Annotated in this window: 105 protein-coding genes and 2 tRNA genes (2 of these 107 cut by a window edge); 69 read left to right on the top strand and 38 right to left on the bottom strand. The window is 71.0% G+C overall.

Annotation, left to right across the window (positions count from 1 at the left end; translation table 11 throughout):
- From ACRVYW_RS03005 to ACRVYW_RS02975, 7 genes are all read left to right on the top strand, one after another.
- On the top strand, positions 1 to 1215 hold the 3' portion of the coding sequence (locus ACRVYW_RS03005) for a ferrochelatase (RefSeq protein WP_431801527.1). The gene continues 33 nt to the left of window position 1, outside the view; only the last 1215 of its 1248 coding nucleotides appear in the window; its start codon lies beyond the left edge, outside the window; its stop codon occupies positions 1213 to 1215.
- Entirely contained in the window at positions 1212 to 2168 is a 957-nt protein-coding gene (hemC, locus tag ACRVYW_RS03000; RefSeq protein WP_431801525.1) for a hydroxymethylbilane synthase, read from the top strand. Before ACRVYW_RS03005 ends, hemC begins: the two co-directional genes overlap by 4 nt.
- Positions 2165 to 3085, top strand: a complete 921-nt coding sequence (locus ACRVYW_RS02995; RefSeq protein WP_431801523.1) for a uroporphyrinogen-III synthase — start codon at positions 2165 to 2167, stop codon at positions 3083 to 3085. The genes hemC and ACRVYW_RS02995 overlap by 4 nt, the downstream gene beginning before the upstream one ends.
- Positions 3082 to 4077 carry a porphobilinogen synthase gene (gene hemB / locus ACRVYW_RS02990; RefSeq protein WP_431801521.1) on the top strand — a complete coding sequence of 332 codons (996 nt, stop codon included), beginning with the start codon at positions 3082 to 3084 and terminating at the stop codon, positions 4075 to 4077. Before ACRVYW_RS02995 ends, hemB begins: the two co-directional genes overlap by 4 nt.
- Positions 4074 to 5375 carry a glutamate-1-semialdehyde 2,1-aminomutase gene (gene hemL, locus ACRVYW_RS02985; protein WP_431801519.1) on the top strand — a complete coding sequence of 434 codons (1302 nt, stop codon included), beginning with the start codon at positions 4074 to 4076 and terminating at the stop codon, positions 5373 to 5375. The genes hemB and hemL overlap by 4 nt, the downstream gene beginning before the upstream one ends.
- Before the next feature lie 28 nt (positions 5376 to 5403).
- A complete protein-coding gene (rsmA, locus tag ACRVYW_RS02980) occupies positions 5404 to 6261 on the top strand; it encodes a 16S rRNA (adenine(1518)-N(6)/adenine(1519)-N(6))-dimethyltransferase RsmA (RefSeq protein ID WP_431801517.1) in 858 nt (285 codons plus the stop codon).
- 84 nt (positions 6262 to 6345) lie between these two features.
- Entirely contained in the window at positions 6346 to 7254 is a 909-nt protein-coding gene (locus ACRVYW_RS02975; protein WP_431801515.1) for a phosphodiesterase, read from the top strand.
- Here ACRVYW_RS02975 and ACRVYW_RS02970 read toward each other — a convergent pair.
- Positions 7211 to 8854, bottom strand: a complete 1644-nt coding sequence (locus ACRVYW_RS02970; RefSeq protein WP_431801513.1) for a stealth family protein — start codon at positions 8852 to 8854, stop codon at positions 7211 to 7213. The genes ACRVYW_RS02975 and ACRVYW_RS02970 overlap by 44 nt on opposite strands.
- 141 nt (positions 8855 to 8995) lie before the next feature.
- Between ACRVYW_RS02970 and ACRVYW_RS02965 the strand changes: the two genes are divergently transcribed.
- From ACRVYW_RS02965 to ACRVYW_RS02950, 4 genes are all read left to right on the top strand, one after another.
- Positions 8996 to 10069, top strand: a complete 1074-nt coding sequence (locus ACRVYW_RS02965; RefSeq protein ID WP_431801511.1) for an aldo/keto reductase — start codon at positions 8996 to 8998, stop codon at positions 10067 to 10069.
- Entirely contained in the window at positions 10066 to 11010 is a 945-nt protein-coding gene (locus ACRVYW_RS02960) for a 4-(cytidine 5'-diphospho)-2-C-methyl-D-erythritol kinase (protein WP_431801509.1), read from the top strand. The genes ACRVYW_RS02965 and ACRVYW_RS02960 overlap by 4 nt, the downstream gene beginning before the upstream one ends.
- Positions 11011 to 11051: 41 nt before the next feature.
- The gene (locus ACRVYW_RS02955) at positions 11052 to 12401 is read left to right on the top strand and encodes a GNAT family N-acetyltransferase (RefSeq protein WP_431801507.1); all 1350 of its coding nucleotides are present in this window, start codon (positions 11052 to 11054) and stop codon (positions 12399 to 12401) included.
- A 181-nt stretch (positions 12402 to 12582) separates the two neighbouring features.
- On the top strand, positions 12583 to 14415 hold the full coding sequence (locus tag ACRVYW_RS02950) for an ABC-F family ATP-binding cassette domain-containing protein (protein WP_431801505.1): 1833 nt from the start codon (positions 12583 to 12585) through the stop codon (positions 14413 to 14415).
- 27 nt (positions 14416 to 14442) lie between these two features.
- Here the strand turns inward: ACRVYW_RS02950 and ACRVYW_RS02945 are convergent, their stop codons facing one another.
- A complete protein-coding gene (locus ACRVYW_RS02945; RefSeq protein ID WP_431801503.1) occupies positions 14443 to 14940 on the bottom strand; it encodes a MarR family winged helix-turn-helix transcriptional regulator in 498 nt (165 codons plus the stop codon).
- 192 nt (positions 14941 to 15132) lie between these two features.
- Here ACRVYW_RS02945 and ACRVYW_RS02940 point away from each other — a divergent pair, with 192 nt between their 5' ends.
- From ACRVYW_RS02940 to ACRVYW_RS02905, 8 genes are all read left to right on the top strand, one after another.
- The gene (locus tag ACRVYW_RS02940) at positions 15133 to 16908 is read left to right on the top strand and encodes an oleate hydratase (RefSeq protein ID WP_431801501.1); all 1776 of its coding nucleotides are present in this window, start codon (positions 15133 to 15135) and stop codon (positions 16906 to 16908) included.
- 86 nt (positions 16909 to 16994) lie between these two features.
- A tRNA-Gln gene (locus tag ACRVYW_RS02935) sits at positions 16995 to 17066 on the top strand.
- 1 nt (position 17067) lies between these two features.
- Positions 17068 to 18573, top strand: coding sequence for a bifunctional UDP-N-acetylglucosamine diphosphorylase/glucosamine-1-phosphate N-acetyltransferase GlmU (gene glmU / locus ACRVYW_RS02930; protein ID WP_431801499.1), 1506 nt, complete (start codon positions 17068 to 17070; stop codon positions 18571 to 18573).
- Positions 18554 to 19579, top strand: coding sequence for a ribose-phosphate diphosphokinase (locus ACRVYW_RS02925; RefSeq protein WP_431801497.1), 1026 nt, complete (start codon positions 18554 to 18556; stop codon positions 19577 to 19579). Before glmU ends, ACRVYW_RS02925 begins: the two co-directional genes overlap by 20 nt.
- A gap of 136 nt (positions 19580 to 19715) precedes the next feature.
- Positions 19716 to 22436 carry a cation-translocating P-type ATPase gene (locus ACRVYW_RS02920; protein ID WP_431801495.1) on the top strand — a complete coding sequence of 907 codons (2721 nt, stop codon included), beginning with the start codon at positions 19716 to 19718 and terminating at the stop codon, positions 22434 to 22436.
- 87 nt (positions 22437 to 22523) lie between these two features.
- Complete coding sequence (locus ACRVYW_RS02915) at positions 22524 to 23039, top strand: hypothetical protein (RefSeq protein WP_431801493.1); 516 nt, start codon at positions 22524 to 22526, stop codon at positions 23037 to 23039.
- Positions 23039 to 23983 carry an FAD:protein FMN transferase gene (locus tag ACRVYW_RS02910; protein ID WP_431801491.1) on the top strand — a complete coding sequence of 315 codons (945 nt, stop codon included), beginning with the start codon at positions 23039 to 23041 and terminating at the stop codon, positions 23981 to 23983. The genes ACRVYW_RS02915 and ACRVYW_RS02910 overlap by 1 nt, the downstream gene beginning before the upstream one ends.
- Complete coding sequence (locus ACRVYW_RS02905) at positions 23980 to 25533, top strand: FAD-dependent oxidoreductase (protein ID WP_431801489.1); 1554 nt, start codon at positions 23980 to 23982, stop codon at positions 25531 to 25533. The genes ACRVYW_RS02910 and ACRVYW_RS02905 overlap by 4 nt, the downstream gene beginning before the upstream one ends.
- Positions 25534 to 25658: 125 nt before the next feature.
- Here the strand turns inward: ACRVYW_RS02905 and ACRVYW_RS02900 are convergent, their stop codons facing one another.
- Positions 25659 to 27173, bottom strand: coding sequence for a sensor histidine kinase (locus ACRVYW_RS02900; protein WP_431801488.1), 1515 nt, complete (start codon positions 27171 to 27173; stop codon positions 25659 to 25661).
- Entirely contained in the window at positions 27170 to 27904 is a 735-nt protein-coding gene (locus ACRVYW_RS02895; RefSeq protein WP_431801486.1) for a response regulator transcription factor, read from the bottom strand. Before ACRVYW_RS02895 ends, ACRVYW_RS02900 begins: the two co-directional genes overlap by 4 nt.
- 273 nt (positions 27905 to 28177) lie before the next feature.
- Between ACRVYW_RS02895 and ACRVYW_RS02890 the strand changes: the two genes are divergently transcribed.
- The 3 genes from ACRVYW_RS02890 (at position 28178) to ACRVYW_RS02880 (ending at position 31654) form a co-directional block, all read left to right on the top strand.
- Entirely contained in the window at positions 28178 to 29731 is a 1554-nt protein-coding gene (locus ACRVYW_RS02890; RefSeq protein WP_431801484.1) for an ABC transporter permease, read from the top strand.
- Positions 29732 to 29789: 58 nt separating this feature from the next.
- A complete protein-coding gene (locus tag ACRVYW_RS02885; RefSeq protein ID WP_431801764.1) occupies positions 29790 to 30515 on the top strand; it encodes an ABC transporter ATP-binding protein in 726 nt (241 codons plus the stop codon).
- A gap of 95 nt (positions 30516 to 30610) precedes the next feature.
- Entirely contained in the window at positions 30611 to 31654 is a 1044-nt protein-coding gene (locus ACRVYW_RS02880; protein ID WP_431801482.1) for a magnesium and cobalt transport protein CorA, read from the top strand.
- Between the two features lie 7 nt (positions 31655 to 31661).
- Here the strand turns inward: ACRVYW_RS02880 and gndA are convergent, their stop codons facing one another.
- Complete coding sequence (gene gndA, locus ACRVYW_RS02875) at positions 31662 to 33086, bottom strand: NADP-dependent phosphogluconate dehydrogenase (protein ID WP_431801763.1); 1425 nt, start codon at positions 33084 to 33086, stop codon at positions 31662 to 31664.
- Positions 33087 to 33243: 157 nt separating this feature from the next.
- On the opposite strand from gndA, the gene ACRVYW_RS02870 reads away from it, so the two are divergent.
- The 3 genes from ACRVYW_RS02870 (at position 33244) to pth (ending at position 35474) form a co-directional block, all read left to right on the top strand.
- A complete protein-coding gene (locus ACRVYW_RS02870) occupies positions 33244 to 33750 on the top strand; it encodes a gluconokinase (RefSeq protein ID WP_431801480.1) in 507 nt (168 codons plus the stop codon).
- A gap of 395 nt (positions 33751 to 34145) precedes the next feature.
- Positions 34146 to 34781: a 50S ribosomal protein L25/general stress protein Ctc gene (locus tag ACRVYW_RS02865; protein ID WP_431801478.1), complete on the top strand. Its 636-nt coding sequence runs from the start codon at positions 34146 to 34148 to the stop codon at positions 34779 to 34781.
- A gap of 108 nt (positions 34782 to 34889) precedes the next feature.
- Positions 34890 to 35474, top strand: coding sequence for an aminoacyl-tRNA hydrolase (pth, locus tag ACRVYW_RS02860; RefSeq protein WP_431801476.1), 585 nt, complete (start codon positions 34890 to 34892; stop codon positions 35472 to 35474).
- A gap of 148 nt (positions 35475 to 35622) precedes the next feature.
- Here the strand turns inward: pth and ACRVYW_RS02855 are convergent, their stop codons facing one another.
- Complete coding sequence (locus tag ACRVYW_RS02855; protein WP_431801474.1) at positions 35623 to 36309, bottom strand: hypothetical protein; 687 nt, start codon at positions 36307 to 36309, stop codon at positions 35623 to 35625.
- Positions 36310 to 36410: 101 nt separating this feature from the next.
- On the opposite strand from ACRVYW_RS02855, the gene mfd reads away from it, so the two are divergent.
- Complete coding sequence (gene mfd, locus ACRVYW_RS02850) at positions 36411 to 40037, top strand: transcription-repair coupling factor (protein WP_431801473.1); 3627 nt, start codon at positions 36411 to 36413, stop codon at positions 40035 to 40037.
- 302 nt (positions 40038 to 40339) lie between these two features.
- Here mfd and ACRVYW_RS02845 read toward each other — a convergent pair whose 3' ends face one another.
- A complete protein-coding gene (locus ACRVYW_RS02845) occupies positions 40340 to 41056 on the bottom strand; it encodes an amino acid permease (protein WP_431801471.1) in 717 nt (238 codons plus the stop codon).
- A 191-nt stretch (positions 41057 to 41247) separates the two neighbouring features.
- Positions 41248 to 41715, bottom strand: coding sequence for an amino acid permease (locus tag ACRVYW_RS02840; RefSeq protein WP_431801469.1), 468 nt, complete (start codon positions 41713 to 41715; stop codon positions 41248 to 41250).
- A 77-nt stretch (positions 41716 to 41792) separates the two neighbouring features.
- Between ACRVYW_RS02840 and ACRVYW_RS02835 the strand changes: the two genes are divergently transcribed.
- Positions 41793 to 42389, top strand: coding sequence for a gamma carbonic anhydrase family protein (locus ACRVYW_RS02835; protein WP_431801467.1), 597 nt, complete (start codon positions 41793 to 41795; stop codon positions 42387 to 42389).
- A 153-nt stretch (positions 42390 to 42542) separates the two neighbouring features.
- Here the strand turns inward: ACRVYW_RS02835 and ACRVYW_RS02830 are convergent, their stop codons facing one another.
- Positions 42543 to 45233, bottom strand: coding sequence for a phosphoenolpyruvate carboxylase (locus ACRVYW_RS02830; protein WP_431801465.1), 2691 nt, complete (start codon positions 45231 to 45233; stop codon positions 42543 to 42545).
- A gap of 116 nt (positions 45234 to 45349) precedes the next feature.
- On the opposite strand from ACRVYW_RS02830, the gene nhaA reads away from it, so the two are divergent.
- The 4 genes from nhaA (at position 45350) to ACRVYW_RS02810 (ending at position 49104) form a co-directional block, all read left to right on the top strand.
- Positions 45350 to 46525: a Na+/H+ antiporter NhaA gene (gene nhaA / locus ACRVYW_RS02825; protein ID WP_431801463.1), complete on the top strand. Its 1176-nt coding sequence runs from the start codon at positions 45350 to 45352 to the stop codon at positions 46523 to 46525.
- A gap of 103 nt (positions 46526 to 46628) precedes the next feature.
- Entirely contained in the window at positions 46629 to 47276 is a 648-nt protein-coding gene (locus tag ACRVYW_RS02820; protein WP_431801761.1) for a MazG family protein, read from the top strand.
- Positions 47277 to 47307: 31 nt separating this feature from the next.
- Entirely contained in the window at positions 47308 to 48606 is a 1299-nt protein-coding gene (gene hisS, locus ACRVYW_RS02815; protein WP_431801759.1) for a histidine--tRNA ligase, read from the top strand.
- A 63-nt stretch (positions 48607 to 48669) separates the two neighbouring features.
- A complete protein-coding gene (locus tag ACRVYW_RS02810; protein ID WP_431801461.1) occupies positions 48670 to 49104 on the top strand; it encodes a YdeI/OmpD-associated family protein in 435 nt (144 codons plus the stop codon).
- Between the two features lie 15 nt (positions 49105 to 49119).
- Here ACRVYW_RS02810 and ACRVYW_RS02805 read toward each other — a convergent pair whose 3' ends face one another.
- The 4 genes from ACRVYW_RS02805 to ACRVYW_RS02790 form a co-directional block, all read right to left on the bottom strand.
- Positions 49120 to 50481: a GntP family permease gene (locus ACRVYW_RS02805; protein WP_431801459.1), complete on the bottom strand. Its 1362-nt coding sequence runs from the start codon at positions 50479 to 50481 to the stop codon at positions 49120 to 49122.
- Positions 50482 to 50524: 43 nt separating this feature from the next.
- Entirely contained in the window at positions 50525 to 51718 is a 1194-nt protein-coding gene (locus ACRVYW_RS02800; RefSeq protein WP_431801457.1) for a glycerate kinase, read from the bottom strand.
- 107 nt (positions 51719 to 51825) lie between these two features.
- A complete protein-coding gene (locus ACRVYW_RS02795) occupies positions 51826 to 52968 on the bottom strand; it encodes a sugar diacid recognition domain-containing protein (protein ID WP_431801455.1) in 1143 nt (380 codons plus the stop codon).
- Between the two features lie 52 nt (positions 52969 to 53020).
- Positions 53021 to 53503 (bottom strand): DUF4442 domain-containing protein, encoded by a 483-nt coding sequence (locus tag ACRVYW_RS02790; protein WP_431801453.1) that lies wholly within the window; start codon positions 53501 to 53503, stop codon positions 53021 to 53023.
- 85 nt (positions 53504 to 53588) lie between these two features.
- On the opposite strand from ACRVYW_RS02790, the gene ACRVYW_RS02785 reads away from it, so the two are divergent.
- The 16 genes from ACRVYW_RS02785 to ACRVYW_RS02710 all read left to right on the top strand — a co-directional run bounded on the left by ACRVYW_RS02785 (position 53589) and on the right by ACRVYW_RS02710 (position 70018).
- Positions 53589 to 53993 carry a GntR family transcriptional regulator gene (locus ACRVYW_RS02785; protein WP_431801451.1) on the top strand — a complete coding sequence of 135 codons (405 nt, stop codon included), beginning with the start codon at positions 53589 to 53591 and terminating at the stop codon, positions 53991 to 53993.
- The gene (locus tag ACRVYW_RS02780) at positions 53986 to 54984 is read left to right on the top strand and encodes a DUF1648 domain-containing protein (RefSeq protein WP_431801449.1); all 999 of its coding nucleotides are present in this window, start codon (positions 53986 to 53988) and stop codon (positions 54982 to 54984) included. The genes ACRVYW_RS02785 and ACRVYW_RS02780 overlap by 8 nt, the downstream gene beginning before the upstream one ends.
- 39 nt (positions 54985 to 55023) lie before the next feature.
- The gene (locus ACRVYW_RS02775) at positions 55024 to 55719 is read left to right on the top strand and encodes an O-methyltransferase (RefSeq protein WP_431801447.1); all 696 of its coding nucleotides are present in this window, start codon (positions 55024 to 55026) and stop codon (positions 55717 to 55719) included.
- A gap of 98 nt (positions 55720 to 55817) precedes the next feature.
- Complete coding sequence (eno, locus tag ACRVYW_RS02770; protein WP_431801445.1) at positions 55818 to 57098, top strand: phosphopyruvate hydratase; 1281 nt, start codon at positions 55818 to 55820, stop codon at positions 57096 to 57098.
- Positions 57099 to 57206: 108 nt separating this feature from the next.
- Positions 57207 to 57638: an FtsB family cell division protein gene (locus tag ACRVYW_RS02765; RefSeq protein ID WP_431801443.1), complete on the top strand. Its 432-nt coding sequence runs from the start codon at positions 57207 to 57209 to the stop codon at positions 57636 to 57638.
- A gap of 136 nt (positions 57639 to 57774) precedes the next feature.
- Complete coding sequence (locus ACRVYW_RS02760; protein WP_431801757.1) at positions 57775 to 58245, top strand: DUF501 domain-containing protein; 471 nt, start codon at positions 57775 to 57777, stop codon at positions 58243 to 58245.
- Positions 58242 to 59573, top strand: coding sequence for a S8 family serine peptidase (locus tag ACRVYW_RS02755; RefSeq protein ID WP_431801441.1), 1332 nt, complete (start codon positions 58242 to 58244; stop codon positions 59571 to 59573). The genes ACRVYW_RS02760 and ACRVYW_RS02755 overlap by 4 nt, the downstream gene beginning before the upstream one ends.
- 92 nt (positions 59574 to 59665) lie before the next feature.
- The gene (locus tag ACRVYW_RS02750; RefSeq protein ID WP_431801755.1) at positions 59666 to 61153 is read left to right on the top strand and encodes an NAD(P)/FAD-dependent oxidoreductase; all 1488 of its coding nucleotides are present in this window, start codon (positions 59666 to 59668) and stop codon (positions 61151 to 61153) included.
- Positions 61154 to 61237: 84 nt separating this feature from the next.
- Positions 61238 to 61310, top strand: a tRNA-Leu gene (locus ACRVYW_RS02745).
- A 92-nt stretch (positions 61311 to 61402) separates the two neighbouring features.
- The gene (locus tag ACRVYW_RS02740) at positions 61403 to 61810 is read left to right on the top strand and encodes a GNAT family N-acetyltransferase (protein ID WP_431801440.1); all 408 of its coding nucleotides are present in this window, start codon (positions 61403 to 61405) and stop codon (positions 61808 to 61810) included.
- A gap of 445 nt (positions 61811 to 62255) precedes the next feature.
- Entirely contained in the window at positions 62256 to 63491 is a 1236-nt protein-coding gene (locus ACRVYW_RS02735) for an alanine racemase (protein WP_431801438.1), read from the top strand.
- Complete coding sequence (locus ACRVYW_RS02730) at positions 63491 to 64807, top strand: D-arabinono-1,4-lactone oxidase (protein ID WP_431801436.1); 1317 nt, start codon at positions 63491 to 63493, stop codon at positions 64805 to 64807. Before ACRVYW_RS02735 ends, ACRVYW_RS02730 begins: the two co-directional genes overlap by 1 nt.
- 120 nt (positions 64808 to 64927) lie before the next feature.
- Entirely contained in the window at positions 64928 to 65494 is a 567-nt protein-coding gene (locus ACRVYW_RS02725; RefSeq protein WP_431801434.1) for a LemA family protein, read from the top strand.
- Between the two features lie 56 nt (positions 65495 to 65550).
- Positions 65551 to 66750 carry an AI-2E family transporter gene (locus ACRVYW_RS02720; RefSeq protein WP_431801432.1) on the top strand — a complete coding sequence of 400 codons (1200 nt, stop codon included), beginning with the start codon at positions 65551 to 65553 and terminating at the stop codon, positions 66748 to 66750.
- 2 nt (positions 66751 to 66752) lie between these two features.
- Positions 66753 to 67988 carry a threonine ammonia-lyase gene (gene ilvA / locus ACRVYW_RS02715; protein ID WP_431801753.1) on the top strand — a complete coding sequence of 412 codons (1236 nt, stop codon included), beginning with the start codon at positions 66753 to 66755 and terminating at the stop codon, positions 67986 to 67988.
- Positions 67989 to 67993: 5 nt separating this feature from the next.
- Entirely contained in the window at positions 67994 to 70018 is a 2025-nt protein-coding gene (locus tag ACRVYW_RS02710; protein ID WP_431801431.1) for a TPM domain-containing protein, read from the top strand.
- A gap of 144 nt (positions 70019 to 70162) precedes the next feature.
- Here ACRVYW_RS02710 and greA read toward each other — a convergent pair whose 3' ends face one another.
- Entirely contained in the window at positions 70163 to 70651 is a 489-nt protein-coding gene (gene greA, locus ACRVYW_RS02705) for a transcription elongation factor GreA (RefSeq protein ID WP_431801429.1), read from the bottom strand.
- Positions 70652 to 70751: 100 nt separating this feature from the next.
- Entirely contained in the window at positions 70752 to 71189 is a 438-nt protein-coding gene (locus ACRVYW_RS02700; protein WP_431801428.1) for a DUF4307 domain-containing protein, read from the bottom strand.
- 132 nt (positions 71190 to 71321) lie between these two features.
- On the opposite strand from ACRVYW_RS02700, the gene ACRVYW_RS02695 reads away from it, so the two are divergent.
- Positions 71322 to 71660, top strand: a complete 339-nt coding sequence (locus ACRVYW_RS02695) for a hypothetical protein (RefSeq protein ID WP_431801426.1) — start codon at positions 71322 to 71324, stop codon at positions 71658 to 71660.
- A 46-nt stretch (positions 71661 to 71706) separates the two neighbouring features.
- Here ACRVYW_RS02695 and trhA read toward each other — a convergent pair whose 3' ends face one another.
- Entirely contained in the window at positions 71707 to 72408 is a 702-nt protein-coding gene (gene trhA / locus ACRVYW_RS02690; RefSeq protein ID WP_431801751.1) for a PAQR family membrane homeostasis protein TrhA, read from the bottom strand.
- A gap of 132 nt (positions 72409 to 72540) precedes the next feature.
- Here trhA and ACRVYW_RS02685 point away from each other — a divergent pair, with 132 nt between their 5' ends.
- The 3 genes from ACRVYW_RS02685 (at position 72541) to ACRVYW_RS02675 (ending at position 76238) form a co-directional block, all read left to right on the top strand.
- A complete protein-coding gene (locus tag ACRVYW_RS02685) occupies positions 72541 to 73326 on the top strand; it encodes an isoprenyl transferase (RefSeq protein ID WP_431801424.1) in 786 nt (261 codons plus the stop codon).
- A gap of 41 nt (positions 73327 to 73367) precedes the next feature.
- Entirely contained in the window at positions 73368 to 74723 is a 1356-nt protein-coding gene (locus ACRVYW_RS02680; protein ID WP_431801422.1) for an aminotransferase class V-fold PLP-dependent enzyme, read from the top strand.
- A gap of 165 nt (positions 74724 to 74888) precedes the next feature.
- Positions 74889 to 76238, top strand: a complete 1350-nt coding sequence (locus ACRVYW_RS02675) for a PhoH family protein (RefSeq protein WP_431801420.1) — start codon at positions 74889 to 74891, stop codon at positions 76236 to 76238.
- 98 nt (positions 76239 to 76336) lie between these two features.
- On the opposite strand, the gene ACRVYW_RS02670 is transcribed toward ACRVYW_RS02675, so the two are convergent.
- From ACRVYW_RS02670 to xseA, 7 genes are all read right to left on the bottom strand, one after another.
- Complete coding sequence (locus tag ACRVYW_RS02670) at positions 76337 to 76993, bottom strand: response regulator transcription factor (protein ID WP_431801418.1); 657 nt, start codon at positions 76991 to 76993, stop codon at positions 76337 to 76339.
- The gene (locus tag ACRVYW_RS02665; RefSeq protein ID WP_431801416.1) at positions 76990 to 77991 is read right to left on the bottom strand and encodes a sensor histidine kinase; all 1002 of its coding nucleotides are present in this window, start codon (positions 77989 to 77991) and stop codon (positions 76990 to 76992) included. The genes ACRVYW_RS02670 and ACRVYW_RS02665 overlap by 4 nt, the downstream gene beginning before the upstream one ends.
- Before the next feature lie 50 nt (positions 77992 to 78041).
- Positions 78042 to 79439 (bottom strand): class II fumarate hydratase, encoded by a 1398-nt coding sequence (locus tag ACRVYW_RS02660; RefSeq protein ID WP_431801749.1) that lies wholly within the window; start codon positions 79437 to 79439, stop codon positions 78042 to 78044.
- Positions 79440 to 79558: 119 nt separating this feature from the next.
- Entirely contained in the window at positions 79559 to 80227 is a 669-nt protein-coding gene (locus ACRVYW_RS02655) for a carbonic anhydrase (RefSeq protein ID WP_431801414.1), read from the bottom strand.
- Positions 80224 to 80850: a DUF4245 family protein gene (locus ACRVYW_RS02650; protein WP_431801412.1), complete on the bottom strand. Its 627-nt coding sequence runs from the start codon at positions 80848 to 80850 to the stop codon at positions 80224 to 80226. Before ACRVYW_RS02650 ends, ACRVYW_RS02655 begins: the two co-directional genes overlap by 4 nt.
- A complete protein-coding gene (locus tag ACRVYW_RS02645) occupies positions 80847 to 81077 on the bottom strand; it encodes an exodeoxyribonuclease VII small subunit (RefSeq protein WP_431801410.1) in 231 nt (76 codons plus the stop codon). The genes ACRVYW_RS02650 and ACRVYW_RS02645 overlap by 4 nt, the downstream gene beginning before the upstream one ends.
- 23 nt (positions 81078 to 81100) lie before the next feature.
- Positions 81101 to 82375 carry an exodeoxyribonuclease VII large subunit gene (gene xseA, locus ACRVYW_RS02640; RefSeq protein WP_431801408.1) on the bottom strand — a complete coding sequence of 425 codons (1275 nt, stop codon included), beginning with the start codon at positions 82373 to 82375 and terminating at the stop codon, positions 81101 to 81103.
- 155 nt (positions 82376 to 82530) lie between these two features.
- On the opposite strand from xseA, the gene ACRVYW_RS02635 reads away from it, so the two are divergent.
- The 3 genes from ACRVYW_RS02635 to ACRVYW_RS02625 all read left to right on the top strand — a co-directional run bounded on the left by ACRVYW_RS02635 (position 82531) and on the right by ACRVYW_RS02625 (position 84719).
- Entirely contained in the window at positions 82531 to 83520 is a 990-nt protein-coding gene (locus tag ACRVYW_RS02635) for a 4-hydroxy-3-methylbut-2-enyl diphosphate reductase (protein ID WP_431801406.1), read from the top strand.
- Positions 83517 to 84119, top strand: a complete 603-nt coding sequence (locus ACRVYW_RS02630) for a DUF6264 family protein (protein ID WP_431801404.1) — start codon at positions 83517 to 83519, stop codon at positions 84117 to 84119. The genes ACRVYW_RS02635 and ACRVYW_RS02630 overlap by 4 nt, the downstream gene beginning before the upstream one ends.
- Positions 84120 to 84200: 81 nt before the next feature.
- The gene (locus ACRVYW_RS02625) at positions 84201 to 84719 is read left to right on the top strand and encodes an MOSC domain-containing protein (protein WP_431801402.1); all 519 of its coding nucleotides are present in this window, start codon (positions 84201 to 84203) and stop codon (positions 84717 to 84719) included.
- Positions 84720 to 84795: 76 nt separating this feature from the next.
- Here ACRVYW_RS02625 and fbaA read toward each other — a convergent pair whose 3' ends face one another.
- On the bottom strand, positions 84796 to 85827 hold the full coding sequence (gene fbaA, locus ACRVYW_RS02620; RefSeq protein ID WP_431801400.1) for a class II fructose-bisphosphate aldolase: 1032 nt from the start codon (positions 85825 to 85827) through the stop codon (positions 84796 to 84798).
- Positions 85828 to 86015: 188 nt separating this feature from the next.
- Here fbaA and glpX point away from each other — a divergent pair, with 188 nt between their 5' ends.
- Together glpX and ACRVYW_RS02610 are read left to right on the top strand one after the other, a co-directional pair.
- On the top strand, positions 86016 to 87008 hold the full coding sequence (gene glpX, locus ACRVYW_RS02615) for a class II fructose-bisphosphatase (RefSeq protein ID WP_431801398.1): 993 nt from the start codon (positions 86016 to 86018) through the stop codon (positions 87006 to 87008).
- 174 nt (positions 87009 to 87182) lie between these two features.
- On the top strand, positions 87183 to 87404 hold the full coding sequence (locus tag ACRVYW_RS02610; protein ID WP_431801396.1) for a UDP-N-acetylmuramyl pentapeptide phosphotransferase: 222 nt from the start codon (positions 87183 to 87185) through the stop codon (positions 87402 to 87404).
- 39 nt (positions 87405 to 87443) lie between these two features.
- On the opposite strand, the gene ACRVYW_RS02605 is transcribed toward ACRVYW_RS02610, so the two are convergent.
- The 3 genes from ACRVYW_RS02605 to adhP form a co-directional block, all read right to left on the bottom strand.
- The gene (locus ACRVYW_RS02605; protein ID WP_431801394.1) at positions 87444 to 88703 is read right to left on the bottom strand and encodes a DNA recombination protein RmuC; all 1260 of its coding nucleotides are present in this window, start codon (positions 88701 to 88703) and stop codon (positions 87444 to 87446) included.
- Positions 88704 to 88748: 45 nt separating this feature from the next.
- Positions 88749 to 89342, bottom strand: coding sequence for an exonuclease domain-containing protein (locus ACRVYW_RS02600; protein WP_431801392.1), 594 nt, complete (start codon positions 89340 to 89342; stop codon positions 88749 to 88751).
- 179 nt (positions 89343 to 89521) lie between these two features.
- Positions 89522 to 90595, bottom strand: a complete 1074-nt coding sequence (gene adhP, locus ACRVYW_RS02595; RefSeq protein WP_431801390.1) for an alcohol dehydrogenase AdhP — start codon at positions 90593 to 90595, stop codon at positions 89522 to 89524.
- 137 nt (positions 90596 to 90732) lie between these two features.
- Between adhP and ACRVYW_RS02590 the strand changes: the two genes are divergently transcribed.
- The gene (locus tag ACRVYW_RS02590; RefSeq protein ID WP_431801388.1) at positions 90733 to 91476 is read left to right on the top strand and encodes a class I SAM-dependent methyltransferase; all 744 of its coding nucleotides are present in this window, start codon (positions 90733 to 90735) and stop codon (positions 91474 to 91476) included.
- Positions 91477 to 91508: 32 nt separating this feature from the next.
- On the top strand, positions 91509 to 92582 hold the full coding sequence (gene ychF, locus ACRVYW_RS02585; RefSeq protein WP_431801386.1) for a redox-regulated ATPase YchF: 1074 nt from the start codon (positions 91509 to 91511) through the stop codon (positions 92580 to 92582).
- 21 nt (positions 92583 to 92603) lie between these two features.
- Here ychF and ACRVYW_RS02580 read toward each other — a convergent pair whose 3' ends face one another.
- Both ACRVYW_RS02580 and ACRVYW_RS02575 read right to left on the bottom strand, forming a co-directional pair.
- Positions 92604 to 93023 (bottom strand): GNAT family N-acetyltransferase, encoded by a 420-nt coding sequence (locus ACRVYW_RS02580; RefSeq protein WP_431801384.1) that lies wholly within the window; start codon positions 93021 to 93023, stop codon positions 92604 to 92606.
- 251 nt (positions 93024 to 93274) lie between these two features.
- Positions 93275 to 93670 carry a hypothetical protein gene (locus ACRVYW_RS02575; protein ID WP_431801382.1) on the bottom strand — a complete coding sequence of 132 codons (396 nt, stop codon included), beginning with the start codon at positions 93668 to 93670 and terminating at the stop codon, positions 93275 to 93277.
- A gap of 365 nt (positions 93671 to 94035) precedes the next feature.
- Between ACRVYW_RS02575 and ACRVYW_RS02570 the strand changes: the two genes are divergently transcribed.
- Entirely contained in the window at positions 94036 to 94308 is a 273-nt protein-coding gene (locus tag ACRVYW_RS02570) for a hypothetical protein (protein ID WP_431801380.1), read from the top strand.
- Positions 94309 to 94390: 82 nt separating this feature from the next.
- A complete protein-coding gene (locus ACRVYW_RS02565) occupies positions 94391 to 95269 on the top strand; it encodes a hypothetical protein (RefSeq protein WP_431801378.1) in 879 nt (292 codons plus the stop codon).
- A 34-nt stretch (positions 95270 to 95303) separates the two neighbouring features.
- Here the strand turns inward: ACRVYW_RS02565 and ACRVYW_RS02560 are convergent, their stop codons facing one another.
- Positions 95304 to 97400, bottom strand: coding sequence for a prolyl oligopeptidase family serine peptidase (locus ACRVYW_RS02560; protein WP_431801376.1), 2097 nt, complete (start codon positions 97398 to 97400; stop codon positions 95304 to 95306).
- Between the two features lie 49 nt (positions 97401 to 97449).
- Here ACRVYW_RS02560 and ACRVYW_RS02555 point away from each other — a divergent pair, with 49 nt between their 5' ends.
- The 4 genes from ACRVYW_RS02555 to ACRVYW_RS02540 all read left to right on the top strand — a co-directional run bounded on the left by ACRVYW_RS02555 (position 97450) and on the right by ACRVYW_RS02540 (position 99652).
- The gene (locus tag ACRVYW_RS02555; RefSeq protein ID WP_431801374.1) at positions 97450 to 98460 is read left to right on the top strand and encodes a GNAT family N-acetyltransferase; all 1011 of its coding nucleotides are present in this window, start codon (positions 97450 to 97452) and stop codon (positions 98458 to 98460) included.
- A 138-nt stretch (positions 98461 to 98598) separates the two neighbouring features.
- Entirely contained in the window at positions 98599 to 98808 is a 210-nt protein-coding gene (locus ACRVYW_RS02550; protein ID WP_431801372.1) for a hypothetical protein, read from the top strand.
- Positions 98809 to 98951: 143 nt separating this feature from the next.
- Positions 98952 to 99083 carry a hypothetical protein gene (locus ACRVYW_RS02545; RefSeq protein WP_431801370.1) on the top strand — a complete coding sequence of 44 codons (132 nt, stop codon included), beginning with the start codon at positions 98952 to 98954 and terminating at the stop codon, positions 99081 to 99083.
- Between the two features lie 107 nt (positions 99084 to 99190).
- Positions 99191 to 99652 (top strand): hypothetical protein, encoded by a 462-nt coding sequence (locus ACRVYW_RS02540; protein WP_431801368.1) that lies wholly within the window; start codon positions 99191 to 99193, stop codon positions 99650 to 99652.
- Positions 99653 to 99688: 36 nt separating this feature from the next.
- Here ACRVYW_RS02540 and ACRVYW_RS02535 read toward each other — a convergent pair whose 3' ends face one another.
- Positions 99689 to 101260, bottom strand: coding sequence for a DHA2 family efflux MFS transporter permease subunit (locus tag ACRVYW_RS02535; protein ID WP_431801366.1), 1572 nt, complete (start codon positions 101258 to 101260; stop codon positions 99689 to 99691).
- An 87-nt stretch (positions 101261 to 101347) separates the two neighbouring features.
- Between ACRVYW_RS02535 and ACRVYW_RS02530 the strand changes: the two genes are divergently transcribed.
- The gene (locus ACRVYW_RS02530) at positions 101348 to 101995 is read left to right on the top strand and encodes a DUF1345 domain-containing protein (protein ID WP_431801364.1); all 648 of its coding nucleotides are present in this window, start codon (positions 101348 to 101350) and stop codon (positions 101993 to 101995) included.
- Positions 101996 to 102058: 63 nt separating this feature from the next.
- Positions 102059 to 104119, top strand: a complete 2061-nt coding sequence (locus ACRVYW_RS02525; RefSeq protein ID WP_431801747.1) for an ABC transporter ATP-binding protein — start codon at positions 102059 to 102061, stop codon at positions 104117 to 104119.
- A 107-nt stretch (positions 104120 to 104226) separates the two neighbouring features.
- On the opposite strand, the gene ACRVYW_RS02520 is transcribed toward ACRVYW_RS02525, so the two are convergent.
- Genes ACRVYW_RS02520 through ACRVYW_RS02490 form a run of 7 tightly spaced genes read right to left on the bottom strand, consistent with a single transcriptional unit; the run spans position 104227 to position 111361 of the window.
- Positions 104227 to 104463, bottom strand: coding sequence for a hypothetical protein (locus ACRVYW_RS02520; RefSeq protein ID WP_431801362.1), 237 nt, complete (start codon positions 104461 to 104463; stop codon positions 104227 to 104229).
- Positions 104464 to 104504: 41 nt separating this feature from the next.
- On the bottom strand, positions 104505 to 105485 hold the full coding sequence (locus ACRVYW_RS02515; protein ID WP_431801360.1) for a glycosyltransferase family 2 protein: 981 nt from the start codon (positions 105483 to 105485) through the stop codon (positions 104505 to 104507).
- Entirely contained in the window at positions 105482 to 106654 is a 1173-nt protein-coding gene (locus ACRVYW_RS02510) for a cysteine desulfurase family protein (protein ID WP_431801358.1), read from the bottom strand. Before ACRVYW_RS02510 ends, ACRVYW_RS02515 begins: the two co-directional genes overlap by 4 nt.
- A 7-nt stretch (positions 106655 to 106661) precedes the next feature.
- Positions 106662 to 107540, bottom strand: coding sequence for a carboxylating nicotinate-nucleotide diphosphorylase (gene nadC / locus ACRVYW_RS02505; RefSeq protein ID WP_431801357.1), 879 nt, complete (start codon positions 107538 to 107540; stop codon positions 106662 to 106664).
- Positions 107540 to 109282 carry an L-aspartate oxidase gene (gene nadB / locus ACRVYW_RS02500; protein WP_431801356.1) on the bottom strand — a complete coding sequence of 581 codons (1743 nt, stop codon included), beginning with the start codon at positions 109280 to 109282 and terminating at the stop codon, positions 107540 to 107542. Before nadB ends, nadC begins: the two co-directional genes overlap by 1 nt.
- Positions 109279 to 110586 (bottom strand): quinolinate synthase NadA, encoded by a 1308-nt coding sequence (gene nadA, locus ACRVYW_RS02495; protein ID WP_431801354.1) that lies wholly within the window; start codon positions 110584 to 110586, stop codon positions 109279 to 109281. The genes nadB and nadA overlap by 4 nt, the downstream gene beginning before the upstream one ends.
- A gap of 28 nt (positions 110587 to 110614) precedes the next feature.
- Entirely contained in the window at positions 110615 to 111361 is a 747-nt protein-coding gene (locus ACRVYW_RS02490; protein WP_431801352.1) for an NUDIX hydrolase, read from the bottom strand.
- A 198-nt stretch (positions 111362 to 111559) separates the two neighbouring features.
- On the opposite strand from ACRVYW_RS02490, the gene ACRVYW_RS02485 reads away from it, so the two are divergent.
- The 3 genes in view from ACRVYW_RS02485 to ACRVYW_RS02475 are tightly spaced (at most 48 nt apart) and all read left to right on the top strand, a layout consistent with a single transcriptional unit that may run on beyond the window.
- Positions 111560 to 112507: an ABC transporter substrate-binding protein gene (locus ACRVYW_RS02485; RefSeq protein WP_431801350.1), complete on the top strand. Its 948-nt coding sequence runs from the start codon at positions 111560 to 111562 to the stop codon at positions 112505 to 112507.
- Positions 112441 to 113235, top strand: a complete 795-nt coding sequence (locus ACRVYW_RS02480) for an ABC transporter substrate-binding protein (protein WP_431801348.1) — start codon at positions 112441 to 112443, stop codon at positions 113233 to 113235. Before ACRVYW_RS02485 ends, ACRVYW_RS02480 begins: the two co-directional genes overlap by 67 nt.
- Positions 113236 to 113283: 48 nt before the next feature.
- Positions 113284 to 113853, top strand: partial view of an ABC transporter permease gene (locus ACRVYW_RS02475; protein ID WP_431801346.1) — the 5' portion only. Its footprint extends 426 nt past the window's final position; the window shows 570 of its 996 coding nt (coding positions 1-570); its start codon is at positions 113284 to 113286; its stop codon lies beyond the right edge, outside the window.

Raw genomic sequence — 113853 nt, 5'->3', positions numbered from 1 at the left:
CCCCCGCGCGCGAGCGCCGTGCCCCCCGTCGCCGACGGCTGCGTCGTCCCCGCCGCGACCGCGGCGACGTGCGCCGGCGCGCCCTTCGCGACCGAGCCCGTCGCCTACGAGGGAATCCTCCTCCTCGGCTTCGGCGGCCCCGAGGGACAGGACGACGTCATCCCGTTCCTCCGGAACGTCACGAACGGCCGCGGCATCCCCGACGAGCGCCTCGAAGAGGTCGCGCACCACTATCGGCACTTCGGCGGCGTCTCGCCCATCAACGACCAGAACCGGACGCTCAAGGCCGCTCTCGAGGCGGAGCTCGCCGCGCGGGGTCTCGACCTGCCGATCTACTGGGGCAACCGCAACTGGATGCCGTACGTCTCCGACGCGCTCGACGCCGCCGTCGCCGACGGCAACCGGCGCCTGCTCGCGCTCGCGACGAGTGCGTACTCGTCGTACTCGTCGTGCCGCCAGTACCGCGAAGACCTCGCCGACGCCGTCGAAGCGACGGGCCTGGGCGGCGAGGTCGAGATCGACAAGGTCGGCCAGTTCTTCGACCACCCCGGCTTCGTCGCCCCGTTCGCCGAGGGGCTCGCCGATGCTCTCGCGACGCTTCGGGCGGACGGCTTCGGCGACGACGAGATCGAGGTGCTGTTCTCGACGCACTCGATCCCGTACGCGGATGCCGACCGCTCCGGCCCTCCCGCCGGCGACGGCCACGAGGGCTTCGGCCCCGGCGGGGCGTACGTCGCGCAGCACGTCGCGGTCGCCGAGGCGATCCTGCAGCAGTTGGGCACGGCCCAGTTGGAGACAGGCATCCCGTGGCAGCTCGTCTTCCAGAGCCGCTCCGGCCCGCCGCAGGTGCCGTGGCTCGAGCCCGACATCAACGACGCCATGGCGGAGCTCCCAGCCGCCGGCCGCCGCGCCGTCGTCATCGTGCCGCTCGGGTTCGTGAGCGACCACATGGAGGTGCTCTGGGACCTCGACACGGAGGCGATGGAGACCGCCGAGGAGCTCGGACTCCGGGCGATCCGCACCCCCACGCCGGGCGTCCACCCGAGCTATGTTGCGGGCCTCGTCGACCTCGTTGAGGAACGCCTCGCCGGAACCGCGCCCGAAGACCGCCCGCGCGCGACCGACCTGGGGCCCTGGTACGACGTCTGCCGCCCCGGGTGCTGCGAGAACAAGCGCCTGGGCTTCCAGCCGGCGCTCGCCGGGGCGGGACGATGACGCTTCCCGCGCTCCGGCTCGGCACCCGGGCGAGCCTGCTCGCCACGACGCAGTCGGGTACGGTCGCTGACGCACTGCGCGCCGCGACCGGGCGCGAGGTCGAGCTCGTCCGCATCATGACCGACGGCGACGTGCTGACGGGGCCGCTCGCGCAGCTCGGCGGCACCGGCGTTTTCGTCGCGGCGCTCCGCGACGCGCTGCTGCGGGGTGAATGCGACCTCGTCGTGCACTCGATGAAGGACCTCCCGACGGCCGCGGTGCCGGGGCTCGCGATCGGCGCGGTGCCTCCGCGCGCCCCGGTGCGCGACGCCCTGTGCGCGCGCGATGGGCTGACCCTCGACGCGCTCCCGCATGGCGCCGTCGTCGGCAGCGGCTCGCCGCGGCGCGTGGCGCAGCTGCTGAGCGCGCGGCCCGACCTCGACGTCCGCGGCATCCGCGGCAACGTCGACACCCGCCTGCGGAAGGTCGACGACGGCGAGTACGACGCCGTCGTCCTCGCCGAGGCGGGACTCACCCGCATCGGGCGCACCGATCGCATCACCGACGTCTTCGACGCGAGCCGCTGGCCGACCTCCGCCGGCCAGGGGGCGCTCGCCGTCGAAGTGCGCAGCGATGACCCGTTCGCCGCCGACCTCGCCGCGATCAGCGATGCGGATGCCGAGATCACCGCGCTCCTCGAGCGTGCCGTCCTGCGCCGCCTCGAGGCCGGCTGCGCAGCCCCCGTCGGCATCGCGGCGCGCCTCGACGCCGACGCATCCGACGCCGACGCCGTCACGCTCGTCGCCGAGGTCTACGCGCTCGACGGAGCGCGGAGCGTCCGCGTCGAACGGTCTCTGCCGCGTGCGGCGGTCGCCGCTGACGGTGGGCGCGAGGATGCCGCCGCGGAGGTCGTCGCGGAACTCCTCGGCCGCGGGGCGGGAGAGCTCGCCGACCTCGTCGGGAGCGGCCGGTGACGGCCTCGATCGACGGAACCCCGGCGTCGGCGGCCCCCGGCGCGGCGGCGGGTGGCGCCCTCCGCGGCGCGCGCGTGCTGATCCCGCGCGGCGGCACGTGGGGGACGCGCGTCGCCGCCGAGGTCGCCCGCCGCGGTGCCGAGCCGATCGTGGCGCCGCTCATCACCTCGGCGCCCCCGCGCGATGAAGCTGCGCGCGACCGGTACTTCGCGGCGCTCGCCGCGGGGGAGTACGCGTGGGTGTTCGTCACGAGCGCGGCGACCGTCGAGCAGCTCGTCCTCCAGGGCGTCACGATCCCGCCGACGACCCGCATCGCCGCCGTGGGAGCCGCGACCGCGCGCGCCGTCGCGGCGACGGGCGCGGAGGTCGCCTTCGTCCCGACCGGCGAATCGTCGGCGGCAGCTCTTGCCGCGCAGTGGCTGGGCGGGCAGGGGAGCGCGAGGCGCACGCCGACCGACACCGGACGCACGCTCGTCATCCGTTCCGACCTCGGCGCCGCGGTCCTCAGCGATGAGCTCGCCCTGCGCGGCTTCGCGGTCGACGTCTGCATCGGCTACCGCACCCTCGGCGTCGACCTCGCCCCCGAGGTCCTGCACGACCTGACGGGCGGCGAGATCGATGTCGTCCTCCTCACCTCCCTCAGCGTCGCACGCGAGCTCCGCCGCCAGGCCGGCCCCCTCCCCGCCTCCGTGCGGGTAGCCTCGATCGGGCCGGGCACGACGCGCGACGCCGAGCGCATCGGCTACACCGTCGCGCACACCGCCCGCACCCAGAGCGTCGACGCGCTGCTCGCCGAGCTCGACGCGGCACCGACCGCCTCGCCGCGCCATCCGTACGCGTCTTCCCCGCACCGGCCCTCCCCACACACGTCGGAGACGCCCTCCGACTCCCGCCCCGACCAGGAAGCATCGTCATGACCGCCTTCCCCACCCGCCGCCTGCGACGCCTGCGCCAGAGCCCGACGCTCCGCCGCCTCGTCGCCGAGAACGACCTCACCGCCCGCCGCCTCGTCCTCCCCGTCTTCGTCAAAGAGGGGATCGACGCGGCGCAGCCGATCGCGAGCATGCCCGGGGTCGACCAGCACCCGCTGGGCGCCCTCCCCGGGCTCGTCGAGAAGGCCGTGGCCGTCGGAATCGGGGGCATCATGCTGTTCGGCGTCCCCGCCGTCCGCGACGCGACCGGCAGCGGGGCGACCGACCCCGGCGGCATCCTGAACCGCGCCATCGCGGTGGCCGCCGACGCCGCCGCCGGGAGGATCACGGTGCAGGCCGACCTCTGCCTCGACGAGTTCACCGACCACGGGCACTGCGGTGTCCTCGCCGCCGACGGATCGGTCGACAACGACGCGACCCTCGAGATCTACGCGCAGATGGCGCTCGCGCAGGCCGGGGCCGGCGCCGACATCCTGGGCCTGTCGGGCATGATGGACGGCCAGGTCGCCGCGTGCCGCGCGGCACTGGATGCCGCGGGCTACAGCGACGTCGTGATCCTCGCGTACTCGGCGAAGTACGCGTCGGCCTTCTACGGTCCGTTCCGCGACGCCGTCGAGTCGACCCTGCAGGGCGACCGCCGCACGTACCAGCTCGACCCCGCGAACGGGCGCGAGGGCGTGCAGGAGGTCCTCGCCGACATCGACGAGGGTGCCGACATCGTCATGGTCAAGCCCGCCGGCCCCTACCTCGACGTCCTCGCCGAGGTCGCCTCCGTCTCCGACGTGCCCGTCTGGGCGTACCAGGTGTCGGGGGAGTACGCGCTCATCGAGCACGCTGCCGCGGCCGGGCTCATCGACCGCGAGCGCGCGATCGGCGAGAGCCTCGTCGGCATCCGCCGTGCGGGCGCCGAGGCGATCCTCACGTACTGGGCACTCGAGGTCGCGGGCTGGCTCGATGAGGGGAAGGTGCTCGCATGACCACCAACGACGCACTGTTCGCCCGCGCCCAGGCCGTGATCCCCGGCGGCGTCGACTCGCCCGTCCGCGCCTACGGGTCGGTCGGCGGCACGCCCCGGTTCCTCACGAGTGCTGCGGGGGCGGAGGTGACGGATGCCGAGGGCCGCCGTTACATCGACCTCGTCGCGAGCTGGGGCCCCGCGCTCCTCGGACACGCGCACCCCGAGGTGGTCGCCGCCGTGACCGAGGCCGCCGCCCGCGGGCTCTCGTTCGGCGCCCCGACCCCCGCCGAGGCGGAGCTCGTCGAGGAGATCGTCCGGCGCGTGCCCGCCGTCGAGAAGGCGCGACTCGTCTCGACCGGCACCGAGGCGACGATGACCGCGATCCGCCTCGCGCGCGGCGCAACGGGCCGAGACCTCCTCGTGAAGTTCGCCGGGCACTACCACGGGCACTCCGACGGGCTCCTCGCCGCGGCAGGCTCGGGGCTCGCGACCTACGCGCTCCCGGGGTCGGCCGGCGTTCCCGAGCCGATCGCCGCGCAGACCCTCGTCGTGCCCTACAACGACCCCGACGCGCTCGCCGCGGTCTTCGCCGCCCACCCGGGCCGCATCGCTGCCGTCATCACCGAAGCCGCCGCCGCGAACATGGGCGTCGTGGCTCCGGCATCCGGCTTCACGGCCTTCGTCCGCGACCTCACCCGCCGCGAGGGCGCGCTTCTCATCAGCGACGAAGTGCTCACCGGATTCCGGGCGGCCCCGGGCGGATACGCCGAGATCCTCGCTGCGGCGGGGGAGGACGCCCTGCCCGACCTCGTGACCTTCGGCAAGGTCATCGGCGGCGGTCTCCCCGTCGCCGCTGTCGGCGGTCGCGCCGAGATCATGGACCTCCTCGCCCCGACCGGGCCGGTCTACCAGGCGGGCACCCTCAGCGGGAACCCCGTCGCCGTCGCCGCGGGCCTCGCGACTCTGCGCCTCGCCGACGCGGACGTCTACGCGCGCCTGACCCACGCGTCGGACGTGCTGTCGGATGCCGTCGGCACGGCCCTCGATGAGGCCGGGGTCCCGCACGTCGTCCAGCACGCCGGGACGCTGTTCAGCGTCTTCTTCGGCGCCGAGGTCGTCGAGGGCGTGCCCGACTACGCGACCGCGCAGCGGCAGGACAGCGCCGCCTACGGCCGCTTCTTCCACGCGATGCTGGATGCCGGCGTCTCCTTGCCCCCGTCGGCGTTCGAGGCCTGGTTCGTCACCGCCGCGCACGACGACGAGGTGCTCGGGCGCATCGTCGAGGCGCTCCCCGCCGCCGCCCGCGCCGCCGGTTGACCTCGTCACCGCGCCGTAGGCTGGTGCCATGCCCGTGACCCTGCTCGGGGCGTCGGAGATCCGCGCCCTCGCCGCCGACCTCGACGTCACCCCCACCAAGAAGCTGGGCCAGAACTTCGTCGTCGACGCGAACACCGTCCGCAAGATCGTGCAGGTCGCGGGAGTCACGGCATCCGATCGCGTCGTGGAGGTCGGGCCCGGTCTCGGGTCGCTCACCCTCGCGATCCTCGAGACCGGCGCGCAGGTGACGGCGGTCGAGATCGATCATCGCCTCGCTGAGCGCCTTCCCGTCACGGCGGCGGCGCACGGCGTTCCGGACGGCGCGCTGATGGTGGTGGATGCCGACGCCCTGCGCATCACCGACCTTCCCGGCGACCCGAACGTCTTGGTCGCGAACCTGCCGTACAACGTGAGCGTCCCGGTGCTGCTGCACTTCATGGAGACCTTCCCGCACATCGAGCGCGGCGTCGTGATGGTGCAGGCCGAGGTGGGGGAGCGCCTCGCCGCCCCGCCCGGCTCGAAGGTCTACGGCTCGCCGAGCGTGAAGGCGGCGTGGTACGGACCGTGGCGGCTCGCGGGAACCGTCTCGCGCCAGGTGTTCTGGCCGGTGCCGAACGTCGACAGCGTGCTCGTCGCCTTCGAGCGGGATGCCGCGGAGGGTGACGCGTCGCGCGGCGACGAAGACCTCCGCCGGCGGACCTTCGCGCTCGTCGACGCCGCGTTCGGGCAGCGCCGCAAGATGTTGCGCCAGGCCCTCGCGCCGGCGCTCGGCGGCTCGGCGGCGTCGGCGTCGGCCGTGCTCGAGGATGCCGGAGTCGACCCGACCGCGCGCGGCGAGCAGCTCGGCGTCGAGGACTTCGTCCGCATCGCCCGCGCCGCCGGCTGACTCAGCGGCGGTGTATCGAGACTGTTCAGCCCCGCGACACGCCGCGTTTCCCAGGCTCATGAAACATCCCGGTAACATATCGGTATGCGCTCTCCCGAGCACCCCGCGCCCGAACGCGTGCTCCTGCATCTCAGCGACACGCATCTGCGCGCCCATTCCCGCATCTGGGGCGAAGTCTCCGGCGAGGAGCACCTCGCCGCCGCGCTCGCCGCGATCGAGGCCTCCGGCGTCCGCCCCGACGCGATCGTCTTCACGGGCGACCTCGTCGACCTCGGTGAGGCCGAGGCCTACGCGCGCCTGCGCGGCATGGTCGAGCCCTTCGCCGAGCGGCTCGACGCGCCGGTCGTCTGGGTCATGGGCAACCACGACGAACGCGCCGCGTTCCGCGCCGAGCTCTGGGACGACGGGTCGGGAGACCTCCGCCCGATCGATCGCGTCGACGAGTTCGACGGCCTGCGCATCGTGACGCTCGACACCTCCGTTCCGGGCGCCCATCACGGTGAGGTCACCGAAGCCCAGCGCGCGTGGCTGCGGGATGTCCTCGCGACCCCGGCTCCGCTCGGCACGATCCTCGCGATGCACCACCCGCCGGTGCCGAGTGTGCTCGCCCTCGCGGCATCCGTGGAGCTGCGCGATCAGCGTCTGCTCGAGGGCGTCGTCCGCGGCACCGATGTGCGCGCGATCATTGCGGGCCACCTGCACTACTCGACGTTCGCGACGTTCGCCGGCATCCCCGTCTCGGTCGCCTCGTCCACCTGCTACGCGCAAGACCTCACGGTGCCCGTGGGCGGCACGCGTCCGCAGGACGGCGCGCAGGCGTTCAACCTCGTGCACGTCTTCGATGACACCGTCGTCCATTCGGTCGTGCCGATCGACGCGCCCCGCGTCATGGAGTACACCGACCCGGACGCCGCGCAGGCACGCCTGCACGATGCCGGGATCGAGGGCGTCAGCGTGGCGCGGGAGCCTCGCCGCCACCCCGCGCTGCACTGACCGCGGCCGCACCGGTCTTCTCCGCGGCCCGCCCAGCCGGGTGCGCCGAGCGTCCGGTCGCCCGCTCCCACGGGGCGGGGATCGGGAACATGCGCTCGAGCGTCGCGCGGAGCGTCTGCACCCGCAGCTGCTCGGGCAGCTCCTGCGCCCCTCCGTCGTTGAGGCAGAACATGTCGACGTCGCCCTGCCGTTCGAGGCGCTGCATCTCGCCGAGAGATGCGGCCATCGTCGTCTGCACGTACCGCACGCGCGGCACGGTCGTCGCGATCGCGCGGCCGGTCATGAGCGCGAAATAGTGGTACAGGCTGTTCGTGACCGACACGTCGGTCGCACTCCGGAAGCGGGATGCCGCAGTGCGCGCGATGTCGGCGGGGAACGCGTCTTCGAGCTCGCGCATTACCGAGCGGCGCAGCGGCGCGGCGCAGTGCTCCAGGTCGCGGAGGATGACGCGCCCGAACCGATCCTCGAGCAGCGCACGGTTGACCCGCAGCGCGTTGTCGTGACCGGAGCGGTGCGCGAGGGAGGGGCCGGTGCCGATGCGGACCGGGCATTCGACGAATTTCGAGACGCCGGCGGCCGTGAAGAAGAGCTCCGGGCCCACGGGGCGGGCGAAGAACATGTCGTCGTTCGAGTAGAGGAAGTGCTCGGCGAGACCCTCGATGCGATGCAGCTGCGCCTCGACGGCGTGCGAGTTGTGCGTCGGGAGGACGCTCGGGTCGGCGAAGAACTCCTCGCTGCGCACGATCGTCACCTTCGGGTCGTCGCGGAGCCACGCGGGGGCGGGCGAGTCGGTCGCGATGAAGATCCGCCGCACCCACGGGGCGTAGAGGTGCACACTCCGCAGGGCGTAGCGCAGCTCGTCGACGTGGCGGAAGCGCGCAGGTCCGTCATCGCCCTCGCCGACGACGTACTCTGCCATCTGCGCGGCGCGCTGACGCTGGAACTCGCTGGAGGAGCCGTCGACCCACGAGAAGACCATGTCGATGGGGAAGTCGATCTCGTCGGGCTGCAGGTCGAACATGCCGCGGAGCGTCGTCCACGCCCGGCCTTCCCGCTCCACCGTCACGTGCTCGACGTCGGCGGCGACGAAGACCCGCCGGGTCAGGGCGTTCGCGCGCGGAGCGTGGACGACGCCGTCCTCCGTCCGCCAGAACTCCAGCCGCACCGCCTGCGCGGCGCCGAAGGTGAGCGATCCCGCCCGGCGCGGGCGGTAGACGCGGATCGCCTCGGCTCCGGCATTCGTGCGGATGGCATCCGTGCGCGTGTCGTCGAGATCGACAGCCAGGTGCGCCGTGCCTCCGCGCGGTTTGACGTACAGGGGTTCGTCGGCGCCGCAGCGGCGCAGGGCCGCGTACGCGTCGGCGCGTCGTGCCGCGTCGACGACGAGCGCGAGGTCGCGCACCCCGTGGCGGATGAGCAGCACGGGGATGCCGGCGGTCTCGAGCGCCTCGGCGATCATCAGCAGGTCGGCGCGCTGCGCCTCGGCGGGCGTGGCCTGATCGAGCAGGCGCACCGTCCCGTCGTGCACTTCGATGTCGGGGCGGGAGAGCAGGTTCTCCCAGCGGTGACGTTCGGCCGGCAGCGCTGTCAGCTCGGTCATCACGGTCCTCCGTTCGCACCGGCGGGGGTGCCGGATGGTGTCACGCTAGGCCGCGGTCGTTTCGGGACTGTTTCGGGGCGGCGCCGGCTCGGCGCGGGCGACACCCGCCCGCGCCGGGCGCCCGCTCGATAGCCTGAACGGGTGACCGACACCGAAGACCGCTTCCCGCCCTCGCGCGGGGGCGACATCCACCGCCCGTACACCGCGGCGGCCGACCGCTACGACGGTGCGCAGTTCCGACAGGTCGGCACGAGCGGCCTGTATCTGCCGCCGATCTCGCTCGGACTGTGGTGGAACTTCGGCGACAACATCCCGTTCGACGACCAGCGTGCGCTCCTGCGGCACGCGTTCGACCGGGGCGTCACCCACTTCGACCTCGCCAACAATTACGGACCGCCGTACGGCTCGGCCGAGACGAACTTCGGGCGCATGATGCGCGAGGACTTCGCGCCGTACCGCGACGAGCTGATCATCTCGTCGAAGGCCGGCTGGGACATGTGGCCCGGCCCCTACGGCACGTTCGGCTCCCGCAAGTATCTGATCGCGAGCGCCGAGCAGTCCCTGCAGCGGATGGGCGTCGATTACGTCGACATCTTCTACTCGCACCGCTTCGACCCGGTCACCCCGCTCGAGGAGACGATCGGCGCGCTCGACACGCTCGTGCGCCAGGGTAAGGCGCTCTACGTCGGCATCTCGTCGTACTCGGCCGAGCGCACGGTCGAGGCGAAGGCGATCGCGCGCGCACTCGGCACGCCCCTCGTCATCCACCAGCCCGCGTACTCGATCCTCAACCGCTGGGTCGAAGACGGGCTCACGGGCGCGCTCGAAGAGGAGGGCATGGGCGCAATCGCGTTCACGCCGCTCGCGCAGGGCCTCCTCACCGACAAGTACCTCGGCGACGGGACGGCCGAGCGTGCGCAGCAGCGCTCCTCGCTTCCCGGCGGACGACTCAGCGACAGCGCCCTCGCTGCCCTCCGGAGTCTCGACGTCATCGCAAAAGAGCGGGGCCAGTCGCTCGCGCAGATGGCGATCCAGTGGGTACTGCGGGAGCCCGTCGTCGCCTCGGCGCTCGTGGGTGCGTCGCGTCCCGAGCAGCTCGACGAGAATCTCGCGGCGCTCGAAGGCCCGGCGTTCACGATCGACGAGCTCGAGCAGATCGATCAGGTCGCCGACGCGATCGACGTGGACCTCTGGGCCGGATCGGCGACCGCGTGAGCGGCGACCCGCGCGGCGGCGGCGCGCTCCACCGCCGCGTGCACGCCCGCGCCCCCGGCAAGATCAACGTCTTCTTCGAGGTCGGCGGCGTCGGCGACGACGGCTACCACCCGGTGGCTTCGGTCTACCAGGCGGTGTCGCTCTACGAGGATGTCTGGGCCGAGGCGTCCGCGGAGTACACGATCGCCGTCACGGGCGACGTGGATGTGTCGGGCGTGCCGCTGGACGAATCGAACCTCGCGGTGCGTGCGGCGCGGCTCGTCGCGGGGCGTCTGGGGTGGGACGGCGGCATCCACCTCGACGTCCGCAAGGGCGTGCCGGTGGCGGGCGGCATGGGCGGCGGGTCGGCGGATGCCGCCGCCGCGCTCGTCGCCGTCAACGAACTGCTCGAGGGGCACCTGAGCCCGCTCGAACTGCAGGGGCTCGCCGCCCAGCTCGGCGCCGACGTGCCCTTCGCCGTCCTCGGGGGCACCGCGATCGGCACGGGGCGCGGCGACGAACTCGCGCCCGCTCTCGCGCGCGGCCGCTTCGACTGGGTGCTCGTGACGAGCGACGAGGGGCTCTCGACGCCCGCCGTGTACGGCGAGCTCGACCGCCTGCGGAGCCTTCCCGACATCACGCCCGACTACGGCGTGCCGCGCATCGACCCGGGCGTCCTCCAGGCGCTCCGGGGCGGCGACGTCACGGCGCTCGCCGGCGCCATCCACAACGATCTCGAGCGAGCGGCGCTCTCGCTCCGTCCCGGCCTCGGCGACCTGCTCGCCGAGGGTCGCGCGGTCGGCGCCCTCGCGAGCGTCGTGTCGGGCTCGGGCCCCACGGTCGCGCTGCTGGCGGCGGATGCCGATGACGCGCGCCGCCTCGCCGATGCGGCCGCGAGCCGGCGACTCACCGCTTTCGCGGCGCACGGCCCCGTGCAGGGCGCGCGCATCGTCGCGCCCTGACGGGCTTTCCGCCCACGCCCACACCCACGAACGGAAGCTCCATGACCGATCTGACCGATACAACTGCCGACCTCGCCGCCCGTCACCACGATGCGCCGATCGACGGCGAGATGCACGACGCGCTGGCCGCGGGAGGCCTCGCGGTCGCCCGCGTCGACGACGCCGACCGCACGCAGACCGACCGCTGGCTCGACGCCGTCGCCCGCGGGTTCCTCGACGCCGAGCCGAGCGACGCGCAGCGCGAGATCCTCGCGACCGGCGGCGGGTACCGCCGGAAGATCGGCGTCTACGACGCCGCCGGCGTCCTCGCCGACACCCCGGTCGCGAGCTTCGCGTCGTGGATCACGGAGCTCACCGTGCCCGGCGGCACGCTGCCGGCGTGCGCGATCTCGGCGGTCACGGTGGCTCCGACGCACCGGCGGCGCGGCATCCTGCGCGAGGTCATGGCCGGCGAGCTGCGCATCGCGGCCGAGTTCGACGTGCCGATCGCCGCGCTGACGGTCAGCGAGTCGACGATCTACGGGCGTTTCGGGTTCGCTCCCGCCGCGCACGCGACCCGATGGGAGATCGACACACGCCGCGCCGGGTGGGTGGGGCCGGTCGCGCCCGGGCGCGTCGACTTCATTACCCGCGAGGCGGGCCGCGACCTGACCCGCGCGCTCCACGACCGCGTGCGACTGTCGACACCGGGCGAGATCGCGCTCCCGCCGGGCCACGAGGACCGCTTCTTCGGCACGCGCGCCGATGCGAAGAAGAGCGACGAGCTGCGCGTCGTGCAGTACCGCTCGGTGTCGACCGACGGGGCATCCGGTGAGGTCGACGGGCTTGCGGTGTACCGGGTCAGAGAGGGTGAGCACGACTTCGCGGCATCCACGCTCGACCTCGCCTACCTCCTCGCCGCGACCGACGAGGCGTACGCCGGGCTCTGGCGGTTCCTGCTGCAGCTCGACCTCATCGGCACGGTGCGCGCGTCGGAACTCGCCGTCGACGAACCGCTCTGGTGGATGATCGCCGATCAGCGCGCCGCGTCGATCTCGGTGCGCGATCACCAGTACCTCCGGATCCTCGACGTCCCCGCGGCGCTCGGCGCCCGCCGCTACGACGTCGCCGACAGTGTCGCGTTCGAGGTGACCGATCCGCTCGATCTCGCCGCGGGAACGTTCGTGCTGCTCGTCGACGAGAGCGGCGAGGCATCCGTCGACCTCGTCGACGAACCGCCTCTCGGCATCCCGCTCGTGCGGCTCGGCGTCGCGGATCTCTCCGCGCTGCTGGTCGGGGGAGTGTCGGCCGTGACCCTCGCGCGCGCCGGCCGCCTCGAGACGGAGGATGCCGACCGCATCGCGCGCCTGTTCCAGACCACCGCGGCCCCGCGATTGAGCTTCTGGTACTGAGTCCACCCGCGCGGTCGCTCCGAAAGCAGGGCCGATCGCGCTGTGTCGTCCGTTCGCGCGCCGCCGAGACGCGTCGGCCCTGCTTTCGGAACGGTTCCCGCGGGTCTCGGAATGGTTCCCGCGGGTTCGGAACGGTTCCCGCGGGATGCCGCCCCGCCGCCTCGCGTAGCCTGGGAGGGACATGGCACACCTCCTCGGCGGCGAGAGCCTCCATCTCGAATATCCCACCAAGGTCGTCTTCGACGGCGTCTCGCTCGGCGTCGACGAGGGCGACCGCATCGGTATCGTGGGGCGCAACGGCGACGGCAAGTCGAGCCTGCTCGCGATGCTCGCGGGGCGCCTGGAGCCGGATGCCGGGCGGGTCACCGTCCGCGGCGGCGTCCGGGTCGGGGTGCTCGACCAGGCCGACACGCTGCCCGACGACGAGACGGTCGGGCACGCGATCGTCGGCGACACGCCCGAGCACGAATGGGCGGGCGACGCGCGGACGCGAGAGGTGATCGCCGGCCTCGTCTCCGACCTGCCGTGGGATGCCGCGCTGGGCACGCTCTCGGGAGGGCAGCGCCGCCGGGTCGCCCTCGCGCGCGTGCTCAGCGGCGACTGGGACGTCCTCGCCCTCGACGAGCCGACCAACCACCTCGACGTCGAAGCCATCGCGTGGCTCGCCGAACACCTCAAGACCCGCTGGTCGCGCAACACCGGCGCCCTGCTCGTCGTGACGCACGACCGCTGGTTCCTCGACGAGATCTCGACGACGACGTGGGAGGTCCACGACCGCATCGTCGAGCCTTTCGAGGGCGGATACGCCGCGTACATCCTGCAGCGCGTCGAGCGCGACCGGCAGGCCGCCGCGATCGAGCAGCGCCGGCAGAACCTCGCCCGGAAGGAGCTCGCGTGGCTCCGCCGCGGCGCGCCCGCCCGCACGTCGAAGCCGAAGTTCCGGATCGATGCGGCGAACGAGCTGATCGCCGACGTCCCCGAGATCCGCGACCGGGTCTCGCTGCAGTCCCTCGCCGTCTCCCGGCTCGGCAAGGACGTCGTCGACCTTCTCGAGGCGGGGGTCTCGTACGACGGCCACGACGTGCTGCGAGACGTGGAATGGCGCGTCGCGCCGGGCGAGCGCACCGGCATCCTGGGCGTCAACGGGGCGGGCAAGTCGACGCTCCTCGGCCTCGTCGCCGGCACCGTCGAGCCGACGAGCGGGCGCGTCAAGCGCGGCAAGACCGTGAAGGTCGCGACCCTCACACAGCGGATGGACGAACTCGACGAGCACCTCGACGAGCCGGTGCGCGTCGTCATCTCGCGTCTGCGCACGAGCTACACGATCGGAGCGGGGTCGAAGGCGACCGAGCTCACCCCGGGGCAACTCCTCGAGCGCATGGGGTTCAGCTCGGCGCAGCTGTCGACGCCCGTCAAGGACCTCTCCGGTGGTCAGCAGCGGCGCCTGCAGCTGCTCCTCATCCTGCTCGACCAGCCGAACGTCCTGATCCTCGACGAGCCGACCAACGATCTCGACACCGACATGCTCGCCGCGATCGAGGACCTGCTCGACTCGTGGGCGGGAACGCTCCTCGTGGTGAGCCACGACCGGTACTTCCTCGAGCGCGTCACCGACCAGCAGTACGCCGTGCTCGCCGGCGCGGACGGCGCAGGACACCTCCGGCATCTGCCGGGAGGGATCGACGAGTACCTGCGGCTGCGCGCGGCGCAGCGGGCGCAGGCGGATGCCGGTGCGCACGCTTCTCCGGCATCCGCCGCACCCGCTGCCGCGGAGGCGGCGACGCCGACGCTCTCGGGCGCCGAGCTGCGCGCCGCGCAGAAGGAGCTGCAGGCCGCCGAACGACGGATCGAGAAGCTCACGGCGCAGGCGGATGCCGCGCGCACCGCGCTCGCCGAGCACGACCAGTCCGACTACGTCGGCCTCGGTGACAAGATGCGGGCGATCGGCGAGCTGGATGCCGAGATCGCGACGCTCGAGGAGCGGTGGTTCGCCCTCACCGAGGAGATCGGCTGAGCGCTCTCGCACGCCGACACGCGTGGGTCAGGTGTCGAAGCTGAGGCTGAGCTTGCGCAGCAGCGCGGCGAGGCGTTCGCGGTCACCGCGCGAGAGGATGCCGAGAAGCTCCGCCTCGGCGTCCACGAGCCGCGTGATGGCCGCGTCCACGCGGGTGCGGCCGTCCTCGGTCAGCGTCACCAGCACGCTCCGCCCGTCGGCGGGGTCGGACTCGCGGCGCACGAGTCGGCGCCCGACGAGCCGGTCGATGCGGTTGGTCATCGTGCCGCTCGAGACGAGCGTCTGCTGGAGGAGCTGCTTGGGGCTCAGCTGGTAGGGCTCGCCCGCGCGGCGGAGGGCCGACAGGACGTCCCACTCCCAGGGTTCGAGGTCGCTGCGACGGAACGCCTCGCGACGCGCGCGGTCGAGGTGCCGCGAGAGCCGGTCGACGCGCGAGAGCACCTCGAGCGGCGAGAAGTCGAGATCGGGTCGCTGCGACATCCACGCATCGACGATGCGGTCGACTTCGTCGTGCTCGGTGGCCATCGCACCATTATCGCGGGCGGCGCGCGGAGCACCGAGCGAGCACAGATTCACCGCATCGGAAGGGCACAGGCGACCCCATTGACCCCGCACGAGGCCGTCCCTGACGTGACACGTGCGGCGCCCGGATCGGGACGGGTGTTCGGACACGCGGCCTCGCGACGTCGCATCCATTCAACGAGTCAGGAGAAGTGGATGTACCGGAGCAACGGCAATTTCGAGGCGTATGCCACGCCGCTCAAGCCCGAGGGGCTCGAGAACAAGCGCGCGTTCTTCGTCGGGTCGGGCCTTGCCGGCCTCGCCGGCGCGACGTTCCTCATCCGGGACGCGGGCATGGCGGGTGACCGCATCACGATCTACGAGGAGCTGGCCCTTCCCGGCGGGAGCATGGACGGCATCCTCGACGAGCACAAGGGATTCATCGTCCGCGGCGGCCGTGAGATGGAGGCCCACTTCGAGACGCTGTGGGACCTGTTCCGGTCGGTGCCCTCCCTCGAGAACGAGGGGCAGTCGGTGCTCGACGACATGTACCACATCCACAAGATCAACCCGAGCTCCAACCCCAACCGCGCCACGGACCACCAAGGTCAGCGCATCCCGAACCAGAAGGACCTCAGCCTCACCCCGCAGGCCGTGAAGGAGCTCATCGATCTCGCACTCACGCGTGAGGTGGACCTCCAGGACAAGCGGATCGACGAGGTCTTCGGCGAGGAGTTCTTCCAGTCGAACTTCTGGCTCTACTGGGCGACGATGTTCGCCTTCGAGCCCTGGGCGAGCGCGATGGAGATGCGCCGGTACATCCTGCGCTTCGTGCACCACATCTCCACACTGGCCGACCTCACCTCGCTCCGCTTCACGCAGTACAACCAGTACGAGTCGCTCATCCTCCCGCTCGTGGAGAACTTGAAGAAGCACGGCGTCACGTTCGTCTACAACGCAGAGGTGAAGAACATCGTCGTCGACGTGACGAACGGCGCGAAGGTCGCCACACGCCTCGAGCTGACCCGTGACGGCGAGGACGAGACGGTCGAGCTGACCGAGGACGACTGGGTGTTCTCCACGAACGGCTCGATCACCGAGTCGAGCACGTACGGCGACAACGACACTCCGGCGCCGGTCGAGAAGGACAACGGCAGCTCGTGGAAGCTCTGGAAGGCCCTCGCCGCTCAGGACAGCGCGTTCGGCAAGCCGGAGAAGTTCTGCGAGAACATCCCCGACGCCAACTGGACCATCTCGGCGACGGTGACCCTCACCGACGACAAGATCGCGCCGTACATCCAGAAGCTCACGGGGCGCGACCCGCGCGACGGCAAGATCGTCTCGGGCGGGCCCATCAGCTTCGCCGACTCGGCGTGGCTCTACGGCTTCTCGATGAGCCGCCAGCCCCACTTCAAGGTGCAGGACCCGCAGAAGGAGCTCGTCGTCTGGCTGTACGGCCTCTTCAGCGACAAGCCGGGCGACTACGTCAAGAAGACGATCCGCGAGTGCACGGGCGCGGAGCTGTGCGCGGAGTTCCTCTACCACCTGGGCGTCCCGGTCGACGAGATCGACGACCTCGCGCACAACTCGGCGTCGACGGTGCCCTGCAACATGCCGTACATCACGTCGTACTTCATGCCGCGCGCGCTCGGCGACCGCCCCGAGGTCGTCCCCGAGGGGTCGAAGAATCTCGCGTTCCTCGGGAACTTTGCGGAAGTCCCCGTCGACACGGTCTTCACGACCGAGTACTCGGTGCGGACGGCGATGGAGGCGGTGTACCAGCTGGCGAACGTCGACCGCGGCGTGCCCGAGGTCTTCGCCTCGTCGTTCGACGTGCGCGTGCTCCTCAGCGCGCTGTACTACCTGAACGACCGCAAGAAGCTCAGCGAGCTGAAGCTGCCGTTCATGGAACGCCAGATCGGCAAGGCCGCCCTCCACAAGGTGAAGGACACCTACCTCGAGGAGATCCTGCAGGCCGCGAACCTCGTCTGAGGCTCCGTCCCGCGACACGAACACGCACGCCCGTGCGCGGGCTCGGCCCGGTCGATGGCAGACTGGGAGAGCCCGCGTGCGGGCGTTCCGCCGTGGTGTAACGGCAGCACGACAGCCTTTGGAGCTGTGAGGACTAGGTTCGAATCCTGGCGGCGGAGCATGACGAACACCACCGCATCAGAGCCGATCGCAGACCGACTCGACGAATCGCTGGCCATCGTGATCCTCGCGGCCGGTCAGGGCACCCGTATGCGCTCGGCGCTGCCGAAGGTGCTGCACCGCATCGGCGGCCGCCCGCTCGTCGGGCATGTCCTCGACACCGCGCGCGATCTCGCGCCCGGCCACGTCGTCGTGGTGGTGCGCCACGAGCGCGACCAGGTCGCGGAGGCGGTCACCGGCATCTCCGACCGCGTCGTCGTCGTCGACCAGGACGAGGTGCCGGGGACCGGTCGCGCCGTCGAGGTGGCTCTGGCGGCGCTCCCCGGCTCCGACGGGCGCGGCTTCGACGGCGACGTCCTCGTGCTCTCGGGCGACGTGCCGCTCCTCGACGCCGACACGCTCATCTCGCTCGTCCGCGACCATCGCGCCTCGCACGCGGCGATTACTCTACTGAGCGCGATCGTCGACGATCCGAGCGGCTACGGGCGCGTCATCCGCGGCGTCGACGGCGCGGTCGAGCGCATCGTCGAGCAGAAGGATGCCTCGGCGGCCGAGGCCGCCGTCACCGAGATCAACGCCGGGGTCTACGTCTTCCAGGGCGCGCCGCTGCGCGCCTACCTCGCGCGCGTCGGCACCGACAACGCGCAGGGCGAGAAGTACCTCACCGACGTCGTCGGTCTTGCGCGGAGCGAGGGGCTGCCGGTCGCGGCATCCGTCGTCACCGACGTGTCGCTCACCCTCGGGGTCAACGACCGCGCGCAGCTCGCGGAGGCGGGGCGGCTCCTGAACGCCCGCACCGTGCGCCGCTGGCAGCTCGCGGGGGCGACGATCCAAGACCCCGCGACGACGTGGATCGATGTGACCGCCGAGCTCGCGCCCGACGTCACCGTCCTCCCCAACTCGCACATCCTGCGCGCGACGGTCGTCGGCTCCGGCGCGATCATCGGCCCCGACACGACCCTCGAGGACTGCGAGGTGGGGGAGGGGGCGACCGTCCGTCGCACCGACGCGACCCTCGCCGTCATCGGGGCCGGTGCGAACGTGGGGCCGTTCGCGTACCTCCGGCCCGGCACGGTCCTCGCCGCGAAGGGCAAGATCGGCACGTTCGTGGAGACGAAGAACTCCACGATCGGCGAGGGCAGCAAGGTGCCGCACCTCTCCTACATCGGCGACACGACGATCGGTCGGGGCGTCAACCTCGGCGCCGGCGCGATCACCGCGAACTACGACGACATCGCCAAGCACCGCACCGAGATCGGCGACGAGGTGCACTCCGGCTCGCACAACGTGTTCGTCGCGCCCGTTAGGATCGGAGACGGCGCCAAAACGGGCGCCGGCGCGGTCATCCGCAAGGACGTGCCCGCCGGTGCGCTCGCTCTGAGCGTCGCCCCCCAGCGCAACGTCGAGGGCTGGGTGGAGAATCATCGACCGGGAACGGCGGCGGCGGATGCCGCGGCACGCGCCCGGTCCGCACAGGAAGCGGTCGATGGGCAAGAAGAAGCCTGAGCCCCAGCGTGACGACATCGCCCCCGGGCTCGTCGTCAAGACCAAGAAGCGGCTCGTCGTCGCAGCGGGGAGTTCGCACCCCGAACTCGCCCAGGCCGTCGCCGAGCAGCTCGACACGGCGCTCGTCCCGACCGAGCACCGCACGTTCGCGTCCGGTGAGATCCTCACCCGGTTCGAGGTGTCGGTGCGCGGTTGCGATATCTTCCTGATCCAGTCGTTCGGGCCGCCGGTGAACGAGTGGATGATGGAGCTGCTCATCATGCTGGATGCCGCCAAGCGCGCATCGGCCAAGCGCATCACCGTCGTCGCGCCGTACTACCCGTACTCGCGTCAGGACAAGAAGGGCCGAGGCCGCGAGCCGATCAGCGCACGCCTGGTCGCCGACCTGTTCAAGACCGCCGGCGCCGACCGCATCATGAGCGTCGACCTCCACGCCGCCCAGATCCAGGGCTTCTTCGACGGCCCCGTCGACCACCTCTTCGCCAAGCCCGTGCTGCTGGAGTACTTCCAGGAGACCCTGAGCGCCGAAGACCGCGCGAAGCTCACGGTCGTCTCGCCCGACACGGGGCGCGTGCGCGTCGCCGACCAGTGGTCCGACTCGCTGAGCGCCCCGCTCGCGATCATCCACAAGCGCCGTGACCCGAACGTGGCCAATCAGGTCACCGTCAACGACATCGTCGGCAACGTCGAGGGGCGCGTCTGCCTGCTGGTCGACGACATGATCGACACCGGCGGCACGATCGTGAAGGCGGCGCAGGCGCTCAAGGCTCACGGTGCCGAACGGGTCATCGTCGCGGCGACGCACGCGGTCTTCAGCGACCCCGCCGTCGAGCGTCTCCAGGACGGCTCGATCGACGAGGTCGTCGTCACCGACACGCTGCCGCTTTCGCCCGAGAAGCGGTTCCCGGGCCTGACGATCCTCCCGATCGCGCCGCTCCTCGCCCGCGCGATCAAGGAAGTCTTCGAGGACGGCTCGGTCACGAGCATGTTCAACGGCGAAGCCTGAGGCGCGTCCGAAGCGGTTGCGGTGTGTCGACGCGCTCCGCTCGTTCGACGACCGTGAGGTGCGACTTCTCCGAGCGTTGCGCGCGCCGCGCAGCGCCGAGTCGAAACGGCGATGCGCGCGGGCTTAGGATCGCGGCATGGCCGCATCTCTCGTCGACGCCGAGCTGACCGTCGCGCGCCCGTACGCGCTCGAGTCCGAGGAGGTCGAACGAGGGCTTCGCACGGGAGAGAACGGTCTGAGCCGCACCGAGGCCGCCGAGCGGCTCGAGATCGCGGGACCGAACCTGCTGCCGGAGCCGAAGCGCAGCCCCGCGATCGTCCGCTTCCTCAGCCACTTCAACGACACGCTGATCTACATCCTGCTGGCCGCCGCCGTCATCAAGGCGGTCATGGGCGACTGGCTCGACTTCTGGGTCATCATGGCCGTCGCGATCATCAATGCCGTCATCGGCTACGTGCAGGAGGGTCGTGCCGAGAAGGCGCTCGCCGGCATCCGCGGCATGCTCTCCGCCGACGCGACCGTGCGCCGCGACGGATCGTGGACGACGATCGCGGCGCGCGATCTCGTCCCCGGCGACATCGTGCGCCTCATGCCCGGCGACAAGGTCCCCGCCGACCTCCGGCTCACCGCCGCGGTGCAGCTGCGGATCGACGAGGCCGCCCTCACCGGGGAGTCGGTTCCGGCGTCGAAGCAGACGAACGCCGTGCCGGAGGATGCCGGGGTCGGCGACCGCGCCTCGATGGCGTTCTCGGGGACCATCGTGTCGGCGGGACAGGGGCGCGGGGTCGTCACCGGCACCGGTGCACACACGGAGATCGGCAAGATCCAGGCGCTCGTGGGCGAGGCGGGAAGCCTCGCGACGCCGCTGACGAAGCAGCTCGACGCGTTCGGCAAGGTGCTGACCCTCGTCATCCTCGGGATGGCCGGCATCATGATGCTCATCGGGCGGTACCTCCACGACATGCCGTTCGCCGAGCTCATCTCGGCCACGATCGGTTTCGCCGTCGCGGCGATTCCCGAGGGGCTTCCCGCGCTCGTGACGATCACCCTCGCGATCGGCGTGCAGCAGATGGCCAAGCGCAAGGCCATCACCCGCAAGCTCCCTGCCGTCGAGGCTCTCGGCTCGGTCACGACGGTCTGCTCCGACAAGACGGGAACGCTCACCAAGAACGAGATGACCGTGCGCTCCATGGTCACCCCCCTGGCTCGGTACGAGGTCTCCGGGCTCGGGTACGACCCCGAGGGTGAGATCACTCCCGCGGGAGGGCGCGATCTCACAGCGCTCCTCGCTGTCGCCGACCTGTGCAACGACGCGCAGCTCGATCGGGTCACCGGGCCCGACGGCGGCGTGGGCTGGGCGCTGGTCGGTGAGCCCACGGAGGGGGCGCTGAAGGTCGTCGCGATGAAGGGCGGAGCGTCGGATGCCGACACGAAGCGCCTCGGCGTCGTGCCGTTCGACTCGGCCAACAAGTTCATGGCGACCCTCAACGAGGCGCCTGACGGATCCCGCGCGATCCTCGTGAAGGGCGCTCCCGACCGTCTGCTCGAGCGCTCGCTCACGCAGCGCGGCGAGGGCGGCTCGGAACCCCTCGACATCCCATTTTGGGAGGCCGCGATCGACGACCTCAGCGCGCAGGGGCTCCGCGTCCTCGCCGCGGCGCGGAAGCCCACGAAGGCGGACGACGTCCAGATGGACGACCTCGAGGACCTCGAGTTCCTCGGGCTCTGGGGCATCCTCGACCCGCCCCGCCCCGAGGCGATCGAGGCGATCGCCGACTGCCACGCCGCCGGCATCCGCGTGAAGATGATCACGGGGGATCACGCCGGGACCGCCGTCGCGATCAGCCAGGAGATGGGGATCATCGACGATCCCGAGCACGCCGCGGTGCTCACCGGCGCCGAACTCGAAGCACTCAGCCAAGATGAGCTCGCGAAGGTCGTGCAGGACGTCGACGTCTACGCGCGCACGAGCCCCGAGCACAAGATCCGCATCGTCCGCGCGCTGCAGTCGCACGACGAGGTCGTCGCCATGACCGGCGACGGCGTCAACGACGCGCCCGCACTCACGCGGGCCGACGTCGGCATCGCGATGGGCATCAAGGGCACCGAAGCGACGAAGGAGGCCGCCGAGATCGTCCTCGCCGACGACAACTTCGCGACGATCCGCAGCGCCATCCGTGAGGGGCGGCGCATCTACGACAACCTGCGGAAGTCGGTCGTGTTCCTCCTTCCGACCAACGGCGCGCAGTCGCTCGTGATCCTCATCGCCGTCGTCTTCGGGCTGACGCTGCCGCTCACGCCCGTCCAGGTGCTGTGGGTCAACATGGTGACGGCGGTCACCCTCTCGCTCGCCCTCGCGTACGAACCGGCCGAGAAGGGCATCATGTCGCGTCCGCCGCGAGGTGCGGGCGGGTCGATCATCTCCGGGCGCGAACTCGTCTTCGTGCTCCTCGTGTCTCTGCTGATCGGCGGGGCGACCCTTGCGGTCTTCGGGATCTCGCTCGCGAACGGCACCGACCTCGGCGTGGCACGCACCGAGGCGGTGCTGATGCTCGCGCTCGGGCAGCTCGCGTATCTGTTCAACTGCCGGTTCCTGATGCGGTCCAGCCTGACGCTCGACGTCTTCCGGGGCAACCCCGCGATCTGGTGGTCCGCGGGCGCGCTCGTCGTCCTGCAGGTGATCTACACCTACGTGCCGTTCATGAACGTGCTGTTCGGCTCGGAGCCGCTGGGGGTTCGCGAGTGGTTGATTCCCCTCGCGATGTCGGTCGGGATCTTCCTGGCGGTCGAGGTGCTGAAGGCGTTCCGGCGGCGCGGCGATGAGCACGCGAACGCGCGGCTCTATGCAAACGCATAGGCGCGACTGATCCTCCGCCCGCGCCGCGCCGTTAGCGTGGAAGCACGCCCCCGCCCCCGCGGACGGCACGACAGAAGGAGGACCGTCATGATCCGCACCACCGTCGCCCCCCGCCCGCGCGGCACCCGTCCCGTCCGGGTCGGCGTCGCCGCGGCATCCGTCGTCGGCATCGCCGCGCTCGCCGGTTGCGCTGCCGGCGACAGCGACGCCGCGGCCACGCCCGAAGAGTCCGCCGCCACCACGCCCTCCGTCGCGCCCAGTGCGTCGGCGACCGCGTCGGCGACCGGCTCCGCGAGCAGCGGAAGCACCTACGTCGACGGCACCTACACGGCCGACGGCTCGTACGCGACGCCCGAGTCGGTCGAGACCATCAGCGTCACCGTCACCCTCGAGGGCGACGTGATCACCGACGTCGAGGTCACCGGCGACCCGCAGAAGCGCGAGTCGGAGGAGTACCAGGGCCGCTTCATCGGCGGCATCAGTGACGTCGTCGTCGGAAAGGACATCGACGAGATCTCCGTCTCGCGCGTCGCCGGGTCCTCGCTCACGAGCGGCGGCTTCAACGACGCGATCGAGACGATCAAGGCCGAAGCGGCGGCGTGATGGCGGGCGCCCGCCCTGCCCCGGCCGCCGCGTCGCCGGCGGTCGCCACGCACGCCTTCGACGCGATCGGGACACGCTGGCGGATCGACACCGAGCGCCCGCTCGACGAGGCGATCGTCGCGCGCATCGACGACGTCGTCGAGCGGTTCGATCGGGAGTGGTCGCGATTCCGGGTCGATTCGGTGGTCTCGGACCTCGCCGACCGGGCGGCGATAGCGCCGGCGACGGTTCCCGCGCCCCGGGATGCCGCGGCGATGCTCGACCTCTACGCCGCGCTGTCCGAGGCGACGACCGGCGCCGTGAACCCGCTCGTCGGCGACGCGCTCGCCCGCCGCGGGTACGACCCGGCCTCCTCGCTCGTCGATTGCGGTGCGGAGCCCGCACCCGCCCGCTGGCGGGAGCTTCTCGGGTGGGACGGCGACCGACTGCGGCTCGCCGAGCCCGCGACGATCGACGTCGGCGCGCTCGGCAAGGGGCGTCTCGTCGACCTCGTCGGCGCGGTGCTCGCCGAGGCATCCCTCTCGCGCTTCACGGTCGACGCGAGCGGCGACCTGCTCCTCCGTGGCGGCGGTGCGGGCGGTGCGGTCGATCCGGGGGAGCGCATCGCGCTCGAGCACCCGTTCGACCCGTCGCGCGCGATCGGGGTCTGGACCCTCGCGGAGGGAGCGCTCTGCGCGTCGGCGGTCGGCCGGCGCGCCTGGCCCGGCGCCGACGGCGGCGGGCTGCACCACGTCCTCGACGCGCGCACGGGCGAGCCCGTACGGACGATCGCGGCGACCTGGGCGACGGCCCCCGACACCATGACCGCGGACGCGGCCGCCACGGCGCTGTTCTTCGCCGGCGGAGAGCGCTTTGCCGCGGCGCACGGTGTGGAGTGGGTGCGCATGGCGACCTCGGGCCGCGTCGAGTGGTCGCCCGGATGTGGGGCAGAGTTGTTCACGTGAACTCCTCCCTGACCGCCCTCTGGAATCGCGCGTTCGCCGTCGTTGGCCGTGTGTCGATGTACCGCCTCGTCGTCCTCGCGCTCGGCGCCCTCGGCCTCGTCGCGTTCGTCCTGTCGTTCTTCGGGGTGCTCGCCCCGACGCCGATCGAGCTGATCGTGTCGGCGGCCGTGCTGGCCGCCGCGTGCGCCGCGACGGATGCCGTCGCGCACCGCATCCTCGCGAAGGGCTGGCGCTGGGAGTCCTCGCTCATCACGACCCTCATCCTGCTGTTCATCCTGCGGCCGACGCTCGAACCTCTCGCCCTCGTCGGGCTCGTGATCGCGGGCGTCGTGGCGTCGGCATCCAAATACCTCCTCGCATGGCAGGGTCGGCACATCTTCAACCCGGCCGCGGTCGGTGCGGCGTTCCTCACGATCCTCAGCATCTGGCTTCCCGCGCTCGGCGCCTCGTCGTGGTGGGTCGGCACGCCCTTCCTCGCGGTGCCGGTGCTGCTCCTCGGCCTCGTCGTTCTCGTCCGCACCGAGAAGGTGCGCGTGATCGCCGTCTTCTTCGTGATCGCGGTGGCGGTCGCGTTCGTCCGCACCTCGGTGCAATACGACCAGGCCGGCCTCACCTTCGACGCCGGGACGGTCTTCTGGGCGCTGCTGTGGGCGTCGCCCTTCCTCTTCCTCGGCGCGTTCATGCTGTCGGAGCCGCTCACCCTGCCGCCGCGCCGCTGGCAGCAGTTCACGGTCGCCGCGGTCGTGGGCGTCCTCGCCGGGTGGCCGATCGACCTCGGTCCGATCACTCTCGGGCAGGAACGCGCGCTGCTCATCGGCAATCTCGTCGCCTTCGCGTTCACCGTGCGGACGGCGGTGCGCCTGACGTTCCTGCGCCGTGAGATCCTGACGCCGACCGTGCGCGAGCTCGTCTTCCGCGCCGAGGGGCGCTTCCGTTTCGCGGCGGGCCAATACCTCGAGCTCGAGGTGCCGCACCCGCACCCCGACGCGCGCGGCACGCGCCGCGAGTTCTCGATCGTCTCCGCGCCGGCGGAGCTGCCCGAGGTGCGCATCGCCCTGCGTGAAGGCTCGCAGTCGAGCTACAAGAAGGCGCTCGCCCTGATCGAGCCGGGGGAGCGCCTCGCCGTCACCGGCGTGTGGGGCGACTTCGTGCTGCCCGCGCGGCCGTCCGCGCCCGTCCTCATGGTCGCGGCGGGCATCGGCGTGACACCGTTCGTCTCGCAGCTGCGACAGATGCGCCTCACCGACGAGGACCGCGACGTGGTGTTCGTGTACGTCGCCTCGGATGCCGAGGAGCTCGCGTTCCGCGAGGATCTCGAAGCCGCCGGCATCCCGGTCATCGTCTTCACGCGCACCGAGCCGGCGGACCTTCCGCCGCACTGGCGCTGGGCGCGTGGCGTGCGGCTCGACGCCGACGGACTCCTCGAGGTCGTGCCCGACATCGGCAGCCGGCACGCGTACATCTCGGGCCCTCCCGGGCTCATCGCCGATCTTGCTCCCGCGCTCGAGAAGGCCCGCTCGATCACGACGGACGCCTTCTCGGGGTACTGACCAGGTGCCGGGTGTCTTCGTCGGCGCAGATCGTCCTCATCGGGCGTTGTGACGACGATTCGCGCCGACGAAACCCCGCGTGACCACGATTTGCGCCGACGATATCCCCTCAGATCGACCTGCCCTCAGGCGCCCGGGTCGGCGGGTTTGGCGGGCAGGCGCACCTCGAACGCCGTCTCACCCGGACGGCTGCGCACCGAGATCGTGCCGCGGTGCGCCGTGACGATCGCCTTCGCGATCGAGAGGCCGAGTCCCGTCCCTCCCGTCTGCCGCGCGCGCGAGAGATCGGCGCGCGAGAACCGCTCGAACAGCTCGTCGGCGATCGCGGGGTCGATCCCCGGGCCGTCGTCGACGACCCGGACGACCGCCTGATCGCCGGTCTGCGCCACGCTCGCCGTCACAGCGACCCCCGTCGGTGTGTGCACGCGCGCGTTCGTGAGCAGATTCGCGATCACCTGGTGCAGGCGCGTCGCGTCGCCCGCGACGACGACGGGTTCTTCGGGGACGTCGATGATCCACTCGTGGTCGGGACCGGCCGCCTGCGCGTCGGCGACGGCGTCGACGACGACGCGCGTGAGGTCGACGGCCCCGTAGACGAGCTCCTTGCCCTCGTCGAGTCGTGCGAGCAGCAGCAGGTCTTCGACGAGCGTCGTCATCCGCAGGGATGCCGCGTGGATCCGCTCGAGTCCCTGGCCGGACTGCTCGGCGCTCGCGACGAGCACGGCGGGGGAGGCTCCGGCATCCTGCGCCTGGGCCAACGCCCGGAGCGAGAGCTCCGAGTACCCGCGGATTGCGGCGAGCGGCGTGCGCAGCTCGTGGCTCGCGTCGGCGACGAAGGCGCGCATGCGCTCCTCGTTGCGCTGGCGCGCCGCGAGCGAGGTGTCGACGTGGTCGAGGAGGGAGTTCAGCGCCGCGCCCACCGCGCCGATCTCATCGGACGGGTCGGCGTCGGATGCCGGGACGCGCTCGGTGATCTGCACGTCGCCCGCGTCGAGCGGCTGCGCTGCGACGCGCGCGGCGGTGTCGGCGACGGAGTGCAGGGGCCTCAGCGAACGGCGGATGACGAGCGCGATGATCGCCGCGAGGATGAGGAGGCCGCCCGTCGTCACGAGGCCGACCGTCACGACGATCTGCGCGATGGTGGCGTTGACGGTGGAGACGGGGAGGCCTGCCGCGACGAGGTAGAGACCGCCGACCTGGCTCGTGTACATCCGATAGGTGCCGATGTCATCGAAGGTCACGTCCGCGTATCGATCACCGTCGAATGCGTTGGCCACGCGCGTGATCTCCTCATCCGTGAGCTGCACGACGCGGGTGTTGCCGTCCGCGAGATAGGCCCCGTCGATGCCGCTCGTCGACTGCACCACGAGCACGAGCCCGGGTGGAACCTTGCCCTCGGTCAGGGTCTGGGTCGCGGTCGCAGCGCCGGCGATCCCCCCGGGCTGACGCATGAGCTGCGACCCGGCGAGGCTCGTCGCCTCGCGGACGTTCGTGTCGAGCTGGGCGGAGAGGATCGTCCCGAGGATCGCCCCGGTCGCGAGGCCCACCGTCAGCAGGATAACCGCGACCGACGAGACGACGGTCACGATGAGGCGGGTCTGCAGACTCCAGCGCCGCACGGGGTGCGCCGGAGCGGTCACTGGGGCGCTTTGATCATGTAGCCGACGCCGCGCACCGTGTGGATGAGGGGCTCGCGCCCGGCGTCGATCTTCTTGCGGAGGTACGAGATGTAGAGCTCGACGACCGACGAGCGGCCGCCGAAGTCGTAGTTCCATACGCGGTCGAGGATCTGCGCCTTCGACACCACGCGGCGCTGGTTGCGCATGAGGTAGCGGAGGAGTTCGAACTCCGTCGCCGTCAGCTCGATCTCGGTGCCGTCGCGTTCGACTTCGTGGGAGTCCTCGTTGAGCGACAGGTCGCCGACGCGCAGGACCGGGTCCGACCCGCCCGCGGTCGCGGTGCCGGCGCGGCGCATGAGGCCCCGCAGACGCGCGACGACCTCTTCGAGGCTGAACGGCTTCGTGACGTAGTCGTCGCCGCCGGCGGTGAGTCCCGCGACGCGGTCGGCGACGGCATCCTTCGCCGTGAGGAAGAGCACGGGCACGTCGTTGCCCGACCGGCGCAGACGCTGCAGCACGGCCACGCCGTCGAGGTCGGGCATCATGACGTCGAGGACCATGGCGTCGGGGTCGAACTCGCGCGCGACGTTGAGGGCGTCGAAGCCCGAGCCTGCGGCGCGCACCTCCCAACCCTCCATCCGCAGCGCCATCGACAGCAGGTCGGTGAGCATCTGCTCGTCGTCGACGACGAGGACGCGGAGCGCCGATCCGTCGGGACGGCGGAGCGAGGGGGCGGCGGCGGGAGTGCTCATGCACTCATTGTGATGCGCCGACTGTGAGGTCTCTATGGCGCGAGCTATGCGCATCCTGTGAACCCGCCGCTCCCACCCGACCTCTCTTCTCCCGATACGGCATGCAGCGCGCGACGCGGGCGCCCGTCCGGCGCGCTGCATGCCGTTTCGCGGTGGGCCGGGATACAGGTGGCCAGGGATACATAGGGGGCGCTGAGGGATGCCTGGGCGCGCGCATCGGAGCGATTCGTACCGTCGTCTCGTCGGCGCCGGATGCGCCTGGAGGGGGGACCCATGTACGGGACGTATCTGAGGCGTGAGCTGTCGGGCCGGAAGAAGCAGACGGCGATCGTCGCGATCGGGCTCGCGATCGCGATCGCTCTCGTGATCATCGTGAACGCGCTTTCGGCGGGCGTGCGCGACGCGCAGAGCCAGGCGCTGTCGTCCGTCTACGGAGTGGGCACGGACCTCACGGTCACCGGCGCGGAGCAGCAGCCGGGCCAACGCTCCGGCGAGGGCGGGGGACCGGGCGGCCGCTTCGACTTCGGCGAGGACGGCGGAGAGACCTCTGCGGACGGCACGACCACGCTCAACCAATCGCGACTGACGACCGACTTCCGGCGCGGCACCCTCGATGCCGGCGTCGTCTCGCAGGTGTCATCGGTCGACGGGGTCGCGGCGGCGACGGGCGCCCTCAGCCTCACGAACATGACCTTCTCCGGAGAGCTGCCGCAGCGCCCGGACGCCCGCACCGATGCCGGAACGGATGCCGGAGCCGACGCCGGCACGGCGCCGGGTCAGGGTCAGACGGATCAGGGCCAGACGGGCCAGGACGGTCAGGGCGCAGCTCCCGGCGGCGGTTTCGGCGGCGGGTCGTTCGACGTCGACTCATTCACGGTGCTCGGGATCGACCCCGGCGCGTCCTCCGTCGGGCCGATGTCCTCGGTGTCGCTGAGCGGCGGGCGCGCGCTCACCGCCGACGACGAGGGAACGGACGTCGCCGTCCTCGACGCGACCTACGCGACGAGCGCGGGACTCGCAGTGGGCGACACGATCGATGTCGGCGGCACGAGCTTCGAGGTCGTCGGGATCGTCGCGTCCGCCTCGTCCGACGCCGACACCGCCGCGAACGTCTACATCCCGCTCGACGTGGCGCAGACGCTGTCGGGCGCGGGGGACGTCGTATCGACGATATACGTGCAGGCGTCCTCGAGCGGCGACATCGCCGCCGTGCAGGCGAGCCTCCAGGACGCGCTCCCGGATGCGACGGTCAGCTCGCAGTCAGAGCTCGCCGCGACCGTGTCGGGGTCGCTCTCCAGCGCGAGTGCCCTCATCACGAACCTCGGCACGTGGCTGTCGGTCATCGTCCTCGTCGTCGCCGTCGCACTCGCCGTCCTGCTCACGATCTCGGGGGTCACGCGGCGTACCCGCGAACTCGGCACGCTGAAGGCGATCGGCTGGTCGAACCGCCGCGTCGTCGGCCAGATCGCGGGCGAGTCGGTCGTGCAGGCGCTGATCGGTGGTATCGCCGGCATCCTGCTCGGCCTCATCGGTGTCGCGATCATCAACCTCGTCTCGCCGACGATCTCCGCATCGACCGCGACACCGTCCGGGCCCGGCCGAGGCGGCGCGGGGATGGGTCAGGGTGGCCCGGGCGGGATGCCGGGCGGCGGGTTCGGCGACCTCGCCTCCACGGCGTCGGACGTCGTGCTGCACGCGCCGCTGTCGCTCTGGATCGTCGTCGCGGCCCTCCTTCTCGCCGTCGCCGGAGGCCTCGTCGCGGGTGCGTTCGGCGCCTGGCGCGCGGCGAGACTCAGCCCCGCCGAGGCGCTCCGTGCCGTCGCGTGACCGCGCGCGCACCGGCATCCACCCCAACACGCCGATTCCCACACCCGAGGAGGACGATATGACGATCATCGACGAGAACACGACGGATGCCGCAGCGCACGCGGCCCAGCCCGCGTACCGCCTGCGCGGGGTCGGGAGGACCTACCGGCAGAAGGGACGGGAGGTGCGTGCGCTCGAGAACGTCGATCTCGAGATCGACGCCGGCGACTTCGTGACCATTCAAGGCCCGACGGGCGGCGGGAAGTCCACGCTCCTGCAACTGCTCGGCGCGCTCGACGTGCCGACGACGGGCCACGTCCTCATCGACGGGACCGACCTCGCCGACGCGTCGGCCGGAACCCTCGAGCGGGTGCGCGCGCACGACGTGGGGTTCGTGTTCCAGGCGTTCAACCTCATCCCGACCCTCACCGCCGCGGAGAACGTCGACATGGGGCTCGAACCCCTTGGGCTCGACCGGGAGGAGCGGCGCCGACGCGTCGCCGATGCCCTCGCGCGAGTCGACCTGACCGAGCGGGCCGACCACCGCCCCGGGGAGCTCTCGGGCGGCCAGCAGCAGCGCGTCGCCATCGCCCGCGCGATCGCGAAGCGTCCGCGCGTGCTCCTCGCCGACGAGCCGACCGGCAACCTCGACGAGCAGATGCGCGACGAGATCCTGGCGGTGCTCGAGGGGCTGAACGCCGAGGGACTCACGCTCGTCGTCGTGACGCACGACTCGGCCGTCGCGCGGCGCGCCCGCCGCCGCCTGCGCCTCGAGAAGGGCGTCGTGCGCGACATCACCCGCTGACCCCCGCCCCCACTGCGCCCGCCGTCTCGGGGATCCGGGCCGGAGCACGGGAGTGGGACCGGGCGGGACGGGAGTGCCGGGAATAGGGTGGCCACATGCCCCTGACCTCGTCTGGAACACAGCCGCACTGCGTCGTCTACGACGGCCACATCGCCTTGCCCGACGACCCCGCGACACTCCACGACCCCGCGGCGGCGCTCGCCGTCGCCCGGCGCCTGGGCGGCATGCTGTGGGTGTCGATGACGAGCCCCTCCGACGCGCAGGTGCACGATCTCGCGGCCGCGCTCGAGCTCGCGCCGCTCGGCGTCGCCTCGACGCTGCGCACCAACCAGCGTTCGAAGCTCGACCGGTTCGGCGACCACCTCTACGTCGTGCTGCAGCCCGCGCAGTACGACGACGCCGCCGAGACCGTCGAGTGCCACGAAGTCGACGTCATCGTCGGTGATGATGTCTTCGTCGCGAGCTCCTCGGACGGTGCTGTCGACATCGAGGCGCTGCGGGCGAAGGTCGAGGAGCATCCGGACAACCTCGATCGCGGCCCCTACGGCGTGCTCTGGGGCGCCTTCGAGTTCGTGACGCGCGGCTACCGCGGCGTGCTCGACGGCGTGGAGCACGACATCGACGAGATCGAAGAACAGCTCTTCGGCGATGACGAAGACGTCTCGCGTCGCATCTTCGCGCTGCAGCGCGAGGTGATCGACCTGGGCCACGCGACCGCGCCCCTCGAGGACATGCTCGACCGGCTGCAGCGCCTCGTCGACGACCGCACCGACGCCCCGTCGCCGCCCGCTTTCGCCGAGATCGCCGATCGCGCGCGCTACATCGACGCGCGCGTGTCGGCGTTCCGCTCGACGCTCGACAATGCGCTCACGGTGCACGCGACGATCCTCGACGGGCGCCGCAACGACGCGATGCAGCGCATGACCGAGCAGAGTATCGAGCAGAACGACCAGGTGAAGAAGATCTCCTCCTGGGCCGCGATCGGCTTCGCGCCGACGCTCGTCGCCGGCATCTACGGCATGAACTTCCGCTACATGCCCGAACTCGAGCAGACGTGGGGTTACCCGTTCGCGCTTGCGCTCATGGTCGCCGTGAGCGCGGCGCTTTACGTCGCGTTCAAGAAGAAGGACTGGCTCTAGCCCCGCCTCAGTGGGTGTCTTCGGCCTCGACCTCGGTGCGGTCGCCCGACCACAGCGTGTGGAAGGTTCCGGGCTTGTCGATGCGCTTGTAGGTGTGCGCGCCGAAGAAGTCGCGCTGCCCCTGGATGAGGGCGGCGGGCAGCCGGTCGGCACGCAGGCCGTCGTAGTACGCGAGCGACGACGAGAACGCGGGGGCGGGGATGCCGGAGAGTGCGGCGTGCACCACCGTGCGGCGCCACGCGCCCTGCGCGCGCTCGAGCGCCTCGACGAAGTACGGCGCTGTGAGGAGCACCGGCAGGTCGGGGGCGATCTCGTACGCGTCGGAGATGCGGTTCAGGAACTGTGCGCGGATGATGCAGCCCGCGCGCCAGATGCGGGCGACAGCGGCGAGGTCGATGTCCCAGCCGTACTGCGCGGCGCCGGCGCGGATCTCGTCGAAGCCCTGCGAGTAGGCGACGATCTTCGAGGCGAACAAAGCCAGGCGGACGTCCTCGATGAACCGGTCCTGCTCTTCGCCGGGCTGGTCGAACACGACCCGGCTGGGGTCGTCCCAGCCGGGGAGCTCGTGCGAGACGTCGCGCTGCTCGCGGTGGCTCGACAGCGACCGCGCGAAGGTCGCCTCGGCGATGCCGGAGACGGGGACGCCGAGGTCGAGCGCGGTCTGCACCGTCCAGGCGCCCGTGCCCTTCGCCCCGGCCTCATCGACGATGACGTCGACGAGGGGACGGCCCGTCGCGGCATCCACCTGGCGGAGCACCTCCGCCGTGATCTCGATGAGGTAGCTCTCCAGCTCGCCGGTGTTCCACGCGGCGAAGACGTCGGCGATCTCGGCGGGGCTCTTGCCGGTGCCGCGGCGGATCAGGTCGTACGCCTCGGCGATGAGCTGCATGTCGGCGTACTCGATGCCGTTGTGCACCATCTTGACGAAGTGACCGGCGCCGTCGTGGCCGATGTGCGTGACGCACGGCTCGCCGTCGGGGGCCACGGCGGCGATCGAGCGGAGGATCGGGCCGAGCGTGACCCACGCCTCGTCGGGACCGCCGGGCATGAGGGACGGGCCGTGCAGCGCGCCCTCCTCGCCGCCCGAGACGCCCATGCCGACGAAGTTGAAGCCCCGCTCGCGTACGAGCTTCTCGCGGCGGATCGTGTCGGTGAACAGCGAGTTGCCGCCGTCGATGATGATGTCTCCGGGCTCGAAGACCTCCATCAGCGCGTCGATGACGGCGTCGGTCGGGCCGCCCGCCTTCACCATGATGAGCGCCGTGCGCGGCCGCTGCAGCGACGCGGCGAACTCCTCGTACGAGTAGGCCGGCACGAAGCCCGCCTCGGGGTGCTCGGCGACGAGATCGTCGGTCTTCGACCGCGACCGGTTGTACACGGCGACCGTGTTGCCCTCGCGCGAGGCGAGGTTCCGGGCGAGGTTCGACCCCATCACCGCGAGGCCGACGACCCCGATGTTGGCGGTGGGAGAGGCCGGAACGGTGGTGGATGCCGGTGCGGTTTCGGACACGGAACACTCCTCGGAAAGCGGGCTGCGGGGTCTCTTCCAGCGTAGTCCGGTGTGCGGGGCGCGTCGCCCGATGTGACACATGAGCGGGTGGAAGGATGCCGGTATGCGGATCGTCGTGATGGGCCCGAGCGGCTCGGGGAAGTCGCTCGTGGGAGCCTCGGTCGCGGCGGCGCTCAAGGCTGAGTTCGTCGACGGCGACGATCTGCACCCGCGTGCGAATGTCCAGAAGATGGCGACGGGGCATCCGCTCGACGACGCCGACCGGATGCCGTGGCTCGATGCCGTGGCCGCGACCCTCCGTCGCCCGCGGATCGTGGTGGCGTGCTCGGCGCTGCGCCGAAGCTATCGAGACCGGATCCGCGCGCAGACGCCGGGCGCGTTCTTCGTCGAACTCGTCGTGCCCGAGGCGAGGCTCCGCACGCGGGTGTCGCGCCGCGACCACTTCATGCCGGCGTCGCTGCTGGACTCGCAGCTCGAGACCCTCGAGCCTCTTGCCTCCGACGAGCCGGGCGTGCGCGTCGCGAACGACTCCGACCTCGGCTCGGTCGTCACCCGTATCGCGGAGCTGATCCGTCGCGCGGGCTGAAGCCTCCGCCGACGGGCGGCGTCGGCGCTCAGTCCTTGCGGTAGCCCGAACGGCCCATCGACCACAGTGCGGCGAGGCATCCGACGCCCGCTCCGACGGTGAGCAGACCGACGAGCCACATCAGTGCATGCGACATCCAGCCGTAGTCCATGGTTCCTCCAGGTGTGGGTCGGGGAGTGGGATCGGGCGCCGCGGGCGGCGTCTTCATCGTAGCGGGGCCCCTGGTAGACTGAGGTCCGTACTTCGGCGAGGGATGCCTGTTTTCCGGCATCCGTGATCGACGCGGTGATGCCTTGCGGGGCGTTTCCTCACGCGCGTGCGTTCGAGTCGAGACCCAGAACCCCGGTCGTCCAGACCGCACACATCAGGGCGTCATCGCCCGCAAGGAGAAGAACATGAGCACCGAGACCGACACCAAGGTCGTCGCCGAGCGTCGCGAGAACTTCGGCAAGGGCTACGCGCGCCGCCTGCGCGCCGCGGGCAACATCCCCGCCGTCATCTACGGCCACGGCACCGAGCCCGTCCACGTGTCCCTGCCCGGCCACCAGGTGTCGCTGCTCATCCGCCGCGCCAACGCGGTGCTCGAGCTCTCCGTCGACGGCGCCGAGCAGCTCGCGCTCGTCAAGGACGTGCAGAAGGACCCGGTGCACCAGATCATCGAGCACATCGACCTGCTCGTCGTGAAGAAGGGCGAGAAGATCCAGGTCGACGTCCCCGTCGTCGTCGTGGGTGAGCCCTTCTCCGGCACGATCGCGAACCTCGACAGCGCGACCGTCGCGCTCGAGGTCGAGGCGACCCACATCCCGCAGAACGTCGAGGTCGACGTCGAGGGCCTCGAGGACGGCACGCACATCACGGCCGCCGAGCTGAAGCTCCCGAAGGGCGCCGCGCTGGTCACCGAGCCCGAGACCCTCATCGTCGCGATCTCGGTGCCCGCCGCCACGATCGCCGAGGCCGACGAGATCGAGGCCGCCGACGAAGCCGTGGCCGAGGAGCAGGCCGAGGAGTCCTCCGAAGAGGCCGCCGAGTAATCGACGCGCAGCATCCGCAGCCCGTCCCCGCCGATACTCTGTTTCCGCAGATCTCGGGGGAGGCGGGCTGCGATCGTCTGCGCGTGAGAGGACATCGAGAGGAAGCTGATGGCTGAGACGTGGCTGGTCGTGGGGCTCGGGAACCCGGGCACGCGATACGAGAACACGCGGCACAACGTCGGTCAGATGGTGATCGCCGAGCTCGCGGCGCGCCGCGGTGAGACCCTGCGCGCTCACAAGGCGAACGCGCGGGTCGCCGAGACGTGGCTGCGCCCCGGCGCGGCCAAGGTCGTCCTCGCGACCCCGAACTCCTTCATGAACGTCTCCGGCGGGCCGGTGTCGCAGCTCGCGCGCTTCTACGATGTGCCGCCGGAGCGGATCGTCCTCGTGCACGACGAGCTCGACATCCCGTTCGACACCCTGAAGCTCAAGACCGGCGGCGGACACGGCGGACACAACGGCATCCGTGACGTGGCGAAGGCGCTCGGCACACCCGACTTCCCGCGCGTGCGCGTCGGGATCGGCCGTCCGCCCGGTCGTCAGGACCCGGCCGACTGGGTGCTCGATCCGTTCTCGTCGGCGGAGCGCACGCAGCTGCCCCTCGTCGTGGGAGACGCGGCGGATGCCGTCGAGCAGCTCATCGACGAGGGCCTGCTCGCCGCGCAGCAGCGGCACCACGCGCCCCGCGCGTAGCGCGCCGCGCCCCGCGGTTTCGTCGGCGCAGATCGTCGTCGCCGCAGGTTTCGTCGGCGCAAATCGCGCTTCTGAGGCGCGGAAGCGACGATTCGCGCCGACGATTCGCGCCTTTCGTGCGCGGATTCCTGTGTGGGATGCCGGGGACTCAGGCCGTCGCGGCGTAGCCCAGAGCCATCGCGAGCACGAGGACGACGAAGAAGAGCGCGGGGCCGAGGATCGCGATGATCACCGCGCCGATGGCGGCGCCGCGCCCGCGACCCTGCACGAGCGCGATGATCCCCTGCACGAGCGCCCAGATGCCCGTGATGGTTCCGAGCCAGAACGCGACCTCGCCGAGCAGCACCCACCCGCGCACGCCGGAGAAGTAGGCGAGGTCGAGGGCGCCGTCGGGGCCGGAATTCTCGGCGGCCATGAGGAATGGCTCGCCGATGCGCGCGCCCGCGATCCCTGCGAGGATGACCGCGAGACCGATGCCGCCCGCCGCGATGAGCAGGGCGATCAGGCCGAGGCTCTTCGTCCGCGGCGCGCTCGTCGCCGGCGCGGCGGGTGCAGGGTGGGGCGTGGCCGGCCAGGGGCTGCCGTACGGGCCCAGGGCCGCCTGTGGGGCCTGCGCGTATGACCCGGTCGCCTGCGGGGCCTGCGAAACCTGCGGGGCCTGCGAAACCTGCGGGACCTGGGCGGTCTGTTGCCCGACGTAAGGACTCTGCGCGTAAGCACCCTGCGCGTAGGGTGCCTGCGCGTACGGGTTCGGCACCGGCGGGTTCGGCACCGGCGGGCTCGGCACCGGCGGCGGCGACGCGGGCGTGTGCTGGGGCGGGAGGTTCTCGCTCACGTGCTCATCCTAGGGACGGGGCGCCGCGGGCAGGGGCAGCTCGGGCCCGTGTCCCCAGCCCGCCTCGGGCCCGTGTCCCCAGGCCGCCGTAGACTCGTGCGGTGACAGTTTCCGGGATTCCGCGCGCCCTCACGCAGGCTCCGTCCGTTCGGGACGCGGTGGATTCGGCGCGCCACGACACCGACTTCTCGATGGTCGCGGGCCTCGACGCGCCGGTGCTGGCGGCACTTCTCGAGGCGCGGCAGGCGGCGGGAGCCCCGGCATCCCTTCTCGTGATCACGCCTACCGGGCGCCGCGCGGAGAGCATCGGCGCCGCGCTCGAGAGCCTCGTCTCCGACGCCCGGGTCGCGCACTTCCCGGCGTGGGAGACCCTGCCGCACGAGCGTCTGAGCCCGTCGACGGAGACCGTGGGCCGACGTCTCGAACTCCTGCGCTCTGCGGCGGAATGGAAAGGCGAGGCGCCGCTCATCGTGACGGCGTCGGTGCGCGGCGCGCTGCAGCCGATCGCCGCGGGGCTCACGGATGCCGGTGTGCTCGAACTCTCGCAGGGCGCGCGCGGCTACGACCTCGAATCGGTCGCCCGCCGCCTCGTCGACCTCGCGTACGTGCGCGTCGACATGGTGTCGCGGCGCGGCGAGTTCGCGGTGCGCGGCGGCATCCTCGACGTCTTCCCGTCGGTCGCCGACCACCCGTACCGCGTGGAGTTCTTCGGCGACGAGGTCGACCAGATCCGCGCCTTCTCGGTCGCCGATCAGCGCTCGCTGCCGGGGGATGTGCGTGAGGTGACGCTCCTGCCCAGCCGCGAGCTCCTCCTCACTCCGGGCGTCCGCGAACGCGCTGCCGCCCTGCACGACCGGTTCCCCGGACTGCGCGCGATGCTCGAGAAGATGAGCGAAGGCATCCCCGTCGAGGGCATGGAGTCGCTTCTTCCCGCCGTCGCCGATGCGATCGTGCCGCTCGTCGACTACCTACCGCGCGGCACCGCGGTCGCCCTCATCGACCCGGAGCGGTCCGTGACGCGCGCGATGACCCTCGGCGAGACGAACCGCGAGTTCCTCGAGGCCGCGTGGAACGCCGCGACCGCGGGCGCCGACACCCCGGTCGACCTCGATTCGGGCGATTTCCTCGCCCTGCCCGACCTGCAGGCGGCGACGCACGAACGGGGCGGCGTGTGGTGGTCGTTCAGCGGGTTCGATTCGGGTGAGGCGGATGCCGCGGCCGAAGGCCTCATCGACGCCGGAACGGCGGGCGAAGTCGTGCGCGTCGCGGCGCGGTCGGTGCCGTCGTTCCAGGGCAACGTCGAGGGTGCGACGGCGCACGTGGGCGACCTCGTCGGCGAGGGATGGCGCGTGGTCGTCGTTGCATCGGGCGCGGGACTCGTTGATCGCACGCGGGACGTGCTCGCCGAGCGCGGCATCGCGGCGCGCACCGCCGAGACCCTCGACGAGGTGCCCGACGCGGGCGTTGCGACCGCCGTCGTCGGCTCGCTGGAGAGCGGGTTCGAACTGCCCGATGCGCGGCTCGCGGTGCTCACCGAGGCCGAGTTCTACGGCCGGACGATCGGCGCCGACGGGCGAGTCGTCAAAAAGCTCGCCTCGCGCCGGCGGAACGTCGTCGACCCGCTGCAGCTGAAGGCGGGCGACATCGTCGTGCACTCGACGCACGGCATCGGCAAGTTCGTCGAGCTCGTCCAGCGCGAGGTGTCGTCAGGCGGGCGGAACGCGGTCAAGACGACGCGCGAGTACCTCGTGCTCGAATACGCGCCCTCCAAGCGCGGACACCCCGGCGACAAGCTGTTCGTCCCCACCGACCAGCTCGATCTCCTCAGCCGGTACGTCGGCGGCGACGCCCCCGCTCTCTCGAAGATGGGCGGCTCCGACTGGGCGGCGGCGAAGGGCAAGGCGCGCAAGGCCGTCCGCGACATCGCCGTCGAGCTCGTCAAGCTCTATTCGGCGCGCATGGCGGCGAAGGGCTACGCGTTCGGGCCCGACACCCCGTGGCAGCGCGAGCTCGAAGAGGCGTTCCCGTTCGCCGAGACCCCCGACCAGCTGCAGACGATCGACGAGATCAAGGCCGACATGGAGCGGCCCATCCCGATGGACCGGCTGCTGTCGGGTGACGTCGGTTTCGGCAAGACCGAAGTCGCCGTCCGCGCCGCGTTCAAGGCGATCCAGGACGGCAAGCAGGTCGCGATGCTCGTGCCGACGACGCTCCTCGTCAAGCAGCACCTCGAGACGTTCCAGGAGCGCTTCGCCGGCTTCCCCGTGAAGGTTCGGCCGCTCTCGCGGTTCCAGACCGACAAAGAGGCGCGCGACACGCTGAACGGCCTCACCGACGGCACCGTCGACATGGTCATCGGCACGCACCGCATCCTCACCGAGAAGGTCATCTTCAAGGACCTGGGGCTCATGATCATCGACGAGGAGCAGCGCTTCGGCGTCGAGCACAAGGATGCCTTGAAGAAGCTCAAGACGAACGTCGACATCCTCGCGATGAGCGCGACCCCGATCCCGCGGACGCTCGAGATGGCGGTCACCGGCATCCGGGAGATGTCGACCCTCGCCACGCCGCCCGAAGACCGGCATCCGATCCTCTCCTACGTGGGCCCCCGCAGCGACAAGCAGATCGCGGCCGCGATCCGCCGCGAGCTCCTGCGCGAGGGCCAGGTGTTCTACGTGCACAACCGGGTGCAGTCGATCCAGCGGGTCGCCGCCCAGCTCGCGGAGCTCGTGCCCGAGGCGCGCATCGCCGTCGCACACGGGCAGATGGGGGAGCACGCGCTCGAAGAGGTCGTCGACGGGTTCTGGGAGCGCCGCTTCGACGTGCTCGTCTCGACGACGATCATCGAGACCGGCCTCGACATCTCGAATGCGAACACGATCATCATCGACCGCGCCGACAAGTACGGGCTCTCGCAGCTCCATCAGCTGCGCGGGCGCGTCGGCCGCGGGCGTGAGCGGGCGTACGCCTACTTCCTGTACGACGAACTGAAGCCTCTGAGTGAGACAGCCGCCGACCGGCTCGAGACGATCGCCGTCAACAACGACCTCGGCAGCGGCATGCAGGTGGCGCTGAAGGACCTCGAGATCCGCGGTGCAGGCAACCTCCTCGGCGCCGAGCAGGCCGGACACATCGCCGGCGTCGGCTTCGACCTCTACCTCCGCATGATCGGCGAGGCCGTCGCGACCTTCCGCGGCGACGAGGTCGACGGCCCCGCCGAGCTGCGCCTCGAGCTCCCCGTCGACGCGCGGATCCCCGAGAGCTACATCGACAGCGAGCGCCTGCGGCTCGAGGCCTACCAGAAGCTGTCCGCGGCGGCATCCGTCGCCTCCCTCGCGCGGCAGGGCCGTGCGGAGGGCGGGGATGCCGAAGACGCGATCGACCTCGTCCGCGAGGAGCTCGAAGACCGGTACGGCCAGGCGCCGCCCGAGGTCCTGGGTCTTTTCGCCGTGGCACGACTGCGCCGCCGTGCCGCGCAGTCGCAGCTCACCGACGTCGTCGCGATGGGGCCGAACCTCCGCGTCGCGCCCGCTCCGGCATCCGATTCGCTGCGCGTACGTCTGCAGCGGCTGTATCCGAAGTCGAAGGTGCTCGCCGGCGGCGAAGCGATGATCGTGCCGTTGCCGACCTCCGGCGGCGAACCCGTCGCCGACGCCGACCTGATCGCCTGGGTCGCGCAGCTGCTCGACCAGCTCTTCCCGCTGCCCGAGCCCGCCGCCGAGGCCTGAGCCTGCCCGCCCCGCCCGCGCCGCCCAGCGCGTCCGGCCGCCGCGCCCGCGCCCGCGACCGCTCGCGCCGCCCAGCGCGTCCGCCCGCGCCGCCCGGCGCCCCCGCGCGCCCCGCCCGCGTCCGCCCGCGCCGCCCAGCCGCCCGTGCACCTCGCCACCTCTGCACCTCGCCACCTCCGCGAGACCGCGCGTTCTCGACGAGATCGCCGTTCGATGACGCGGGTTTCGTCGAGAACACACGGTCTCGGGGGATGCCGGGGAGTCAGACCGGGAACACGCGGTCTCGGGGGATGCCGGGGGCGTCAGACCGAGATCGCTCCGGTCGCGAGGAGGATGACGGCGGCGATCGCGCCGGTCAGGGCGAGCGCGAACACTGCCCACTCCCACGACGCGAACACGCGTCGCCCGGCGGCGCGGCGGGCGAGCGCGAACAGGGCTGTCCCGGGAACGAGGATGAGCATCGCGAGCAGGAGGTACTCGCCGCCCGCGGCATAGAGCAGGAACGCGGTGTACGCGGTTGCGAGCGCCGCCACGACCACCATCCCGATCGCCCGCCCCCGCCCGGCGCCCGTACCCGCGCTGCGGCGGTCGGCGAACGCGACCCGGAGTCCGAACCCCGCGGTGAGGAAGTACGGGATGAGCGCGAGCGCGCTCGTGAGGTTCAGGGCGACGTCGAACGCGTTGTTCGCGAAGAGGACGACGACCAGCAGCACCTGTACGAGCAGCGTCGACATGAGCAGGGCGCCGACCGGGACATCCTTGGCATTCGTCCGCGCGAACACCGCCGGGAGGTCGCCGTCGCGCGCGGCGACGAGCAGCACCTCGGCCGCCATGAGCGTCCAGGAGAGGTACGCGCCGAGTACCGCCACGATGAGTGACACACCGACGAACGCCGCGCCCCACGGGCCGACCACCGCGGCGAGGACTCCCGCCATCGACGGCTGGGCGAGGGCCGCGATGTCCTCGCGCGGCAGGATGCCGAAGGCCACGATCGTCACCGACACGAAGATCGCCAGCACGCTCAGGAACCCGAGCACAGTCGCCCGGTGACGAGGAGGGTTCCGCGCACCTGGTCGAAGAGGCGGATCGAGGCATCCCCCGACAGATTCGCGGCGAACACCGCCGGGTCGAAGGCGAACAGGCACAGGAAGACGAACGCGACGATCGGCAGGACCTTGGCGATGCTGACGATCCGGTTGACGGCCGCCGCTTAGCGGGTGCCGCGCCGGACGAGGACGAAGAACGTCCAGAGGCCCGCTGACGAGACGGCGACTGCAAGCGGCGTGTCGCCCGCCCCGAGTGCGGGCGCGAAGGCCGGGACCACCACTCCGAGGGTCGACATGATGAAGACCCAGTAGAAGACGTTGCCGGCGCACGCGCTCGCCCAATAGCCGAAGGCGGAGAGGAACCCCAGGTAGCGGCCGAATCCGGAGCGGGCGTAGGAGTAGACGCCCGCGTCGAGGTCGGGTCGGCTCGCGGCGAGGCGCTGGAAGACGAGCGCGAGCAGGAACATGCCCGCTCCGGCGACGGCCCACGCGATCAGCGACCCCGAGACGCCCGTCTCCGCCGCGAAGGTGCCCGGGAGCGAGAAGACGCCCGCGCCGATCATCGACCCCACGACGAAGGTCGACAGCGTCAGCATCGACACCGTTGTCCGGGTCGGTGTGGGGGAGGTCACTCTTCACCATACCCACGTCGCACTTACGCCGCCGGTATCACGGGTCGTACGCTGGCGTCAGACCGGCAGGAGGCCGTATGCAGTTCGAGCACCTCGGGGCCACGCCCCGCATCCACCCCGAGGCCGTCGTCGCGCCGACCGCCGTCGTCTCGGGAGACGTCGCGATCGGAGCCGGATGCCAGGTGCTCCACGGCGCCGTCATCACGAGTGAGGGCTCGCCCATCACGATCGGTGACAACACGATCGTGATGGAGAACGCGCTCATCCGCGCGAGCGCGGTCCACTCCGTCCACATCGGCGACCACGTGCTCGTCGGACCGATGGCGTCGGTCTCCGGCGCGACGATCGAGGACGAGGTGTATCTCGCCACGGGCAGTCGCATCGTGAACGGCGCGCACGTCGGCACCGGGAGCCTCGTGCGGATGGGCGCCGTCGTCCACGTCAAGACGACCCTCCCGCCCGGCACCGTCGTCCCGCTCGGCTGGGTCGCGATCGGCGACCCCGTGCAGATCCTTCCCGCCGCCGAGGCCGAGGCGATCTCGGCCGCTCGCGAGGAGCTCGACTTCCCGGGATTCGTCTTCGGTCTCGAGCGCTCCGCGCCCGACTACATGGTTCAGCTCACCGAGCGTTACGGCGCGGCGCTCGCCCGCCACGGGTCCGACCGGCAGGTCTGAACCGGCCGTCACCGAGGCAGGAGATCTCACCGAGGCAGGAGATCTCACCGAGACAGGCCGACCGGCAGGCATCCGGTCCTGTGTGGGTGAGATGTCCGGTGTTCGTGATGTGACATCCGGGAGGATGCCGCGGCCGGCGCGCCGGCCCGCGCCTCACCCCGTGTTCTGGAGCCCTGCCGACACCCCCGACACCGACAGCAGCAGCAGGCGCTGCCACTGCGGGAGGTCGGCGTCGGACACATCGCCGGCGCGCAGCGTGCGGAGCGCGCGTAGCTGCAGCAGCGACAGGGCGTCGACGTACGGGCTCCGCATCTTGACCGCGCGCTGGAGCACCGGCTTGTTCGCGAGGAGGTCGTCGCCCCCCGCGATGTCGATCACCCAGCGGCGGGTGAGGGCCATCTCGTCGGCGACGAGATCGGCGAGGTCGGTGCGGTCGCCGAGGTCGAGGTACCGGCGCGCGATGCGCTCGTCGGCCTTCGCGAGGCTCATGCCGACGTTGTCGATGACGGTGCGGAAGAGCGGCCACTCGTCGTACGCCTCGCGGAGCGCGTCGAGGTCACCCACGGCCTCGAGCGCCGTGCCGAGTCCGAACCAGCCGGCGAGGTTGATGCGCGCCTGCGACCACGCGAACACCCATGGGATCGCGCGGAGGTCTTCGAGGGACTCCACCGACAGTCCGCGGCGCGCGGGCCGCGACCCGAGGGCCAGCAGCCCGATCTCCTCCATCGGGGTGACGGTCGCGAACCACGGGGCGAATCCGTCGGCCTTCACGAGCGCGAAGAACCGTTCGCGCGACGCGGCGTCCATCGTCGCGGCGATGTCGGCGTAGCGCTCGGCGGCGGCGCGGTTGCGCGCTTCGATCGAGGGGGCGGATGCCAGCAGGACCGCCGCGGCGACCTGGTCGATGTGCCGCATCGCGATGTTCGGGTCGCCGTAGCGGGCAAAGATGACCTCGCCCTGCTCGGTGAGCTTGAAGCGGCCGTCGACCGAGTGCGGCGGCTGCGCGAGGATCGCGGAGTTCGCGGGGCCTCCACCGCGGCCCAGCGCCCCGCCGCGTCCGTGGAAGAGGGTCAGTTCGATTCCGGCATCCTGCGCCCATGCGGCGATCTTCGCCTGCGCTTCGTAGAGCGCGAGATTCGCGGCGACGGGGCCGACGTCCTTCGACGAATCGGAGTAGCCGAGCATGACCTCGAGGCGCCGGTCGGTGGCGTCCAGGCGCGCGGCGAAGGCCGGGTGCTCGACGATCTCGGCCATGATCCCGGGAGCGGCCTGGAGGTCCGCGAACGTCTCGAACAGGGGGATGACGTCGAGGACGGGCGGCGTGCCGCCCGGGCCGACCGCGTAGCGCGCGAGCGTGTGGACGTTCGCGAGGTCTTCGGCCGACTGCGTGAACGACACGATGTAGCGCCCCGCGGCGCCCGGGCCGTAGCGGTGCTGGATCTGCGCGATCGTGCGGAAGACCTCCAGTACCTCTTCGGCCTGCGTGCTGAGGGCGCCCGACGATTCCTGCGCAGCCCGGGCCTCGCACTCCTCGAGGACCTTCCGGTGCACCGCCGAGTGCTGGCGCACTTCGAGCTCGGCGAGGTGGAAGCCGAACGTCTCGACCTGCCAGAGCAGCTGCTGGAGATGACCGTAGGCCTGACGGGGCGCGCCGGCGGCGGCGAGGGATGCCTGGACCACGCTCAGGTCGGCGAGCAGCTGCCCCGGCTCGCGATAGGCGAGATCGGCGTCGCGGCGACGCGTCGCGGAGATGCGACGTGTGATGAGGAGCATCGCGCGCTTGTGCGGCTCGCCCGCCGCACGCTTGGCGGCGTCGGCCGCGCCCTCCTCGTCAGCGTCGGCGAGCCGCTGCAGCAAAGCGACGAGCTCGGGACTCGGCGGCGTCGTCTCGGCCGCGACGGTCAGGGTCTTGGCGATGCGGCCCGCCGTGCTCTCCAGGCCGAGGAGCACGTGCTCCGAGGCGATACCCGCGGCCTTCTTCGTGATGGCGGCGGTCACGAACGGGTTGCCGTCGCGGTCGCCGCCGACCCAGGTGCCGAGCCGCACGAAGGGGCGGACCACGGGGGTGCGCGCGCCGGCCGCGGGGCCCTGCAGAGCGTCGTCGACGCGGCGATAGACGTGCGGAACGGCGGTGTAGAGCGTCTCATCGAAGACGGCCATGATCGCGCGCACCTCATCGACCGGCGTCGGCTTCTCGGCGCGCAGGGGAGCGGTCCGCCAGAGTGTGTCGATCTCCTCGAGCATGCGCCGCTCGGCGCGTCGCTCGTCGGCGCCGCCGCGCAGCGACGCGTCGTACTCGTTCAGCAGTGCGACGAGGCGGCGGATGCTCGTCGACACCGCACGCCGCCGCGCCTCGGTGGGGTGCGCCGTGAACACGGGGTGGAAGCGCAGCCCCTGCAGGCGCCGGAGCGCCGTGTCGTCGCCGACCTCGGCGGCGAGGCGGACGAATGCTGCGGCGACGGAGTCTGCGGCATCCTCCTTCTCGGGCCGGCCGTCGCGCTCGCGCAGCACGCGCACGCGCTGGTGCTCCTCGGCGAGGTTCACGAGGTGGAAGTAGACGGTGAATGCGCGTGCGACCTCGTCGGCGCGCGCGATCGAGAAGGATTCGGCGATCGCCGCCGCACGCTCGAAGGCTTCGGGCGACTCGTCGGTGTACGCGGCGATGGTGGCCTGACGGAGCCTCTCGACGTCCTCGTAGAGGCCCGGCGAGCCGCTTTCGCGCAGGACGCGGCCGAGCAGCGAGCCGAGCAGTCGCACGTCGGCGCGCATGCGCTCGGGCAGTTCCTGTTCTGCTTCGCCGCGGCCGACGAGATCGATGGCCTCGGTGCGGGTGAGTTCACGCATCCCTCCACGGTAATGCGCCGGTGTTACCGGATTGTCACGCGTTACGATGGAAGCTGGTGTGCCGGGAAGCCTGGTCGGCGTCGAGTCTCCCGACCCCGAAAGGCGCCGCCACGCGTATGAGTCTGCTCCGTTCCGCCCGCTTCCCCGCGATCGTCCTGCTCGCCGCCGCCGCGGTGGGACTCATCGTCGCGAACAGCCCCGCCGGGCCCGCCGTCGACGACCTCATGCACACGTACGTCGGCATCCCGGGCGTGTTCGAGCTCTCGGTGGAGTATTGGATCAAAGACGGGCTGCTCGCGGTCTTCTTCTTCGTCGTCGCCGTCGAGCTGCAGTTCGAGCTGACCAGCGGCGAGCTCAACTCCGCGCGCAGAGCCGTGCAGCCCGCGATCGCCGCCGCCGGCGGGGTGCTCGTGCCGATCGTGATCTTCGTCGCGCTCGCCTGGGGCACCGACAGCATCACCGGGTGGCCCGTGCCGACGGCGACCGACATCGCCTTCGCGCTCGGTGTGCTCGCCGTCTTCGGGCGCGGTCTGCCGCCCGCGCTGCGCATCTTCCTCCTCGCGCTCGCAATCCTCGACGACATCGTCGGGATCGTCTTCATCGCCGTGCTGTTCACGAGCGGGGTGGATGCCGGGATGCTCCTGGCCGCCGCGGTCGGCGTCGTGCTCTTCGGCATCCTGAGCCGGCACCTCGACACGCGTGCGCGCGCGCCGATCGCGGTCGCGCTCGTCGTCGTCGCGATCCTCACGTGGGCCTTTGTCTACCTCTCGGGCGTGCACGCGACGATTGCGGGCGTCGCGCTCGGGCTCGCGATGGCCCAGCACCCCGCGATGCGCGCACGGCACGCGCTCGAGCCGTGGGTCAACGGGCTGATTCTGCCGCTGTTCGCGTTCTCTTCGGCGCTCGTCGTCATCCCCGCTGTCGCACCCTCGCAGCTGCAGCCGGCATTCTGGGGCATCGTGATCGCGCTGCCGGTCGGCAAGATCATCGGCATCTCGCTGTTCGGCTGGATCTCGCTCCAGATCGGACGCGACCGTTCCCTGCCGCCGACGCTGCCCTTCGCCGACCTGGTCGCGGCCGGCGCGCTCGGGGGAATCGGTTTCACCGTGTCGCTGCTGCTGGCCGAGCTGGCGTTCGCGGGGGAGCGACTGCTGCGCGACGAGGCGATCCTCGGTGTGCTGACCGGCTCGCTCATCTCGCTCGCGCTCGCAGCCGTGCTCGTCTCGTGGCGAGCGCGGCACTACCGGCGCCGGGCCGCCGCGGGCGAGCCGCAGGGAGAGCTCCAGGGGTAGGTTCGGTGGCGTGAGCACGCCTGCCGAAAGACCCGAGCACACGCCCTCGCCGTCGCGTGCGGCGGCCCCCGCGCCCGACGCGCTGCGCGAGGCGGCGGAGACGATGCGGGCGGTGCGTGAGCGGTGCGTCTGGTCACAGCGCATCACGCACGACGATCTCGTGCCGTATCTCGTCGAGGAGTCGGCGGAGCTCATCGACGCCGTCGAGGCCGGCACCCGCACCGACCTCCGCGAAGAGCTCGGCGACCTCCTGTGGCAGGTGCTCTTCCACGCGGCGGTCGCCGCCCAGCACCCGGACGACCCGTTCGACATCGACGACGTGGCCCGCACGGTGACGGAGAAGATGGTCCGTCGGCATCCGCACGTGTTCGCGGGCGTCGTCGCCGCGACCCCCGACGAGGTCCTCGTGCACTGGAACGCCGCCAAGGCCGCCGAGAAGCGGGAGCGTCGTTCCGTGCTCGACGGCGTCTCCGCGCACATGCCCGCGCTGGCCCACGCGCAGAAGCTCCTCGACCGTGCCGCGCCGGTGCTCCCCGCACCCCTCCGTCCGGCTCCCGAGCCACGCGCCCTCGGCGTGCGTGCCGCGAGCGAAGAAGAGCTCGGCGAGCAACTGCTCGGACTCGTCGCTCTCGCGCGCGAGCGGGGCTGGGATGCTGAGCGCGCGCTCCGCGGAGCGATCCGCCGGCTCGAGGCCGAGGTCCGCGCGGCGGAGGCCGCCGCCGGGGACGTCGCGCGCGACCTGGAAGAATAGCCCCGTGGCATCCGTGAACCCGCCGCGCGGCATGCGCGACTTCCTCCCCGCAGACAAGGCCCGTCGCGAGCGCGTGCTCGCCACGATCCGCGAGCGTTACCGTGCGCACGGCTTCGACGAGATCGAGACCCCCGTCGTCGAGGACTACGCGCGTCTTCACGCGGGTATCGGCGGCGACAACGAGAAGCTCGCGTTCAACGTGCTGAAGCGGGGTCTGGATGCCGACGCGCTGCGCGCCGCCGCGGGTTCGGACGACGCGACACCCGATACCGCCCTCGACGTGGCAGCTCTCAGCGACCTCGGGCTCCGGTACGACCTGACGGTGCCGCTCGCGCGGTTCTACGCGAGCCACCGGGCGGAGCTTCCGACGGTCTTCCGGGCGATCCAGATCGCGCCGGTGTGGCGCGCCGAGCGCCCGCAGAAGGGCCGCTACCGCCAGTTCGTCCAGTGCGACATCGATATCATCGGCGACGCGTCCGCGCGCGCTGAGGCGGAGCTCATCGTGGCGACGCTCGACGCCGTCGATGCGCTCGGCCTCGAGGGCGCCACCGTCCGCATCAACGACCGCCGCGCCCTCGACTGGATGCTCGACCACTTCGGCTTCGCCGAGGCCGAGCGTCCGGGGGTGCTCATTACGATCGACAAGCTCGACAAGATTGGCGTCGACGGGGTGCTCGCCGAACTCCGCGACCGAGGTGCGACCTCTGCTGCCGTCGACGCGCTCGAGGCATTCCTCCGCCGCCCGCAGACGCTCGAGCTCCGCGCCTTCGGCGAGGGCTCGATCCGCACGGCACTCCCGGACGGGGCCCCCGACGAGATCGTCGACCACCTCGTCGCACTCGGCGACGCGGTGGGGGTGGCGCGCGGCATCCCGCAGCCGTACTTCACGCTGCCGATCGCGTTCGACCCGTTCCTCGTCCGCGGCATGGGCTACTACACGGGCACGATTTTCGAGCTCGCGCACCCGAGCGTCGACTACTCGCTGGGCGGCGGAGGCCGCTACGACGGGATGATCGGGCGGTTCCTGGGGCAGGACGTCCCCGCCGTGGGGTTCTCGATCGGCTTCGAGCGCATCGTCGACCTGCTGGAGGGCGAGTCGGATGCCGGAGCCCCCGCGATCGTCCTCGTCCACGATCGCGACGTTCCGGTCGCCGAGCTCGCGGCGCTGAAGGCGGCGTTCGTCGCCGAGGGGTCGCGCGTGCGGCTCGAGCAGCGGACGAAGAACCTCAAGGCGCTCCTTGAGCGCGCGAGCGCCGACGGGTACAACTCGTTTGCGACGGTGCCCGCGGGCGCGACGCGCGACGCGCTCGAGATCAAGCCGCTCGACTGAATCCACGGGCCCGAATCCATAGGCCCTCTGGTCGCCGCGCCGGGCGCGCGGCAGGATGCTCCCATGACCCTGCACATCCACACCACCCTCGTCGCGACCGGCCCGGCGACGGCGATCGAGCTCACCGATGCCCAGGTCGACGAGCTCGGCGGCGGCAAGCGCGCTGCGGTGCGGGTGCGCATCGGTGACCGCGAGGCGCGCCTCCGACTCGGGGTCATGGGTGGCAAGAACCTCGTCGGACTCTCGAAGGCCGCCCGCGCCGAGCTCGGCGTCGACATCGGCGACGAGGTCGATGCGCAGATCGCGCTGGATGCCGACGACCGCGTGACCGAGACCCCCGATGATCTCGCCGCTGCGCTCGACGCCGCGGGCGTGCGCGCCGCCTACGACGCGCTCACGCCATCGCGCCGTAAGGAGATCGTCCGCGGAGTCACGGAGGCCAAGCAGACAGCCACGCGGGAACGGCGGATCGCCGCGGCCGTCAGCGCGCTGATGTGACGGCCGCGGCGTCCGTCACAGGACGAACAGGCTGATCACCCAGACGGCGGCGAACGCCGCGATGCCCTCGATGCCCGATGCGATCGTGAGGGTGCGGTAGGCGGTGGCGACGGGGATCCGGCTCATCTGGGACACGACCCAGAAGTACGAGTCGTTGGCGTGCGACACCACCATCGCGCCCGCGCCGATCGCGAGGACGGTCAGAGCCATGCCGATGGGGCTCGACAGGCCGAGGGACCCGAGAAGGGGCGCGATCAGCGCTGATGTCGTCACCATCGCCACGGTCGACGACCCCTGCGCGGACTTCAGCGCGGCGGAGACGAGGAACGGCACCGCGAGTCCGATTCCGAGACCGGCGAGGTTCTCGGACAGGAAGGTGGTGATCGTCGACTTTGCGAGCACGGCGCCGAACGCCGCGCCGGCCGCGGTGATGAACAGGATCGGGGCGGCGACGCGGATCGCTTCGGCGATGTTGGCGTTGAACGTCGCGAGCTTGCCGTGGCCGCTCAGGAGGAGGGTGGCGGCCACGAGGCCGATGAGCAGAGCGATGGTGGGCGTGCCGATGAAGGTGACGATGTCGTACAGCGTCGACTCGCCGAGCGGACGGTTGGGCAGCTTCGCGATGGAGGCGGCGCAGATGAGCACGAGGGGGAGGAGGATCGGCAGGAAGGCGAGCCACGCCGAGGGGAGCTTTCCGTACGATGCGCGCAGTTCGTCCCAACTCTGGGTGACCTCTTGCGCGCCTTCCGGGTCGGGGGCGGGGGCGAATGGCTTCTTCGCGAAGGTTTGGGCGAACAGCAGCCCGGCGAACGCTGCGACGGCGGCGACGGGTAGGCCGATCGCGATGATGAGGCCGAGGTAGTCGCCCGCGCCGATGTTCTCCGCGGCGGCGAGGGGACCGGGGGTCGGGGGCACGAGGGTATGGGTGGCGTACAAGCCGGTCATGAGGGCGATCGACATGGCGAGCGCCGAGACGCCGGTGCGGACGGCGATGGCCTTGCGCAGCGAGTTGAGGATGACGTATCCCGAATCGCAGAACACAGGGATCGATACGACGTATCCGATGATCGACATCGTGAGGGTGGGAAAGCGCGTCCCCAGCCATCGGATGAGCGCGTCGGCCATCGAGATCGCCCCTCCTGAGCGTTCCAGAATGACGCCGATCATCGTGCCGAAGAGGATGACGAGACCGATGTTGCCGAGGCTCGATCCGAACGCCGTGCTGATCGTCGGAACGATGTCGGCCAGCGGCAGACGGAAGGCGAACGCGCCGATCAGAGCCGCCGCGATCAGGGCGAGGAACGGACTGATCTTGAGCTTCGCCGTCGCGAGCACGATCCCGACGACGAGGAGGACGAGGACGAGGAGGTCGATCATACGGGTGGCTCCTTTGCCGGTACGGAGGTGACTGTTCGGGTGATCAGGAATGGAGGGAGGGCGCGGCGAGCAACGAGCCCACTGATGACGCGACGCGCTCGAGCGCGTCGAGGGTCTCTGCGCGCAGCTCGTCGAGCGAGCGCGGTCCGGGGGCGATCGAGAACGCGATCAGACGCGCCGCGCGGACGGCATCCGGCGCGAGCGCGACCTCGCCGGCGAGCACGATGACCGGGACCGATGCCGGGGTCAGCTCGCGCACCCCGCTGACGACTTTGCCGCCGAGCGACTGGGCGTCGAGGCGGCCTTCCCCCGTGATCACCGCGTCTGCTCGTGCGAGGGCGGATGCCGCGCCGACGGCATCGGCGACGACGCGCCATCCTGGCTCAAGCTCTCCGCCGAGCAGCGCCACCAGCGGGACAGCGAGGCCGCCTGCGGCGCCTGCGCCGGGCAGTGCGCGCAGGGGCGTGCCGGCCTCGGCTTCGAGGACGTCGGCCCAGCGAGCGAGGGCGGCGTCCAGCACGGCGACGTCGTCGGGATCCGCGCCCTTCTGCGGCCCGAACACCGCTGCGGCGCCCTCCGGGCCGACGAGCGGATTGGTCACGTCACACGCGATCCGCCAGCGGACGCGCCGCGCTGAGGGATCGAGGCCCGACAGGTCGATCCGGGCGACGTCGCCGAGCGCGCCGCCGCCGAGCGGCACGGGAGTGCCATCACGGCGGAGGAGGGTGGCCCCCAGCGCCGTGAGCAGCCCCGCTCCGCCGTCGGTCGTCGCCGAGCCGCCGATGAACAGGCGCACCTCGTCGACGCCGCGGGCGAGGACGGAGCGCAGCACGCGGCCGACGCCCAGGCTCGAGGCAGCGAGCGGCTGGAGCGGGACATCGCTGACGGCGGGCAGGCCGTTCGCGTCGGCGGCCTCGATGACGGCCGTCCTGCCGTCGGGGGAGATTCCGTACCGGGCGGTGACCGGTCTGCCGATGGCGTCGACCGTGTCGACGAAGTGGAGTTGAGCGTCCCACGCGGCCACGATCGCATCGAGTGTCCCCTCGCCTCCGTCGGCGAGGGGGAGGAGGTCGATCTCCACGGGGGTCGAGGTCGTCGCGAAAGCCGCGCGCACGCCCCGCTCGATCGCCGCGGCAACGTCGCCCGCATCTGCCGATCCCTTGAATGAGTCGGGGGCGATGACGACGCGCAGCGCGGTGGAGGCGAGGGGCTGCGGAGGGTGGTCATCTTCGATCACCGGCTCAGCGTAGGCGCCGATCGCGCCCGACGACCATGGACCGACGCCCGGACTTAGCGGCTGTCGTCAGGGTCCGGCATGTGCGGTATGCACACCCCCGGCGAGGCTCAGCCGCGGCGCGGACGGAACCTGCCGGGTGCCTCACGGCCGGGTCTCTCGGCGCGCGCGGCGTACACGGCGAGGAGCATGGTTGAGAGGGCGAGCGGCTCACGCACATCCGCGCCGACCAGTTCGGAGATCCGCTCGATGCGCTGCAGCAGGGTGTTCCGGTGGATGTGCAGCGTCGCGGCGGCATCGGCGAGGGATCGGGCGCCGGCGATCGCGGTGATCGTGTCCAGGTGCGCGGGAGCGAGCGTCGCGATGGAGGCGGCTGCACGCCGCCGTGAGATCGGGGGCAGCGCGGCGGCGGCCGCGGCGTGCTCCCACGACCACACCTCGTCCGGTTCCGGCCAGAGTGCGGGATGCCGTGCGATCAGTCGGGCGTCCTCGGCCCGGGCGAGCAGCGACACCGCGTCGGGAGCGTCCGCCCCGAACCCTGCCGCTTCGGGCAGGTCGACGGGCGCGTGCGCGTGACGGAGCACCCATACTGCGCCGTCGAGCGCCGCGGCGGCTGCAGGTCCGGCGTTGAGACGCGCGATCGCGGGCGCGAGTGCGTCGGCGGCAAGATCGAGCACGTCGAGGCGCCACGGCGCGGGAATCGCGGCGTCGCGCAGGAGCGCGTCGGCGGCCTCGACGTCGACGCCGGAGCTCAGCCCCGCCAGGAGGTCCCGGGTGGCCGCGTCCCGCAGCAGCGCGCCGTCCTGCGCGCGCTGCTGCCGGACGAGCAGTCCGACGCTGAGGGCGACCACGCGGGCGAGCTCCGCCACCTCGCGCGGCGCCCCGGTGACACCGACGACACCGCACAGCGTGCCATCGACATAGAGCGGTTCGTTGACGCCCGGCAGGTCGCCGGAGCCCGGCATCTGCGCGTCGATGACGACGGTCCGTCCCTGGCGTGCGGCGCGGAGCGCGCCGTCGTGGCGGGTCCCGATGCGTGCGGGGTCGAGGGCGGCGATGATGACGCCGCGACGGTCCATCAGGTTCACGTTGCGGCCGACGCGCGGCGCGAGGGCGGCGACGACGTCCATCGCCAGCGCGGAGGTGAGGAGGAGCGCCGCGCCCTCGTCGTCCGCGTCCGTCGACGTCGCCGTACTGTGGTCGCCGACGGTGCCGGTCCTCGTCGGAGCGGTGGAGCGTGCAGGTGTGCGCATGCCCATAAGTGTGACGGACGCAGGTGCGCGGCGGCGGCCCGGCGCGCGCCCGTCAGCGCGCTGACGCGGCCGCCGCGTCGGTGACGCGTTTCTTCTCGCGCACGTAGACCTCGCGGCGCACCCGTGCGACGACCTCTCCCGCGGCATCCGTGATGTCTGTCTCGAACCATTCGAGCACCTTCGCGCCGCCGCGGGCGCGCTCGCGGAGCTCCTCTGCTTTCTCGCGGGGCACCTCGAAGCGTGCGGTGAGGACCCCGCGACCGGGTTTGACGAACTCGATCTCGCCCCTCGTGTCCCAGACGACGTAATCGCGGCCGAGCTGGTGCATGACCAGCATGAAGAAGTACGGGTCGGTCATCGCCGACATCGAGCCGCCGAACGCCGTCCCCACGTAGTTGCGGGTGACGACGTTGACGTGGAGTTCGACGACCGCCTCTGTCCAATCCTCGGAGAAGCGGCGCACGCGGATGCCGCTGAAGAGGTTCGGGATCCACAGGCTCATACCCGTGGCGAGGCGCCGGGGAGTCATACGCATCGCGCCAGTGTGACGGACGTCGGCCGCCACGGACCAATCGATTGTCGGCCGTCTGCAACTGTTCTAGTTGTCCTATAATGGATAGATGCTTCTTCGCGTCGACCCGCAACGGTCCACGCCATTGTTCACCCAGCTGGCGGATGCCGTGCGAACGGAGATCGTCGCGGGCCGCGCCCGTCCCGGCGACCGGCTTCCGTCGGCGCGCGAGGTTGCCGCCTCGCTGGACGTGAACCTGCACACCGTGCTGCACGCCTACCAGGTGCTCCGAGACGAAGGGCTCGTGCAGATGCACCGGGGCAGAGGCGCCGTCGTGACCCTCGCAGCCGGCCGCCTCGCCGCACTGCACGACGACATCCTCGCCCTCGTCGCGCGAGCGCGCACCGCAGGACTCTCCCCCGACGCGCTCGCCGCGGTCGTCCGTGCGGCCCCCGCCGACACCGTGGCCGCCCTGCCCGTGATCCCCGCCCCGAAGGAGGCCCCTCATGCCTGACCGCTCGCCCCTCGCGCTGCGCCGGTTCGCCCTCGTCGCCGTCGTGCTGCCCATCGCGATCAGCGTCGTCGCCCTCGTCGCGCAGGCGTTCCTCCTCCCCACTCTTCCCGACCCCGTCGCGACCCACTGGGGCCTCGACGGCCGGCCTGACGGCTTCGGGCCCGCGTGGGTGAACCTCGTCCTGACCGTCGTCGTGGGCCTCGGCATCCCGCTGGTCATCGCGGCGTCGGGGCTCGGCGGACTCCGCCGGGGCGACCACGGCGGAACGTACCGCCTGCTGGGTGCGACGGCGCTCGCGATGTCCGTGCTGATGGCCGTGATCGGCACGGGTGCCCTGGCGCTCCAGGCTGGGCTGACGGATGCCGCGAACGCCCCCGGCATCGGGCTCGTGACGCTCGGCGCGTTCGTCCTGGCCGGCGCGGCCGGCGTGCTCGGTTGGTTCCTGCAACCGCACGAGCCGTTCCGCGCCATGACGCTCCCCGCAGGGGACCCGCTGACGCTCTCCGGCACCGAGAAGGCCGTCTGGCTGCAGCGCGTGTCTCTCGCGCGGTCGGGGGTGATCGTCCTCGGTGCGGCGTTCGTGCTGATCTTCGTCGTGTCGGTCGTCGCGCTGTCGGCGTCGCCCGAACCGTTCATCGCGTGGCTGCTCGTCGGCGTGATGCTCGTCATGGCGGCGACCTTTGCTACGACGCTCGCCTTCCACGTCCGCGTCGACGACGACGGGCTCCGGGTCACGTCGGTCACCGGGTTCCCGCGTGTGCACATTCCGCTCGACGAGATCGCCCGCGCCGAAGCCGTCGAGGTGAATCCGATGGGGGAGTTCGGCGGATGGGGTCTGCGCTGGGCGCCGGGCGGCGGATTCGGCGTCGTGCTGCGCCGCGGCCCCGGCATCCGCGTCACCCGCACGAACGGCAAAACGTTCACGGTCACCGTCGACGACGCAGAGACCGGAGCCGCCCTTCTCCAGGCCCTCGCGACGCGCGTGGGGTGACCGGTTGACGCGCCGTGCGCACCCCGGTTGGCTGACGTCATGTCAGAGCTGACCCCCGAGAACGCCCGCGCCGTCGACCGCTACCTCGTCGACACGCTCGTCGGCGGCGATCCGGCCCTCGACGCCGCCGTCGCCGACCAGAACACCGCCGGGATGCCGGACATCGAGGTCGCGCCTACGAACGGCAAGCTCCTCCACCTCCTCGCCCGCGCGACCGGTGCCCGGCGTGTCCTCGAGATCGGCACGCTCGGGGGCTACTCGACGATCTGGCTCGCGCGCGGCATCCCCGACGGCGGCACTGTCGTGACGATCGAGGCGCAGCCGGCGCACGCAGGCGTGGCCCGCGCGAGCGTCGACCGGGCGGGGGTGGGGGACAAGGTCGACATCCACGTGGGCCGCGCCGCCGACGTCCTCGCCGCCCTCGCCCGCGAGAGCGAGGCGCAGACACAGGATGCCGCGCCCGGGTTCGACCTCGTCTTCATCGACGCCGACAAGGAGTCGAACACCGTCTACCTCGACTACGCCGCCCGGCTCGGGCGCCCCGGCGCCCTCGTCGTCGTCGACAACGTGGTGCGCTCCGGGCGCGTCGCCGACCCGAGCGATGAAAGCCCCCAGATTGCGGGCGTGCGCGCGGGGCTCGAGATGCTGCGGGACGACTCGCGGTTCGACGCGACGGCGCTCCAGACGCTCGATGCGAAGGGCTGGGACGGCATCGCGGTCGCGATCGTCGTTTGATCCGGCAGTGCCCCTGTGGGCACGGCATCCGCATCACTATGCTCGGAACTGGACCGACGACGCTCCGCGTTCCATCCTCCACAAGCAAGGAGTTCCCTGTGGCACTGATCGAGGCTGTAGGCGCACGCGAGATTCTGGACTCGCGTGGCAACCCGACCGTCGAGGTGGAGGTGCTGCTCGACGACGGCATCGTCCAGCGCGCGGCCGTCCCCTCGGGCGCATCGACGGGCGCCTTCGAGGCGTACGAGCTGCGTGACGGTGACAAGAGCCGGTACGGCGGCAAGGGCGTGCTCAAGGCGGTCGCCGCCGTCATCGACGAGCTCGGCCCCGCGATCGAAGGCGTCGAGGCGAGCGAGCAGCGCGTCGTCGACGAGATCCTGATTGCGACCGACGGCACCGAGAACAAGTCGCGGTGCGGCGCGAACGCCATCCTGGGCGTGAGCCTCGCGGTCGCGAAGGCGGCGGCCGACTCGGCCGACCTGCCCCTGTTCCGCTACATCGGCGGCCCCAACGCGCACGTGCTCCCCGTGCCGCTGTTCAACGTCATCAACGGCGGCGAGCACGCCGACAACGGCATCGACTTCCAGGAGTTCTTCCTCGCGCCCTACGGCGCACCGAGCTTCTCGGAGGCGCTGCGCTGGGGCACGGAGATCTACCACGTGCTGAAGTCCGACCTCAAGAGCGCCGGCTACGCCACGGGCCTGGGCGACGAGGGCGGCTTCGCTCCCGACCTGCCGAGCAACCGCGCGGGCCTGGAGTTCCTCATCGACGCGATCGGCAAGGCCGGCTTCACCCCCGGCAAGGACGTCGGCGTCGGTCTCGACGTCGCGGCGAGCGAGTTCTACAACGACGGCGTCTACCACATGGACGGCAAGGACTGGTCGGCCGACGAGCTCATCGACTACTACGCCGACCTCGTCGACTCATTCCCCGTCGTCACCATCGAGGACGCCCTCGACGAAGAGGACTGGGAGAACTGGCAGAAGCTCACCGAACGCCTGGGCTCGAAGGTCCAGCTCGTCGGCGACGACCTGTTCGTGACCAACCCGGTGCGCCTCGCGAAGGGCATCGACCTCGGCGTCGCGAACTCGCTGCTCGTGAAGGTGAACCAGATCGGTTCGCTCACCGAGACGCTGGATGCCGTGGACCTCGCCCACCGCTCCGGGTACACGACGATGTTCTCGCACCGTTCGGGTGAGACCGAGGACACGACCATCGCCGACCTCGTCGTCGCGGTGAACTCGGGCCAGATCAAGAGCGGCGCGCCCGCTCGGTCGGAGCGCGTCGCGAAGTATAATCAGCTTCTGCGCATCGAGGAGGAGCTGGCGGACGCGGGTACGTTCATCGGCCGGGCCGCCTTCCCGCGCTACAAGGGCTGAGGACTGATCTCGGATCAGCCGACATGACGAGAGGGGGGAGCCGTGAGCGACACGACGGCTCCCCCTTCTCGTTCGCCACGGCACCCCGATGCTCGGACGAGGGGTCGGGTGGACGTCCGCGACTGGGCGGGAGGCATCCGCTTCTCCGCCTTCACCGGCATCATGCTGGGTCTCGTCGTCCTCGCCGTCTTCGTCCTCGTGCCGACGGCGGGCACCTACCTCGCGCAGCGCCAGCAGGTCGCCGCGCTCGAGCACTCGGTGCAGCTGACGACCGATGAGGTCGCGGCTCTGGAAGAGCAGAAGAAGCGCTGGGCCGATCCCGCCTACGTCACATCGCAGGCGCGCGCGCGGTTGTACTACGTGCGCCCCGGTGAGGTCGTCTACCTCGTCGACGACGACCTTCCCGCCTCGTCGATCCCGCCCGAGCAGGCTCCCGTGAGCGACGAGGTCACCGAGACGCGCTCGGACTGGATGGCGCAGCTGCTGCGCTCGGTCACCGCCTCCGGCACGGCGCAGACCGCGACAGACGCTCCGGGCTGACAGGGCCGACGCGTCGCCATCTGGACGCACCGGTCTCCGACGCGTCGCGGTCCAGCACTCCGTCAGGCGCCCCCGGTACCCTGGACCGGTGCCGCACCCCACGCTCAGCCCCGCGACCGATGCCGACCTCGAGGTCATGCGCGAGCAGCTCGGTCGTCCCATGCGCGGCGTCGTGGGCATCGCCGCTCGGTGCGTGTGCGGCAATCCGACCGTCGTCGCGACCGAGCCGCGCCTTCCCGACGGCACGCCGTTCCCGACCTTCTACTACCTGACCCACCCCGGCGCGACGGCCGCGATGTCGGCGCTCGAAGCCGGGCAGGTCATGCGCGAGTTCGCCGCGCTGTTGGAGACCGACGAGGACATCGCCGAGGCCTACCGTGCCGCGCACGAGGCGTACCTCTCCGACCGCGCGGTCTACGGGGAGGTGACGGAGATCGAGGGCATCTCCGCCGGGGGGATGCCGACCCGCGTGAAGTGCCTGCACGCCCTCGCCGGGCACGCGCTCGCCGCCGGCCCCGGGGTGAACCCCATCGGCGACCTCGCGCTCGCGCGCGGCGACTGGTCGCCCGAGCGCTGCACGTGCGCGAACCCGAGGGAGCGCACGTGAGTGCGCGCGGCGCGCGACCCTGGCTGGCCGCGCTCGTGCTCGTGCTCGCGCTCGCCCTCGGGGGAGCGCTGCCCGCGTCGGCGTCGGAGTTCCCGGCATCCATCGCGCCGGAGTCCACCGCTCCGCCCGCGACGCCCGAGGCTGAGGAGGACCCCGCGCGCGCCGCGGAGTACTGGCTCGACGAGTACGGCATCCGGAACGCGTGGGAGACCACGAAGGGCAAAGGCGCGACGATCGCGATCATCGACACCGGTATCGGGCGCTCGCCGACGGAGTTCTCCGGCGCGGTCGTCGGCGGAGCCGATTTCTCGGGCGTCGGGGCGTCGGACGGCCGCAAACCCGTCGGGGCGGTCGACGCGAACCACGGCAGCTGGGTCGCCTCGCTCGCCGCCGCGCGGGGCACCGGGCCCGACACCGGCATGATCGGCGTCGCCCCCGAAGCGAGTCTGCTGTCGATTTCCATCGGTTTCGGCGCGACCTCGTCGGTGCCGTTCGTCGACCAGGTCGCGGACGCGATCCGCTGGTCGGTCGACAACGGCGCCGACATCATCAACCTGTCGTTCACGACGAACACCCTCACGTGGGACCGGTCGTGGGACGGGGCGTTCCAGTACGCCTTCGACAACGACGTCGTGGTGATCGTGGCCGCCGGCAACAAGGGGAACGGCACGGAGGAGGTCGGCGCGCCGGCGACGATCCCCGGCGTCCTCACCGTCGGCGGCGTCACGCGCGACGGGGTCGCGAGCGAGCAGGCATCCACGCAGGGCATCACGATCGGGATCTCCGCGCCCAGTGAGCAACTCCTCGGCGTGTCCGCCGACGGGACGGTCGTGCAGTGGGACGGGACGAGCGGGGCCGCGCCCATCGTCGCGGGCATCGCCGCGCTCGTGCGCTCGGCCCACCCCGACCTCGACGCGAACAACGTCATCAACCGGATCATCCGCACCGCGCGGCCCGCCGCGGGTGCGACGCGTGTGCCCGACGCGCGTTACGGGTACGGGCTGGTGGATGCCGCCGCCGCAGTGTCGGCACAGGTGCCGTCGGTCTCGGCGAACCCGATGGGAAGCCTCAAGGAGTGGGTGCGCCTGTACCGACGGGCCGAAGCGGAGCCGGCGCCCGTGCCGACGAGCACTCCCGTGACGCTGCCCCAGCTTCCCGCAGCGGACTCCGTGGCGCAGCGCTCGCCGCTTCTCCCGACCTTCGACACCCTCCGATACGGCACGGTGCCGCTCGCGACCCTCACCCTGGCCGCTATACTGGTGGCGCTCGGTGTCACCGCTGCTGCCCGGCGCATCAGATCGGAGCGCGCACGTCCTCCGAGCCGTTGATCCAAGGAGTTCTTCCACCTGTGACTGACACAGCGTCCACTACGGCTGTTCCTTCCGCGAACCACACCGCTGAAAACGGCACCGTTCCCAAGATCCTCGTCGTCGGCGGTGGCTACGCCGGTTTCTACACCGCATGGAAGCTCGAGAAGCACCTGCGCAAGGGTGAGGCGGAGGTCACGATCGTCGACCCGCTGCCCTACATGACGTACCAGCCGTTCCTCCCCGAGGTGGCGGCCGGCGAGATCGAGGCGCGGCACGCGATCGTCGGGCTCCGTCGACACCTCAAGAAGACGCGCGTCATCACGGCGAAGGTCACCGGCATCGACCACGCGAACCGTACGGCGACGCTGACGCCCGAGACCGGCGAGCCCTGGCAGGAGTCCTACGACCAGATCGTCGTCACCGCCGGAGCCGTCTCGCGCACCTTCCCGATCCCGGGCATCGCCGACAACGCCATTGGTCTGAAGACGATCGAAGAGGCCGTCGCCATCCGCGACCGCATCCTGTCGAACTTCGACCGCGCCGCGAACCTGCCCGCCGGGCCGGAGCGCGACCGTCTGCTCACCGTCGTCGTCGTCGGCGGTGGCTTCGCCGGCATCGAGGTGTTCGCCGAAACGCGCGCACTTGCGTCCTCGCTCCTCAAGGACTATCCGATGCTCACGTTTGACGACACGCACTTCCACCTCGTCGAGGCGATGGGGCGCATCATGCCCGAGGTGTCGCTCAAGACGAGCGAGTGGGTGCTGAAGGACCTCGCCAAGCGGGGGGCGTCGGTGCACCTCGACACGCAGGTCACCGGCGCCGTCGACGGCAACGTCGAGCTCTCGACGGGGGAGACCATCCCCACCGACCTCATCATCTGGACCGCCGGCGTCATGGCGAACCCCACCGTCGTGCGCGGCAGCGATCTGCCCGTCGAGGAGCGCGGTCGTATCCGCACCCGCGCCGACCTGCGCGTGGGCTCGCCCGACGAGATCGTCGAGGGAGCCTGGGCCGCCGGTGACGTCGCTGCCGTGCCGGATCTCACCGGTGGGGGCGTCGGCGGGTACTGCGTGCCGAACGCTCAGCACGCCGTGCGTCAGGCGAAGCTGCTCGCCCGCAATGTCATCGCCGTCCTCCGCGACGAGGTGCCCCGCGAGTACTACCATAAGAACCTCGGCGCCGTCGCGGGTCTCGGACTCTACAACGGTGTCTTCCAGTCGGGCAAGATCGCGCTGAAGGGCTTCATCGCCTGGTGCGCGCACCGCGGCTATCACGGCCTCGCGATGCCGTCGTGGGAGCGCAAGTGGCGCGTCATCGGTGACTGGTGGCACAACTTCTGGCTGAACCGCGACAACGTGTCGCTGCAGGCCGTACAGCACCCGCGCTATGTCTTCGAGGAGTTCGCCGCGCGTCCGCGTCCGGCAGCACCCGAGAAGTCCGCCGCGCCGGCGATCGACCCGAAGTCGGTCAAGGCGGAGAAGACGGGAGCGGCTCCTGCGGTCTCCGGGGCTGCGGCCGCCGGGCCGAAGGATGCCGAGAAGCCGGCGCCTGCCGCGAAGAAGGCTCCCGCGAAGAAGAAGGCCGCCGCCTCGAGCTGACACGCGGTCGGCCGGCGGTCGTCGGGCGCCCCGTGAGCGCCAGCGAGCCGAAAGGCCCTGTGCTGCCCGATACCCTGGCCTCGGGCCCCCGTAGCCCAATGGCAGAGGCAGGCGACTTAAAATCGCTTCAGTCTGGGTTCGAGTCCCAGCGGGGGCACGACCCCGGCCGGTGGTCCCGGGCGGGCGAGGTCACTCGCACACACGCTAGCGGCGACCTCGGACATGGCGCCCGTGGGCCAGAATGATCCCGTGAACTACGAACTCGACGACGACCCCGGGCGGCTTCAGCCCGACGCCATCTGGGAGTGGCTGTCGACGGAAGCGTACTGGGGGCGCCAGCGCAGTCGCTCCGACGTAGATGCCCAGATCGCGGGCGCCTGGCGCGTGGTGGGGGCGTACTGCGCCGACACGGGCGCTCTCGTCGGGTTCGCACGTGCGGTGTCCGACGGCGTGAGCTTCGCCTACCTCGCCGATGTCTTCGTGCGCGAGGAGCACCGGGGGCACGATCTGGGAAAACGACTGATCAGTCGGATGGTCGACGAGGGGCCGGGGCGGAATTTCCGCTGGGTGCTGTTCACACGCGATGCGCACGGACTCTACGAACAGTTCGGCTTCGCCGCGCCGGATGCGAACGCGATGGTCCGGCCGGCGCGATGACGACGCGCTTGTCTTCAACCAACTGAAGAGATCCCACCCCGACCGGCGCGCCGCACCGCCGTCGCCTGTCCGCCTGGCAGTGTCGATCGGGACGGCCGTCGGCGGCATGCCCCGATCCGAGCCGTTCATCGCGGTCCGACCTTCGCGACGCGTTCGCGGACCTCGCGAAGATCACCGCGAACCCCGCACGCACCCTCGGCCAGAGCCTCCCTCCCGTCGCGTCCGACGTGACCGCGAGGATCAGTCAGGCATGCAACGCGAATCAGACCCCGCTCGTCATCTCCGCCGAGTTCGGCGGGTGACACGCCCACACGATCGTCGCGGGCGAGGGCGTCTCTATTCCGTTCGAAGGATGCCACCGGCTCGGCCACGGCGTGCATCGGGTGTTCCCCATCCCGCCGTAGGCTGAAGCCACCCCGCCCCACCGTTGAAGGAGCCCGCCTGCATGAGCCTCGACCTCCTCGCCGCCTCGGCGCCGACACCGGCGGAGGCCTGGCATGACCCGGCGACCTACTGGCCCGCACGCTCCGCCGCGGTTGCCGACCTCTCGGCCCCGGTCGCGAGCATCGACGTCGAGGCCCTCCGCCACAATGCCCTCGACCTCGTCGTCCGCTCGAGCGGGGTCCCGATCCGCGTCGCGAGCAAGTCGATCCGCGTCCGCGAGGTGCTGGATGCGACCTTGAGGATGCCGGGGTACCGCGGCATCCTCGCGTTCACCCTCGCCGAAGCCCTCTGGCTCGCGGAGGACCACGACGACATCGTCCTCGGCTACCCGACCGCCGACCGCGCGGCGCTCGCCGCGCTCGCCGCCGACGGCGCGAAGGCGGCGCGCATCACCCTCATGGTCGACGAAGTCGCCCAGCTCGACCTCGTCGACGCCGTCGCACCGCCCGGCACGCGCTGTGAGATCCGGGTCGCGATCGACGCGGATGCCTCGTGGCGCGCCCCTGTGCTCGGGCACATCGGCGTCCGGCGCTCGCCCCTGCACGAGCCGGGCGACGTGACCCGCCTCGCCCGGCACATCGCCTCCCGCGAGGGCTTCGCCCTCGTCGGCCTCATGATGTACGAGGCGCAGATCGCGGGACAGCCCGACGACACCGGCCGCGGCGACGGCGTCATCCGCTGGATGCAGCGCCGGTCCGGGCAGGAGCTCCTCGACCGGCGTGGTGCGATCGTCGCTGCACTCCGCGAGATCGCGACGCTCGAGTTCGTCAACGGGGGAGGGACCGGGTCGCTCGAGTCCACGGCATCCGATCTCGCCGTCACCGAGACGACCGCCGGCAGCGGCCTGCTCGCCGGGCACCTCTTCGACCTCTATCGCGCTTTCACACCCGCTCCGGCGGCGGCGTTCGCGCTAGACGTCGTCCGGCGCCCCACGGCCGACATCGCGACGGTCCTCGGCGGAGGCTGGATCGCGTCGGGTCCGCCGGTCGCGTCGCGCCAACCCCTCCCGGTGTGGCCCGAGGGCCTTCGCACCCTCGCGCGCGAAGGCGCGGGAGAGGTGCAGACACCACTCCAGGGAGCAGCCGCGGGCGGCCTGGCGATCGGCAACCGCGTCTGGTTCCGGCACGCGAAGAGCGGCGAGCTCGCCGAGCGCGTCGACCGCTACGTCCTCACGACCGGAGACCGCGTCGTCGGCGAGGCCGCGACCTACCGCGGAGAAGGGAAGAGCTTCCTCTGATGGCGACCAGACCCGGCGGCACGTGGGAGAACTGGGGGCGCACCGAGAAGGTCCGCCCGCAGCTCGTCGAGTATCCGAGCACGATCGAGGCCGTGCGCCGCTCCGTGCGCTCCGCCGCTGCCCGCGGGCGCCCGATCAAGGCGGTGGGCGCGGGCCACAGCTTCTCCGGCATCGCCGTCGCCCCGGGCACCCTCCTCGAACTCACCGAGCTCTCCGGCCTCGTCTCCGTCGACCGCGATCGCGGCCGCGCGCGGCTGCTCGCCGGGACGCGCCTGCACCGCATCCCCGCGCTCCTCGCACCCTACGGGCTCGCGATGGAGAACCTCGGCGACATCGATCGGCAGTCGATCTCCGGCGCGATCTCGACCGGCACGCACGGCACCGGCATCCGATTCGGCGGCATCGCGACCCAGGTGGTCGCGGCGACCCTCGTCACCGCCGACGGGGAGCTCCTCACCGTCTCCGAGGACGAGAACCCCGAACTCCTCCCCGCCGTCGCCCTCGGGCTCGGCGCCCTCGGCATCCTCGTCGACGTCACGCTGCAGTGCGTGCCGGCGTTCGCGCTCGAAGCCGTCGAGCGCCCCGAGCCGCTCGACAGCGTGGTCGACGACCTCAGCGCCCGCGCCGACGCCGTCGACCACTTCGAGTTCTACTGGTTCCCGCACACCGACACGGCGCTCACCAAGACGAACACGCGACTCCCCGCGGATGCCGAGACTGTTCCGCTCTCGCGCACCGCGAAGGTCGTCGACGACGTGCTCGTCGGCAACGTCGTGCACCAGGCCGTCTGCAGCGTCGGGCGCGCCGTGCCCGCCCTCGTCCCGCGCATCAACACCCTGTCGGCGCGGGTGTGGGGCGACCGCACCTTCTCCGACTCCTCCGACCGGGTGTTCGCGACGAGCCGGGGCGTCCGCTTCCGCGAGATGGAGTACGCGGTGCCGATCGAGGAACTCGGAGCCGCCTTCCGCGTCATCCAGCAGGTCATCGCCGAGCACGAGTGGCGCATCGAGTTCCCGATCGAGGTGCGCGTCGCCGCGGCCGACGACCTGTGGATGTCGACCGCGACGGGGCGCACGAGCGGCTACATCGCCGTGCACCGCTACGTGAAGCACGACCCGACCGACTACTTCGCCGCCGTCGAGGAGGTCCTGCGTGCGCACGGCGGGCGGCCGCACTGGGGCAAGATGCACACGATGGATGCCGTAGCCCTCCGGCCCCTGTACCCGCACTTCGACGACTTCGTCGCGCTGCGTGACCGCCTCGACCCCGACCGGCTCTTCCGGAACCCGTACCTCACGCGCGTCCTCGGCGAATAGTGCCCGACGGCCCGCGCTCGTGCCGGAGAACTGCGATCTGCCTGGGAAGTGCGATCCGGGTGGGGTAGGCGAACAGCGCGCGGATAGGATGATCAGAGCATCGAGGGGAGTCTCATGGAGATGGCGTGGTTGATCCCAGTCCTGATCATCGTCGCACTGGTGGTGATCATCGGGATCTACCTGTGGTCCACCTACAACTCGCTCGTCGCGCTCAACGTCCGCGTCGACGAAGCGTGGAGTGACATCACGGTGCAGCTGAAGCGTCGGGCGGACTTGCTTCCGAACCTCATCGAGACGGTGAAGGGATACGCCGCGCACGAGAAGGCGGTGTTCGAGAACGTCACCCGCGCGCGTGCCGAGACCCTCGGCGCCGACTCGCCCGCCGAGGCCGGGGTGGCGGAAGGGCATATGCAGCAGGCGCTCAAGTCGCTCTTCGCCGTGGCAGAGGCCTACCCGCAGCTGCAGGCGAGCCAGAACTTCCTGAAGCTGCAGCAGTCCATCGTCGACACCGAGGACAAGATCCAGGCATCCCGCCGCTTCTACAACGGCGGCGTCCGCGAGCTCAACACGAAGATCAAGGTGTTCCCGAACAACCTGTTCGCGCGCAACCTCGGCTTCCACGAGCGCGAGTTCTTCGAGGTCGCCGGCGGAGCGGCGATCGCCGAACCGCCCCGCATCCAGTTCTGACTCGCGCCGCGCGACATGTCCGATCGGGGGCATACGCCGCGTCCTAGACTGACGGGATGAGCGGCACGGACCCGACGCGCGAGAACGAGAAGTCGCGCGCCTCCCTGATGGACGCGATCCGCACGAAGACCGTCCGCACCGAGATCGGCGACAGCCTGCCGCACGGACTTCGCGTCACGACCGCCTACGCCTGGCGGTTCGTCGTGATCGCGATCGCGGCGGGCATCATCATCTGGCTCATCATCCAGCTGAAGCTGCTCGTCGTGCCGCTTCTCGTCGCGATCCTCATCGCCGCGCTCCTGTGGCCGGGATTCAGCTGGCTGCTGCGCCACCGCGTCCCCCGCTGGCTCGCGATCGTCATCTCCGTCGTGGGCACGCTCGCGATCGTCGCGGGACTGTTCTGGCTCGTCATCTGGCAGGTGTCGCTGCAGTGGCCGAGCGTCCGCTCCCGCACCGTCGAGGCGGTGGAGCAGCTCCGCCAGTACCTCATCGACGGGCCACTCCACCTCACCCCGGAGCAGATCGACGACGGACTGCGCCAGGCGGCGACCTTCCTGCAGCAGCAGATCGACCTGCTCCTCTCCGGCGCGCTCGCCGTCGGCTCGACGGTCGGCCACGTCGTCACGGGCGCGGTGCTCGCGCTCTTCATCCTGCTGTGCATCCTGGCCGACGGCGCCGGCATCTGGCGCTGGGTGGTGCGCCTCTTCCCCCGCAAGGCGCGCGCCGACGTCGACGGCGCCGGTCGTGCCGGCTGGGCGACCGTCGTGACCTACGCGCGCACGCAGCTTCTCGTCGCGACGATCGACGCGATCGGCATCGGTCTCGGCGCGTTCCTGCTGCAGGTGCCGCTCGCCATCCCGATCGCCGTCCTGGTGTTCATCGGCGCGTTCGTCCCGTTCGTCGGCGCGATCGTCACGGGGACGCTCGCGGTCTTCCTCGCCCTCGTCTACAACGGCCCGTGGATCGCCCTGTGGATGGCGGTGGTCGTCCTCGGCGTGCAGCAGATCGAGGGCCACATCCTGCAACCGCTGCTCATGGGCTCGGCCGTCAAGGTTCATCCCCTCGCGGTCGTTCTGGTGGTCGCCGGTGGTGCCATGATCGCCGGCATCCCCGGTGCCCTGTTCGCCGTGCCGCTCGCCGCCTTCGTCAACGTCGTCGCGGTCTACCTCTCGCGGCGACACCATCCCGAGAACGCGCCCGAATCGCCCGATCTCATCTGGAGCACCGTTCCCCGCACGAGGAGGAAACCCGCGTGACCATGACCACCTCGTCGATTCCAACGCTGGCCGAGTTCGAGGATGCCGCGGCAACCCTCCGCGACGTCGTCGTCCCGACGCCGTTCGACGTCTCCGAGCACCTCTCCGACGTCCTCGGCCAGCCGGTGCACCTGAAGCTCGAGAACCTGCAGCGCACCGGATCGTTCAAGATCCGCGGCGCGACCTACCGGCTCTCCCGCCTGACCGAAGAGGAGCGGGCGCGCGGGGTCGTCGCGGCATCGGCGGGCAACCACGCGCAGGGCGTCGCTCTTGCGGCGCAGAAGCTCGGCATCCCGGCGACGATCTTCATGCCCCTCGGCGTCCCCGTCCCGAAGCTCCTCGCCACGCGCGGCTACGGCGCCGAGGTGATCCTCGAGGGCGCGACCGTGGAGACACCGCTGCGGCTCGCGGCCGAGTTCGCCGAGCGCACCGGTGCCGTCCTCATCCACCCGTTCGACCACCGCGACATCATCGTCGGGCAGGGGACGCTCGGGCTCGAGCTGTGGGATGCCGTGGAGGACCTCGACACCGTGATCGTCGGCATCGGCGGGGGCGGACTCATCGCGGGTGTCGCCGCGGCCGTCAAAGCGCGCGCGGCCGCCGAGGGTCGGACGGTGCGGGTCATCGGCGTCCAGGCCGAGAACTCCGCCGCCTACCCGGCCTCGCTCTCGGTGGGGGAGCCCCTGACGGTGGACACGACGCCCACGATCGCCGACGGCATCGCGGTCGCGCGCCCGGGCGACCTGCCGTTCGAGATCATCAGCGAACTCGTCGATGAGGTGGTCACCGTCACCGACGACGACATCGCGCGTGCCCTCCTCATCCTCCTCGAGCGCGCGAAGCAGGTCGTCGAACCCGCCGGTGCGGTCGGGGTGGCCGCGATCCTCGCCGGCAAGGTGGAGGCGACCGGACCCACTGCCGTCATCCTCTCGGGCGGCAACATCGATCCGCTGCTGCTGCAGCGCGTCGTGGCGCACGGGCTCGCGGCATCCGGTCGATACATGACGCTCCAGATCCCGTTGCCCGATCGCCCCGGGCAGCTCGCGCGCGTGTCGGAACTGCTGTCGGTCGCGGGGGCGAACGTCATCGAGGTGCTGCACACGCGCCACGGCCAGGGTCTGCAGATCAGCGAGGTCATCCTGCAGCTGAGCGTCGAGACCCGTGGGGCGGAGCATCGCGCCCACGTGATCTCGGTGCTCGAGGGTGCGGGCTTCTCTCCCCGCGTCGTCGAGGACTGAGGCGCATGCTGGCACATCGACGCGTGCGGTCAGCGTGGGCGGCTGCGGTGCTGGCCGCGGCGATGCTCTTCTTCCCGGCGGCAGTCGCCTCCGCCGCGGCCCCGATGGACCTCGACGCGGGGTACATCACGGACGAATCGGGCGTGCTCAGCGCGTCCGACGAAGCGCGCCTCGAGGAGCGCCTGAGCGCCGTCGCCCAGAGCGAGGATCTGCCGGAGCTGTTCGTCGTGCTCGTCCCCGACTTCAGCGAACCGTCGAATGCCCTCCCGTGGGCAGACCAGACCGCCCTCCGCAACAACCTGGCATCCGATCAGTACCTCCTCGCCATCGCGACCGAGGGGCGGACCCTCGCGATCTCCGCGGAGTACGGGGGCGATGGCACGGCGGCAGGACCCCTCTCCGAGTCGCGCGTGCTCGAGATCGAAGAAGCGCTCGGCTCGCGCTACCTCTCGAACGACGATTGGGCCGGCGGCATCGCGTTCGTCGCCGATGAGTTCTCCGAGGTGCCGACGCCGTGGTGGGTCTGGGCGCTGGGGGTCGCGGGCCTCGCGCTCCTCATCTACGTCGCGATCACCCTCGTGCGGTTCCTCCGCCGCAGAGCCGAGCGCGCGGCGGAGATGCGCACCCTCGAGGGGCAGAAGAAGCGCGCCGCGCAGCGGCTCGTCCGCACGGACGAGGCGGTGACGACGAGCGCACAGGAGCTCGGTTTCGTCACCGCGGAGTTCGGCGACGAGGCGACCGCCGACTTCCAGAAGACCCTCGACGAGTGCCGCGTCCGCCTGCAGGAGGCGTTCGCGCTCCTCACGCGGTTGGAGGACTCGGAGAAGGACACGCTCGAGGAGACGCGCGCGTGGACCGAGCGGATCCTCGGTCTGTGCGACGAGGTCGACCGCGCGCTCGACGGGCGCACCCGTGCGCTGGCGGCGCTGCGGTCGCTTGCCGCCGCGGGACCCGAGACGGTGACGCGGCTGCGCGCGGCACGCGCGGATGCCGAGTGCTACGCGACCGACGCGGAGCGCGCCCTCTCGGCCCTGTCGGCGACCTACCCCGCCGCCGACCTCGTCGCGGTCGCGCGGAACCCCGCCGAGATAGCCCGCCGCTTGCAGGCCGCCGACACCGAACTCGACGCGCTCGAGCGGGCCGTGGAGACGGGAAAGCCGACACAGGTCGAGCGGAGCGTGCACGAGATCGAGCGGCAGCTCGCCGAGGCGAAAGCTCTTCGTGACGCCGTCGAGGCGCAGAGCGCCGCTCTGGCCGCGCGCGCCTCGGAATCGCCGGCCGGGGCGCCGGATGCCGGTCAGCTCACGGCGGCCACGGGATCGGCGCTCGATCGGGCGACCGCCGTCGTGACCGCCGCCGAGGCGTCGGCGCGGGCACGCCCCGGCGAGGTCAGCGCATTCGCACTGGCGCGGCTGCAGCTGGCCCGGCGCCGACTCGACGACGCCGCGGCGGCGCCCACCGTCGACGAGACGGAGAAGGCGGCCACGGAAGCCCTCGCCCTCGCCGACCAGGTCCAGGGCCTCATCGGGGGTGCGGCCGCGAGCGGCGCGGCGGGGGGCGGTGCGAGCGGCGCGGCGGGCTCAGGGGGACGGTCGACGCGGTTCGTCCGCCCGGTACGGTCGCGCACCGCCGTGATGTACGACGACGAATCGTCCGAGAGCGCGTCGCCGCGGTCGGTACGGTCCGGTGATTCCGGCGATGCGGGCGCGCGCGTCGGCGGTGCCCTCTCGGGCGGGCTGATCGGCGGCGTCGCGGGGTTCAGCGTGGGCCTCGGTGCCGACGACGATCCGCAGCTCGCCGCAGTCGCCGCCGCGACCGGTGCCTTGATCGGTCTGCTGGTCGGCGCCTTCAGCACGTCCGGAGAGGGCGGCGGCGGATCGTCGGGATGGGGTGGTGGATCATCGAGCGGGTCGTCGTGGCGATCCTCGCGCAGCACATCCTCGCGCTCATCGAGCCGCAGCAGCTCCTCCCGCAGCAGCTCCTCCGGCAGCAGCCGGTCGTCGGGCCGCTCGGGCGGTCGCCGCTTCTAGGCGTGCGGACACCCGGCATCCCGGCCCGGCCTCGAGGGTCGGGGTCGCCGCAACCTCGGAGATCGCGCGTTCTTCGGACAGATCGGCGCGAAAGCCTCCGAAGAACGCTCGATCTCCGAAGAACGCGTGCCTCGAGACCGCGGCTTACTGCCCGGTGTAGGTGTCGACCTTGACGATCTCGACGGCGATGTCGCGGCCGTTCGGGGCCGTGTAGGAGGTCTTCTCGCCCTCGGCGAGACCGAGGATCGCAGCTCCGAGAGGGGATGCCTCGCTGTAGACGTCGAGCTCGGAGCCCGCACCGATCTCGCGGCTGCCGAGGAGGAAGACCTCTTCGCCGCCGGCGACGATCGCCGTGACGACGGTGCCGCTCTTCACGGTGCCGTCCGACTCGGGGGCCTCGCCCACGACGGCATCCTTCAGCAGCTGCTGGAGCGTGCGGATGCGCGCCTCCTGCTTGCCCTGCTCGTCCTTCGCAGCGTGGTAGCCGCCGTTCTCCTTCAGGTCGCCCTCCTCGCGAGCGGCTTCGATGCGCGCGGCGATCTCGGTGCGGCCGGTGGTCGACAGGTGCTCGAGCTCGGCGGCGAGGCGGTCGTAGGCATCCTGCGTCAGGAAGGTCTCGGTGTTCTCAGCCACGCGTATCTCCTTCTCTCGTGGTACCGGGGCTCTGACGCCGGGTACCGGGGGGTAAACCGAACGCCCCGGCAGGCAGCCGGGGCGCGTGTGTCACGACAGACTACGGGATCCAGCAGGAGGTGACCAAACCCGTCGTCGCTTCCGCGACCGTGGGGATCGTCTCCTCGAACCGTCGGCTGTGCGTGTCGTCGGCGGGATACTCGACGATCCGCCAGCCGACGACGCCGTGCTCGGTGTCCTGCGCTTCGAGTGCGCACGTGACGGCGGCACCGCGCGGGTGCGTGATCTGGAAGTCGATCGAGATCGCGTGCTCGTCGATGAAGCGGAACCCGGTCGTGTCGATGTCGACCGATCCCATCGCCTGCGCGACCGTCGTCCACCCGAGGTAGCCGATCGCGGCCGCCGCGACGACGCCGACCGCGATCCACTCGCGCCGGCGCCGACGGCGGCTCGTGCGTCGCCCGTAGCGGTCGGCGAGTTCGGCCTGCAGCGCGATCGCCTCGGGGGAGGTCGCGTCGACAGGTGCGGGAGCGGTCATGGTGTGGGGTCCATCGGGATCCGAAGCCGGGGAGGGCGTTCTAGGCTGGAGTTCCAGGCTACGCGCTCCGCGCACCGCCCGGGAACCGCCCACCCCCCTGGATCTGGCGACCAGCCCCGAACACGAGGACCGATGCACACTCTTCTCACCGCCCTCCCGTGGCACGCGGGCCTCCCGACCCCCACCCCGACCATGACGGTCGACCCCGACACGGTCACGCCCGGGTTCATCGGGTTCTCGGTCATGGCGCTGATCGCGATCATCGTGGTTTTCCTCATCGTCGACATGCTGCGCCGCATCCGCCGTGCGGGCTATCGTGCTGATGTGAACGAGAAGCTGGATGCCGAGGAAGAAGCGAAGGCCGAGAAGCTCGCCGAGGAGCAGGCGCGTCGCGCCGAGTACGCCTCGGACGTCGACGACCAGGACATCGACCCGGCGGACGACCCGGAGACCGGCCGGCCGCGCGGCTGAACCGCACACCTCCCCTGCGCGCGCCGCTCGGCGACGCGGCGCATGATCAGCGTGCGCCGAGCGAGGGGACGACCGGGTCGAGCACGATCAGCAGGCACGCGGTCCAGTGGCAGAGGAACGCGAGCACCGTGCACACGTGGAAGATCTCGTGGAAGCCGAAGTGCCCCGGCCAGGGGTTCGGCTTCTTGAGCGCGTAGCAGATCGCGCCGCCCGTGTAGAGCAGCCCGCCGATCACGACGAGGATCATCATCGCGGCGTTCGCCTGGAACAGGTCGACGATGTACATGATCGCCGCCCAGCCGAGCAGCAGGTACAGCGCGACGTACAGCCAGCGGGGCGCGTTGATCCAGAAGACGCGGAACAGGATGCCGAGAAGCGCCCCCGACCACACGACGATGAGCAGCACCGCACCCTTTTCGGGCGGCAGGGCGAGCGTCGCGAGCGGCGTGTAGGTGCCGGCGATCAGCAGCATGATGTTCGCGTGGTCGATGCGCTTGAGGACAGCCTTGGTGCGCGGGCCCCAGTTGAAGCGGTGGTAGAGCGCGGAGTTGCCGAACAGCAGCACCGAGGATGCCATGAAGACGGCGCACGCCCACTTGGCCACGGCACCGTCGGCCAGGACGATGAGGATGATGCCGCCCGCGATGGCGAGCGGGAACGTCGCTGCGTGGATCCAGCCGCGCCACGAGGGCTTCAGCTCTTCCTGCGCGCTGACCTCCGCTGCTTCGAGCAGCGGGAGCTGGGGCATCTCGACGCCCTCATCTGTCGTGTCTTCGGGCACGAGGCGAGCCTACGCGCGAGCGTATGCCGGAGCGTACATACGGGTGGCCGTGCAAAATCCCTCCGTTCCGCTTCGCGTCCGGAGCGGTAGCGTAGAGGCGTGAACACGTCGGTGCCGCGCGAAGGACGGGGGCCGCTCTACCGCCTCTACAGTTCGCGACTCAAGCGCCGACTCACCCCCGAGACCGTGCCGCACCACGTGGCGATGATGATCGACGGCAACAGGCGCTGGGCGCGTCAGGCCGGCTACTCCACGGTCGCCCACGGGCACCGGGCCGGCGCCGCGAAGATGCACGAGTTCCTGCGGTGGTGCGATGACCTCGGCATCCGCGTCGTCTCCCTCTATCTGCTCTCCAACGACAACCTGCGCAAGCGCGACTCGCAGGAGCTCTCCGACCTCATCGAGATCATCGCCGAGCTCGCGGACGAGCTCTCGCGCGAGCCGGGGTGGCGCGTGCAGCACGTCGGACGCTCGGAGGAGCTGCCGCCCGACCTCGCGCGCGTGCTCGCGACGGCGGAGGAGCGGACCGCCGGGAACACCGGCCTCCACGTCAACCTCGCCGTCGGCTACGGCGGGCGGGGCGAGATCGTCGACGCGGTGCGGAGCATCATCGCCAAGCACGACGAGAGCGGCGGGTCGCTCGAAGAGCTCGCGGCGAGCCTCACCCCCGAGCAGATCGGCGAGCACCTGTACACCGGCGGGCAGGCCGACCCCGACCTCGTCATCCGCACGTCGGGGGAGCAACGCCTGAGCGACTTCCTGCTGTGGCAGTCGGCCCACTCGGAGTTCTACTTCGTGGAGGCGCTGGGCCCCGACCTGCGCGAGGTCGACTTCCTGCGCGCGATCCGCGACTACGCGACGCGCGACCGTCGCTTCGGCGGCTGACCCTGCCCGGCGCCCTGAGTACGCGTGCGAGAATGAAGTACGTGACCGCACTGGAGCCGTTCGTCGACTCGTTCGACATCCCTGCCGGATACCTCGACTGGGCGAGATTCGGACCCCTCTCGCCGTCTGTGCGTGCCGAGATGCACGCCGACGCCGAGCTTCTCGGCACCGGCCGCGCGTCGGGCATCGATCTCGTCGCCTCGCGCGTCGGCGAGGCGCGAGACCTCGTCGCACGCCTCCTCGACTGCCCGACCGACGAGATCGTCCTGCAGCCTTCCACCACTCACGGCCTCGCCCACGCGATGTTCGGGCTCGAGGGCACCGTGATCGTCCCCGCGCAGGACTTTCCCGCCGTCCGCGTGACGGCGCACCGCGCCGCCGCGCTCCGCAGCGATGCGACCGGTGGCGGCCTCGCCGTGCGCGAGATCGATCCGGAGGGAGGCATCGTCACGGTGGATGCCGTGGCCGACGCCCTCAACGACGACGTCACCGCGGTCGCCCTCAGCCTGGTCGATTTCCGCACCGGCGCCCTCGCCGACCTCGCCGGCATCCGTGAGGTCATCGGCGACCGCCTGCTGATCGTCGACGCGATCCAGGCGTTCGGTGTGGTCGACATCGACTGGAGCGTCGCCGACGTCATCACCGGCAACGGCTACAAGTGGCTGCGCGCCGGGCGCGGCACCGGGTTCGCGCGCTTCTCGCCGCACGCCCGCGAGCGCATCGCTCCCGTGCTGTCGGGCATCTCCGGCATGTCCGGTGACGCGATGAGCCTGGGCGCACCCGCGCCGCTGAGCGGCGCCGGGGCTTACTCGATCGCGCCCTCCGACCCTCTGGCCGCCTCGCGTCTCGCGGCGTCGCTGCGCGAGATCGTGGATGCCGGTGTCGCCGATGTCGCGGCGGAGGTGCGCGCACGCGCCGACGACGTCATCGCTCTCGCCGACCGCTACGAGGTGCCGATCCTCACCCCGCGGAGCGCCCACGCGGGGATCGTCGCCCTCGCGCCGTCGGACCCGCCCGTGCTCGCCGCGGCGCTCGCGAACCACGGTGTCACGGTGACCGCCCGCGGCACGTCGATTCGCGTGTCCGCCCACGCCGGCACCGGCGCCGACACCCTCCGCCTCCTCGGCGACGCCCTCGCCGACGCGCAGGCCGCCGGTCGCGTCGTCGCTGTGGAGTTCGCCCGCGACGAGCTCGGCGCCGAACCCGACATGCCGGAGATCATCACGATCGACCCCGACGCGCACGACGCCGACGACCTCCCGGCATCCTTCGCCGATGCCGCACCGGCTGCCGACACCGACGAGATCGTCCTCGCCGTGGTCGACACGGACACCGCCGGCGTCGAGACTCACGCCGAGGCGACGGAGACGTCGCCCGAGCGTTCCGCGGAGAATTAACCCGCCCGCAATCTGAGCGCGGCGTGTCGCACTCGCGCAGCTTCGCGGTGCGGTCGTACGTTCATCACATCGGGCAAGGCGCCCGGTCGAGTCGGCCTCACCACGACTCGTGGCCCAGGTCGACTCGAAACTGCCGGGTGATCCCACCCGGGGCGGGAGCGGGTTGTGACCACACGAGTTCCAGACCAGCAGCAGCACATCGAGCAGGCTGAGGGGGTGGAACAGGACCTCCGCACGTACGTCCTCGACACCTCGGTGCTGCTGAGTGATCCGAGGGCGTTCTTCCGTTTCGCGGAGCATTCGGTGGTCGTCCCGGTCGTCGTGATCACGGAACTCGAAGCGAAGCGCCACGATCCCGAACTCGGCTACTTCGCGCGCCAGGCGCTGCGCCACCTCGACGAACTTCGTGTCGAGCACGGGCGTCTCGACTTCCCCGTGCCGGTCGGCGCGGGCGGCACGCTCCGCGTGGAACTCGCGAACACGGATGCCTCGGTGCTTCCGGCGGGCATGCGTCTGAGCGACAACGACACGCGCATCCTCGCCGTCGCGATGCACCTCGCGCACGACGGCCAGGAGGTCACGGTGGTGTCGAAAGACCTGCCGATGCGAGTGAAGGCCGCGTCCCTCGGCATCCATGCGGAGGAGTACCTCGCCGAGCAGGCCGTCGACAGCGGGTGGACGGGCATCGCCGACATCAACGTGTCGGGCGACGACATCAGCGACCTCTATGAGACCGAGGTCGCCTCGGGCGACGACGTGCGCGGCCTGCCGATCAACACGGGCCTGATCATTCACTCCGAGCGCGGATCGGCCCTGGGGAGGGTCACCGGCGACGGCGGATACAAGCTCGTGCGCGGCGACCGCGACGTCTTCGGGCTGCACGGACGCTCGGCGGAGCAGCGGATCGCGATCGACCTGCTGCTCGACCCGGAGGTCGGGATCGTGTCGCTCGGAGGCCGCGCCGGCACGGGCAAGTCGGCACTCGCCCTGTGCGCTGGTCTCGACGCCGTCCTCGAACGTCAGCAGCAGAAGAAGATCATCGTCTTCCGGCCGCTGTTCGCCGTCGGCGGTCAGGAGCTCGGATACCTGCCGGGCGACCAAGCCGAGAAGATGAACCCGTGGGGCCAGGCCGTGTTCGACACGCTCGGATCGGTTGTCTCAGGGAACGTCCTCGAAGAGGTCGTCGCACGCGGGATGCTCGAGGTCATGCCCCTCACGCACATCCGCGGACGCTCGCTCCACGACGCGTTCGTGATCGTCGATGAGGCGCAGTCGCTCGAGCGGAACGTGCTCCTCACGGTGCTCAGCCGCATGGGGCAGAACTCGCGCGTCGTCCTCACGCACGACGTCGGGCAGCGCGACAACCTGCGCGTCGGACGCCACGACGGCATCGCGTCGGTCATCGAGACCCTCAAGGGGCACAGCCTCTTCGGGCACGTCACGCTCACCCGCTCGGAGCGCTCCGCGATCGCGGCGCTCGTCACCGACCTCCTAGAGGCCGGCGAGCTCAGCTGAGCCGTCTCGACTCGGCCCTGCGCCTCGCTCGACGACCGGGGGACCCCCTCACGGACACCCTCCCGGTCGTCGAGCGAGCGCAGCGTGTCGAGACGCCTCTACTCCCAGCGATAGCCCTCGCCGCGCACCGTGACGATGTGGTCGGAGCCGAGCTTCGAACGCAGGTAGCGGACGTACACGTCGACGACGTTCGAGCCGGGGTCGAAGTCCATGCCCCAGATGCGACTGAGCAGCACCTCGCGCGTCAGGACGGTGCCGGGGTTGCGCAGGAACTGCTCGGCGAGGGCGAACTCGCGCGCCGACAGGTCGATGTCGCGCCCCGCCACGGTCGTCCGTCGCGTCAGGATGTCGATCGTGACATCGCCCTGGGTGATGGTGGTCGCCGTCGGCGTCACCCGTTCGCGCAGACGGGATCGCACGCGCGCCATGAGCTCGGCGACCGAGAACGGCTTCGGAACGTAGTCGCTCGCTCCGGCATCCAGACCGTCGATCGCGTCGCTCGTGGCCGAGCGGGCCGTGAGCATGATGACGGGGATCTGGACGCCCTGCGCGCGGAGTGCCCGCAACACGTCGAAGCCGTCCATCGAGGGCAGGCCGACATCGAGGATGACGAGGTCGACGTCGCCTTCGAGCGCGCGGTCGAGGGCCGCCTGGCCGTCGTCCGCCGTGACGGTCTCGTAGCCGTCCGCGTGCAGGGCGCGGGCGACGAGGGCGACGATGTGCGGTTCGTCGTCGACGATGAGGATGCGTGTCATCCGGAGGCCTCTCGCTGGAGTACGACATCGCCGGCGCGCACCGGCGTGGGAAGGGTCGCGCGCGTGCCCAGCGGGATCTCGACCGTCAAGGTCGCGCCGCCGCCGGGAGTGTCCGTGACGAGGCACCGTCCGCCGTGCGCCTTCGCGATCGCGTCGACGATCGCGAGCCCGAGCCCCGACCCGCCGACCGAGCGCTTGCCGACGCCGCGGTCGAAGCGGCGGAACACGCGGTGGCGCATGGCGGGCGGGATGCCGGGGCCGTGGTCGCGCACCCACAGCTGCGCCCCCGAGGGGTGCACGGCGCTTCCGATCTCGATCGGGCTGCCCTCGGGGGTGTACTTCGCGGCGTTGTCGGCGAGCTGCAGCCACGCCTGGAGCAGACGGTCGCGGTCTCCCCGGATCAGCGCGTCGGCGCTCTGTTCGACGCTCCAGCTGTGCGCGGGGATGACGCCGACGAGCTCCGACACGCGTGACGTGAGCTCGGCGAGGTCGACCTCGCCCATCGAGAAGCTGTCGGCCTCGACCGCGGCGAGCAGGTCGATGTCGCCGATCAGTCGGGTCATGCGATCGAGCTCGGCGATGCCGAGTTCGCGGATCGCCGCGGCATCCGCGGGATCGTTCGGATCCATCAGCTCGAGGTGCCCCCGCACGATCGTGATGGGGGTCTTCAGCTCGTGGCGCACGTCGTCGAGGAGCCGGCGGTGCGAGTCGAAGGATGCCTCCGCGCTGTCGGCGACGGCGGGCGCGTGCGTGTCGTCGAGGAGCGTCCACGCGACGACCGCCGTGATCGCGAGGGTCGCGATCATCCCGCCGGTGAACACGCACACCGCCGGCCACGACACCTCGGCGCGCGTCGCGACGAGCGTCGTGAGCACGATCAGCGCCGTGCAGGCGAAGCCCGCGCCGACGGTGGTCAGCAGGAGCGCGAGGGTGCGCCCGCGTCGCGCGGCGTGCGACCGCCCGGGATGGACCCGGGCGGCGCCGACAGAGCGATTCACATTCTGATTATGGGGGATCGGCTGCCGTGAGCCTGCGACGCGGGACCCGCTCAACCCGGGTGGGTCATCGAGAGCAGGTCGAGCTTGTCGTCGAGCTGCTCCTCGGTGAGTTCGCCGCGCTCGATGTAGCCGAGGTCGATGACGGCCTCACGCACCGTGATGCCCTTCGCGACGGCGTGCTTGGCGATCTTGGCCGCGGCCTCGTAGCCGATGAGCTTGTTCAGCGGCGTGACGATCGAGGGCGACATGCCCGCGAACGCGGCGGCACGCTCCATGTTCGGCTCGAGCCCGTCGATCGTCTTGTCGGCGAGGACGCGCATCGCGTTCGAGAGGAGGCGGATCGATTCGAGGAGCGCGGTGCCCATGACGGGGATCGCGACGTTGAGCTCGAACGAACCGGATGCCCCGGCCCACGCCACGGTCGCGTCGTTGCCGATGACGCGGGCGCAGACCATCAGGGTCGCCTCGGGGACGACCGGGTTGACCTTGCCCGGCATGATCGACGATCCCGGCTGCAGGTCGGGGATGTGCAGCTCGCCGAGACCCGTGTTCGGTCCCGAGCCCATCCAGCGGATGTCGTTGTTGATCTTGGTGAGCGAGACCGCGATCGTCCGCAGGGCGCCGGATGCCTCGACCAGCCCGTCGCGGTTCGCCTGCGCCTCGAAGTGATCCTCGGCCTCGGTGATCGGAAGGCCCGTCTCGGCGGCGAGGAGCTCGATGACCTTCTGCGGGAACCCGAGCGGCGTGTTGATGCCCGTGCCGACTGCGGTGCCGCCGAGGGGGACCTCGCCGACGTGGGGGAGGACGGCCTTCACACGTTCGATGCCGAGGCGGATCTGGCGCGCGTAGCCGCCGAACTCCTGGCCGAGGGTGACAGGGGTCGCGTCCATGAGGTGGGTGCGGCCGGACTTCACGGCATCCTTCCACGCGACGGCCTTCGCCTCGAGTGCGGTGGCGAGGTGGTCGAGCGCGGGGATGAGGTCCTCGATCAGCGCCTGCGTGACGGCGATGTGCACGGAGGTGGGGAAGACGTCGTTCGACGACTGCGACGCGTTGACGTGATCGTTCGGGTGCACGGTCGCGCCGAGCTTCTGCGTCGCGAGGGTCGCGAGAACCTCGTTCATGTTCATGTTCGACGACGTGCCCGACCCGGTCTGGTAGGTGTCGACGGGGAACTGGTCGTCGTAGCGGCCCGTGATCACGTCGTCGGCGGCGGCGGCGATCGCGTCGGCGACGCCTGCGTCGAGCGTGCCGAGATCCTTGTTGGCCAGGGCAGCGGCCTTCTTGATGCGGGCGAGCGCGGCGATCTGCGCGGACTCGAGGCCGGTACCCGAGATCGGGAAGTTCTCGACCGCGCGCTGCGTCTGGGCGGCGTACAGCGCGTCCTTCGGAACGCGCACCTCGCCCATCGTGTCGTGCTCGATGCGGTACTCGGCGGTGTCGGTCATGTCGGTCACGTCCTTGTTCTCCGGTGTGTGTGCGCCTCGGCGCGTGAGTGGGTGTGCAGGGGGGGGTCTGTGTGGATGAAGGGTCTGCGTGGATGAGGGATCTGTGGGATCCGCAGCGGTCAGGCGTCGACGCCGACGGCGACGTGCGGGATCGCGGTGCCCTCGCCGAGACGGTAGTTCGCACCGACGATGCCGAGGCGCCCCTCGGCGACGGCGTCGGCGATGAGACGTGACGAGGCGAGCAGGTCGTCGATCGTGTTCCGCAGGTGCGCGATGCCGACCTCTTCGGCATCCAGCTCCCGCGGGTCGATCGCGTCGGTCTCGCGCAGCACGGTGCGCGCGGCGGGGACGATCTTCGCGATCAGGCGCCAGATGTGCGGAGGGAGCTCGGGGCTCGCGAGGGCGGTCGAGTCGATCGCGGCGCGGACGGCCCCGCAGGCGTCGTGGGCGAGGACGATGATGAGCGAGACGTCGAGGGCGTAGACGGCGTACTCGAGGCTCGCGATCGCCGAGTCGGAGGCGACCTGGCCGGCGTTGCGGACGACGAACAGGTCGCCGAGACCCTGGTCGAAGATGATCTCCGCGGCGAGACGCGAGTCGGCGCAGCCGAAGAGGGCGGCGCGGGGCGTCTGCGCGGCGGCGAGCTCGTGTCGGCGGTCGGCGTCTTGACGGGGGTGGCGGGGTTCGCCGGCGACGAAGCGGGCGTTGCCCTCGCGCATCTCCTCCCACACCTCGGCGGGTGCGGCGTGGCCGTCGTTGCGGGTCGGATCGGTCGCGGTACCCGTCATGGCGTCTCCTCCCGGAGGTCGCGGATCTGCTCGGTGAGGCCCTCCGCGGCGATCTTCGCGGTGCCCGGGTCGGTCTTGCCGTAGACGAGGACGGTGTCCGAGCCGGCATCCGTCGACAGCGCGTAGGTGAGCGCGTCGGTGCGCCCGTCCGACATTGTGTACTCGTCCCATTCGACGCCGTCGATCGTGACGGTGCCGCTCGGGGCGACGTTGCCGAGGCGGCGAGGCGCCCAGGTGTCGTCGACGCCGATGCCCTGCGCGACGTTGACGAATCCGTCGGCGGGGGCGTAGACGATGAGCCAGGTCTGGCCCTCGAGGCGGGCGACGTTCGCGCGCCAGGCATCGGGCACGGCCGGTACGACGAGGGTGTGGTCGGTCGAGGCCGACACGCGCTCGGCGACGGCGGCGACGTCGACCGGCTCCGGCTCCCGCAGCGACCCGCGCGGCACGCCGAGGTACACGACGGCCACGACGGCGACCGTGATGAGGAGCGCGGCGATGAGGTTCCGGAACGTCTTGCTCGAGCGGTACGTGGCCGATGCCGAGGCCTTGCGGTCCGCGGTCTCCTGCGGCGTCTCGGGGCGACCGAGTTCGGCGACGATGCGGGGGCCCGACGCCATCATGCCTCCGACTCTGTCGGACGCGCTTCGTCGAGGAGACGCTTGGCGCCCAGCAGCCACTCCTCGCAGCGGGCGGCGAGAGCTTCGCCGCGCGTCCAGAGGTTCAGCGAGTGCTCGAGGGTCGGAGCGCCCTGCTCGAGCTCGGCGACGACCCGCACGAGCTCGTCGCGCGCCTGCTCGAACGACAGGCTCGCGACATCGGCTGCGGCGTCGGCGGTCATGGTCTCCATCTTAGGTCGCGCCGGTGCGGGGCTCAGTCCTCCGACTCCGCGACGGGGCCCTCGGAGCGAGCGGCGAACGAGCCCTCGGCGACCGTCACCGTCACCTCCGCCCCGGCGGGCGCCTGCGCGGCATCCCGCACGATGACGCCGCCCTCGAGATGCGCGATCGCGTAGCCGCGGGCGAGCGTCGCGCCGGGGGAGAGGGCACGCAGCGACGCGCGCAGCTGCGCGGTCGTCCGCTCGCCGTCGTGGACGCGCCGGGTGACGACATCGCGGCCGCGCGAGGTGAGGATCCAGAGCTCCTGTGCGCGGGAGGTGAGCATCGAGGACGGGTCGCGCAGCACGGGACGCGAACGCAGCTGCCCGAGCTGGGCGACGTCGTGGGATATCCGCTGCGTGAGGCGCGTCCGCGCGCGGGCGCGGAGCTGCTGCACGAGCGCCCGCTGCTCGGCGACGTCGGGGACGACCTTCTTCGCGGCATCCGTCGGCGTCGACGCGCGGAGGTCCGCCACGTCGTCGAGCAGGGGGTGGTCGTTCTCGTGGCCGATCGCCGACACGATCGGGGTGGATGCCGCAGCCACCGCCCGCAGCAGACGCTCGTCGCTGAAGCCCAGCAGCGTCTGGGGGTCGCCGCCGCCGCGCGCGATGACGATGACGTCGACCTCGGGGTCGGCGTCGAGCGTCTTCAGCGCCGCGAGAGTTTCGGGGACGCACCGGTCGCCCTGCACCGCCGCGTGGATCGTGCGGAACCGTACGCCCGGCCACCGCAGCTCGGCGTTGCGGTGCACGTCCTTCTCGGCGTCGCTGCGCTGGCCGGTGATGAGTCCGACGACATGCGGCAGGAACGGCAGGCGCTTTTTGCGGGCGGGGTCGAACAGCCCTTCGGAGCGCAGCTGTGCGCGCAGGCGCTCGAGCTTCTCGAGCTGGTCGCCGAGGCCGGTGTGCCGCATCGCCGAGACCGTGAACGTGAAGTCGCCCGACTTCACGAAGTAGTCGCTCTTGACGCACGCGACGACGAGGTCGCCGACTTTCAGGTCGTCCGGCAGGCGCTGGAGGGTCGACGACCACAGTCGGAAGGAGATCATCGCGTCGGCCGCGGCATCCTTCATGCGGCCGAAGACGTGCCCGCCGCGGACGTTCCACGCGGTGATCTCGCCCTCGACCCACACCGATCCCCAGTTGGCGACGAACCCGCGGATCGTCTCGTTCAGGCGCGAGATCGAGGTCGGCGTGTCGGGCGAGGACTCCCGCGGGTGCACGGCGTCGGGGGGCGGCGCCTGCCCGGCGGCCGGGGCGAACGAGGTCATCGGCGGCGTTCCTTCCGTTCTCTCCCGCGGGGATGCCGGGTGTGTGCGGCCCGCACACAGCGTGCGCTCCCTAGAATCGGAGGGTGAGCAGCACAGCCGTCCGTCTTCCCGTCCCCCACGTCCCGGGGCCGCGTGGACGGCTTCAGGATAACCCGGTGCCGGGTTCCAAGAAGGTTCTCCTCGCGTCGCCGCGCGGATACTGCGCCGGCGTCGACCGTGCCGTCATCGCCGTCGAGAAGGCGCTCGACCGCTACGGCGCGCCCGTGTACGTTCGCAAGCAGATCGTGCACAACATCCACGTCGTCACCGAACTCGAGGCGAAGGGCGCGATCTTCGTCGAGGAGGTCGATGAGGTCCCCGAGGGATCGCACGTCGTCTTCAGTGCGCACGGGGTGTCGCCGGCCGTCGTGAACGCGGCGTCGGACCGCGGCCTCCACGCGATCGACGCGACGTGCCCGCTCGTGACCAAGGTGCACCGCGAGGCCGTGCGCTTCGCACGCGACGACTTCGAGATCCTTCTCATCGGCCACGACGGGCACGAAGAGGTCGAGGGCACCGCAGGCGAGGCGCCCGAGCACATCACCGTCGTGAACTCGCCCGCCGACGCCGACACCGTCGTGGTGAAGGACCCCTCGAAGGTCGTGTGGCTATCGCAGACGACGCTGTCGGTCGACGAGACGATGGAGACCGTGCGGCGCCTGCGGGAGCGGTTCCCCGAGCTCCAGGACCCGCCGTCGGATGACATCTGCTACGCGACGCAGAACCGTCAGGTCGCGATCAAGAAGGTCGCGAAGGATGCCGACCTCGTGATCGTCGTGGGCTCGTCGAACTCCTCGAACTCCGTCCGGCTCGTCGAGGTGGCGCTCGAGTACGGCGCGAAGGCGGCGTACCGCGTCGACTACGCGCACGAGATCGACCAGGCCTGGCTCGACGGCGTCGAAACGGTCGGCGTCACCAGTGGCGCGTCGGTGCCCGAGGTGCTCGTGCGCGAAGTGCTCGACGAACTCTCCGGCGCGGGCTACCGCGACGTCGAAGAGGTCCGCACCGCCGAGGAGGACCTCATCTTCTCGTTGCCGAAGGAACTCCGGCAGGATGCCGCGGGCAACCGCGACGGCCGTGCCCTCGGAGGGCGGTCGCGGGCGTGAGCGGCGAAGCGCCGTCATCCGATCCGGCCGGGGCGACTCCGGCCCTGCCGGGCGGAGATCCGCGCCCTCGGCCGCAGTACGGCGAGTACGCGACCCCCGAGGAGCAGCGCGCGGCGATCCGCGAGCCCGCGCGCATTCCGGCATCCGCCCCCGTCGTGCCGACAGGTTACGGCACGCACGCCGCATCGGCGCAGGTCGGTGCGCAGTCGCCGCGGCCGGGGGAGACCCCGCGCCCCGTGCGGATGTGGGACCGGATCCTCACCCTCGCCCTGCTCGTCTACGGACTGATCACCGTCTTCAGCGTGCTGCCGCAGCTGTGGGACTTCAGCGAGTTCGCGCAGACGTGGATGCAGCTCGCAGGCATCGAGGGCGAGTTCACGAACGTCGCGCAGGGTGAGATCTGGGGCAAAGTCGCCTCGCTCGTGTTCGTCGCGGGGTGGCTGGGCACGGCGCTCCTCGCGTGGAACTCGCTCACCCGCCGACGGATCAGCTGGTGGATCCCCCTCGTGGGCGCGATCGTGACCAGCATCCTCGTGAGCGTCTGTCTGACGGTGCCCCTGCTCGGCGATCCGGCCGTCGCGACCTACATCTCCGGCTGAGCACCGCGCCGCCCGCCGTTCCCCGGGGCTGCGGGGGCACCGCGTACGCTGACGGCATGGCCACACTCCTCGCCGTGCACCGTGCACGCGCTCCTGCCCGACCCCGGGACCATCGGCGTCACCGCGATCGACAAGCGGCCGGTCGACGGTGCCGTGAAGATCGGACCCTACGGCGTGTACGCCGACGTGCAGGCCGACCGCAAGCACCACGGCGGCCTCGACAAGGCGCTGTACGCGTACGCGCAGGAGGATGCCACGTACTGGGAGTCGGAGCTCGCGCGCGACGTGCCGCCGGGCTTCTTCGGCGAGAACCTCCGCACCGAGGGCATCGACGTGAACTCCGCCCGTGTCGGCGAGGTCTGGCGGATCGGCGACACGGTGCGTGTCGAGGTCACGATGCCGCGGACTCCCTGCCAGACCTTCGCCCGGCGCATGGGCGCCGACGAGCGCGGCTGGGTGCGCCGATTCTCCGACGCCCGGCGCCTCGGACCGTACCTGAAAGTGCGGAAGTCGGGCCGAGTGCGCGCCGGCGACGAGATCGTCGTCGAGTCGGTGCCCGAGGGTGCGCCGACCATCCTCGACATCTATCGCGCGCCCTGAGCGCGGTCCGCGTCGCCGGACGGCGAACGTCCCGGCATCCGTCGAGGGATGCCGGGACGTTCGGTGTCGAGCGTGATCAGATGCTGATGGAGTGACCCGTCGAGCCGAGCTGCTGCGTCGCCTCGACGACGCGGGCGGCCATGCCGTTCTCGGCGACCTTGCCCCACGCGCGGGGGTCGTAGGCCTTCTTGTTGCCGACCTCGCCGTCGACCTTCAGCACACCATCGTAGTTCTGGAACATGAATCCGGCGACCGACCGCGTGAACGCGTACTGGGTGTCGGTGTCGATGTTCATCTTGATGACGCCGTTGGAGACGGCGGTCGCGATCTCTTCGGGGGTCGAGCCGCTGCCACCGTGGAAGACGAGGTCGAGCGGCTTCGGGCCGGTGTGGAACTGCTCGGCGATGCCGGCCTGGATCTCACCGAGGAGCTCGGGGCGCAGCTTCACGTTGCCCGGCTTGTAGACGCCGTGGACGTTGCCGAAGGTCAGGGCGGCGATCCAGCGGCCGTTCTCGCCGAGGCCGAGCGCCTCGACGGCCTTCGCGACGTCCGCGGTCGTCGTGTAGAGCGCCTCGTTCGAGCCCTCGTGCTTGACGCCGTCCTCTTCGCCGCCGACGACGCCGATCTCGACCTCGAGGATCGCGTTGATGGCCTTCAGGCGGGGGAGGAGCTCCTTGGCGATTTCGATGTTCTCGTCGAGCGGCACGGCCGAGCCGTCCCACATGTGCGACTGGAAGATCGGGTTGCGCCCGGCCTTGACCTCTTCTTCGGATGCCGCGATGAGGGGCAGGACGAAGTCCTCGAGGGCGGGCTTGGGGCAGTGGTCGGTGTGGAGGGCGACGGTGATCGGGTAGTTCTTGGCGACCTCGCTGGCGAACTTCGCGAAGGCGATCGCGCCGGTCGCGCGGCCCTTGACGGTGTGGCCGGCGAAGTAGTCGGCACCGCCGGTCGTGACCTGGATGATGCCGTCGGAGCCGGCCTCCGTGAGGCCCTGGAGGATCGCGTTGATCGACTGCGAGCTCGACGCGTTGATCGCGGGGTAGGCGTAGCCGCCGGCCTTCGCGCGATCCAGCATCTCGGCGTACTGCTCGGGGGTTGCGACGGGCATTTCCACTCCTCAGGTCTGCGGATGTCTCCACTGGTCACTCTAGCGAAGCGGCGTGGTGCGCGGTGGGGATGACGCCGGGCAAAAGTCGCTGTCCGGCGGCTTGCCGGGTGGAAAAGAATCATGAATTCTTCTGCTGCCGCGCAGCGAAAAGACCCGCGAAGGCGTCGCAATCCCCGTAGGGTGCAAACATGGTGAGTTTGACCGCGGATATGAGCCCCCTCCACCCCGACCGGAACCTCGCGCTGGAGTTGGTACGCGCGACCGAGGCGGCGGCGATCCGCTCGGTTCCCTTCATCGGGCGCGGACAGAAGGAGCTCGCCGACGGCGCCGCGGTCGATGCGATGCGCGCCTTCCTGTCGACCGTCAACTTCGACGGCGTCATCGTGATCGGCGAGGGCGAGAAGGACAACGCCCCGATGCTCTACAACGGCGAGCACGTCGGCACGGGCCGCGGGCCGCAGTGCGACATCGCCGTCGACCCGATCGACGGCACGTCCCTCACGGCCGAGGGGCGCAACAACGCGCTCTCGGTGCTCGCCGTCTCCGACCGCGGAACGATGCTGGATGCCTCGAGCGTCTTCTACATGGACAAGATCGTCACCGGGCCGGCGGGCGTCGGGGTCGTCGACATCCGCCTTCCCGTCGCCGAGAACATCCGCCTGCTCGCGAAGGCCCTCGGAAAGCCCATCGACGAGCTCGTCGTGTCGGTGCTCAACCGGCCGCGCCACGCGAAGCTGATCGAGCAGATCCGCGACGCGGGCGCCGGCACCCGTCTGATGAGCGACGGCGACGTCGCCGGCGGCATCAACGCCGCCCGTTACAACGCCCGCACCGACATGTGCATCGGCATCGGCGGCTCGCCGGAGGGCGTCGCGACCACGTGCGCGATCAAGGCGCTCGGCGGACACATCCAGGGCCGGCTGTGGCCGCGCGACGACGACGAGAAGCAGAAGGGTATCGACGCGGGCCTGAAGCTCGACGACTACGTCTACGAGGCCGACGAACTCGTCACGGGCAAGAACACGATCTTCGTCGCGACGGGCGTCACCAACGGCGAGCTCGTCGGCGGTGTGCGCCGCTCGGGGCCCGACTACGTCATCACGGAGAGCATCGTGCTGCGCGGCGCGTCGGGAACGCTCCGCCGGATCACCTCGGAGCACCTCGCCTCGAAGTGGCTGTGAGCCCGCGGGTGCCGTGAAGCTCCGGGTGCGGTGATCCCCCTATACCGCGCCACGTCCGCCGGGGCAAGGGTCATTGTTCCGGCGCGTGAAATCGCAGACTCCCGAGCGCTGTCTGGCACAATGGATGACGGTCACCGGAGACCCGCACGTCCTACGTCATCACCGGGGGTTCACATGTCCGCAGCAGCCAGCCATCCGAGAACGGGTCAGATCTCCCTGCCCAGAACGGGCCAGATCGCCGTTCCCGTCGTCGACAGCTCACGCCGTCCCGACGTGCTCCTGCGACGCCGTACGCCCGAAGGTCATCAAGTCAACGCCTGGTGGATGATCGGCGCGTTCGTCGGCGTCTCCCTCGCCGTCGTGGGTCTTCTCAACTTCTTCCCGGGCGGATACTGACCACCTCCCTTCGTCCTCCCGCCGCTCGCCGACAGATCGTCACAGTCGCTCGCGGAGTTCGCCGACGTCGGCGCTGAGGTGCTCGGTCAGTTCGGGGGCAGCAAGCTTGCGGGGCGTCTTCTCGATGCTCGCGGGCGTGGCGACGGCATCCAGCTTCGTGTCGTCGATCCCGGGGAAGCGCCGCGCGCTCACGAGAACCCGTGACTCGAGCGACCCCGCGAAGCGGTTGTAGCTGTCGACGGTGCGCTCGATCGCTCGGCGCAGGTCGTCGGTGTGCGTCGCGAGGCCGCCCAGGCGCTGGTAGAGCTCATTGCCGAGGTCGAACAGCCGCCGCGCCTCGGTGGAGACGTCCTGTTGGGTCCAGGTGTACGCGACGGTCTTGAGCACGGCCCAGAGGTTCACCGGGGAGGCGAGGGCGACGCGGCGCGAGAACGCGTAATCGAGCAGGCTCGGGTCTTCGTCGAGCGCGGCGGCGAGGAGCGACTCGCTCGGAAGGAAGCACACGACGAACTCGGGACTCGACGACAACCCCGCCCAGTACTGCTTGCCCGCGAGCGCGTCGATGTGGGCCCGCACGGCCTTCACGTGCTTCTGGAGGAGCCGGGTACGCTGCGCGGCCTGATCGCCCTGCGCCGTGACGGGGATCGCGGATGCCTCCAAATACGCGTCGAGCGGCACCTTCGCGTCGACCGCGAGAGCCTTGTCGCCGGGCAGGCGCACGACCATGTCGGGCCGTCCATCGCCCGCGTCGGACGTGAGTGAGGCCTGGACGTCGAAGTCGACGTAGCGGGTGAGTCCCGCCGCCTCGACGACGCGGCGGAGCTGCGTCTCGCCCCACACCCCGCGCGTTGCGTTGGAGCGCAGAGCGCCGGCGAGCGATTCCGTGGTCGCCCGAAGCGCCTCATCTGCCTCGTGCGCGCGGCGCAGTTGCTCGGTGAGCGACCCGTACTGCGCGCCGCGCTCACGCTCGAGCTCGTCGACCTTACGCTGCATCGACTGCAGCGTCTCCTGCACCGGCGCGAGCGCGCGCAGCACGACCTGCTCGCGGCGTTCGCGCTCCTGCTGGGTGACCTGATCGGCGCGGGACTGCGCACCGAGCTCGCGCGTCAGGGCCCGCTGCTGCTCGAGCTGGTCAGAGAGGGAGCGGTGCGCCGCCTCGGCGGCCACCGCCCGCGCTGACAGGGCCGCGCGCTCGTCGCTCGCGCGCTCCGCGGCACGCGCCGAGGCGCCGAACCAGCCCGCGAGGAACCCGGCGAGGAGGGTGACGACCGCGATCGCGGTGACGATGAAGGCATCCATGACCCCATGGTGACGGAGGGGTCGGACATCGGCGGTCCGGCGCGCTCAGCGCGGGGCGGAGGCGGTCGCCGGGGTGGGGATCTGCGGCACGCGCACGCCGAGGAGCATCGCGAGTTCGATGACGTCGGTGGCTCCGGCGCGTGCGGCGGCGTCGATCACGATGTGCGCGCACGCCAGCGCGTCGGCGGCGGCGTCGTGGTGCGCGAAGTCGAGGAATCCGGCCGCCGCCGCGACGAGCGGAAGGCGGTAGGACGCCAGGTCGTACGTCTTCCGTGCCACCTGGAGGCTGCACAGGTACCTGGCGGGCGGGCATGCGGCATCCGTCGCCTCGCACGCGCGCCGGAGAACGCCCATGTCGAAGCCGGCGTTGTGCGCGACGAGCACGTCGTCACCCGCGAACGCGGTGAGGTCGGGCAGCTGCTGCGTCCACGTCGGCGCGTCACGCACATCGGACGGACGGATGCCGTGGATGCCGATGTTCAGCTCGAAGAACCGGTCGTGCCCGGGCGGCGGCTGGATGAGCCACCCGGCGGTGTCAACGACGCGCCCGTCGCGGACGCGGGCGAGGCCCACGGCGCAGGCGGAGGCGCTGGAGGAGTTCGCCGTCTCGAAGTCGATCGCGGTGAAATCCAGGGGCACGAGATCACTCTCTCCCCGGTCTCGGACATCGCGGTCCAGGCGCGCCGCGCCCCGCCGCCGGAAACGTGCTCGGCGCGCGACGGCCGCGCGCACGAGAGGGGTGCGCGCACGAAAAAGGGAGGGGCGGACCCGCTGCGGCCGCCCCTCCCTGGTCTCTCGTCGTATCAGGAGGTCATGCGTCAGTACGTCATCACGATGCGGCCGTCGATCTTTCCGCGTTCCATCCGCTCGAAGATGTCGTTGATGTCGTCGAGCGACTCGACGCTGACGGTCGGGTGGATCTCGCCGCGCGCGTAGAAATCGAGCGCCTCGATCATGTCCTGACGGGTGCCGACGATCGATCCGCGGATCGTGATGGCGCGCAGCACGATGTCGAAGATGTCGGCGTCGAAGGTCCCCGGCGGAAGGCCGTTGAAGACGATCGTCGCGCCGCGGCGGACGACCGCGAGGGCCTGGTCGAACGCCTTCGGGTGCACCGCTGTGACGAGCACGCCGTGCGTCCCGCCGGTGGCCGCCTGCACGGCTTCGCCCGGGTCGTCGGTCGCCGCGTTGACGGTGACCTCCGCGCCGTGCGTGCGGGCGAGCTCCAGCTTCGCGTCGTCGACGTCGACCGCCGCGACCCGCATGCCCATCGCGCGGGCGTACTGGACGGCGATGTGGCCGAGGCCGCCGATGCCCGAGATCGTCACCCATTCGCCGGGGCGGACTCCCGTCATCTTGAGGCCCTTGTAGACGGTGACGCCCGCGCAGAGGATCGGGGCGACCTCCACCGGGTCGGCGCCCTCGGGGATGCGGGCGGCGAACCGCTCGTCGACGAGCATGTACTCGCCGAAGCTGCCGTCGACCGAGTACCCGCCGTTCTGCTGCTGCTCGCACAGCGTCTCCCAGCCGGTGCGGCAGTACTGGCAGATGCCGCACGCCGACCAGAGCCAGGCGTTGCCGACCTTCTGGCCGACCTCCAGCGTCGTGACGCCCTCGCCGAGCGCGACGACCTCGCCGTAGCCCTCGTGGCCGGGGATGAGGTGCTCCTTCGGGGCGACCGGCCAGTCGCCGCGAGCCGCGTGCAGATCGGTGTGGCAGACACCGCTCGCGATGACGCGGACGAGCGCCTGCCCGGGGCCGGGCGTCGGAACCTGCACGTCCTCGACGACGAGCGGTTCGCCGGAGGTGACGACGACGGCGGCGCGCATCGTCGTGGGCGGGGCGTCGGCGTGCGACGCGGTTGTTGTGGGGGTGGGGGTCAGAGTCGTCATCGACATCACTTCCTCGTGTGTGACCGGTGCGGCGGGAGGGTCGCCGTGTCTGGAACGGTACGTGCGCGCAGGTTGCATTCGGTTGCGCGTGCCGATGTCCGTGCTCGATGTCTGTGCACGGGCGTATGGTCGGATCCATGGCGACGCGGGATGAGATGGCGCGAAGCTTCGGGGCGGCCGCGGAGTCGTACGAGACGGGGCGGCCCGAGTATCCGCGAGAGGCGGTGGCGTGGCTGCTCGAGCCGGTGGGTCCTCGCCCCCGCGTGGCGGATGTGGGGGCCGGAACCGGCAAGCTCACGCGTGTCGTGAAGAGCCTCGGCGCCGAGGTGATCGCTGTGGAGCCGGATGCCGAGATGCTCGACGCCCTCCGGGGCGCCGTCCCGGGGGTGGAGACCCTCATCGGCACGGCCGAGCGCGTCAATCTCCCCGACGAGAGCGTCGACGCAGTCCTCCTCGGCCAGGCGTGGCATTGGGTCGAGCCGCAGGCAGGGTCGGGCGAGCTCGGCAGGATCACGAAGCCTGGCGGCATCCTGGGTCTCATCTGGAACATCCGCGACGAATCCGTGCCGTGGGTCGCGCGCCTCACCGCCATCATGAAGGGCAGTGCCGCCGAGCAGCTGCTGGCCGGCGACGGCCCGGTCGTGCACGCACCGTACAGCGAGCTGGAGGATCGCGAATGGACGTGGACGCGCCCGATGACCCGCGCCGCGCTGCACGCGATGGTGTTCTCGCGCAGCTACGTGATCACAGCGGCGGATGCCGAACGCGCCCGCATCGGGGAAGAGACGGCCGCCCTGTTCGATGAGATCGGCGCCGTCGGAGACGCGACGATCGAGCTGCCGTACGTCACCCGCGCCTACCGGGCGGTCAAGACGCCGTGACGGGCTGAGGCGCCCGCGTAGACTGGTCTCCCGTGGCTCTTACCATCGGAATCGTCGGTCTCCCCAACGTCGGCAAGTCGACCCTCTTCAACGCTCTGACCAAGAATCAGGTGCTCGCGGCGAACTACCCGTTCGCGACGATCGAGCCCAACGTCGGCGTCGTGAACCTGCCCGACCCGCGGCTCGCGAAGCTCGCCGAGGTGTTCCACTCCGAGCGGATCCTCCCCGCCGCGGTGTCGTTCGTGGACATCGCCGGCATCGTGCGCGGCGCGAGCGAGGGGGAGGGGCTCGGCAACAAGTTCCTCGCCAACATCCGCGAGGCCGACGCCATCGCGCAGGTCGTCCGTGGCTTCGCCGACGGCGACGTCGTGCACGTCGACGGCAAGGTCGACCCCGCCTCCGACATGGAGACGATCAACGCCGAGCTCCAGCTCGCCGACCTCGAGACGCTTGAGAAGGCCATCGCGCGGTACGAGAAGGAAGTGCGCGGCAAGAAGCTCGACCCGTCGGTGCTCGCCGCCGCCGAGGCCGCTCGCGACGCCCTGCAGCGCGGCGAGCTGCTGTCGGCATCCGGTCTCGACCTCGCTCCGATCAAGGAGCTGGGTCTGCTCACCGCGAAGCCGTTCATCTTCGTCTTCAATGTCGATGAGGCGGTGTTGACGGATGCCGACCGCAAGGCCGCGCTCGCCGAGCTCGTCGCCCCCGCGCAGGCCGTCTTCCTCGACGCGAAGATCGAGTCGGAGCTCATCGACCTCGACCCCGAGGACGCCGCGGAGCTCCTGGCATCCACCGGCCAGGACGAGTCGGGTCTGGATCAGCTCGCCCGCATCGGGTTCGACACGCTGGGGCTCCAGACGTACCTCACGGCCGGGCCCAAGGAAGCGCGCGCCTGGACGATCGGCAAGGGCTGGAAGGCGCCGCAGGCGGCCGGGGTCATCCACACCGACTTCGAGAAGGGCTTCATCAAGGCCGAGGTCATCTCGTTCGACGACCTCGTCGAGACCGGCTCCGTCGCCGCCGCCCGCGCCGCGGGGAAGGCACGCCTCGAGGGCAAGGACTACGTCATGCAGGACGGCGACGTGGTGGAGTTCCGCTTCAACGTGTAATCGACGCGCACGGTGGTGCGCTCAACCCAGCTGAACAAACGTCCGGATGGGGCGCTGAAGGCTCGCGGCCTCGGTGAACCCCATCGACTCGTAGAAGGCACGCTGTGCAGGTTCATCATCGGTGATGAGCACCTTCTGGCGCACTTCCTCGAACGGCGCGAATGCCCGTTGGAAGAGTTCGCGACCGATTCCCCGGCGTTGCTCGGAGGGGCGAACCAGGATGTCCTGCAGGTATGCGATGGTCAGCCCGTCGCCGACGAGGCGCGCGAGACCGACCAACTCACCATTCTGGCGTGCGGTGATGATCGAAAGCGACGCGGCGACTGCTGCCATGAGCCGAACCGGGTGCTCGGTATAGGCGGCCCATCCGACGGAGTCGTAGAGCGCGATGAGTTCCTCTCGCGTCGGAATCGCGCCCGCTTGGAAGGTGACCGTGCTCACGACGTCAAGTCTGACGCATCGACCAGGGCCGATCGCTCGGCCCACCAGCGCGTCGGTGGTTGGGAGTTGCTCAAGCCCGAGCCGTCACAGCGTGATCGCCCGATGTCTCGTATCATCGACGACCTTCGAGGGGATCGGGTGTGAGCGTCGTAGCACTCGTCGGAGGCCTTGGTGGACTGGCTCGATCAGGCGGGTGCCGCACTCGTGTCGAGTGATCTCCTGGAGACGGAGCTGCGCCGTGAGCCGTCCCACTACTTCCGGCTGATCCAGACGTTCTCGGAGATCATCTCCCGACCCTCGCCGCCGCGGTGGTTGATCTCCGCGGCGACACTGGCAGTGTCGCTGATCCGAACGGAGACGAAGTCGCCGGGTCCGCAGTCCGTGCGTTGCCACACCCCGTCGAGGACGAGCGTGAGGCACAGCGTCTCGCTGTCGTTCGATGCGCGAGCGAGATAGACGTCGTAGGCGTCTGCATTTCCGACGTGGCGAAGAGTCGCGACGTCGACCTTGCCGACGGACCCGTCCACGACAGAATCCGGTCGATCGGCCGCGGTCTGCTCCCGCGCGAACTCGGCCGGAGGTGCGCACGCGGACAACAGCAGCACGGTCGCGACCATCGGCAATGTCCCGAGGAGTCGTGGGGTCATGAGGGGAAATGTACTCGCCCCGGGGGGGGCATGAGCCGAGCCGCGGGGCGGTCGGACCACCGTTCAGGTGCCGTGCGCTATGGTGGAAGGGATAGGCGAACTTCTCATTCGTCTCGCCCCGGCTGTGTGGTAACGGTCGGGGCTTTCTCTTTGCGTGCCCTGACCCTCTGCGTGCCCTGAGCGCGGCCATCGAGTCTCACGCGGCCGGACCCGTCCTGACGCGGGCCCGTTCGCCTCGCAGGAAGTCCTGTGCGCGACGCCCGATCGCAACGATTCGGGGCGCGTTCGCAGCTCGAATCTCCTGCGAGACGCACACGGAGTCGCCGGCCCCAAGTCGCCGGCGCTCGGCGCGTTAGCATCGACGCATGAGCCACAACCCGGGCACATCGCACGCGAAGCCGCCGTACCGCTGGCGCATCGTGCAGTACTACCAGGCGCTCGCGCAGGTCGGCGGCGTCTTCTCGGCGGCGAGCCTCACGCTCGGGACCTTTCTCATCGGGCAGTGGGGTTCTTTCGCCGCAGAGGGGCAATGGCGCGCCGTGCTGATCCTGGTCATCAGCATCGTGCAGCTGATCGCCGGCTCCGCGCTCATGGCGTACGGCATCGCCCGGTTGAACCGGTACCCCGCGAACGACTGACGCCTGCCCCTCCCGCGACCGCCGGGCGCGGCGTACTCTGGTCGGCATCGCCGCACCGCGCAGCACCGAGAGGGGATCACGCATGGCCGGTTACGGGCACAGCTCCGTCACGGGGCTCGACGATCGATCGCTCGGGCGCATCGACCTGCTGCTGTTCGACGCCGATTATCCCGACGTCGACACGGCGCTGCAGGATGCCTGGAACATCGCGGTCCTCGCCTCCGACCCGCGCCTGCGCGACGGGCATGACCGCACCCGCGCCGAGGCCGTCCGCACCGTGAATGCGCGTCGTGACCCGAGCGCCGCCCGCGTGTACGATGCCTCGGCCCGCCACCGTGTCGCGCTCGCCGTCGCGATGGTGCTCGCCGCCGTGGCCGCGGGCCTCGTCCTGACCCTCACCGGCAAGCTCACGCTCCAGGACTCCCTGCTCCCCGCCGGCGCTGCGGCGACGCTCTCGGCGGCGATGCTGTGGTGGCTCGAGCCGCGCCGGGCGAACGGCTCGCTCTGGGGGTCGCGTGTGCCGTCGGTGCTGCATCTCGTCTGCGGGGCGCTGTGGCTGCTCGCGGCATCCGTGGCCCTCCTCGTGCGCTGGGGCGAGATCGATGCGAATCACGCGCTCCCCGTGACGACCGGCCTCGCGCTTCTCACCCTCGCCGGCGTCGCGGCCCTCGTGCTGTGGCGCCGCGCGCGGGCGGCCGATCTCGCGGGCCGTCAGTCGGGCATCGCCCGCGTGACGGGAGACCTCGTCGATCAGCGCGACGCCGGGGAGGTGTTCGCGGCGCTGGATGCCTGGTGGCAGAGCGCCGGGCCTGCCGCGCTCCGCGCCGACGCCGCACGCATCCGGCGCGTGCGCGTCGAGGTGCTCGCCCGGCTTCGCCTTGCGCGCACGATCACCGACCTCGACGAGCGATTCGTCCTCGACGACCCGCCCCCGACCCGCTGGAGCGAGCGGCGACGCTGACCAGCGCAGCCTGCGAGGCCCGTGGCGACGCGGCCTACCGGAGCCCCGTGTGGTGCGCCGCGAACGCGAGCTGGTCGGCGAACTCCCGCGCCCGCGCGTCGCGCGGCTTCCCCATCCCGTGGCCGGCGCGCGTATCGACCGAGAGCAGGATCGGCCCGGCGTTCGTCGGCCCAGCGCCCGTCGGCCCAGCGCCCGTCGGCCCGGCGGTGTGCGAGCCCACCGCATGCTGGAGCGCGGCCGCGAACTTGAACGAGTGCGCGGGGACGACGCGGTCGTCGTGGTCGCCGGTGGTGATGAGGGTCGGCGGGTAATCGGCATCCGGCCGGACATTGTGTAGCGGCGAGTACGCGCGCAGATACGCGAACGCGTCGGCGTCGTCGGGGTCGCCGTAATCGGAGGCCCACGCCCACCCGATCGTGAACCGGTGGTAGCGCAGCATGTCGAGCACGCCGACGGCAGGGAGGACGGCGGCCCAGAGATCGGGACGCTGGGTGAGTGCCGCGCCGGCGAGGAGACCCCCGTTGGAACGGCCGTGCAGGGCGAGCTGCGCGGGCGTGGTGACGCCGGTGGCGATGAGATGCTCGGCGATCGCATAGAGGTCGTCGAAGACCTGCTGCTTGCGCTCCTTCGTGCCGGCGCGGTGCCAGTCGGAGCCGAACTCGCCGCCTCCGCGGAGGTTCGGGACGACCAGCGTGCCGCCGGAGAGCACCCAGGCGGCGAGCATCGGCCGGAACTCCGGGTTCATGGCGATGTTGAACCCGCCGTATCCCCAGATAAGCGTGGGTCGCGGTGCGCTTGCGGCCTCGGACGGCTCGTCCGCACGGACCACGAACGCGGGCACCGACGTGCCGTCGGTGCTGACGGCACGGATGCGCGTCGTGGTTACGCGCGCGATCGCGGGGCCGGGGGAGGGAATCGCCCGATGTGCGACGACCCGGGCGCCTGCGACGTCGACGACGTGGCGCGTGCCGCGATCGACGAATCCCGTCGTCCCGAGGAAGACGCGGTCGGAGTCGTCACGGGTCTTCACGTCGACGATGCTGACGCCCTCGCCGAGTGGCAGGGCGTCGCCCGGTTCACCCGCGAAGGTGAACAGCTGCGCCCGGTGCGCGGCGTCGTGGGAGTAGGTCGCGACGATGCCGGATGCCGTCAGAGCGGCGTCGAGGAGCACGTCCTCGTCGTGCTCGCCGAGGATGTCGCGCCGCGTACCGGTGGTGAGGTCGATCGCGACGAGACGATAACGCGGCGCCTCCGCGTCGGTGACGACGAAGAGAGACCCGTCGCGGATGCCGACCGCGTGCCACTCGTCGTCACGGGTGTCGACGAGCATGCGAAGGGACTCTTCACCGTGCCGGCGCACGGCGAGGTCGTTGCCGGAGGAGCTGCCGTTGTCGGTGTGCAGCACGAACCACTCCTCGTCCGAGGGCCACACCCGCGCGAACAGACGTGGCTCGTCGGGACGGTGGAACAGGACCCGATCGGATGCCGGATCGCTCCCGACCTCGTGGGCCATCAGGCGCCCGACGCCCGCCTCGTCGGTGAGTTCGTTGCCGGTCGGTGCGTCGTACGCCCAGTAGGTGAAGGCACGCCCGCCGGGGAGCCACACGGGCGGGTTCCACTTCGTCCACGGGATCTCGTCGAGAAGGTCCTCGCCGGTCGCCACATCGCGAACCCGGAGGGTGCGCCAGTCCGATCCGCCGTCGGCGACGCCGTACGCGAGGAGCGAGCCGTCCTGATTGAGGGAGAAGGTCGTGACGGCGCGCGTGCCGTCGTCGCTGAGGGTGTTGGCATCCAGCAGCACCTGCGGATCGTTCTCAAGGCCGTCGATGTCGCGCGCCGTGACGAGGAGGTCCTGGTTCTGACCGTCGTTCTGCCACGCGAAGACGCGGCCGCCGCGTTCGAACGGCGTGCCGCGCGTGGATGCGGCGAGGAGATCGGTGACCTCGGCATGGTACGCCTCACGGCCGGCGAGGCCGGCGAGATACGGCTCGGCGATGGCGTTCTGCGCGGCGACGAACGCGGCCGTCTCGGCGGAATCGGCGTCTTCGAGCCAGCGGTACGGGTCGGAAACGTCGACACCGTGCAGCGTCTCGGTGACATCGTCGCGACGGGCGGCAGGGGAGGGGGACATGACTCCATCCTGCCCGCCGCATCCGACACGGCACGGCAGAATCGACGGGATGCCTGATCTCACGCTCCGCCCCTGGACGTCCGCCGACGCTGCCCCGCTCCTCGCTGCGGCCACGATGAGCCCTGACCTCGACCGGCAGTTCGGCGGCGCACTTCCTATCGACCTCGCCGCCGCCGGACGCCTCATCGCGACGGCGCTCCCGTTCGACGACGTGAACCGCAACTGGGCGATCGTCGTGGACGGCACGCCGGTCGGTAACGTCGGTCTGTCGGCGATCGAGACACGGCACGGCGCCGCGTGGGCGCACTATTGGCTGAGCGCGCCCGCCCGCGGGAATGGCCACGCCGCGCGGGCGCTCGCCGCCGTTGCCGCGTGGGCGTTCGGGGAGGGCCTGCACCGCCTCGAACTCGGCCACCGGGTCGAGAACCCCGCGTCGTGCGCGGTCGCGCGGCGTGCGGGGTTCCGCGCCGAGGGGATCGAGCGGGAGAAGCTCCGGTACGGCGACGAGCGGTTCGACGTCGAGACGCACGCTCGCCTGGCATCCGACCCCGATCCGGGTCTCGCGCCCGTCCCGTTCAGCGTGGAGGGCGAGCCTCCGGTGGAGAGTTCGGCCGCCTTGTCGCACACCGTCCCACCCGGCACCCTGCACCACGTGGAGCTCCGCACCATCGACCTCTCCGCGGCGATGACTTCCTGGGGCTGGATCCTCGGCGAGCTCGGCTACGAGCCCTTTCAGGACTGGCCGGACGGGCGCAGCTGGATGCGCGGCGACACCTACCTTGTTCTCGAGCGCGCCCCGCGAGACGGCGACCACGACCGCCGGGATGCCGGGCTCAGCCACCTCGCTTTCCATGCCGGCTCGCGCGCAGATGTCGATCGGCTGTGGGCGACGGCGCTCGCGCACGGCTGGCGGCACCTGTATGCCGACCGGCATCCGTTCGCGGGCGGCGCCGACGTCTACGCGGCGTTCCTCGAGAACGACGAGCGGTTCAAGATCGAACTCGTCGCGGACGACGAACGCCTCATCGGCGCCGCCGACACGACGACGACGCTCGCCTGACCGCGAAGCCGGGTCGCAGCAGAGCAGCGTAGCCATGCGCCCTTGCCGTCCCGCCCCACCGCTGTCAACCCCTCGTCGCGGCGGCGCGCCCCCACCTACCGTGGAGAGACACGTCATCAACAGGGGAGGACTCCACCCATGTCCGGATTCAAGTTCTGGTTGACCGTCGCGGTGGTCGGCGTCGGCGCGTACATCCTCGGCGCCCGCGCGGGCCGCTCGCGCTACAAGGAGATCAGCAAGGCCGCGAAGCACCTCTGGGACGACCCGTCGCTCAAGAAGGCGCGCAACCGCTCGCGGAAGGTCGTCGACAAGGCCGCGAAGAAGGCCGCCAAGAAGCTCGGCGTCTGACCGGGTTCCGCGGGGCGCGGGGGTCGTCTCCGCGCCCCGCGCCGGTCCGCGCCCTGGGCCGCTCCGCACTCTGGGCCGTGCCTGGCGAAACCTCTGAGCCGGATCTCAGCGCCGCGGTGGTTGTGCCGTCGTATGATCGAGGAATGGCGACTTCGAACCTCCCCACCCCGGCGCTCCAGCCCGTCACCGACCTCGCGGACGGCGAGCAGAACCTGCTCACCGTCGTCGACGAGGGCGCCTCGTGCTGCGGCGGCGGTTGCTGCAGCACGAACTGACCGCAGCACCACCTCACCGCAGCATCACCTGACCGCAGCACCGACTGACGCAGATGCCGGGACTCCTCCCGCCCACGCGGGTCTCACAGCGTGTGGCCACTGTCCTCATGACGGAGGAGTCGATCTACGGTCTCATCCTCGTCTCCGGGATGATTGTCGTCTCCAACAGCCTCGTCGGGACCTCGGCCAACGCCCTCACGACCGTGCTCGTCACGGTCGTCGTCTTCTTCCTCGCTCACGTCTACGCCGGCACGCTCGCCCGGCTCGCGGCCACCGACGGGCGAGGCGACCTGCGCTCGAGCGTCCGTGCGGCAGCGCTCCACTCGCAGGGGCTCCTGCTCGTCGCGCTGCTCCCGCTCGCGGTCCTCACCCTCGGGGTCGTCGGCCTCATCGACGATGAGACATCGATCTGGACCGCGCTCGTCGTCGACGTCGTGCTCCTGGGCGTGCTCGGCTGGATCGTCGTCGCGCGGTGGAACACCAACGTCTGGGCGCGGATCGGGAGCGCGCTCGTCACCGCTGCATTCGGCGTCGTGGTGATGGCGCTCAAGGTGCTCATCCACGGCTGAGAGCGGTGCGGGGAAGGCATCCCCGCGTGTGAGGGATCAGTGCGCGGGCGCGTGCGCCCCTGCCGGATGATCCACGGGCTTCTTGATCAGGAACGCGCTGATCAGCAGCGGCATCGCCATGATCGCTGCGAGGAGGAACGCCGAGCGTGCGCCCGCCGCACCTGCCGCCGCCTCCGTTGCGCCTGCGGCGAGAGCCGTCGCGCTCCGCGACGACATCACCGAGATGAGAAGCGCGACCCCGGCAGCGCCCGCGACCTGCTGGACGGTCGAGACCGTCGCGCTGCCGTACGAATAGAACTGCGGCTGGAGCGAACCGAGGGATGCCGTGAACAGCGGGGTGAACGACATCGCCAGCCCGACGGAGAGCACGGTCTGTGAGGCGAAGATGAGCCAGATGGGCGTCGTCTCGGTCAGCAGCGTGAACGACCACAGGATCGCGATGACGATGATCGTGCCGGGAACGAGGAGGATGCGCGTGCCCCAACGGTCGTAGATGCGCCCGATCACCGGACCGAGCAGACCCATCGCGACGGCACCGGGAAGGACCACCAGGCCCGACTGGGTCGTCGTGAGTTCGAGAGGCCCCTGCAGGAACAGGGGGAGCGCCGTGATCGTGCCGAAGAACGCGAGTGACATCACCGCGAAGTGCGCGACCGACAGGGTGAAGTTCCGCGAGCGGAAGATTCGGAGGTCGAGGAGCGCGTCGTCGCGGCGCTGCAGCACGAGCTGGCGCCACACGAACAGCCCGAGGGCGACGACACCGATCGCGAGCGAGACGATCAGCGTCACGGTCGCGGTGTCCGCCGCCGCCTGCGCCGCGGCATCCGATCCGCCGTGACCGCCGCCGCCGATCTGGCTGAGGCCGAACACGAGTCCGCCGAAGCCGAGGGCCGACAGGACGACGGAGAGGAGGTCGATCGGCGCGTGCGTCTGCTCGCCGAGGTTGTGGATCCACCGCACGCCGATCACGAGCGCGAGGAGGGCGATCGGCAGGACGATCGCGAAGATCCAGCGCCACGTCAGGGTGTCGAGGATGACGCCGGCCATAGTCGGTCCGATCGCCGGGGCGAGCGACATCACGATCGAGACACGCCCCATCATGCGGCCGCGCGCGTGCGGGGGGACGACCGTCATGAGGGTGGTCATGAGGAGCGGCATCATGATCGCGGTGCCGGATGCCTGGACGACGCGACCGACGAGGAGCACCTCGAAGCCGGGCGCGACGAGCGCGATCAGCGTGCCGAGGGAGAAGAGCCCCATCGCCGCCGCGAACATCGCGCGCGTCGTGAAGCGCTGCAGCAGGAACCCGGTCGTCGGGATGACGACGGCCATCGTCAGCATGAACGCCGTCGTCAGCCACTGCGCCTGCACCGCCGTGATGCCGAGATCGCCGATGAGGTGCGGGATCGCGACCCCCATCGTGGTCTCGTTGAGGATCGCGACGAACGCGGCCGCGAGGAGCAGCCAGATGACGCGGTTCTCCTTCGCTCCGACGGGATCGGATGCGGCGACATCGGATGCCGCGGAAGCGTTTCGGGCCGGGGTGCCCGGCGCCGCGGCGCCGCGGCGCGAAGAAGTGGTCACGGTACCAGTGTCGACGGAGGGCATAACGGAGCGTAACCCGAGTCTCGGACACGCTATTCCGTTCCCGCCGGAATCCCTTCCCGATCCGGTTCGCAGTGAGACCATCGCGTCATGGCATCCCATCGTCACTCCCGCTTCGCCGTGCGTGGTCCGATCTCTCTTGTCGCAGGCATCGTCGTCGCCGCCGTGGCGATTCCGCTCCTCGATCCCGTCGCGGGCCTGCTCGCCGGGTGGGCCACGATCGCGCTCGTGAACGTCGTGTGGCTGCTGGTCGCGCTGTGGCCCATGGATGCCGCGGAGACGCGCGCCCACGCGACGACCGAGGACCCGGGTCGCTCCGCCGCGCGGGTGATCGCCCTCACCGGGAGCCTTGCCAGCCTCGCCGCGGTTGTCGCGATCCTCGTGCGCAGCCACGACGATCCCTTCACCGCATTCCTCACCGCGGCGCTCGCGATCCTCGCGGTGACGGCGTCATGGGCCCTCATCCAGGTCGACTACATGCTGCGGTACGCGCACCGCTACTACTCGAGCACCGCCGCGGGTGCGCGCCGCGGCGTCGACTTCAATCAGGACGAGGACCCGATGTACTCCGACTTCGGGTACTTCTCCGTCGGCCTCGGGATGACCTACCAGGTCGCCGACACGAACGTCACGACCAACGAGTTCCGCCGCCTCGTCATCGCGCAGACGATGCTCGCGTATCTCTTCGGCGCCGTCATCCTCGCAAGCGTCATCAACCTCGTCGCGGGCATCGGCTGACGCCGGCTCCGACCCCGTGTCGGGAGGCGTGACTAGAGTGACGCCATGAGCATGAGCGGCGGCATGGGGGGAGGCGTGGGTGGCCGCGGCGGCGGTTTCCGCGGCGTCGACGAGGCCGCACAGCGAAAGCTCAACGCCGAGGCGCCCGAGATCCCGCACCTCGGGGCACGCATCGTCGAGATGTTCCGCCCCTACCGCGGACGCATCCTCCTCACGGGTCTTCTGGTCATCGCCGGTGCGGCGATCGGCGTGATCCCGCCGCTGCTCGTGCAGCAGATCTTCGACCAGGCGCTCTTCCCGACGGACGGGTCGGGCGTCGATCTCGGCCTGCTCTGGCGCCTCGTGCTCGGGATGATCGGACTGTTCCTGCTCGGCGCGGCGTTCGGCGTCGCCCAGACCTGGCTCACCTCCACGGTCGGCAACGAGGTCACCGGCGACCTGCGGGTACGCCTGTTCGACCATCTGCAGTCGATGGAGCTGAGCTTCTTCACGCGGACGAAGACGGGCGTCATCCAGTCACGCCTGCAGAACGACGTCGGCGGCGTCTCCGGCGTCCTGACGAACACCGTGACGAGCATCCTCGGCAACGTCGTCACGGTCATCTCGGCTCTCGTCGCGATGATCCTCATCGATTGGCGACTGACGCTGATCGCGGTGTTCATGATGCCGATCCTCATCTTCGTGCAGCGCCGCGTCGGTCAGGTGCGCGCGCGGATCGCGGGCCAGACGCAGGAGTCGCTGTCGGAGCTGACCGCGATCACGCAGGAGACGCTGTCGGTCTCGGGCATCCTGCTCTCGAAAGCGTTCAACCGGCAGCGCACCGAGTCGGCGCGCTACCGCGTCGAGAACGCCAATCAGGTCCGTCTGCAGGTGCAGCGGGCGATGAGCGGTCAGGGGTTCTTCGCCGTCGTCCAGGTGCTCATGGCGTCCGTTCCCGCCGTGATCTACCTGGTCTCGGGGTATCTCCTCACCGGCGGCGTCGACACGATCACCGCCGGCACGGTCGTCGCCTTCACGACCGTGCAGGCGCGTCTGCTGCAGCCCCTCATGGGGCTCATGCGCGTCGCCCTCGACCTGCAGACGTCGAAAGCCCTGTTCGCGCGCATCTTCGAGTACCTCGATATGACGCCCGCGATCACCGACCGAGTCGACGCGATCACCGTCGCCGAGGCGCCCGGTCCGCTCGGACAGATCGCCTTCGAGGACGTCGTCTTCCGCTACCCCGACGCCGCACCCGATGCGCGCCCGACCCTCGGCGGCGTCTCCTTCGTCGCCGAGCACGGCCAGCACGTCGCGTTCGTCGGCCCGTCGGGCGCGGGGAAGACCACGATCCTCTACCTCGCGCCCCGCCTGTACGAGGTGTCGGGCGGGCGGGTGCTCTTCTCCGGCGCCGACGTGCGCGACCTCACGCAGGAGTCGATCATCGACCACATCGGGATCGTTTCGCAGGAGACCTACCTCTTCCACGCGACGATCCGCGAGAACCTCCGCTACGCGAAACCCGATGCGACCAATGCGGAGCTCGTCGCCGCGTGCACCGCGGCCAACATCCACCACATCATCGAGGGGTTCGAGCACGGCTACGACACCGTCGTCGGCGAACGCGGCTACCGACTGTCGGGCGGAGAGAAGCAGCGCATCGCGATCGCGCGCGTGCTGCTGAAAGACCCGCCCGTGCTCCTGCTCGACGAGGCGACCTCGGCGCTCGACACCGTCTCGGAGCGCGTCGTGCAGGAGGCGCTCGACAACGCGGCATCCGGACGAACGACGCTGTCGATCGCGCACCGGCTCTCGACGGTGATCGGTGCCGACGTCATTCACGTGATCGAAGCGGGGAGGATCGTCGAGTCCGGCACCCACGCCGAGCTCCTCGCCCTCGGCGGGCTGTACGCCGACCTGGCGGTCGAGCAGATGGCCGCCGCGAAGATCGAGGGCGTCGAGGACGCGGTCGACGCCGTCGCCCCGCCGTCTCTCCCCGAGCGCCGGGCCGATCGGGCGCCGGCGGGGAGTGCGGGTCAGGATGCCGCGGCGCTCGTCGCCGGCGCGGCGGGCGCCGAGGGGGCGATCGCCGCGATGGACGACGACGCTCCGAGCAACGAGCAAGCCTGGCCCTACCTCGGCTAGGGTGCGCGCCACCTCTGGGGTGTCGCCTCGGTCGCACTGAGGTGTGCGGGGTACCGTCTGAGCGGCGGCTCAGCTCTTGCGGGGCGGCTCAGCTCTTGCGGGGCGCCTCAGCTCTTGTGGTCAGGCTCGTCCTTGCCCCAGTCCTCGGAGCCGATCGCGTCGGTGGGGTGCGGGGCGGGCTCGTCCGCGAGAAGCGTCTCGGGAGTGGGGCTCACCATCTCCTGCGCGGGCACCTCCTGAAGGTGATCGATCGCTTCGCGGAGCAGATGCAGGTCGGTGCCGTCGTGCTCGGGGGCGTCGGAGGGGGTGCCGCCGGACGGCGTCGTTTCGGGAGAGTCGCTCATGGCCTCACCCTAACCGCGCGACGTCGCACTCACCAGGCGGGTCACCACAGCGCAGCGGCGCTGCGGAGATCGGCGTGCTCCGGGTCGAGCAGGATCGCGTCGAGGTCGGCGCGCGCGGTGAGGTCGCGCACGAAGGCTCCGACGGCGCGGCGGTAGGCGGCATCCGGGTGCCCCTGCGCGATGCGGATAAGGGGCGGCACGTCCATCTCGAGGATGAGGCGCACGCGGGCGCGCGCGGCGGCGCGCTGGCCGGCGGCATCCAGCACGGCGATGCCCGCGCGGAGGGCGGCGAGGTAGTCGCCGAGCACCGCGACGGTGTCCTTCGTCTGTGTGATCGACGTTCCGTCGGCGCGCTCGCGCCACTGCACGACGACGTCGGGGATGACATCGATGGCCCGCGCGAGCGTGTACAGGCGCTGGGCGACGATCTGGTCCTCGTAGTGGGTGTTCTCCGGAAACCGCAGCCCGCCGCGGCGCCACAGCTCGACGCGGCTGAGCTTGGACCACGCGACGACGTTGCCCGAGACCTCCGGGTGGGCGGCAAGGGTCGCGCCACGGCGCGCGGGAGTGGTCGCGGCGCGCACCCACGGCTGCACCTCACCGGCCGCGTAGCCGCCGCGTCCGTCGGGACGAAGGCGCACGTATGAGCCGACGACGACATCGCTGCCGCTCGCGGTGAGGGTCTCGACGAGGCGCTCCAGCGCGGTCGGGGTCATGACGTCGTCGGCGTCGAGGAAGCCGAGGTACGGCGTGTCGACGAGGGTGAGTCCGGCGTTCCGCGCGGCCCCGAGACCGCGCGGTGCGTCGTTCCGCACGAGGGTGAAGCGGGCGTCGGATGCCGCCGCCTGCGCGAACAGGTCGCTCGTCGCGTCGACCGAGCCGTCGTCGATGAGGATCGCGCGCCACGCGGTGAGCGTCTGCGCGCGCAGCGACGCGAGGGCCTCGGCGGCGAACGCCGCGACGTCGCGTCCCGGCACGATGACGGTGACGAGGGCGCTGACCGGGGTTGCGGGAGTGCTCACGCGCCTGATCGTACCGCCGCCACGGCGTCCGCGACGGCCTGCGCGAGTACCGACGGGTCGGGCGCGGCTACACCTGGGGCCGGATGCCCGAAGGTGAACCGCACCGCCGTCTGTGCGACCTCGGGGGCGATGCCGCATGCCAGGAGCACGTGCGAGGGTTCGTCGCTGCCCGCGGCGCACGCCGATCCGCTCGAGGTGATGACGCCGCGCCGCTCGAGCCCCAGCAGCACCGCCTCGCCGCTCGTCCCGGCGAAGGTGAAGCTCGCCGTGCCGGGAAGGCGCCGGGTCGGGTGCCCGGTGAGCGCCGCCTGCGGCACGAGCGCGAGGATGCGGTCGATGAACACGCGCGTCGCCGCTCCCACACGGGCAGCGGATGCCTCACGCTCCGCCTCTGCCAGCTCGAGGGCGGTGGCGAGAGCGACGGCGCCGGCGAGGTTCTCCGTGCCGCTCCGGCGGTCGCGCTCCTGGCCGCCGCCGTGCAGGAGCGGCTCGAGAGGCAGGCGAGAGCGCACCGCGAGCGCACCGATACCGGGCGGCGCGCCGAGCTTGTGTCCGGCGATCGAGAGGGCGTCGGCGCCGGTATCGGCGAGCGGCAGCCACCCGGCGGCCTGTACGGCGTCGAGGTGGAGGGGGACTCCGGCATCCTTCGTCACTGCCGCGACAGACGCGACATCCTGCACCGTGCCGATCTCGTTGTTCGCGTACCCGATGGACACCATGGCGGTCGGCAGGGACGATGTGCGGATCGCCGCGGCGAGGTCTGCGGGATCGACGGTGCCGGTCGCGTCGACCGGAAGGTGCGTGACCGCGAAGCCGTGCACGCGCTCGAGGTAGCTGCACGAGGAGAGCACCGCCTCGTGCTCGATCGGCGTCGTGACGACGTGGACGGGGGCCCCGCTGAATCCTCGTCGGAGGGCCGCGCCGATCGCGAGCCCTTTCACCGCGAGGTTGTCGGCCTCGGTGCCGCCAGACGTGAAGACGATGTCGTTCGGGCGGAAGCCGAGGACTGCGGCGACCCGCGCGCGGGCCTCGGCGAGGGCCGAGGCCGCCGCTTCGCCGACGGTGTGGTGGCTCGAAGGGTTCCCGAACCGGTCGGTGAGGTAGGGGAGCATCGCCGTGAGGACCTCGGGGCGTACCGGGGTCGTCGCGGCGTGGTCGAGGTACAGCACCGCCTCGTCACTCCTCGACGCGCACGTCGAGCCCCAGGTCGAGGGCGCGCGCGGAGTGGGTGAGCGCGCCGACCGAGATGACATCGACGCCGGTTGCCGCGATCGCGGCGACGGTGTCGAGATTCACTCCGCCCGAAGCCTCGACCGTGGCTCGGCCGGCGATGCGCGCGACGCCCGTGCGCAGATCGTCGAGCGAGAAGTTGTCGAGCATGATCGTTCCGACGCCGCGGGCGCGACCCGGCCCCGGTGTCACGGCCAACACCGCGTCGAGCTGGTCGAGGCGGTCGATCTCGACCTCGACGTGGGTCGTGTGGGGGAGCGCGTCGAGGGTGGCCCCGAGAGCGGCGGTCAGCGAGCCGTGACGCGCGACGAGGACGGCGAGGTGGTTGTCCTTCGCCATGACGGCGTCGGAGAGGCTGAAACGGTGGTTGTGGCCCCCGCCCGACCGCACGGCGTGACGCTCGAAGCGGCGCAGGCCCGGGGTCGTCTTGCGGGTGTCGGCGATGCGCGCGCCCGAGCCTGCCGCCGCGGCGACGTAGGCGGCGGTGAGGGTCGCGATCCCCGACATCCGCTGCACGAAGTTCAGCCCGATCCGCTCGGCGGTGAGGATGCCGCGGGCGGGGCCCGTCACGACGCCGAGGGTGTCGCCTGCGGCGAACCGGTCGCCGTCGGCGAGGCGCAGGTCGACGGCGATGCGCGGATCGGTGAGGGCGAAGGCCGCGGCGAACACCGCTCCGCCGCTGAAGACGCCGGGCTCGCGGGCGCGGAGCTCGGCGGTCGCCCTTGCGACCTCGGGGATCAGCGTCCCGCTCGTGACGTCGCCCCACGGCGCGTCTTCGTCGAGCGCGGCGCTCACGACCCGGTCGATGTGGGCCTGATCGAGCATCAGCGGACCTCCTCGAGGGCGCTCGCGTGCGCGGTCGTCGCTCGGGGCCGTTCGGTTCGCAGGAGATCTTCGCCAGGAAGGGCGGAAAGCGGCCCGAGCGCGTGGCCGGGGGCCGAAATGTCCTGCGAGACGAACGTCGACTCGCCGGCAGCGGGGTCGTCGGAGCGCGCGTGCGCGCCGACGGAGCTGCGTCGCGCCTGCGCGGCGGCGACGAGGGCGGCCGCGACGTCGAGGAGGTTCTCGTCCTCGTACTCCGCCTCGGTCGACGGCGTGCGGGGCGCCGCGCGCCAGCCCGCGAGAACGGTGGCGGCGTGCGCGAGCCCCGCCGCGTCCCGAACGAGGCCGGCGTCCTCCCACAGGAGGTTCTGCAGCGCGGCGCGCGAGAACGGCGGCGCGGCGGGAACGGATGCCGATGTCGAAGCGTCGGCCGTCGTCGCCGGGAGCGCCCCGTGCGCGAAGGCCGACGCGGGCGGCCAGGACCCCGAGACGGCGTCGTCCGCGATCGCGTCGCCGGCGCGCGCCCCGAAGACCGCGCCTTCGAGGAGCGAGTTGGAGGCGAGGCGGTTCGCGCCGTGCACGCCGGTGCGCGCGACCTCGCCGGCGGCGTAGAGACCCGGCAGGCTCGTCCGGCCGTCGAGGTCGGTCGTCACGCCGCCCATCAGGTAATGCGCGGCGGGAGTCACGGGAATCGGTTCGCGCGCCCAGTCCCAGCCGTGATCGCGCACGGCACGGTCGATCGTCGGAAAACGGCGCGCCAAGAAGGATGCCGTGCGCTTCGCGCTCGCGCCGCGACCGTCCCCTCCGCGGGCTTCTCGATCTCGCAGTGCGGTCGCGTCGAGCAGCACCGGGCGACCGTGCTGCGCGGCCATGACGTCGGCGATCGCCCGGGCGACGACGTCGCGCGGCGCGAGCTCGGCATCCGGATGCACGTCGAGCATGAACCGGCGTCCCTGCTCGTCGCGGAGCACCGCCCCCTCGCCGCGGACCGCTTCGGAGACGAGGAAAGGCTCCGCGCCGCCCGCCGCGGGGAGGACGGTCGGGTGGAACTGGAAGAACTCCAGGTCGACGACCGCCGCGCCCGCGCGGAGGGCGGCGGCGATGCCGTCGCCGGTCGCGACCGGCGGGTTGGTCGTGTGGACGTAGAGCTGACCGGCGCCGCCGGTCGCGAGGACGACCGCATCGGCCAGGAGACGCTCGCGGCGGCCGTCGCCGACGAGCAGATCGACGCCGACGACGCGCGGGACGCCGTGCGCATCCGACGGCGCGAGCACCAGGTCGAGCAGGAACGCGTGCTCGATCACCTCGACGCCCGTCGCGGCGAGACCTGCCACGAGCGCCTTCTCGATCGCCGTGCCGGTCGCGTCGCCCCCGGCGTGCAGGATGCGCGGGTAGGAGTGCGCGGCCTCGAGTCCCTTGATGTACTCTCCATCGGCGGCGCGGTCGAAGGCGACGCCGAGGTCGATGAGCTCGCGGATCCGCGCCGGTCCTTCGGCTACGAGCACCTCGACCGCGGCCGAATCGCTGAGCCCGGCACCCGCGACGAGCGTGTCGTGCACGTGCGCCGCGGAGCTGTCGTCGTCGAACATGACCCCGGCGATCCCGCCCTGCGCGTAGCGGGTGTTGGCGTGCTCGAGGACGTCCTTGGTGACGAGGGTGACGCGGCATCCGCGCGCGGCGGCGTGCCGCGCGACGGTGAGGCCGGCGATGCCCGACCCCACGACGACGACGGTGGCCGCGTTCACGGCTTGGCCGCCAGCATCCGCTCGAGCGCGAGTCGCGCGGGGTCGGCGACGTCCGACGGCACCGTGATGCGGTTGACAACGACGCCCGCGACGAGTTCCTCCAGAACCCAGGCGAGGTACCCGGGGTGGATGCGGTACATCGTCGAGCACGGGCAGACGACCGGGTCGAGGCAGAAGATCTCATGCTGCGGGTACTGCGCCGCGAGGCGCTGCACGAGGTTGATCTCCGTTCCGATCGCGAACGTCGTCGGCTCGGTCGCGGCGGCAATGGCCTTCCGGATGTAGTCGGTCGATCCGGCTTCGTCGGCGGCATCCACCACCGCCATCGGGCACTCGGGGTGCACGATCACGCGGACGCCGGGGTGCGCGGCGCGGGCGGCGGAGATCTGGTCGACGGTGAAGCGGCGGTGCACCGAGCAGAAGCCGTGCCACATGATGACGCGGGCGCTCTCGAGCTCGGTCTCGCTCGACCCGCCGAGGGGCTTTCGCGGGTTCCACATCGGCATCTCCTCGAGCGGCACCCCCATCGCCTTCGCGGTGTTGCGGCCGAGGTGCTGGTCGGGGAAGAAGAGCACGCGGCGCCCGCGCGCGAAGGCCCACTCGAGCACCGTGCGCGCGTTCGACGACGTGCAGACGATGCCGCCGTGGCGTCCGACGAAGCCCTTGATGGCGGCGGACGAGTTCATGTAGGTGACGGGGACGACCGGGACGAGTCCATCGGCATCCGGCTTGTCGAGCGGTCCGTAGACCTCCTCCAGCTGCTCCCAGCAGTCCTCCACTTCGTCGATCGAGGCCATGTCGGCCATCGAGCACCCCGCCGCGAGATTGGGCAGGATCACGGCCTGCTCGGGACGGGAGAGGAGGTCGGCGGTCTCGGCCATGAAGTGCACGCCGCAGAAGACGATGGCCTCGGCATCCGGGTGCTCGAGCGCCGCGTTCGCGAGCTGGAACGAATCACCGACGTAGTCGGCGTGCCGCACGACCTCTTCGCGCTGGTAGAAGTGGCCGAGGATGACCACACGCTCACCGAGAGCGGTCTTCGCCGCCGTGATGCGGGCATGGAGCTCGTCTTCGGATGCCGCGCGGTACTCCTCCGGGAGCGCGCCCTGGCGGGGCGACCCCGTGGGGATCACATCGCCCATCGACGAGCCGGGCCCGTAGCCCGGGCGGGTGTCGAAGTCCCACGGCCCCGCGGCGAGGTCGGTGTTGCACGTCTCGGCGGTCGAGGCGCCCGCGACGATCGCCTGGATCTCGTGGTCGACGCTCGCATCGATCGGTTGGCGCTGGATGGTGAGGAAGGTCATGAGGGATGCCTTTCGTGAAAGACGGCGATCAGTGGGGCAGCGGCCCGCGTTCGGCGAGCTCGAAAGCCTCGTCGTAGCGGTAGAGGCGGGCGGGGCGGTGACTGCCGGTGCGGTAGTCGTCGGTCGGGATGAGGGTGTCGGAGTTCTCCACCTGGCGGCGGAAGTTGGCGGGGTCCAGGCGCCGGCCGAGGATCGCCTCGTACACCTCGCGGAGGTCGGCGAGGGTGAAGAGGTCGGGGAGAAGCCCGTGCGCGATGCGGCTGTAGCCGACCTTGTTGCGCAGGCGCCACAGCGCGTACTCGACGATCTGGTCGTGGTCGAACGCGAGCGGCGGGTGGGTGATCGCGTCGAACCACGCGACGTTCTCGTCGTCGTGGTTGTCGTCGTGCGCGGCAGCGGTGGATGCCGAGATCGACGAGACCTCCTCGCGCACGAGCGCCCAGTAGACGATCGAGACGACGCGGCTGGGGGAGCGGTCGACGTCGCCGAAGGCGTAGAGCTGCTCGAGGAAGCTCGGGGCGAGGCCCGTGGTCTCGGCGAGGGTGCGGGATGCCGCGGCATCCAGATTCTCGTCGGGGCGCAGCCACCCTCCGGGCAGTGCCCACGCGCTCTCATACGGCTCGCGCGTGCGGCGGACGAGGGGGAGGACGACGCGCGCGCGGTCGGCTCCGGTGTCGCGGCGCAGGCTGAAGATGACGGTCGACACGGCGACACGGATGCCGTCTTCGCGCGCGTCGGGCTGCGCGGCGTGCACCGGTCCACGGGTTGTTGTCATGATGACCCTAACTATCTGCACCGATCTTAGGGTCATCGTGACGCGAAGGCAACCGAGGGTGTCGGGGTTGAGAGCGATTTCGTAACAGCATGGTCACAAAACCGCCCCCGGCCGGAAATCGACGGTTTGTTAGGTTACTTTCCTAACAAACCTCGTCCCGGGGTTTGTTGCAAGGAAGCACACCAGAGGAGTTCATAGATGATCCGCAACGCGAAGCGCTCCGGCGCGGTCGCTGCCGTGATCGGGGCGTCGGTCCTCGTTCTCGGTCTCGCCGGCTGTTCCGCCGGTGGTTCCAACGACGCCGGTGGCGACGACGGCGGCAAGACGCTGCGCGTCTGGGCCGGCAGCCAGACGCCCATCGTGGCCAACTACAACCCCTTCGCCCCGACGGTTCTGCACGGCGCGCTCGGTCCCGTCTACGAGACCCTGTTCGCCTACAACAAGACCGCCGACACCGAGCCCACCGGCCTCCTCGCCGAGAGCTACGAGTTCAACGAAGACGGCACGCAGATCACGATCAAGCTCAAGGACGGCGTGAAGTGGAACGACGGCAAGCCGTTCACCGCCAAGGACGTCGTGTTCACCTTCGAGTACGAGGGCAACAAGGCCAACGCGCCCACCAAGGCGGAGGCGCCCGACGACGCGACGGTCGTCCTCACCTACGACACGCCGCAGTTCACGCGTGAGTTCCAGATCCTCGGCGCCACGTGGATGCTCCCCGAGCACGTCTGGAGCGAGGTCGACGATTTCACGACCTTCACCGACGAGGAGCCGGTCGGCACCGGTCCCTACAAGGTCCAGAGCACGAGCGATTCCTCGTACACGCTGGTGGCGAACGAGAACTTCCGCGACGAGGGCGTGCCCGCCGTCAAGAAGGTCCAGTACATCGCGATCGACGCCAACCAGTCCGCGCAGGACCTGCTCAAGGCCGGCAAGCTCGACTGGACCGGCATGTTCGTGCCGAACCCCGACGACGTCACCTCCGGCGGCACGATCTCATGCTCAACACCCCGCAAGATCCGACGGTGCTCTACACCTGCGCGAACGTCGACCTCGGCTGCGAGGGCGAGCAGACCGACGTGGCCGTCCGACAGGCGCTCAACCTCGCTATCGACCGCAGCACCATCAAGGAGAAGGCGTTCGTGAACCTCACGAGCACCATCTCGCCCGCTTTCACGCTCATGCCTCGTGACGAGAAGTGGCTGGCCGACCCGGCGAACGCCGAGAGCCCGCAGAGTCCGAACGTCTCGGAGGCGGACGCCATCCTCGAGGCAGCCGGCTACACCAAGGGCTCCGACGGGTTCTACGGCAAGGACGGCACGCCGATCGACCTGTCGCTCATCTCGGTCGAGGGGTGGACCGACTACAACGACGCCGCCAAGCTGATCGCCGAGCAGGCTGCGGAGGCCGGCATCAAGGTGACCGCCTCGACCGTGCAGTGGCAGGAGTTCTCCGACGCGCGCCAGACGGGCAGGTACGAGCTGATCATGGGCGGTGTCATCGGCACCTCGGTCGCCGACCCGTTCCAGATCTACAAGGACTGGTTCGCCGGCACCTCGACGACCAAGGTCGGCGAGCAGCTCGCACCGGGCGCGTGGAACTTCAGCCGCTACTCCAACCCCGTCGTCGACGAGGCCGTGCTCAAGGCCGCTGCGACCAACGACGAGGCCACGAAGAAGGAAGCGTACGCGACCATCCAGACCGAGATCGTCCGGGACCTCCCGTACATCCCGCTCGTCATCAACGCCACCCAGACCTTCTTCAACACGAAGGACTTCACGGGCTGGCCGACCGAGGACGACCTGTACGCCTTCCCGCCCTCCTGGGGCTCGGGCTCGGCAGGCTTCATCCTCCAGCACCTGAAGCAGAAGTAATCCGCACCGCATGAAGACCGGGGAAGCAGGAGAGACGGAAGACGTGTCATGAAGTTCTACGCACGAAGGCTCGCGTTCTACGCCATCACGCTGTGGGTCGCGATCTCCCTCAACTTCCTGCTTCCCCGGCTCATGCCGGGGAACCCCGCCGACGTCCTCATCGCCAAGCTCCAGCAGCGCGGCGAGGTGCCCCTGTCGACGATCAACAACATCCAGCTGATGCTCGGCGGTGACAAGGATCTGTCGCTGTGGGATCAGTACTGGGGCTACTGGGGGCGTCTGCTCTCGGGTGACCTCGGCATCTCCTTCAGCAAGTTCCCCGCTCCCGTCACCGAACTCATCGGGGCGGCCCTTCCCTGGACAATCGTCCTCGTGGGCCTCGCGACGATCATCTCCTTCGTCATCGGCGTCGGCGTGGGCGCGTGGGTCGGCTGGAAGCGCGGGACCTGGGTCGACAACCTCGTCCCCGCCACGACGATCCTGCAGTCGGTGCCCTACTTCTGGCTCGCGCTCGTGCTCATCGCCGTCTTCTCCGTCGGCCTCGGCATCTTCCCGATCATCGGCGGGTACGACGTGTTCGAGTTCCCCGACGGTCCGGAGCTCAGCTGGGCATTCGCG

The organism is Microbacterium sp. bgisy203, from assembly GCF_965345155.1.
In the GTDB taxonomy this organism is placed as follows: Bacteria; Actinomycetota; Actinomycetes; order Actinomycetales; family Microbacteriaceae; genus Microbacterium.
Note: the sequence above shows the minus strand (reverse complement) of the source record. Positions and strands in the feature narration are given on the sequence as shown.

Coding starts and splice junctions, on each gene's coding strand:
- ACRVYW_RS02590 (WP_431801388.1), top strand. CDS start 90,733: ATGGCGACGCGGGATGAGATGGCGCGAAGCTTCGGGGCGGCCGCGGAG.
- ACRVYW_RS02660 (WP_431801749.1), bottom strand. CDS start 79,439: ATGACCGACACCGCCGAGTACCGCATCGAGCACGACACGATGGGCGAG.
- ACRVYW_RS02835 (WP_431801467.1), top strand. CDS start 41,793: ATGCAGTTCGAGCACCTCGGGGCCACGCCCCGCATCCACCCCGAGGCC.
- ACRVYW_RS02545 (WP_431801370.1), top strand. CDS start 98,952: ATGGCGACTTCGAACCTCCCCACCCCGGCGCTCCAGCCCGTCACCGAC.
- ACRVYW_RS02760 (WP_431801757.1), top strand. CDS start 57,775: ATGCGCGAGCAGCTCGGTCGTCCCATGCGCGGCGTCGTGGGCATCGCC.
- pth (WP_431801476.1), top strand. CDS start 34,890: ATGGCTGAGACGTGGCTGGTCGTGGGGCTCGGGAACCCGGGCACGCGA.
- ACRVYW_RS02530 (WP_431801364.1), top strand. CDS start 101,348: ATGGCATCCCATCGTCACTCCCGCTTCGCCGTGCGTGGTCCGATCTCT.
- ACRVYW_RS02890 (WP_431801484.1), top strand. CDS start 28,178: ATGTACGGGACGTATCTGAGGCGTGAGCTGTCGGGCCGGAAGAAGCAG.
- ACRVYW_RS02865 (WP_431801478.1), top strand. CDS start 34,146: ATGAGCACCGAGACCGACACCAAGGTCGTCGCCGAGCGTCGCGAGAAC.
- ACRVYW_RS02695 (WP_431801426.1), top strand. CDS start 71,322: ATGCACACTCTTCTCACCGCCCTCCCGTGGCACGCGGGCCTCCCGACC.
- ACRVYW_RS02780 (WP_431801449.1), top strand. CDS start 53,986: ATGCCTGACCGCTCGCCCCTCGCGCTGCGCCGGTTCGCCCTCGTCGCC.
- ACRVYW_RS02950 (WP_431801505.1), top strand. CDS start 12,583: ATGGCACACCTCCTCGGCGGCGAGAGCCTCCATCTCGAATATCCCACC.
- ACRVYW_RS02925 (WP_431801497.1), top strand. CDS start 18,554: ATGGGCAAGAAGAAGCCTGAGCCCCAGCGTGACGACATCGCCCCCGGG.
- ilvA (WP_431801753.1), top strand. CDS start 66,753: ATGACCACCTCGTCGATTCCAACGCTGGCCGAGTTCGAGGATGCCGCG.
- ACRVYW_RS02485 (WP_431801350.1), top strand. CDS start 111,560: ATGATCCGCAACGCGAAGCGCTCCGGCGCGGTCGCTGCCGTGATCGGG.
- ACRVYW_RS02785 (WP_431801451.1), top strand. CDS start 53,589: ATGCTTCTTCGCGTCGACCCGCAACGGTCCACGCCATTGTTCACCCAG.
- hemL (WP_431801519.1), top strand. CDS start 4,074: ATGACCACCAACGACGCACTGTTCGCCCGCGCCCAGGCCGTGATCCCC.
- ACRVYW_RS02550 (WP_431801372.1), top strand. CDS start 98,599: ATGTCCGGATTCAAGTTCTGGTTGACCGTCGCGGTGGTCGGCGTCGGC.
- ACRVYW_RS02650 (WP_431801412.1), bottom strand. CDS start 80,850: ATGATGGCGTCGGGCCCCCGCATCGTCGCCGAACTCGGTCGCCCCGAG.
- ACRVYW_RS02720 (WP_431801432.1), top strand. CDS start 65,551: ATGAGCGGCACGGACCCGACGCGCGAGAACGAGAAGTCGCGCGCCTCC.
- glmU (WP_431801499.1), top strand. CDS start 17,068: ATGACGAACACCACCGCATCAGAGCCGATCGCAGACCGACTCGACGAA.
- ACRVYW_RS02730 (WP_431801436.1), top strand. CDS start 63,491: ATGGCGACCAGACCCGGCGGCACGTGGGAGAACTGGGGGCGCACCGAG.
- adhP (WP_431801390.1), bottom strand. CDS start 90,595: ATGACGACTCTGACCCCCACCCCCACAACAACCGCGTCGCACGCCGAC.
- ACRVYW_RS02790 (WP_431801453.1), bottom strand. CDS start 53,503: ATGCGTATGACTCCCCGGCGCCTCGCCACGGGTATGAGCCTGTGGATC.
- ACRVYW_RS02775 (WP_431801447.1), top strand. CDS start 55,024: ATGTCAGAGCTGACCCCCGAGAACGCCCGCGCCGTCGACCGCTACCTC.
- ACRVYW_RS02820 (WP_431801761.1), top strand. CDS start 46,629: ATGCGGGCGGTGCGTGAGCGGTGCGTCTGGTCACAGCGCATCACGCAC.
- ACRVYW_RS02725 (WP_431801434.1), top strand. CDS start 64,928: ATGGCGTGGTTGATCCCAGTCCTGATCATCGTCGCACTGGTGGTGATC.
- fbaA (WP_431801400.1), bottom strand. CDS start 85,827: ATGCCCGTCGCAACCCCCGAGCAGTACGCCGAGATGCTGGATCGCGCG.
- nhaA (WP_431801463.1), top strand. CDS start 45,350: ATGAGTCTGCTCCGTTCCGCCCGCTTCCCCGCGATCGTCCTGCTCGCC.
- glpX (WP_431801398.1), top strand. CDS start 86,016: ATGGTGAGTTTGACCGCGGATATGAGCCCCCTCCACCCCGACCGGAAC.
- ACRVYW_RS02915 (WP_431801493.1), top strand. CDS start 22,524: ATGATCCGCACCACCGTCGCCCCCCGCCCGCGCGGCACCCGTCCCGTC.
- hisS (WP_431801759.1), top strand. CDS start 47,308: ATGCGCGACTTCCTCCCCGCAGACAAGGCCCGTCGCGAGCGCGTGCTC.
- nadA (WP_431801354.1), bottom strand. CDS start 110,586: ATGACCTTCCTCACCATCCAGCGCCAACCGATCGATGCGAGCGTCGAC.
- ACRVYW_RS02490 (WP_431801352.1), bottom strand. CDS start 111,361: ATGACAACAACCCGTGGACCGGTGCACGCCGCGCAGCCCGACGCGCGC.
- ACRVYW_RS02795 (WP_431801455.1), bottom strand. CDS start 52,968: ATGCGCACACCTGCACGCTCCACCGCTCCGACGAGGACCGGCACCGTC.
- ACRVYW_RS02565 (WP_431801378.1), top strand. CDS start 94,391: ATGGCCGGTTACGGGCACAGCTCCGTCACGGGGCTCGACGATCGATCG.
- ACRVYW_RS02830 (WP_431801465.1), bottom strand. CDS start 45,233: ATGCGTGAACTCACCCGCACCGAGGCCATCGATCTCGTCGGCCGCGGC.
- nadC (WP_431801357.1), bottom strand. CDS start 107,540: ATGCTCGATCAGGCCCACATCGACCGGGTCGTGAGCGCCGCGCTCGAC.
- ACRVYW_RS02955 (WP_431801507.1), top strand. CDS start 11,052: ATGACCGATCTGACCGATACAACTGCCGACCTCGCCGCCCGTCACCAC.
- ACRVYW_RS02555 (WP_431801374.1), top strand. CDS start 97,450: ATGCCTGATCTCACGCTCCGCCCCTGGACGTCCGCCGACGCTGCCCCG.
- ACRVYW_RS02560 (WP_431801376.1), bottom strand. CDS start 97,400: ATGTCCCCCTCCCCTGCCGCCCGTCGCGACGATGTCACCGAGACGCTG.
- ACRVYW_RS02885 (WP_431801764.1), top strand. CDS start 29,790: ATGACGATCATCGACGAGAACACGACGGATGCCGCAGCGCACGCGGCC.
- ACRVYW_RS02700 (WP_431801428.1), bottom strand. CDS start 71,189: ATGACCGCTCCCGCACCTGTCGACGCGACCTCCCCCGAGGCGATCGCG.
- hemB (WP_431801521.1), top strand. CDS start 3,082: ATGACCGCCTTCCCCACCCGCCGCCTGCGACGCCTGCGCCAGAGCCCG.
- xseA (WP_431801408.1), bottom strand. CDS start 82,375: ATGACCTCGTTCGCCCCGGCCGCCGGGCAGGCGCCGCCCCCCGACGCC.
- gndA (WP_431801763.1), bottom strand. CDS start 33,086: ATGGGGTCGAACCTCGCCCGGAACCTCGCCTCGCGCGAGGGCAACACG.
- ACRVYW_RS02610 (WP_431801396.1), top strand. CDS start 87,183: ATGTCCGCAGCAGCCAGCCATCCGAGAACGGGTCAGATCTCCCTGCCC.
- rsmA (WP_431801517.1), top strand. CDS start 5,404: ATGCCCGTGACCCTGCTCGGGGCGTCGGAGATCCGCGCCCTCGCCGCC.
- ACRVYW_RS02975 (WP_431801515.1), top strand. CDS start 6,346: ATGCGCTCTCCCGAGCACCCCGCGCCCGAACGCGTGCTCCTGCATCTC.
- ACRVYW_RS02605 (WP_431801394.1), bottom strand. CDS start 88,703: ATGGATGCCTTCATCGTCACCGCGATCGCGGTCGTCACCCTCCTCGCC.
- ACRVYW_RS02575 (WP_431801382.1), bottom strand. CDS start 93,670: ATGACCCCACGACTCCTCGGGACATTGCCGATGGTCGCGACCGTGCTG.
- trhA (WP_431801751.1), bottom strand. CDS start 72,408: ATGCCCCAGCTCCCGCTGCTCGAAGCAGCGGAGGTCAGCGCGCAGGAA.
- ACRVYW_RS02570 (WP_431801380.1), top strand. CDS start 94,036: ATGAGCCACAACCCGGGCACATCGCACGCGAAGCCGCCGTACCGCTGG.
- ACRVYW_RS02895 (WP_431801486.1), bottom strand. CDS start 27,904: ATGAGCACTCCCGCCGCCGCCCCCTCGCTCCGCCGTCCCGACGGATCG.
- ACRVYW_RS02945 (WP_431801503.1), bottom strand. CDS start 14,940: ATGGCCACCGAGCACGACGAAGTCGACCGCATCGTCGATGCGTGGATG.
- ACRVYW_RS02940 (WP_431801501.1), top strand. CDS start 15,133: ATGTACCGGAGCAACGGCAATTTCGAGGCGTATGCCACGCCGCTCAAG.
- ACRVYW_RS02870 (WP_431801480.1), top strand. CDS start 33,244: ATGAGCGGGTGGAAGGATGCCGGTATGCGGATCGTCGTGATGGGCCCG.
- ACRVYW_RS02540 (WP_431801368.1), top strand. CDS start 99,191: ATGACGGAGGAGTCGATCTACGGTCTCATCCTCGTCTCCGGGATGATT.
- ACRVYW_RS02670 (WP_431801418.1), bottom strand. CDS start 76,993: ATGACACGCATCCTCATCGTCGACGACGAACCGCACATCGTCGCCCTC.
- ACRVYW_RS02910 (WP_431801491.1), top strand. CDS start 23,039: ATGGCGGGCGCCCGCCCTGCCCCGGCCGCCGCGTCGCCGGCGGTCGCC.
- ACRVYW_RS02970 (WP_431801513.1), bottom strand. CDS start 8,854: ATGACCGAGCTGACAGCGCTGCCGGCCGAACGTCACCGCTGGGAGAAC.
- ACRVYW_RS02735 (WP_431801438.1), top strand. CDS start 62,256: ATGAGCCTCGACCTCCTCGCCGCCTCGGCGCCGACACCGGCGGAGGCC.
- ACRVYW_RS02920 (WP_431801495.1), top strand. CDS start 19,716: ATGGCCGCATCTCTCGTCGACGCCGAGCTGACCGTCGCGCGCCCGTAC.
- ACRVYW_RS02525 (WP_431801747.1), top strand. CDS start 102,059: ATGGGGGGAGGCGTGGGTGGCCGCGGCGGCGGTTTCCGCGGCGTCGAC.
- ACRVYW_RS02655 (WP_431801414.1), bottom strand. CDS start 80,227: ATGACGGGTACCGCGACCGATCCGACCCGCAACGACGGCCACGCCGCA.
- ACRVYW_RS02880 (WP_431801482.1), top strand. CDS start 30,611: ATGCCCCTGACCTCGTCTGGAACACAGCCGCACTGCGTCGTCTACGAC.
- hemC (WP_431801525.1), top strand. CDS start 1,212: ATGACGCTTCCCGCGCTCCGGCTCGGCACCCGGGCGAGCCTGCTCGCC.
- ACRVYW_RS02810 (WP_431801461.1), top strand. CDS start 48,670: ATGACCCTGCACATCCACACCACCCTCGTCGCGACCGGCCCGGCGACG.
- ACRVYW_RS02520 (WP_431801362.1), bottom strand. CDS start 104,463: ATGAGCGACTCTCCCGAAACGACGCCGTCCGGCGGCACCCCCTCCGAC.
- ACRVYW_RS02535 (WP_431801366.1), bottom strand. CDS start 101,260: ATGCCCTCCGTCGACACTGGTACCGTGACCACTTCTTCGCGCCGCGGC.
- ACRVYW_RS02710 (WP_431801431.1), top strand. CDS start 67,994: ATGCTGGCACATCGACGCGTGCGGTCAGCGTGGGCGGCTGCGGTGCTG.
- ACRVYW_RS02805 (WP_431801459.1), bottom strand. CDS start 50,481: ATGATCGACCTCCTCGTCCTCGTCCTCCTCGTCGTCGGGATCGTGCTC.
- ACRVYW_RS02645 (WP_431801410.1), bottom strand. CDS start 81,077: ATGGAGACCATGACCGCCGACGCCGCAGCCGATGTCGCGAGCCTGTCG.